Source organism: Pseudoduganella sp. GCM10020061, assembly GCF_042683405.1.
In the GTDB taxonomy this organism is placed as follows: Bacteria; Pseudomonadota; Gammaproteobacteria; order Burkholderiales; family Burkholderiaceae_D; genus Telluria.
In genome coordinates, this window is record NZ_JBHUJS010000010.1 from 1 (window position 1) to 111588 (window position 111588).

The 111588-nt window shown below is 65.8% G+C and carries 109 protein-coding genes (1 of these 109 only partly in view); 67 read left to right on the forward strand and 42 right to left on the reverse strand.

Translation table 11 applies throughout. The annotated features are described in order from the left end of the window. Positions 1-198: 198 nt before the first annotated feature. The gene (locus ACFSQR_RS13050; protein WP_377730293.1) at positions 199-2118 is read left to right on the forward strand and encodes an alpha/beta hydrolase family protein; all 1920 of its coding nucleotides are present in this window, start codon (positions 199-201) and stop codon (positions 2116-2118) included. Positions 2119-2128: 10 nt separating this feature from the next. On the opposite strand, the gene ACFSQR_RS13055 is transcribed toward ACFSQR_RS13050, so the two are convergent. Continuing rightward, complete coding sequence (locus tag ACFSQR_RS13055; RefSeq protein ID WP_377730294.1) at positions 2129-2602, reverse strand: YbhB/YbcL family Raf kinase inhibitor-like protein; 474 nt, start codon at positions 2600-2602, stop codon at positions 2129-2131. Between the two features lie 172 nt (positions 2603-2774). Here ACFSQR_RS13055 and ACFSQR_RS13060 point away from each other — a divergent pair, with 172 nt between their 5' ends. After that, entirely contained in the window at positions 2775-3071 is a 297-nt protein-coding gene (locus ACFSQR_RS13060) for a hypothetical protein (RefSeq protein ID WP_377730295.1), read from the forward strand. Between the two features lie 28 nt (positions 3072-3099). Here the strand turns inward: ACFSQR_RS13060 and ACFSQR_RS13065 are convergent, their stop codons facing one another. The 3 genes from ACFSQR_RS13065 to ACFSQR_RS13075 form a co-directional block, all read right to left on the reverse strand. Continuing rightward, on the reverse strand, positions 3100-3444 hold the full coding sequence (locus tag ACFSQR_RS13065) for a DUF1840 domain-containing protein (RefSeq protein WP_377730296.1): 345 nt from the start codon (positions 3442-3444) through the stop codon (positions 3100-3102). An 86-nt stretch (positions 3445-3530) separates the two neighbouring features. Further along, positions 3531-4028, reverse strand: coding sequence for a hypothetical protein (locus ACFSQR_RS13070; protein ID WP_377730297.1), 498 nt, complete (start codon positions 4026-4028; stop codon positions 3531-3533). 28 nt (positions 4029-4056) lie between these two features. Further along, positions 4057-5598 carry a YifB family Mg chelatase-like AAA ATPase gene (locus ACFSQR_RS13075; protein ID WP_377730298.1) on the reverse strand — a complete coding sequence of 514 codons (1542 nt, stop codon included), beginning with the start codon at positions 5596-5598 and terminating at the stop codon, positions 4057-4059. Positions 5599-5788: 190 nt separating this feature from the next. On the opposite strand from ACFSQR_RS13075, the gene ACFSQR_RS13080 reads away from it, so the two are divergent. Continuing rightward, complete coding sequence (locus ACFSQR_RS13080; RefSeq protein ID WP_377730301.1) at positions 5789-8263, forward strand: adenosylcobalamin-dependent ribonucleoside-diphosphate reductase; 2475 nt, start codon at positions 5789-5791, stop codon at positions 8261-8263. A 40-nt stretch (positions 8264-8303) separates the two neighbouring features. Here ACFSQR_RS13080 and ACFSQR_RS13085 read toward each other — a convergent pair whose 3' ends face one another. Continuing rightward, the gene (locus ACFSQR_RS13085) at positions 8304-8609 is read right to left on the reverse strand and encodes a c-type cytochrome (protein WP_377730302.1); all 306 of its coding nucleotides are present in this window, start codon (positions 8607-8609) and stop codon (positions 8304-8306) included. Between the two features lie 205 nt (positions 8610-8814). On the opposite strand from ACFSQR_RS13085, the gene ACFSQR_RS13090 reads away from it, so the two are divergent. Further along, positions 8815-9072 (forward strand): heavy-metal-associated domain-containing protein, encoded by a 258-nt coding sequence (locus ACFSQR_RS13090; RefSeq protein WP_377730303.1) that lies wholly within the window; start codon positions 8815-8817, stop codon positions 9070-9072. A 73-nt stretch (positions 9073-9145) separates the two neighbouring features. Here ACFSQR_RS13090 and hemN read toward each other — a convergent pair whose 3' ends face one another. From hemN to ACFSQR_RS13105, 3 genes are all read right to left on the reverse strand, one after another. Continuing rightward, positions 9146-10564 carry an oxygen-independent coproporphyrinogen III oxidase gene (gene hemN / locus ACFSQR_RS13095; protein WP_377730304.1) on the reverse strand — a complete coding sequence of 473 codons (1419 nt, stop codon included), beginning with the start codon at positions 10562-10564 and terminating at the stop codon, positions 9146-9148. Positions 10565-10613: 49 nt separating this feature from the next. Further along, entirely contained in the window at positions 10614-11795 is a 1182-nt protein-coding gene (locus tag ACFSQR_RS13100) for an NnrS family protein (protein WP_377730305.1), read from the reverse strand. 180 nt (positions 11796-11975) lie between these two features. Further along, on the reverse strand, positions 11976-12566 hold the full coding sequence (locus ACFSQR_RS13105; RefSeq protein WP_377730306.1) for an RrF2 family transcriptional regulator: 591 nt from the start codon (positions 12564-12566) through the stop codon (positions 11976-11978). Positions 12567-12751: 185 nt separating this feature from the next. Between ACFSQR_RS13105 and ACFSQR_RS13110 the strand changes: the two genes are divergently transcribed. From ACFSQR_RS13110 to ACFSQR_RS13135, 6 genes are all read left to right on the forward strand, one after another. Beyond that, positions 12752-15022 (forward strand): nitric-oxide reductase large subunit, encoded by a 2271-nt coding sequence (locus tag ACFSQR_RS13110; RefSeq protein ID WP_377730307.1) that lies wholly within the window; start codon positions 12752-12754, stop codon positions 15020-15022. A 70-nt stretch (positions 15023-15092) separates the two neighbouring features. Further along, a complete protein-coding gene (locus ACFSQR_RS13115; protein ID WP_377730308.1) occupies positions 15093-15356 on the forward strand; it encodes a DUF2249 domain-containing protein in 264 nt (87 codons plus the stop codon). Between the two features lie 24 nt (positions 15357-15380). Beyond that, positions 15381-15833: an RrF2 family transcriptional regulator gene (locus ACFSQR_RS13120; protein ID WP_377730309.1), complete on the forward strand. Its 453-nt coding sequence runs from the start codon at positions 15381-15383 to the stop codon at positions 15831-15833. A gap of 3 nt (positions 15834-15836) precedes the next feature. Beyond that, entirely contained in the window at positions 15837-16214 is a 378-nt protein-coding gene (locus ACFSQR_RS13125; RefSeq protein WP_377730310.1) for a SirB2 family protein, read from the forward strand. A gap of 3 nt (positions 16215-16217) precedes the next feature. Then, positions 16218-16457 (forward strand): DUF2249 domain-containing protein, encoded by a 240-nt coding sequence (locus ACFSQR_RS13130; protein WP_377730311.1) that lies wholly within the window; start codon positions 16218-16220, stop codon positions 16455-16457. Next, positions 16457-17737, forward strand: coding sequence for a permease (locus tag ACFSQR_RS13135; RefSeq protein WP_377730313.1), 1281 nt, complete (start codon positions 16457-16459; stop codon positions 17735-17737). The genes ACFSQR_RS13130 and ACFSQR_RS13135 overlap by 1 nt, the downstream gene beginning before the upstream one ends. Here ACFSQR_RS13135 and ACFSQR_RS13140 read toward each other — a convergent pair. After that, a complete protein-coding gene (locus ACFSQR_RS13140) occupies positions 17717-18397 on the reverse strand; it encodes a Crp/Fnr family transcriptional regulator (RefSeq protein WP_377730315.1) in 681 nt (226 codons plus the stop codon). The genes ACFSQR_RS13135 and ACFSQR_RS13140 overlap by 21 nt on opposite strands. A 76-nt stretch (positions 18398-18473) precedes the next feature. Further along, positions 18474-19880: a copper-containing nitrite reductase gene (gene nirK / locus ACFSQR_RS13145; RefSeq protein ID WP_377730316.1), complete on the reverse strand. Its 1407-nt coding sequence runs from the start codon at positions 19878-19880 to the stop codon at positions 18474-18476. Positions 19881-20143: 263 nt separating this feature from the next. Between nirK and ACFSQR_RS13150 the strand changes: the two genes are divergently transcribed. From ACFSQR_RS13150 to ACFSQR_RS13175, 6 genes are all read left to right on the forward strand, one after another. Beyond that, on the forward strand, positions 20144-21103 hold the full coding sequence (locus ACFSQR_RS13150; RefSeq protein ID WP_377730318.1) for a transporter: 960 nt from the start codon (positions 20144-20146) through the stop codon (positions 21101-21103). 17 nt (positions 21104-21120) lie between these two features. Next, positions 21121-21594, forward strand: a complete 474-nt coding sequence (locus tag ACFSQR_RS13155; RefSeq protein ID WP_377730319.1) for a TlpA family protein disulfide reductase — start codon at positions 21121-21123, stop codon at positions 21592-21594. 65 nt (positions 21595-21659) lie between these two features. Beyond that, complete coding sequence (locus ACFSQR_RS13160; RefSeq protein WP_377730322.1) at positions 21660-22703, forward strand: peptidase U32 family protein; 1044 nt, start codon at positions 21660-21662, stop codon at positions 22701-22703. Between the two features lie 26 nt (positions 22704-22729). Beyond that, entirely contained in the window at positions 22730-23635 is a 906-nt protein-coding gene (locus ACFSQR_RS13165; RefSeq protein WP_377730324.1) for a U32 family peptidase, read from the forward strand. After that, positions 23632-24093 carry an SCP2 domain-containing protein gene (locus tag ACFSQR_RS13170; protein ID WP_377730325.1) on the forward strand — a complete coding sequence of 154 codons (462 nt, stop codon included), beginning with the start codon at positions 23632-23634 and terminating at the stop codon, positions 24091-24093. The genes ACFSQR_RS13165 and ACFSQR_RS13170 overlap by 4 nt, the downstream gene beginning before the upstream one ends. A 10-nt stretch (positions 24094-24103) precedes the next feature. Continuing rightward, positions 24104-24484: a putative zinc-binding protein gene (locus ACFSQR_RS13175; RefSeq protein WP_377730327.1), complete on the forward strand. Its 381-nt coding sequence runs from the start codon at positions 24104-24106 to the stop codon at positions 24482-24484. Here the strand turns inward: ACFSQR_RS13175 and ACFSQR_RS13180 are convergent. Next, a complete protein-coding gene (locus ACFSQR_RS13180) occupies positions 24481-27360 on the reverse strand; it encodes an ATP-binding protein (RefSeq protein ID WP_377730328.1) in 2880 nt (959 codons plus the stop codon). The genes ACFSQR_RS13175 and ACFSQR_RS13180 overlap by 4 nt on opposite strands. Before the next feature lie 10 nt (positions 27361-27370). After that, positions 27371-27619 (reverse strand): accessory factor UbiK family protein, encoded by a 249-nt coding sequence (locus tag ACFSQR_RS13185; protein ID WP_377730329.1) that lies wholly within the window; start codon positions 27617-27619, stop codon positions 27371-27373. 171 nt (positions 27620-27790) lie between these two features. On the opposite strand from ACFSQR_RS13185, the gene ACFSQR_RS13190 reads away from it, so the two are divergent. From ACFSQR_RS13190 to ACFSQR_RS13200, 3 genes are read left to right on the forward strand one after another with little or no spacing between them, the layout of a single operon-like run. Continuing rightward, a complete protein-coding gene (locus ACFSQR_RS13190; RefSeq protein WP_377730330.1) occupies positions 27791-28522 on the forward strand; it encodes a TorF family putative porin in 732 nt (243 codons plus the stop codon). A 12-nt stretch (positions 28523-28534) separates the two neighbouring features. Further along, entirely contained in the window at positions 28535-28873 is a 339-nt protein-coding gene (locus ACFSQR_RS13195; protein ID WP_377730332.1) for a P-II family nitrogen regulator, read from the forward strand. 11 nt (positions 28874-28884) lie between these two features. Further along, positions 28885-30393, forward strand: coding sequence for an ammonium transporter (locus tag ACFSQR_RS13200; protein WP_377730333.1), 1509 nt, complete (start codon positions 28885-28887; stop codon positions 30391-30393). A 28-nt stretch (positions 30394-30421) separates the two neighbouring features. Here the strand turns inward: ACFSQR_RS13200 and ACFSQR_RS13205 are convergent, their stop codons facing one another. Further along, positions 30422-30766 carry a zf-TFIIB domain-containing protein gene (locus ACFSQR_RS13205; RefSeq protein ID WP_377730334.1) on the reverse strand — a complete coding sequence of 115 codons (345 nt, stop codon included), beginning with the start codon at positions 30764-30766 and terminating at the stop codon, positions 30422-30424. Between the two features lie 247 nt (positions 30767-31013). Here ACFSQR_RS13205 and gshA point away from each other — a divergent pair, with 247 nt between their 5' ends. From gshA to ACFSQR_RS13250, 9 genes are all read left to right on the forward strand, one after another. Further along, a complete protein-coding gene (gshA, locus tag ACFSQR_RS13210; RefSeq protein WP_377730335.1) occupies positions 31014-32312 on the forward strand; it encodes a glutamate--cysteine ligase in 1299 nt (432 codons plus the stop codon). A gap of 213 nt (positions 32313-32525) precedes the next feature. Continuing rightward, the gene (gshB, locus tag ACFSQR_RS13215) at positions 32526-33470 is read left to right on the forward strand and encodes a glutathione synthase (RefSeq protein WP_377730336.1); all 945 of its coding nucleotides are present in this window, start codon (positions 32526-32528) and stop codon (positions 33468-33470) included. A 3-nt stretch (positions 33471-33473) separates the two neighbouring features. Beyond that, entirely contained in the window at positions 33474-33875 is a 402-nt protein-coding gene (locus ACFSQR_RS13220; RefSeq protein WP_377730337.1) for a PTS sugar transporter subunit IIA, read from the forward strand. A 45-nt stretch (positions 33876-33920) separates the two neighbouring features. After that, entirely contained in the window at positions 33921-34190 is a 270-nt protein-coding gene (locus tag ACFSQR_RS13225) for an HPr family phosphocarrier protein (RefSeq protein ID WP_377730338.1), read from the forward strand. Positions 34191-34210: 20 nt separating this feature from the next. Then, positions 34211-35956 (forward strand): phosphoenolpyruvate--protein phosphotransferase, encoded by a 1746-nt coding sequence (gene ptsP, locus ACFSQR_RS13230; protein ID WP_377730592.1) that lies wholly within the window; start codon positions 34211-34213, stop codon positions 35954-35956. Positions 35957-36010: 54 nt separating this feature from the next. Continuing rightward, positions 36011-37117, forward strand: coding sequence for a homoserine O-acetyltransferase (locus ACFSQR_RS13235; RefSeq protein WP_377730593.1), 1107 nt, complete (start codon positions 36011-36013; stop codon positions 37115-37117). After that, positions 37114-37722, forward strand: coding sequence for a methionine biosynthesis protein MetW (gene metW, locus ACFSQR_RS13240; RefSeq protein ID WP_377730339.1), 609 nt, complete (start codon positions 37114-37116; stop codon positions 37720-37722). The genes ACFSQR_RS13235 and metW overlap by 4 nt, the downstream gene beginning before the upstream one ends. 86 nt (positions 37723-37808) lie before the next feature. Then, entirely contained in the window at positions 37809-38729 is a 921-nt protein-coding gene (locus ACFSQR_RS13245; protein WP_377730340.1) for a M48 family metallopeptidase, read from the forward strand. A gap of 10 nt (positions 38730-38739) precedes the next feature. Further along, positions 38740-39654, forward strand: a complete 915-nt coding sequence (locus tag ACFSQR_RS13250; protein ID WP_377730341.1) for an RluA family pseudouridine synthase — start codon at positions 38740-38742, stop codon at positions 39652-39654. 24 nt (positions 39655-39678) lie between these two features. On the opposite strand, the gene ACFSQR_RS13255 is transcribed toward ACFSQR_RS13250, so the two are convergent. Further along, entirely contained in the window at positions 39679-40839 is a 1161-nt protein-coding gene (locus ACFSQR_RS13255; RefSeq protein WP_377730342.1) for a tetratricopeptide repeat protein, read from the reverse strand. A 208-nt stretch (positions 40840-41047) separates the two neighbouring features. Next, positions 41048-41818 carry an exodeoxyribonuclease III gene (locus tag ACFSQR_RS13260; RefSeq protein WP_377730343.1) on the reverse strand — a complete coding sequence of 257 codons (771 nt, stop codon included), beginning with the start codon at positions 41816-41818 and terminating at the stop codon, positions 41048-41050. Between the two features lie 32 nt (positions 41819-41850). Between ACFSQR_RS13260 and pyrE the strand changes: the two genes are divergently transcribed. After that, the gene (gene pyrE / locus ACFSQR_RS13265) at positions 41851-42513 is read left to right on the forward strand and encodes an orotate phosphoribosyltransferase (protein ID WP_377730344.1); all 663 of its coding nucleotides are present in this window, start codon (positions 41851-41853) and stop codon (positions 42511-42513) included. A gap of 141 nt (positions 42514-42654) precedes the next feature. On the opposite strand, the gene gatB is transcribed toward pyrE, so the two are convergent. The 3 genes from gatB to gatC all read right to left on the reverse strand — a co-directional run bounded on the left by gatB (position 42655) and on the right by gatC (position 45972). Continuing rightward, positions 42655-44115: an Asp-tRNA(Asn)/Glu-tRNA(Gln) amidotransferase subunit GatB gene (gene gatB / locus ACFSQR_RS13270; RefSeq protein ID WP_377730345.1), complete on the reverse strand. Its 1461-nt coding sequence runs from the start codon at positions 44113-44115 to the stop codon at positions 42655-42657. Between the two features lie 63 nt (positions 44116-44178). Continuing rightward, the gene (gene gatA / locus ACFSQR_RS13275) at positions 44179-45654 is read right to left on the reverse strand and encodes an Asp-tRNA(Asn)/Glu-tRNA(Gln) amidotransferase subunit GatA (RefSeq protein WP_377730346.1); all 1476 of its coding nucleotides are present in this window, start codon (positions 45652-45654) and stop codon (positions 44179-44181) included. A gap of 15 nt (positions 45655-45669) precedes the next feature. Then, entirely contained in the window at positions 45670-45972 is a 303-nt protein-coding gene (gene gatC / locus ACFSQR_RS13280) for an Asp-tRNA(Asn)/Glu-tRNA(Gln) amidotransferase subunit GatC (RefSeq protein ID WP_377730347.1), read from the reverse strand. Between the two features lie 293 nt (positions 45973-46265). On the opposite strand from gatC, the gene ACFSQR_RS13285 reads away from it, so the two are divergent. From ACFSQR_RS13285 to ACFSQR_RS13310, 6 genes are all read left to right on the forward strand, one after another. Beyond that, positions 46266-47309, forward strand: a complete 1044-nt coding sequence (locus tag ACFSQR_RS13285) for a rod shape-determining protein (protein WP_377730348.1) — start codon at positions 46266-46268, stop codon at positions 47307-47309. 155 nt (positions 47310-47464) lie between these two features. Further along, entirely contained in the window at positions 47465-48526 is a 1062-nt protein-coding gene (gene mreC / locus ACFSQR_RS13290; RefSeq protein WP_377730349.1) for a rod shape-determining protein MreC, read from the forward strand. After that, positions 48523-49035, forward strand: coding sequence for a rod shape-determining protein MreD (mreD, locus tag ACFSQR_RS13295; RefSeq protein WP_377730350.1), 513 nt, complete (start codon positions 48523-48525; stop codon positions 49033-49035). Before mreC ends, mreD begins: the two co-directional genes overlap by 4 nt. A gap of 10 nt (positions 49036-49045) precedes the next feature. Next, positions 49046-50947, forward strand: a complete 1902-nt coding sequence (gene mrdA, locus ACFSQR_RS13300) for a penicillin-binding protein 2 (protein WP_377730351.1) — start codon at positions 49046-49048, stop codon at positions 50945-50947. Further along, positions 50937-52049, forward strand: a complete 1113-nt coding sequence (gene rodA, locus ACFSQR_RS13305; protein WP_377730352.1) for a rod shape-determining protein RodA — start codon at positions 50937-50939, stop codon at positions 52047-52049. The genes mrdA and rodA overlap by 11 nt, the downstream gene beginning before the upstream one ends. Then, complete coding sequence (locus tag ACFSQR_RS13310; protein ID WP_377730353.1) at positions 52046-52996, forward strand: septal ring lytic transglycosylase RlpA family protein; 951 nt, start codon at positions 52046-52048, stop codon at positions 52994-52996. Before rodA ends, ACFSQR_RS13310 begins: the two co-directional genes overlap by 4 nt. Positions 52997-53034: 38 nt before the next feature. Here the strand turns inward: ACFSQR_RS13310 and ACFSQR_RS13315 are convergent, their stop codons facing one another. Genes ACFSQR_RS13315 through argS form a run of 7 tightly spaced genes read right to left on the reverse strand, consistent with a single transcriptional unit; the run spans position 53035 to position 59082 of the window. Then, a complete protein-coding gene (locus ACFSQR_RS13315; RefSeq protein ID WP_377730354.1) occupies positions 53035-53718 on the reverse strand; it encodes an SPOR domain-containing protein in 684 nt (227 codons plus the stop codon). 11 nt (positions 53719-53729) lie between these two features. Then, the gene (locus ACFSQR_RS13320) at positions 53730-54443 is read right to left on the reverse strand and encodes a type III pantothenate kinase (protein WP_377730355.1); all 714 of its coding nucleotides are present in this window, start codon (positions 54441-54443) and stop codon (positions 53730-53732) included. A 1-nt stretch (position 54444) separates the two neighbouring features. Next, the gene (locus ACFSQR_RS13325; protein ID WP_377730356.1) at positions 54445-55218 is read right to left on the reverse strand and encodes a biotin--[acetyl-CoA-carboxylase] ligase; all 774 of its coding nucleotides are present in this window, start codon (positions 55216-55218) and stop codon (positions 54445-54447) included. After that, complete coding sequence (locus ACFSQR_RS13330) at positions 55215-55994, reverse strand: SDR family oxidoreductase (protein WP_377730358.1); 780 nt, start codon at positions 55992-55994, stop codon at positions 55215-55217. The genes ACFSQR_RS13325 and ACFSQR_RS13330 overlap by 4 nt, the downstream gene beginning before the upstream one ends. Before the next feature lies 1 nt (position 55995). Next, the gene (locus tag ACFSQR_RS13335) at positions 55996-56679 is read right to left on the reverse strand and encodes a thiol:disulfide interchange protein DsbA/DsbL (protein WP_377730360.1); all 684 of its coding nucleotides are present in this window, start codon (positions 56677-56679) and stop codon (positions 55996-55998) included. A 27-nt stretch (positions 56680-56706) separates the two neighbouring features. Further along, on the reverse strand, positions 56707-57354 hold the full coding sequence (locus tag ACFSQR_RS13340; protein WP_377730361.1) for an SPOR domain-containing protein: 648 nt from the start codon (positions 57352-57354) through the stop codon (positions 56707-56709). Positions 57355-57372: 18 nt separating this feature from the next. Beyond that, a complete protein-coding gene (gene argS / locus ACFSQR_RS13345) occupies positions 57373-59082 on the reverse strand; it encodes an arginine--tRNA ligase (protein ID WP_377730362.1) in 1710 nt (569 codons plus the stop codon). Positions 59083-59307: 225 nt separating this feature from the next. On the opposite strand from argS, the gene rsmB reads away from it, so the two are divergent. The 9 genes from rsmB (at position 59308) to ACFSQR_RS13390 (ending at position 68218) form a co-directional block, all read left to right on the forward strand. Continuing rightward, positions 59308-60717 carry a 16S rRNA (cytosine(967)-C(5))-methyltransferase RsmB gene (gene rsmB, locus ACFSQR_RS13350; RefSeq protein ID WP_377730363.1) on the forward strand — a complete coding sequence of 470 codons (1410 nt, stop codon included), beginning with the start codon at positions 59308-59310 and terminating at the stop codon, positions 60715-60717. Positions 60718-60756: 39 nt separating this feature from the next. Beyond that, positions 60757-61326: a DUF4390 domain-containing protein gene (locus ACFSQR_RS13355; RefSeq protein ID WP_377730364.1), complete on the forward strand. Its 570-nt coding sequence runs from the start codon at positions 60757-60759 to the stop codon at positions 61324-61326. A gap of 4 nt (positions 61327-61330) precedes the next feature. After that, positions 61331-63634 carry an ATP-binding protein gene (locus tag ACFSQR_RS13360; RefSeq protein ID WP_377730365.1) on the forward strand — a complete coding sequence of 768 codons (2304 nt, stop codon included), beginning with the start codon at positions 61331-61333 and terminating at the stop codon, positions 63632-63634. A gap of 56 nt (positions 63635-63690) precedes the next feature. Continuing rightward, the gene (locus tag ACFSQR_RS13365) at positions 63691-64410 is read left to right on the forward strand and encodes a response regulator (protein ID WP_377730366.1); all 720 of its coding nucleotides are present in this window, start codon (positions 63691-63693) and stop codon (positions 64408-64410) included. Next, positions 64407-64757 (forward strand): GTPase, encoded by a 351-nt coding sequence (locus ACFSQR_RS13370; protein ID WP_377730367.1) that lies wholly within the window; start codon positions 64407-64409, stop codon positions 64755-64757. The genes ACFSQR_RS13365 and ACFSQR_RS13370 overlap by 4 nt, the downstream gene beginning before the upstream one ends. Before the next feature lie 99 nt (positions 64758-64856). Then, entirely contained in the window at positions 64857-65114 is a 258-nt protein-coding gene (locus ACFSQR_RS13375) for a DUF3567 domain-containing protein (protein ID WP_377730368.1), read from the forward strand. Positions 65115-65159: 45 nt separating this feature from the next. Further along, entirely contained in the window at positions 65160-65924 is a 765-nt protein-coding gene (locus tag ACFSQR_RS13380; protein WP_377730369.1) for a class II glutamine amidotransferase, read from the forward strand. Positions 65925-66003: 79 nt separating this feature from the next. Next, positions 66004-66933 carry an ATP-binding cassette domain-containing protein gene (locus tag ACFSQR_RS13385; protein WP_377730595.1) on the forward strand — a complete coding sequence of 310 codons (930 nt, stop codon included), beginning with the start codon at positions 66004-66006 and terminating at the stop codon, positions 66931-66933. Position 66934: 1 nt separating this feature from the next. Beyond that, positions 66935-68218 carry an ABC transporter permease gene (locus ACFSQR_RS13390; RefSeq protein ID WP_377730370.1) on the forward strand — a complete coding sequence of 428 codons (1284 nt, stop codon included), beginning with the start codon at positions 66935-66937 and terminating at the stop codon, positions 68216-68218. Positions 68219-68261: 43 nt separating this feature from the next. On the opposite strand, the gene metH is transcribed toward ACFSQR_RS13390, so the two are convergent. Beyond that, positions 68262-72026 (reverse strand): methionine synthase, encoded by a 3765-nt coding sequence (gene metH, locus ACFSQR_RS13395; RefSeq protein WP_377730372.1) that lies wholly within the window; start codon positions 72024-72026, stop codon positions 68262-68264. Between the two features lie 315 nt (positions 72027-72341). Between metH and ACFSQR_RS13400 the strand changes: the two genes are divergently transcribed. Further along, a complete protein-coding gene (locus ACFSQR_RS13400) occupies positions 72342-72572 on the forward strand; it encodes a BrnA antitoxin family protein (protein ID WP_377730373.1) in 231 nt (76 codons plus the stop codon). Positions 72573-72693: 121 nt separating this feature from the next. Here ACFSQR_RS13400 and fmt read toward each other — a convergent pair whose 3' ends face one another. Both fmt and def read right to left on the reverse strand, forming a co-directional pair. After that, positions 72694-73650: a methionyl-tRNA formyltransferase gene (fmt, locus tag ACFSQR_RS13405; RefSeq protein ID WP_377730375.1), complete on the reverse strand. Its 957-nt coding sequence runs from the start codon at positions 73648-73650 to the stop codon at positions 72694-72696. A gap of 37 nt (positions 73651-73687) precedes the next feature. Then, positions 73688-74230, reverse strand: a complete 543-nt coding sequence (gene def / locus ACFSQR_RS13410; protein ID WP_377730376.1) for a peptide deformylase — start codon at positions 74228-74230, stop codon at positions 73688-73690. Positions 74231-74413: 183 nt separating this feature from the next. On the opposite strand from def, the gene ACFSQR_RS13415 reads away from it, so the two are divergent. The 4 genes from ACFSQR_RS13415 to ACFSQR_RS13430 all read left to right on the forward strand — a co-directional run bounded on the left by ACFSQR_RS13415 (position 74414) and on the right by ACFSQR_RS13430 (position 79942). Then, complete coding sequence (locus ACFSQR_RS13415) at positions 74414-75508, forward strand: LysM peptidoglycan-binding domain-containing protein (protein WP_377730377.1); 1095 nt, start codon at positions 74414-74416, stop codon at positions 75506-75508. Between the two features lie 7 nt (positions 75509-75515). Continuing rightward, complete coding sequence (gene dprA, locus ACFSQR_RS13420) at positions 75516-76646, forward strand: DNA-processing protein DprA (RefSeq protein WP_377730379.1); 1131 nt, start codon at positions 75516-75518, stop codon at positions 76644-76646. A gap of 47 nt (positions 76647-76693) precedes the next feature. Continuing rightward, on the forward strand, positions 76694-77164 hold the full coding sequence (locus ACFSQR_RS13425) for a DUF494 family protein (RefSeq protein ID WP_377730382.1): 471 nt from the start codon (positions 76694-76696) through the stop codon (positions 77162-77164). Positions 77165-77305: 141 nt separating this feature from the next. Next, the gene (locus ACFSQR_RS13430) at positions 77306-79942 is read left to right on the forward strand and encodes a DNA topoisomerase III (RefSeq protein WP_377730383.1); all 2637 of its coding nucleotides are present in this window, start codon (positions 77306-77308) and stop codon (positions 79940-79942) included. Between the two features lie 126 nt (positions 79943-80068). Here ACFSQR_RS13430 and ACFSQR_RS13435 read toward each other — a convergent pair whose 3' ends face one another. Both ACFSQR_RS13435 and ACFSQR_RS13440 read right to left on the reverse strand, forming a co-directional pair. Next, positions 80069-83644: a M1 family aminopeptidase gene (locus ACFSQR_RS13435; RefSeq protein WP_377730384.1), complete on the reverse strand. Its 3576-nt coding sequence runs from the start codon at positions 83642-83644 to the stop codon at positions 80069-80071. Continuing rightward, on the reverse strand, positions 83644-84537 hold the full coding sequence (locus ACFSQR_RS13440; RefSeq protein ID WP_377730385.1) for an ABC transporter ATP-binding protein: 894 nt from the start codon (positions 84535-84537) through the stop codon (positions 83644-83646). Before ACFSQR_RS13440 ends, ACFSQR_RS13435 begins: the two co-directional genes overlap by 1 nt. A 278-nt stretch (positions 84538-84815) precedes the next feature. Between ACFSQR_RS13440 and ACFSQR_RS13445 the strand changes: the two genes are divergently transcribed. Both ACFSQR_RS13445 and coq7 read left to right on the forward strand, forming a co-directional pair. Further along, positions 84816-85253 carry a hypothetical protein gene (locus tag ACFSQR_RS13445; protein WP_377730386.1) on the forward strand — a complete coding sequence of 146 codons (438 nt, stop codon included), beginning with the start codon at positions 84816-84818 and terminating at the stop codon, positions 85251-85253. Between the two features lie 7 nt (positions 85254-85260). Further along, positions 85261-85899, forward strand: coding sequence for a 2-polyprenyl-3-methyl-6-methoxy-1,4-benzoquinone monooxygenase (gene coq7 / locus ACFSQR_RS13450; protein ID WP_377730387.1), 639 nt, complete (start codon positions 85261-85263; stop codon positions 85897-85899). Positions 85900-85944: 45 nt separating this feature from the next. On the opposite strand, the gene ACFSQR_RS13455 is transcribed toward coq7, so the two are convergent. From ACFSQR_RS13455 to ACFSQR_RS13480, 6 genes are all read right to left on the reverse strand, one after another. Then, the gene (locus ACFSQR_RS13455; RefSeq protein ID WP_377730389.1) at positions 85945-86367 is read right to left on the reverse strand and encodes an OsmC family protein; all 423 of its coding nucleotides are present in this window, start codon (positions 86365-86367) and stop codon (positions 85945-85947) included. 54 nt (positions 86368-86421) lie between these two features. Beyond that, positions 86422-87606, reverse strand: a complete 1185-nt coding sequence (locus tag ACFSQR_RS13460) for an ABC transporter permease (protein WP_377730390.1) — start codon at positions 87604-87606, stop codon at positions 86422-86424. Continuing rightward, a complete protein-coding gene (locus ACFSQR_RS13465; RefSeq protein WP_377730391.1) occupies positions 87603-88331 on the reverse strand; it encodes an ATP-binding cassette domain-containing protein in 729 nt (242 codons plus the stop codon). The genes ACFSQR_RS13460 and ACFSQR_RS13465 overlap by 4 nt, the downstream gene beginning before the upstream one ends. 15 nt (positions 88332-88346) lie before the next feature. Beyond that, positions 88347-89729: an alpha/beta fold hydrolase gene (locus ACFSQR_RS13470; protein ID WP_377730392.1), complete on the reverse strand. Its 1383-nt coding sequence runs from the start codon at positions 89727-89729 to the stop codon at positions 88347-88349. 172 nt (positions 89730-89901) lie between these two features. Further along, positions 89902-90339, reverse strand: coding sequence for a hypothetical protein (locus tag ACFSQR_RS13475; protein ID WP_377730393.1), 438 nt, complete (start codon positions 90337-90339; stop codon positions 89902-89904). 126 nt (positions 90340-90465) lie between these two features. After that, complete coding sequence (locus tag ACFSQR_RS13480; RefSeq protein ID WP_377730394.1) at positions 90466-93258, reverse strand: S8 family serine peptidase; 2793 nt, start codon at positions 93256-93258, stop codon at positions 90466-90468. Between the two features lie 261 nt (positions 93259-93519). Here ACFSQR_RS13480 and rplM point away from each other — a divergent pair, with 261 nt between their 5' ends. Together rplM and rpsI are read left to right on the forward strand one after the other, a co-directional pair. Next, positions 93520-93948: a 50S ribosomal protein L13 gene (gene rplM, locus ACFSQR_RS13485; protein WP_377730395.1), complete on the forward strand. Its 429-nt coding sequence runs from the start codon at positions 93520-93522 to the stop codon at positions 93946-93948. A gap of 9 nt (positions 93949-93957) precedes the next feature. After that, entirely contained in the window at positions 93958-94350 is a 393-nt protein-coding gene (gene rpsI, locus ACFSQR_RS13490; RefSeq protein WP_005667904.1) for a 30S ribosomal protein S9, read from the forward strand. A gap of 164 nt (positions 94351-94514) precedes the next feature. Here the strand turns inward: rpsI and ACFSQR_RS13495 are convergent, their stop codons facing one another. Beyond that, a complete protein-coding gene (locus ACFSQR_RS13495) occupies positions 94515-95063 on the reverse strand; it encodes a porin family protein (protein ID WP_377730397.1) in 549 nt (182 codons plus the stop codon). A gap of 240 nt (positions 95064-95303) precedes the next feature. Here ACFSQR_RS13495 and ACFSQR_RS13500 point away from each other — a divergent pair, with 240 nt between their 5' ends. The 4 genes from ACFSQR_RS13500 to erpA all read left to right on the forward strand — a co-directional run bounded on the left by ACFSQR_RS13500 (position 95304) and on the right by erpA (position 98027). Continuing rightward, complete coding sequence (locus tag ACFSQR_RS13500; RefSeq protein ID WP_377730398.1) at positions 95304-95912, forward strand: OmpW family protein; 609 nt, start codon at positions 95304-95306, stop codon at positions 95910-95912. A 124-nt stretch (positions 95913-96036) separates the two neighbouring features. Beyond that, positions 96037-97074, forward strand: a complete 1038-nt coding sequence (gene argC, locus ACFSQR_RS13505) for an N-acetyl-gamma-glutamyl-phosphate reductase (RefSeq protein ID WP_377730399.1) — start codon at positions 96037-96039, stop codon at positions 97072-97074. Between the two features lie 138 nt (positions 97075-97212). After that, on the forward strand, positions 97213-97623 hold the full coding sequence (locus tag ACFSQR_RS13510) for a polymer-forming cytoskeletal protein (RefSeq protein ID WP_377730400.1): 411 nt from the start codon (positions 97213-97215) through the stop codon (positions 97621-97623). 53 nt (positions 97624-97676) lie between these two features. Beyond that, entirely contained in the window at positions 97677-98027 is a 351-nt protein-coding gene (gene erpA / locus ACFSQR_RS13515; protein ID WP_377730401.1) for an iron-sulfur cluster insertion protein ErpA, read from the forward strand. Here the strand turns inward: erpA and ACFSQR_RS13520 are convergent. After that, complete coding sequence (locus tag ACFSQR_RS13520) at positions 98024-99118, reverse strand: anhydro-N-acetylmuramic acid kinase (RefSeq protein WP_377730402.1); 1095 nt, start codon at positions 99116-99118, stop codon at positions 98024-98026. The genes erpA and ACFSQR_RS13520 overlap by 4 nt on opposite strands. A 158-nt stretch (positions 99119-99276) precedes the next feature. Beyond that, positions 99277-100644 carry a peptidoglycan DD-metalloendopeptidase family protein gene (locus tag ACFSQR_RS13525; protein WP_377730404.1) on the reverse strand — a complete coding sequence of 456 codons (1368 nt, stop codon included), beginning with the start codon at positions 100642-100644 and terminating at the stop codon, positions 99277-99279. Between the two features lie 168 nt (positions 100645-100812). On the opposite strand from ACFSQR_RS13525, the gene tyrS reads away from it, so the two are divergent. The 10 genes from tyrS to ruvB all read left to right on the forward strand — a co-directional run bounded on the left by tyrS (position 100813) and on the right by ruvB (position 109417). After that, positions 100813-102054 carry a tyrosine--tRNA ligase gene (gene tyrS, locus ACFSQR_RS13530; RefSeq protein ID WP_377730406.1) on the forward strand — a complete coding sequence of 414 codons (1242 nt, stop codon included), beginning with the start codon at positions 100813-100815 and terminating at the stop codon, positions 102052-102054. Further along, entirely contained in the window at positions 102051-102515 is a 465-nt protein-coding gene (dtd, locus tag ACFSQR_RS13535; protein WP_377730407.1) for a D-aminoacyl-tRNA deacylase, read from the forward strand. Before tyrS ends, dtd begins: the two co-directional genes overlap by 4 nt. A gap of 53 nt (positions 102516-102568) precedes the next feature. After that, positions 102569-103234, forward strand: a complete 666-nt coding sequence (locus ACFSQR_RS13540) for a YbhB/YbcL family Raf kinase inhibitor-like protein (protein ID WP_377730408.1) — start codon at positions 102569-102571, stop codon at positions 103232-103234. 79 nt (positions 103235-103313) lie between these two features. Then, the gene (locus ACFSQR_RS13545; protein WP_377730409.1) at positions 103314-103949 is read left to right on the forward strand and encodes a histidine phosphatase family protein; all 636 of its coding nucleotides are present in this window, start codon (positions 103314-103316) and stop codon (positions 103947-103949) included. Positions 103950-104079: 130 nt separating this feature from the next. Next, on the forward strand, positions 104080-105105 hold the full coding sequence (gene dusB / locus ACFSQR_RS13550) for a tRNA dihydrouridine synthase DusB (RefSeq protein WP_377730410.1): 1026 nt from the start codon (positions 104080-104082) through the stop codon (positions 105103-105105). Between the two features lie 78 nt (positions 105106-105183). Further along, the gene (locus ACFSQR_RS13555; protein WP_377730411.1) at positions 105184-105417 is read left to right on the forward strand and encodes a helix-turn-helix domain-containing protein; all 234 of its coding nucleotides are present in this window, start codon (positions 105184-105186) and stop codon (positions 105415-105417) included. A 101-nt stretch (positions 105418-105518) separates the two neighbouring features. Beyond that, on the forward strand, positions 105519-107105 hold the full coding sequence (gene purH, locus ACFSQR_RS13560; RefSeq protein WP_377730413.1) for a bifunctional phosphoribosylaminoimidazolecarboxamide formyltransferase/IMP cyclohydrolase: 1587 nt from the start codon (positions 105519-105521) through the stop codon (positions 107103-107105). A gap of 113 nt (positions 107106-107218) precedes the next feature. Further along, positions 107219-107755: a crossover junction endodeoxyribonuclease RuvC gene (gene ruvC / locus ACFSQR_RS13565; RefSeq protein ID WP_377730414.1), complete on the forward strand. Its 537-nt coding sequence runs from the start codon at positions 107219-107221 to the stop codon at positions 107753-107755. Between the two features lie 18 nt (positions 107756-107773). Continuing rightward, positions 107774-108352, forward strand: coding sequence for a Holliday junction branch migration protein RuvA (gene ruvA, locus ACFSQR_RS13570; protein ID WP_377730415.1), 579 nt, complete (start codon positions 107774-107776; stop codon positions 108350-108352). 3 nt (positions 108353-108355) lie between these two features. Further along, on the forward strand, positions 108356-109417 hold the full coding sequence (gene ruvB, locus ACFSQR_RS13575) for a Holliday junction branch migration DNA helicase RuvB (protein ID WP_377730417.1): 1062 nt from the start codon (positions 108356-108358) through the stop codon (positions 109415-109417). Between the two features lie 43 nt (positions 109418-109460). Here the strand turns inward: ruvB and ACFSQR_RS13580 are convergent, their stop codons facing one another. The 3 genes in view from ACFSQR_RS13580 to ACFSQR_RS13590 are tightly spaced (at most 9 nt apart) and all read right to left on the reverse strand, a layout consistent with a single transcriptional unit that may run on beyond the window. Beyond that, positions 109461-110444: a response regulator gene (locus ACFSQR_RS13580; RefSeq protein ID WP_377730418.1), complete on the reverse strand. Its 984-nt coding sequence runs from the start codon at positions 110442-110444 to the stop codon at positions 109461-109463. A gap of 3 nt (positions 110445-110447) precedes the next feature. Next, the gene (locus tag ACFSQR_RS13585; protein ID WP_377730419.1) at positions 110448-111551 is read right to left on the reverse strand and encodes a response regulator; all 1104 of its coding nucleotides are present in this window, start codon (positions 111549-111551) and stop codon (positions 110448-110450) included. Between the two features lie 9 nt (positions 111552-111560). Continuing rightward, positions 111561-111588, reverse strand: the 3' portion of a protein-coding gene (locus tag ACFSQR_RS13590) for a sensor histidine kinase (protein WP_377730597.1). Its footprint extends 1286 nt past the window's final position; only the last 28 of its 1314 coding nucleotides appear in the window; the start codon falls outside the window, past its right edge — the gene reads right to left on this strand; the stop codon is at positions 111561-111563.

Sequence of the window (111588 nt, forward strand, 5' to 3'; positions counted from 1 at the left end):
CCCACCCCTTCCCATCCCGAACAGGACCGTGAAACGACTTTGCGCCGATGATAGTGCTGCAACCAGTGTGAAAGTAGGTTATCGTCAGGCTAGTTATAAGAAGAAGCCCGCTGACTCATAAAGTCAGCGGGCTTTTTTGCTATGGAGCGGCGAAATTGTGCATTTGGACATGCCCTCCCTACTTGAGGCCCGTCCATCATGCTCCATAAAATTGCCCTGTTCTGCCTCGCGCTTTGCGCGCAACCGGTCTTTGCCTCCACGCCGGTCCCGATCGAGGACCTGGTCCATCCGGACGGACTGAGCACGGCGCGCCTCTCGCCCGACGGCCGCTATCTTGCAGCCATCGTCTTCACAGGGACCAACCACGCCCTGTCGCTGATCGATACGAAGACCCGCATCGGCAAGACCATCGTCAAGGGTAAATATCACCAGCGCGGAAACTGGAGCTATCACAAGGCGCCACGCGACGTGATCTGGGCCGGCAACAACCTGCTGGCGATCGACTACGGAGTGGAAGCGGACATCGTCGACCTGAACGGCAAGACCGTGCGCAACCTCGGTGTCGAGTTCCTGGGCCGGGCGCAACGCGGCAAACCGGATTCCACGCAACTGCTGGTCTACACGGATGCAGACCGTGAGGACGTGGCACTGTGCGAGGCCACGACCGGCAAGTGCACCGAATTCGACCGTCCCGCCGGCACCCCGCTGCGCTGGGCCTTCGACAAGCATGGCGTGGCGCGCGCGATCACGGTGCGCAATTCGGCGTTCTGGAGCTCCGCCTCCACGGTGAGCAATTGGTACCGTCCCGCCCCGGACCAGCCGTGGGTGAAGCTGGCCGATTCCAGGATCACGGAAGACTACTGGATTCCGCTGTACGTTCCCGACGAGCCCGGCAAGCTGGTGGTGCGCTCGCGCGAGGGGCGCGATACCTATGCGCTGTTCGAGTACGACGTGAACACGCGCCGGCACGGCGAGGTGCTGGCCGGCCACCCGACCCAGGATATTGTCGACGTCGGCGGCCTGGACAAGTCCGCCTTCGACTATGTGGAAACCGGCGGGATGGTGCCGCAGCAGGTCTGGTTCGATCCGGCGTGGGCAGCCATGCAGCAGACGGTGGACAAGCTGCTGCCCAAGCGCGTCAACTACATTTCCGGAAATCCATCCTCGATGGTCCTGATCTATTCGTTCGGCGACGTCGATCCGGGCAGCTGGTATCTGCTGGATGTGGCCGAGAAAAAGCTGGTGGCGGTGCTGCAGTCCCGCCTCAGCATCAATCCGGACCGCATGCGGCCCATGGAGGTGATCACCTACAAGGCCAGGGACGGCCTCACGATTCCCGCCTACCTGACGCGGCCGGCAAATGCGGCACCCAACGCCCCGCTGGTCGTGATGATTCATGGCGGCCCGCACGTGCGCGACACCTGGTCGTGGGACAAGGAAGTACAGATGCTCGCCAGCCGAGGCTACCTGGTGCTGCAGCCGCAGTTCCGCGGATCGACCGGCTTCGGGCGCAAGTTCGAGCAGGCCGGATACGGCCAATGGGGGCTGGCGATGCAGGACGATATCACTGCCGGGGTCGAGGAGCTGGTGCGGCTTGGCATCGCGGACAAGAACCGCGTGTGCATCGTGGGCGGCAGTTATGGCGGCTATGCCGCGCTGTGGGGCGCGGTGAAGACGCCGGACCTGTACCGCTGCGTGGTCAGCTTCGCCGGCGTGACGGACATTCGCGACATGTTCTCGGACTGGTCGGATGTCTCCACCGACAAGGTGGGGCGGGAGCTGCTGATCAAGCAGTTCGGCGATCTCGGGAACAACGCGCCCGCGATGGATGCGGTGTCGCCGCTCAGGCATGCAGGCCGGATCAAGGCGAAGGTCATGCTGGCCCACGGCCGCGACGATATCCGCGTGCCGGTCTCGCACAGCAAGAAGATGAAGGCGGCGCTGGAACACTTCGGCCACCGCGTGCGCTGGATCGAGTTCATGAACGAAGGCCACGGCCTGGCGTACGTGGCCAGCTCCCAGCAATACCTTACCGAGATGCTCGAGTTCATCGACGAGAACATCGGCGCCTGTGCGCCAGCTGCCAAGGGCTGCAAGCCCGCTGCCGCCCGACAATAAGGGCGGGTCCCTAGCGCTTCTGGTAAGTACCGACCAGCTCGACCTGTTCGATGATCAGCCCGTCCATCGCCTTTTCGAGGTGGTTCTTGGTGACGTGGCCCAGTTCCGACAGCTCATCGCTCAGCGCGTACAGCTTGAAGAAGTAGCGGTGCCGGCCGATCGGCGGGCAGGGGCCGCCGTAGCGCGCGTCCTTCCAGTCGTTTTGGCCGATGCGCGTCCCCGCGGGCAGGTCCTGCGGCGGGACCGCGGCAGGCAGGCCAGTTGCCTCCGGCGGGATGTTATAGAGGACCCAATGGACCCAGGTGCGCTGCGGCGCCGCCGGATCCGGCGCATCCGGATCGTCCACGATCAGCGCCAGGCTTTTCGTCCCCGGCGGAACGCCTGACCAGGACAGTGCGGGCGAGGTGTCCGCGCCCTCGCATGTGTGGACGCTGGGTATGCTACCGCCAGGCTCGAAGTCCGGCGAAGTGAGGGTCAGGCTCATGATCGGATCTCCCCGCTGTTGTAGGTGGTGTGTGCGCAGGACGCGTGAACGAATTCTGCTTCCGCGGCAGTCAGGGCGGCGCGCGGTTGCCGTCGCGTGCGAGATTTGCTGCGCATCATGACCGGGCGCCCAATCGTGCGGCAACATGGCCTCTTTGTACACAGGAGACCCCATGTCATCGACTCTTCAGGCCGAACTTAAGGAAAAACTGGCGGCGCCGCTCGATGCCGTGCTTGCCAAGCACGGCGGCGACATTGCGCGCATGGCGGGAGGTTCGGGCAGCCTGACGGCCGCCGCGTTGCAGAACGATGCGCTGGTGCGGAAGATTGCGGAATTCTGCCACGATGCCTTGCCGTGGCCACTGAGGATGGCTGTGAAAAAAACGGTGTTCGTCGATTACGTGCTGGCGAACCGCGCCCCGCTGATCGCGAAGCTGAGCGTGCCCGCGGCGGCGCCCGCCGCTTCGTGAGCGGGCTGGCTGCAGGCCGCGCCCTCCCTTAAACGCCCCAGACCACGTCCTGCTGCTGATCGCGTGCGCCGCGCAGCATTTCCAGCAGCGGATAGGCGCGCGCCGAGAAGGTAACGGTCTGCACTTCTTCGTGCTCCTTGTCGTCGCCTTCCTCACTGTAGTGGGCGTCGATGTCGCGCTTGACCTCTTCGGTCATGGGATGCAGCCGGCTTTCTTCGATCTCACGCTCCAGCACGTCGACAGCGCGGGGCGCTTCCTCGGCAGTGATCACGCCGCGATCGACATCCTTGCCGAACATGTCGAGGATGCGCTTGGCGTGCTCCTTGTACATGGTCACATCGGCGGCAGCTTTGGAGTGAAAGGTGATTAACATGGCGGCTTTCGGGGAATGAATGTTGATGCCTAAACGATAACATGACTTCGCGTTCCGGTCATGCACGCGTGCGCCTGAAATGCAGCTTAGCGCAACTTGAACGAGGTCATGAACTGGTCGACCTGCTCATCCGGCACGCTGCCATCCGGACCCAGCACGATGACCTGGTAGAACCTGGTTCCGCGCGCCTCGAAATGCCCGACCAGGCGCATCGGCTGGCCGTTGCGCAAGCCGCGCGCTTCGATGTCGAGTGCGCTGCCGGCCTGCTTTTTCTCGTCGCTGACCTCGGCGCCGATATTGCGCACCAGCGCCGCCTTCATGGACGAGAGGGCCGCCTGCGCCGCCGCCGCGTCCGGCGCTTCGCCGGTACCCACTGCAAACACGGTCTTGTTCACCTCGGCGGCAGTCATCGTCATCGCGACACTGTTCCCGGCCAGGTTGACGGTCCGCGTATACGAGGCGGGCTTGTCGGGGAACAACACGCCGTACGGCGCATCAGGACTGTCGTACTGGCGCCAGTTGTATTCGGGACTGCACGCTGCCAGCAGCACCGCGGAGAGGACGAGGATGGGCAAGGTTCGCATTCCGGCATGGTAGCAGGTGCATCGCGGACTAGCCATCGTCCGCAGTCAGCAGCTGCGCGTCGGCCGGGCGCATGGCGAGCGCCCGGCGGTAGCCCACGGCTTCCGACACATGGGTCGAGCACACGCCGGGCGAGCCTGCCAGGTCCGCCACCGTGCGCGCGACGCGCAGCACACGGTGGTAGGACCGCGCCGACCACTGGAACTTGATCATCGCGCGGCGCAGCGCTTCTTCCCCTTCCTGGTCCGGCTTGCACAGCTTTTCGATCTCGCGCGTGCCGAGTTGCTGGTTCGGCTTACCCTGGCGCGCCAGTTGGCGCCCGTATGCGGCGGCGACGCGCTCCGCGATTGCCGCGCTGGACTCGCCGTCCGGCTCCGACGCCATGAATTCCGGGCCCAGCGCGAGCACTTCGATCTGGATGTCGATGCGGTCGAGCAGCGGTCCGGAGATGCGCTCCTGATAGCGCGCGATGCGGTCCGGCGAACACTTGCAGCGTCCCGATGCATGCCCCTTGTAGCCGCAGGGACAGGGATTCATCGCGGCGATGAGTTGGAAGCGCGCGGGGAAATCGGCATGCTGCAGGGCGCGCGAGATGGTCACGCAACCCGATTCGAGCGGCTGGCGCAGCACCTCCAGGACGCGCCGGTCGAACTCGGGCAGCTCGTCGAGGAACAGCACGCCGCAATGCGCGAGCGATACCTCGCCCGGGCGGGGCACGGTGCCGCCCCCGATCAGGGCCGGACCCGATGTCGTGTGATGCGGACTGCGATACGGCCGGCACTTCCACTGCCGCGCACTGAAGCTCCCGTTCAGCGAGTGGATGGCGGCGGCTTCGAGCGCCTCTTCGTCCGTCATGGGCGGCAGCAGGGCAGGGAAGCGCGACGCGAGCATGGTCTTGCCGCAGCCGGGCGGTCCGATCATCAAGACCGAATGACCGCCGGCCGCGGCGACGGCGAGTCCGCGCTTGACCGCTTGCTGACCCTTCACGTCCAGGAAGTCGGGGTAGCCGGGCGGTGCCTGCGGGGCGGCGGCCTGGTGGCGCATCAGCGCGGCCCCATTGCGCGCGAAATGGGCGCAGACGTCGAGCAGGTTGGCCGCGGGGTAGATGGCGGCGCCCGCCGCCAGCGCCGCTTCGTCGGCGTTGGCGCTCGGGACGATGAAGCCGCGCTGATGGCCGCCGCGCTGCATGGCCAGCGCCATCGCCAGCGCGCCGCGGATCGGGCGCAGTTCTCCCGACAGCGACAGCTCGCCCGCGAACTCGTATTCGGCAAGCTTGGCGCGGCGCAGTTGCCCGGAAGCGGCGAGGATGCCGACCGCGATCGGCAGGTCGAAGCGCGACGAGTCCTTGGGCAGGTCGGCCGGCGCGAGGTTGACGGTGATGCGCCGGGGCGGCGTGTCGAAGCCGGCGTTCTGCAGCGCCGAGCGCACCCGCTCCTTCGACTCGCGCACTTCGGCGTCGGGCAGGCCCACGATGGTGAAGGCCGGGAGGCCGTTCGCAAGGTGCACCTCTACGCTCACGCTGGGCGCTTCCATGCCGCACAGGGCGCGGCTATTCACTACGGCGAGGCTCATCGCATTCCTGGTCGCTGGGCTGGTGATGCATGGTAGGGGCTGGACGGACCGGCTCATTGCGCTGGACCAAAGGTGCGCGAGGCGCGCCGCCGGCCGCATGTTGTCGCTTCTTAAATTAGCTTAAGGCGGTGTTGCCTGCATTCATGGATAGTCTGACGGCCAACGATCCTTCCCACCAGACATCACACCCATGAACGCAAACGACAAGATGTTCCAGACGCAGCTCGATCCACAGGAAATTGCGATCGACGTCCTGCGCGAAAAATACGCCAAGGGCGAAGAGCAGAGCGTGACCGACGTGCGCCGGCGAGTGGCGCGCGCGCTTGCCGCACTGGAGCCGCAGGAGGTGCGCGAGGAGCGCGAGCGGCAATTCCTGTGGGCCCAGGAGAACGGCTTCGTCCCGGCCGGCCGCATCAACTCCGCGGCGGGGCTGGGCATGAAGGCCACGCTGATGAACTGCTTCGTGCAGCCGGTCGGCGATTCAGTCACGGGCCACGATAACGGCCTGCCCGGCATCTACACGGCGGTGGCGGAAGCTGCCGAAACCATGCGCCGTGGCGGCGGCGTCGGCTACGATTTCTCCGCGATCCGTCCCTCCGGGAGCAAGGTCAAGGGCACCCGTTCGCGCGCCTCGGGGCCGGTGTCGTACATGGAAGTGTTCGACGCATCGTGCAAGACGGTCGAATCGGCCGGGGCGCGCCGTGGCGCCCAGATGGGAGTGCTGCGCATCGATCACCCGGACATCGAGCGCTTCATCGCCGCCAAGGATGCCGGCGCGTTTGCCAACTTCAACCTGTCGGTCGGCGTCACCGACGCCTTCATGACGGCAGTGGTGGCCGACGAGCCGTTCGAACTCGTTCACCGCGCCGAGCCGGGCGACGAAGACATGGCCGCGGGCGCATACCAGCTGGAGGATAGCTTGTGGGTCTACCGCGTGGTGCAGGCGCGGGCACTGTGGGACAAGGTCATGCTCTCGACCTATGACCATGCCGAGCCGGGCGTGCTGTTCATCGATCGCATGAACGCCGAGAACAACCTGTACTACTGCGAAGAGCTGCGCGCGACCAACCCCTGCGGCGAGCAGCCTCTGCCGGCCTACGGCTGCTGCGACCTGGGTTCGCTCAACCTGACGCGCTTTGTCGAGCGGCCCTTCGGCGAACACCCCGGCTTCGATTTCGCGCGCATGCGCGAGGTGGCGGCTATCGGCGTGCGCATGCTCGACCTGGTGCTCGACGCCAGCGAGTGGCCGCTGCCCCAGCAGGGGCAGGAAGCGCAGGCCAAGCGCCGCGTGGGCCTGGGTTTCCTGGGCCTTGGCAGCGCGCTGGTGATGCTGGGGATCCGCTACGACAGCGAGGATGGCCGCGCGATGGCCGCGCGCATCGCCAGCGAACTGCGCGACGCCGCGTACGGCGCATCGGTGCAGCTGGCGGAAGAGAAGGGCGCGTTCCCGCTGTTCGACCGCGAGCGTTACCTGGAAAGCCAGTTCGTGCGGCGCCTGCCCGAACACCTGCGCGAGGCGATCGCGCTGCATGGCATCCGCAATTCGCACCTGCTCTCGATCGCCCCGACCGGCACCATCACGCTCGCCTTCGCGGACAACGCCTCGAACGGCATCGAGCCAGCGTTCTCGTGGGTCTACCAGCGCAAGAAGCGCATGCCCGACGGCGGCACGCGCACCTACGAGGTCGCCGATCATGCGTGGCGCCTGTACCGCCACATGGGCCACGACGTGAGCGACGACGCGCGCCTGCCGGCCCAGTTCGTGACCGCGCTCGAGATGCACGCACTGGACCACCTGCGCATGATGGAAGCGGTCCAGCCCTATATCGATACGGCGATCTCGAAGACCGTCAACGTCGCAGCCGACTATCCATATGCCGATTTCCGCGACCTGTACACGGAGGCGTGGCGCGCCGGCCTGAAAGGGCTGGCCACATACCGCCCGAACAGCGTGACGGGCAGCGTGCTCAGTGTTGGCAGCGCGCCGGCGCCGACCCCGCCACGCGACGACGATCCGCTGCGCAAGCGCTTCGAACGCAGGCCGATCGGCGAGCTCGAGTCGGTCACTTCGAAGGTCGAGTACTCGACGCACGAAGGCCGCAAGGCGATGTACCTGACCGTCAGCTTCATCCATGCCGAAGGCACGTGGGAAGGCCAGCCTGTGACGATCGAGCGGCCGTTCGAATTCTTCATGCCGGCCAACCAGAAGTCGGACGGGCAGCAGTGGATCACGTCGTCCATGCGGCTGCTGTCCATGGCGGCGCGTGCCGGCAGCCCGATCGCCAAGGCCCTGGCCGACATGCGCGAGGTGGTGTGGGAAAAAGGCCCGGTGCGCTGCGGCTACCTGACACGGGAGGACGGCACCCAGGTGCCGGTATACCACGATTCTGAAGTGGCGGCGGTAGCTTTCATGCTGCAGCGGATCCTGATCCGGCGCGGCTTCCTCGACGCCTACGGCAACCAGGTGCCGGTGCCGGTGCTGGCGCGCCAGCTGGCCCAGCGCGCACTGTCGGGTTCGGACGGGCAGCCGCATCTTGCCACCGCCGCGGGTCCTGCACCGTCGAAGGCGGGCGGCAAGTGCCCGGAATGCGGCGCGCAGGCGCTACGCAAGGTTGATGGATGCACTCGTTGTTCGGAATGCCACTACCAGGGCGGTTGCGGCTGAAGGGAAGGGAAGGCGCCCTCCGGCGAGGGCGCGGTGCTGCTTATTTCTGCGCAAGGACCCATTTGGCGAGCGTTGCGGCTTCCTGTTCGCTGACGGCGTTCGGCGGCATCGGCATGGTGCCCCAGGCGCCACTGCCGCCGTGGATGATCTTGGCGGCCAGCTTGGCATCCATGCCTTTCTGGCCGGCGTACTTGGCGGCGATCTCCTTGAAGCCAGGGCCGACCAACTTCTTGTCGATGGCGTGGCAGCCCATGCAGTTCTTGGTCTTGGCCAGGTCCGGGTTGGCGAAAGCTGGAGCGGCGGCAAAGGCGGCCAGCGCGACGATAAGCAGGCGATACGATGTCATTTCAATCTCCGGTAAATATGCCTCATTGATGGCGCATCCATTGTTCGCCAACTGCCCGCGTGCGGCAAGGACGGGGCGCGAAACGCTTGGAACAGGTTAAGGAATCGCGGATGGCGCCGCGCGGGGCCGTTTGCTTAAACAGGGTTAAGGAAGCGTGCGCGGCCCTTGCCTACAATCGATTCACACCCAACACAGGAGTACTCTCATGATGCATCACAGTTTCCAGCTTGCCGTCGCTCTCGATACCGCCGGCGCGATCAAGGTTGCCGATGCGCTGCGCGCTGTCGCCGGCGTGAACGAAATCGGCGTGCAAGCCGGCGCGGACCGGATCGCCGTCACCTTCGATGCCGGCCGTACCTCGACGATGGAGCTTGCGACCGCAGTGCGGCGCAGCGGCTACGAGGTGCGCGAGCCGAAGCCGCACGGCGCAGGCTCGTGCTGCGGCGGCTGCGGCGGCCACTGATGGCAAGGCGCCCCGCGCCGGTTACCCGGCCGGGGCGCTGCAGGCATGCGGCGCCCTGTGGGCGCCGTTGTCGTCAGATCGTGCGCGAATAGCGCATCCGCTGGAGCGGCACATGGTTCGGCGTGCCGAAGTAGCGGTCGAACGCCATCGCAATGTTGCGCACCAGAAGGCGGCCCTTCGGCGTCACCGTGATGGTATCCCCGTCCAGTAGCAGCATCCCGTCACGCTGGAAGTCTTCCAGCTTCTCCCACTCCGCCGCAAAGTACGTGCGGAACCCCGTGCCGTAGGCGTGTTCGAACGCGCCGGTGTCCACCGCAAAATCGCACATGAGCTGCTGGATCACACTGCGGCGCACGCTGTCGTCGTCGGTCATGCGTAATCCGCGTGCCACCGGCAAACTGCCCCGGTCCAGCGCCGCGTAGTAGCGCTCCAGCGACTTCTCGTTCTGCGCGTAGGAGTTCCCCACCGCGCTGATGGCCGAGACGCCGCACGAGATCATGTCCGTGTCCACGTGGGTCGAATAACCCTGGAAGTTGCGGTGCAGCTGCCCGTTCTTCTGCGCGATCGCCAGCTCGTCGTCCGGCTTGGCAAAATGGTCCATGCCGATGTACACGTAGCCGGCGCCGGTCAGGCGTTCGATGCACAGCGAGAGCATGTCGAGCTTGGCCTGCGGCGCGGGCATGTCTTCGTCCGCGATCAGGCGCTGGGACTTGAACAGCTCGGGCATGTGGGCGTAGTTGTAGATCGAGATGCGGTCGGGGCTCGCAGAGATGACCTTGGCCAGCGTCTGCTCCATGGTGGTGGCGCTTTGCTTGGGCAAGCCGTAGATCAGGTCGATGCTGATGGAGCGAAAACCGGCTTCGCGCGCCGCGGCGATCGCGTTGAGCGTGAGCGCCTCGGGCTGGATCCGGTTGACCGCTTTCTGCACCTCGGGGTCGAAATCCTGCACTCCGAGGCTCAGGCGGTTGAAGCCCTGGCGCCGCAGGGAGAAGATGCGCTGCGCGTCGACCGTTCGCGGATCGATCTCGATCGAATACTCGCCCTCGCCGTCGCTGGCGAAATCGAAGCGCGTGCGCAGGTAGTCCATCAGCTCGCCCATCTGCTCGTCCGAGAGGTAGGTCGGCGTGCCGCCGCCGAAGTGCAGCTGTTCGACGCGCCGGTGTCCGCCGAACAGCGCTGCCTGCATGTCGATCTCGCGCTTGAGGTAGCCCAGGTACACCACCGCCTTGGAGCGGTCGGCCGTGATGATCTTGTTGCATGCGCAGTAGTAGCACAGGGACTGGCAAAACGGGATGTGCAGGTACAGTGACAGCGGACGCCGCGCTGGCGCCGCGAGGACATCCGCGACCGCAGCGTGGTAGTCGGCGTCGCCGAAGCCCGGCGAAAAGCGGTCCGCGGTCGGATAGGACGTGTAGCGCGGACCCTGCTGGCTCATGCGCGAGATCAGGTCCTGGGTCAGTTCGAAAGGCGCGCTTGCGCCGGTGGTAGCCATGGTAATGCTCCTGTAGATGTGTGGAACGGCGGCGCGGTGCCGCCGTCGTTCAGCCTTCCTTGCCGTCGATGCGTGCTCTCATCAGGTAAGGCGTGTAGGTGTAGAGGTATGCAAGGAACGCAGCGCTCCAGCAGACTCCTGCGGCGATCAGCGCGCCCTCGCGCACCGCCGGTGCCAGGGTCGCGGCCAGCCGCAGCACCACGCCGAGCTGGATCAGTACGAACATCGCGGTTTCCGGGCGGCCGGCACGAAGCATGCGGCCGGTGTGGCCCAGGGCGGTGCGCGTGATCATGCCGACGATCAGGCCCGCGATCGCTCCCACGCCCAGCACGTGCACCGCAGCCGAGTTGGGCGCGAGGCCCAGTTGCGCGAGCGCGAGCAGGGCAAAACCCACCGGTATCCATGCGTAGGAGGCGTGCATGATCCAGAGCAGAGGATTGCGGAGCGTGACCATGGGCTTCCATCCCGCCAGCCGGATCGCCTGCACCACGGCTGCGCCAGCGGAAATGGCGGCGCCGGCGATGCCGGTGACGCCAAACGCCCAGGCTAGTCCCGCAGCGCCGGTAAGCGCCAGCGTGGCCTTGTCGACCGTCGCATTGGTGACCGTTTTGGTGCCCGGTACCGCATTGGCGGTGAAGTTGGGGATGATGCGCCCGCCGATCACCGTCTCGATCACCACCACGATCACGATCGCGGCATAGACCGGCGCGAACGGCGAGACCGCGATCCAGCCCAGGCGCGACGCATGGAATACCGCGTTCGCGGCAGCGAGCAGTCCCAGCAGCCCGATCAGGATCATGTTGCGCTTGTTCCCGGAGCGCTGCAGCACGCGGTACATCGGCCACGCAGCCACCGGCAGGAACAGGATGTCGACCGCCGCGCCCACGGCGGGGCTGCCGATGAACATCGCGACGCGGCCGGCAAGCCACAGCGCCGCGATCGCGGCCAGTGCGCCTCCGCGCGGGGTCCACAGCCCGGTCCAGTTGCGCCCCGCGGTATACAGGAAGCCGATCACCACCGCCGTGGCAAAGCCGAACATCATTTCGTGGATGTGCCAGGCGAGGTCGATCGGCAGGCCCGCCACGCCCAGGTAGCTGGCCAGCCAGGCCGGCACGCTGACGGCGGCGAATGCGGCGGCGAGAAGGTAGAAGGGACGGAAGCCCAGCGCCCAGAGCGCGTGCTGCGCGCGGGGCGAGGGGGACTCTTTTTCTTCGATGGAGATGAGCGGCATGGCTGGTTCCTGTTTAAGATGTATTTCAAATGCATCTTATACCGGTTGGGCTGGCGCAGGCAACACCTGGTGCGCCAATGCGCAACATTTCGTGCGCGCGGGCGCGATCTGCGGACTGTTTGATTTAGGTCATTCACAGCGCGCGGACGGCATGCCATCCGCGCGCCTGGGGGGAGGGGATTACCTGGCGGCGGTCTTGCGCGACACCGCTTTCACGGTCGTCCTGGCGGCGGGGGCCTTGGGGGCAGGGGGCTTGGCTGCGGCGGTCTTGGCCGGCTTCTGCGCCACCGTGGCGCCGGACTTCCCCTGGGTCGGGTCGGGACGGCGGAAATGGATCGGCGCGATGGCGGCGCGCTTGGCCGCCACCGGCGGCGGAGCCGTCATCTGTTCCAGCGTCACCTGGTCAAGCACCTCCAGGAAGGCGTGGGTGGCTTTTCCCAGCAAGCCCTTGAGGGAGCAGGCCTGCGAGTACGAGCATCCCTGGCCGTTCGGGTCGAAACAGGCGGCCATGAAGAAGTCGTTCTCCGTATGGCGCACGACGTCGCCGATATTGATCCGGCCAGGCTCGCAGCCGAGGCGCAGGCCGCCGTTCCGGCCGCGCACCGTTTCGATGTAGCCGAGCGTGCCGAGTTGATGCACCACCTTGGTCAGGTGGTTCTTGGCGATTCCGTGCTCGTCGGCGATGTCGCCGATGGTCACCAGCCGGTCGCGGTTGTGGGCCAGGTACATCAGCGTGCGCAACGCGTAGTCGGTATAGGAAGTGAGTTTCATGGAACGGCGCGCGAGGTTGCGTATACAGGCATTTATTTTACCGCTTTCCGCGCGGCGGCGAAAAAAAGCAACGCCAGGTCAATCAAACATACATTTCATTTGCATGTATTTAAACATGCGCATAGAATGCATCTTAAGTGCTCAGCAGCACTCCCAAATTTCACACACCAAGAAGGAACATTGCCATGAAATCCACGCGCAAACTCTGGACTTGGCTGGCCATTATCTGCGTGCTCTCGTTCGCCGCCCTCGGTTGGGTCGGCACGGAGATCTACCTGAAAGCGCCGCCAATTCCGCAGGTCGTCAACCAGAAGGGCGACGTCCTGTATACCGCCGACCAGGTGCAGCACGGCCAGCAGGCCTGGCTCTCGGCCGGCGGCCAGCAGCTGGGCACCGTCTGGGGCCACGGCAGCTACCTCGCACCGGACTGGTCGGCCGACTGGCTGCACCGCGAAGCGCTGGCGCTGCAAGACATCTACGCCCAGCGCGACTTCGGTTCGCCTTACGCCGACCTGTCGGTCTCGCGCCGCGGCCAGATCGACATCCTGGTCAAGGAAGAACTGCGCCGCAATACCTATGACAAGGCGACCAACACCGTCACCCTGTCCGCCGAGCGCGCGCAGGCAGTCCAGCAAGTGGCGCTGCACTACAAGGGACTGTTCGGCAATGAAGCCTCGCTCGACGCGCTGCGCGAACAATATGCGATGACCTCCGGCTCGCTGCCGCTGGAAACCGACCGCGATGCGCTGTCCGCATTCTTCTTCTGGTCCTCGTGGGCGTCCGCCGCCGACCGTCCGGGCGAAACCGCGCTGTCCTACACCAGCAACTGGCCGCACGAGCCGCTGGTAGACAACACCCCGACCGCCGGCGCCGGCATCTGGTCGGTCGCCAGTATCATCCTCATGATCGGCGCCATCGCCGGCATGATCTTCTTCCACTCGATGCACAAGGAAGAAGACGATCCTGCGCCACCTAAGAACGATCCGCTGTTCAGCCTCAAGGCAACGCCTTCGATGAAGGCCACCAAGAAGTACTTCATCGTCGTGGTCGGCCTGATCCTGGCCCAGGTCCTGATGGGCGTCATCACCGCGCACTATTCGGTGGAGGGTTCCAGCTTCTTCGGCATCCCGCTTGCCGACATCCTGCCGTTCACCGTCAGCCGCACTATCCACACCCAGTTCGCGGTGCTGTGGATCGCCACCGCATGGCTGGCCACCGGCCTGTACATCGCCCCTGCCATCTCCGGCCATGAGCCGAAGTACCAGGCGCTGGGCGTGAACCTGCTGTTCTACGCGCTGCTGTTCATCGTGGTCGGCTCGACCGCCATGGGCTGGCTCGGCACCCTCGGCCACAAAGGCACCACCTTCGCATTCTGGCTCGGTAACCAGGGCCTGGAGTTCACCAGTATGGGCCGCGTCTGGCAGATCCTGCTGTTTGTCGGCCTGCTGTTCTGGGCAACGCTGCTGGGCCGCGGCCTGTGGCCAGCGCTGAAGAAGCCATCGGAAAGCCGCGGCCTGATCGCCATGGTGTTCCTGGCTGCAGTCTGCATCGGCGGCTTCTACGCCACCTCGCTGACCTGGGGTCCGAAGACCCACTACTCGATGGTCGAATACTGGCGCTGGTGGCTGGTCCACCTGTGGGTCGAAGGCTTCTTCGAAGTGTTCGCCACCGCCGTGATCGCACTGCTGTTCACCCGCCTGGGCCTGATCCGCGCCGCTTCGGCCAACAGCGCCATCGTGCTCGAGACCATCGTGTTCCTGTTCGGCGGTATCCTGGGCACGCTGCACCACCTGTACTTCACCGGCACCCCGACGTCGGTGATCGCGATCGGCGCCATGTTCTCCGCGCTCGAAGTCGTGCCGCTGTCGATGATCGGTGTCGAGGCATACCGCAATTACAAGCGTTCGCAGGCTGCGCCATGGGTGCAGAACTACAAGTGGGCGATCCTGTGCTTCATCGCAGTCGGCTTCTGGAACACCGTCGGCGCCGGCCTGCTGGGCTTCTCGATCAACACCCCGATCGCGTTGTACTACATGCAGGGGCTGAACATGACCGCCGCGCACGGCCACGCCGCGCTGTTCGGTGTGTACGGCATGCTCGGTATCGGCCTGATGCTGTTCTGCCTGCGCGGCCTGTCCGACCGCCTGGCCTGGTCCGACAACCTGCTGCGTCCAACCTTCTGGTTGCTGAACATCGGCCTGGCCATGATGGTGTTCATGTCGCTGGTCCCGGCCGGCATCTACCAGGCATGGGCAAGCATCACCAAGGGCATGTGGTTCGCCCGCTCCCCTGAAGTGATCCACTCGACCTTCATGGAAACCATGGTGTGGCTGCGCGTACCGGGCGACATCGTGTTCGCGATCGGCTGCGTATTCCTGGGCCTGTTCGCCGTGCGCCTGATCGGCCGCAACCCGGCGCAGGTGCCGGCAAGCGAACCAGCCGCAAGCAAGGCCTGACACGGCCAGTGTTTCGCCGGCTCCGCGGTTGGGAGCCGGCGTTTTTTTCGACCGAACTGAAAGACACATCATGCCTCACGATTGCTCCACTCCCTCCATTGAAGCGGGCGTCTACGAATTCGACGCCCGCGGCGTGGCCCGCCGCTTCCGCCATGCGGCCATTTTCGGCGCTCTGAACGCCCTCAATCCGGGCGAGACCATGCGCTTCATGAACGATCACGATCCGCTGCCGCTGCTGTCCCAGCTGGACAACTACTTCGGCCCGCGCATCGAGATGGCCTACGTCGCGCGCGAGCCCGGCGCGGTCATGATCGATTTCCGCATCATTTCCTGACCGACCGCACTGGGGAGACCCGCCATGCGCCTCACCGACTACACCGACTATGCGCTGCGCGTCCTGATGTACCTGGGCGCCCACCGCGGCCGCCTGGTCACGATTCAGGAAATCGCCACCATGCACGGGATATCGCGCAACCACCTGAGCAAGGTGGTGCACCGCCTGGCGGTGGCGCGCCTGGTGGCGACCGTGCGCGGCCGCACCGGCGGCCTGCGCCTGGCGCGCGACCCGGGCGAGATCACGGTCGGCGAAGTGGTGCGCCTGACCGAGCCGGACTTCATGATGGTCGAGTGCTTCGACGAGGCGCGCAACCAGTGCTCCCTGTCCCCGACTTGCATCCTGAAGCGATCGCTGGCACGCGCCACCCGGGCCTTCCTGGAGGAACTCGATGCGCTGCCGCTCGCGGCGGTGCTGATTCCGGCCCAGCAGGCCGTTCCAATGGCACAATCGCGGTTATTGACCACGACCGGCTGAACCATGGACTACTTCGCACTCAAGCACTTCCACATGACCTGCGCCGCGCTTTCGGGCGGCTTGTTCCTGCTGCGCGGCGGCTGGATGATGCTTGGATCGGACATGCTGGCGCGGCGCTGGGTGCGCACGCTGCCGCACCTGGTCGATTCGCTGCTGCTGGCAAGTGCGATCGGCCTGGCGGCGTGGAGCGCGCAGTATCCATTCGAGCAACCATGGCTGACCGCCAAGGTGGTGGCGCTGGTCGCCTACATCCTGCTCGGCACCCTGGCGCTGAAAGGGCCGACGCTGCGGCTGCGCACCGCCGGCTACCTCGCCGCCCTGGCCACATTCGGCTACATCGTGGCCGTCGCCGTCACCAAGAACCCACTACCATTTACCTGACCTATGCCCGGACAACACGACGCCACCGAAATCGTCCTCGACGTTTGCGGCCTGATGCCGCCCGAACCCATGGAACGCGTGCTGGAAGCACTGGCCGACATCGGACCCGGGCAGCGCCTGCGCATGCTGATCGACCGCGAGCCGCGCCCGCTCTACCGCATCCTGGAACGTAACGGCGACCGCTACGAAGCCATCCTGCGCGACGATGGCATCTACGACATCCTGATCACGCCCGCACCATAGTGCGGCGTGCACTGTCCCTGGGCGACACCCCGTCGCTGTCGGTGCCGCTGCGCTTCCTGCTGACGGCGCCCTGGTTCGGGCTGGGCGCCGGCCTGCTGCTGGCATGGCAGGGCGCGGACGCGCTGGCCACGCGCTGGTCGCCCGTGACCGTCGCGCTCACCCACCTGCTCACGCTGGGTTTCCTGGCCATGACCATGGCCGGCGCGCTCCTGCAGATGCTGCCGGTGGTGGCCGGCTTCACGGTGCCGGGCGGCCGGCTGGCCGCCATGGTCGCCTGGCCTGCGCTGTGCGCCGGCACGCTGCTGCTGGCTGGCGCACTGCTGTCCGGGATGCCGCAGCTGTTCGGTCCGGCCGCCGCCGTGCTGGCGCTGGCCTTCCTCGTGTTGTGTGGCGTGTTTGCCGTTGCGCTTTCGCGGCGCGCGCCGGCCGGCGCGCTGGCCATGGTCGGCGGCATGCGGCTGGCCATCGGCGCGCTTGCGCTGACCGTCGTGATGGGAATCCTGCTGGCGCTATTCCTGGGAGGCTGGACCAGCCTGCCCGCGCTGGCCGTCACCGAAGTTCATGCCGGCTGGGGATTGATCGGCTGGGTCCTGATGCTCGTGATCTGCGTGGCCTACCAGGTGATCCCGATGTTCCAGGCCACCCCCGCCTATCCGGATAAATTCACCTTTGCCTTGCCGCCCTTGCTGGCCGCCGCGCTCGCGCTGTGGAGCTATGCAACGCTGTCGAATGCGCCCTGGGCTGGCGGCGCCGGCGTTGCCGTCGCGCTGTGCATACTGGGCTTTGCCGGCGTCACGCTCTGGCTGCTGGCCCGCCGCAAGCGTCCCGCCGCCGATGCGACCACGCTGTACTGGCGCCTGTCGATGGGCAGCCTGGCCACATGCACCGCCGTCTACCTGTGGCCCGGCAGCGGCGCGCCATGGCGCGAACTGCTGGTGGCGGTGCTGTTCATCGGAGGCGTCGCAATGGGAGCGGTGAATGGCATGCTGTACAAGATCGTGCCATTCCTGCTGTGGTATCACCTTCAGCAGCAGGGCGTGCCGAAGGCCAGGCTGCCGGGGACGCAGCAGTGGATCACCGAACGGCGCGCCAGGATGCAGTTCTGGCTGCACGCGGGCGCCACCGGGCTGCTCGCTGCCGCGACAGTGGCACCGGCTGCGCTGGCCCGCGCCGGCGGCCTGGCGCTGTGCGCGGCTTGCGGCTGGCTGGCGGCGGACCTGTGCGGCGCCGCCTTGCGCTATCGCCGCATTGCGCGCGAATCAGCCCTCGAACGCGCGTAAGCGCTCGATGTCGAGGATCGTGATCTCGCGGCCGCGCACCGCGATCATGCCCTTGTCCACCAGCTCGTGCAGGACGCGCGAGAAATATTCCGGGGTCAGGTTCAGGCGCGAAGCCAGCATCTTCTTGCTCATCCCGAGCACCACCTGCGCGCCGTCGCCTTCCGGTTCTTCCTTCAGCAGGTAGCCCACGATGCGCTGGCTCCCCGAGCGCAGCGAATAGGACTCGACGTCCGAGATCAGGCCGTGCAGGCGGCGGCTCATCCCCGCCAGCATGCGCCGCGCCAGTACCGGATTGCGCTCCAGTTCATCGAACACGGCATGCTTGGAAATGTGCAGCAGCAGCGTGTCGGCCAGCGCGTGCGCGTTGAGGATATAGGGGCGCTCCATGAACATGAGCGCTTCGCCGAAGCTGTGTCCGGCCCCGACCACCTCGACGATCTTCTCGTTGCCCTGCACCGAGACGAAGCCGAGCTTGACCTGGCCGTAGATCACGGTGTGGAAGCCGTTGCAGGGATCGCCGCGCTGGAAGACGGCGGTGCCGCGCGGGACGTGCTGCTCCGTGGTGGCCGCGGCAATGGCGTTGAGTTCGTCAACGGCGAAGTCGCTGAACAGGGGCAGGCGCTTGAGGAATTCGCGCGGATCGATGCGTGGGTGGGCCATGTGGGACCTCTGGATGGGTAGCTACGAATAAAAAAGGACCCGCTCGCGGGCGGGTCCCTGTCATGCCCGGCGTGGATCAGTGACCCGAATCGCCGTCAGGCTTGGTGTGCGCGCGGAAGATCGATGGGTTCTCGGCGCCCTTCACGTACAGGAAGCCTGCCAGACCTTTCTCCAGGCGCGACAGCGCGTGGTCGACCAGGATGTAGCGGCCCGGCACATCGACCTTGAACTCGACCATCGTCGCGCCGCCCGGCGCCACCGTGGTGGTCTGCACATTGTGCAGCGGAGGCGAGGTCAGGTCGGCCAGCTGGTACACGTTGTCGAACACTTCGCCGATCACGTGGAAGCTGGAAGTCATGTTGGGACCGCCGACACCGAAGAAGATGCGCACGTTCTCGCCCACGTTGGCTTCCATGCGGTGCGTCTTGGTCAGCGCATCGTGGTTGCCGTTGAAGACCAGGTGTTCCGGCTGCTCGGCCAGCAGCTTGTCGAGCGAGAATTCGTTCTCGCCGGGGGTGCCGTGGCGCTGCGCGGTGTACAGCTCGCCCTGCATCACGTAGAACTCGCGGTCGACCTTCGGCAGGCCGCCTTCCGGTTCGACCAGGATCATGCCGTACATGCCGTTCGAGATGTGCTGGGCCACCATCGGCGTGGCGCAGTGGTACACGTACAGGCCGGGATTGATCGCCTTGAACGTGAACGACTTGGTGCTGCCAGGCGCGGCCTGGGTCGAAGCGGCGCCGCCGCCAGGACCGGTCACGGCGTGGAAGTCGACCGAGTGGATCATCTTGCTGTCCTTGGCGTTCGACATGTTGACCGTGACTTCATCGCCCACGCGCACGCGGATGAACGGGCCCGGCACCTTGCTGTTGAAGGTCCAGTACTTGTAGGTCGAGCCGTCGGTCAGCTGGCCAGTAACTTCGGTGGTATCCAGGTTGACGGTCAGCTTTTGCGGGCCGCGCTTGCCGACCGGCTTGCCCACTTCCATCGGATTGGCCGAGATGTCGGCCGCTTTCGGCGCAGCCTTGGCGACCGGATCGCCCACGATCAGTTTGCCGATCATGCCGGCGGCGACGTGGCCGGGCAGGGTGCAGATATAGGTGAACTCACCTTTTTTGTCGGCCTTGAACACGATCGAGGTCGATGCGCCCTTGTCGTTCAGCTGGTTCGACTTGGCGTTGAAATCGGGCACCGAGATGTCGTGGGTGGCGCCGTCGCCGTTGACCAGGTTGATCTGCACGATCGCGCCGACCGGCACGCGCAGTTCCGGATTGGCCTTGCCTGTCAGCGGTCCGGTGTCGCCCATGAACACCAGCTTGCCGTCTGCGATATCGGTGCGCAGCGTGAACGTCACGGTCGGACGGTATTCGACATTGGCGCTTCCGCCATGACCGCCGGCGTGCTGCTGGGCGTAGGCGGGGACGAGGGCGGCTGCGCCCAGGATCAGTGCTGCGACGGCTTGGGAAGTCAATTTACGTTTCATTTTTATCACCTTGGTTGTTCGGTGCCAGGCACCGGATCTTCTTGCTACTCTTGGACACGGATCAATCATACATTTCGGATACATCTTAAAAAATTGACTCAGATCAAAAAATTTCGAGTTCAGAAAAAATACTGATGGGCCGGGTGTCGCTTCTTGGAAATTTGACTTACATCAAGGAATTCGGCGCGCCGCGCCGCATACGATGAATTCACCGCGCACCGCATGTGCCGCACCGAATCCCAACCAACCGCTTCCCAATCATCATGAAACGCTCCGCCACCACACTCGCTGCCGCACTCGCCGCAGCCCTTCCATCGCTTGTCTTTGCCAGCTGTGGCGCCTCCTTCTGCGCGGTCAACACCAACTGGACCACCCAGAGCGCAATGCTCGAAGCCGGTTCCGCATTCGACCTGCGCTACGAATACATGCACCAGGACCAGCCCTACGCGGGCAGCGACCGGGTCGCGTTCGGCCAGATCCACCGCCACCACGACGAGCAGTCAACGCTGAACCGCAACATGGTCGGCACCTACAGCCGCAATTTCGGCAACGGATGGGGAGTCGAAGCCACGCTGCCCGTGATGCAGCGCGACCACAGGCATGTCCACAACCACCACGGCGCCCAGGTCCACGACGCATGGAAGTTCACCAGCCTGGGCGACGTGCGCGTGGCCGGCCGCTACCAGTTCGCCGGCATCGGCGATCCGCTCAATCCGAGCACCAACGGCGTCACCTTCGGGCTTAAGCTGCCCACCGGCCGTACCGGCATCGACAACGCGCAAAGCGGCACGGCCGAGCGTTCGCTGCAGCCCGGGACCGGCACCACCGACCTGATGCTGGGCGCCTTCCATCACCAGAAATTCGCCGCGCGCGATGCGTCCTGGTTCGTGCAGGGCAGCTACCAGCACGCGCTGGGCAGCCACGATGGCTACAAGCCGGGGGCGCAGTTGGGCGCGGACCTGGGCTACCGCCATGGCCTGGGCGCCAGCTGGGGCGTGCTGGCACAGCTGAACTTCCTCCACAAGCGATCCGACAGCGGCGCACAGGCCGAGCCAGCCGACACCGGCAGCCGCGCGCTGTATGCAAGCCCCGGCGTGTCCTACGCGGTCGGGCGCAACATGCAGGTCTATGCGTTCTACCAGCACGCGCTGTACCGCAAGGTCACCGGCGTCCAGATCGGCGCGGACCGCAGCTTTGTCGCCGGCCTGTCCGGCCACCTGTGAACGAATTGGGAGATGCCATGAAGCGCTACGCCTGTTCCGCGCTGCTCGCGCTCGCCGCAGTCGGCGCGCAGGCAGCCGACTTTGCGCTGGTCGATACCGCCGGGGTGCGTCATTCGCTCGCTGCGCACCATGGCAAGTGGGTGCTGGTGAATATCTGGGCGACCTGGTGCAGCCCCTGCGTGGCCGAGATGCCGGAGCTCGACAGCCTGGCGCGCGCACGCCGCGACCTGGTCGTCATCGGCCTGGCGGCGGACGGCGCGGACGCGCGCCGCGTGAAGGCGTTCGCCAGCCAGCTCAAGGTCTCTTACCCGATCGTGACCGGTGCCCCGTCGGACCTGGCGCAGTTCGGCGCGCGCGCCTACCCGACCAGCATTCTGTATGGCCCGGACGGCGTGCAGCGCGCGTTCCGGGAAGGCCGGATCACGCGCGCGCAGGTGGAGGCCGCGATGATCACCGCCGTCGACATGGCGGGCGGTGACGCAAATCGTTAAAGCAGCTTAAGGACAGCGCCGGGACCGGCTCGTATAGTTTCGGCTGGTCCTTACCTGGAACTGGCATGACCCTTACTGCATCACCGGCAGCGGCCGCCCCGCCTGCTGCTTCCATCGAACTGGTGTGCCCCGCCGGCAGCCTGCCGGCCCTCAAGGCCGCCATCGACAACGGCGCCGACTGTGTCTACCTCGGCTTTCGCGACGCCACCAATGCGCGCAATTTCGCCGGCCTGAATTTCGACGACGCCCAGATCGCGCAAGGCATCGCGTATGCCCATGCGATGGGCCGCAAGGTACTGCTGGCGCTGAACACCTATCCGCAGGCCGACAACTGGAAGACCTGGCGACAGGCGGTCGACCGCGCCGCCGGCGCCGGCATCGACGCGCTGATCATGGCCGATCCGGCGCTGATGGCCTACGCCGCGGAGCACCATCCGGCCCTGCGCCTGCACCTGTCGGTGCAGGGCTCGGCCACCAACTACGAAGCCATCAACTTCTATCACAAGCATTTCGGCATCCAGCGCGCGGTGCTGCCGCGCGTGCTGTCGATGACGCAGGTCGGCCAGCTGATCGGCCACACACCGGTCGAGATCGAGGTATTCGGCTTCGGCAGCCTGTGCGTGATGGCGGAGGGGCGCTGCGCGCTGTCCTCGTATGCCACCGGCGAGTCGCCCAACACGCACGGCGTCTGCTCGCCGGCGCGCGCGGTGCGCTGGGAGCAGGCGCCCAAGGGCCTGGAGGCGCGCCTGTCCGGCGTGCTGATCGACCGCTATGCCGACGGCGAGAACGCCAGCTACCCGACCCTGTGCAAGGGACGCTTCGAGGTGGAAGGCGAAGAGTATTACGCGATCGAGGAGCCGGCCAGCCTGAACACCATCGAACTGCTGCCGCAGCTGATCAGGCTGGGCGTGCGCGCGGTGAAGATCGAGGGCCGCCAGCGCAGCCCTGCCTATGTGGCGCAGGTGACGCGGGCATGGCGCGAGGCGATCGACATGTGCCGCGACAACATCCAGCGCTACTCCGTGCGGCCGGACTGGATGGCCGCCCTCAACCAGGTCGCGGAAGGGCGCCAGCACACGCTCGGCGCCTATCACCGCAAATGGAAATGACCCCGAATTTCACCCGACAGGAAAATATGCTGAAGCTGTCCCTCGGCCCCGTGCTGACCTACTGGGCGCGCGAAACGCTGTTCGAGTTCTACCAGGTGATCGCCGAAAGCGCGGTCGACATCGTCTACATCGGCGAGACGGTGTGCTCGCGCCGCCACGAGATGCGGCTGGACGACTGGCTCGATGTGGCCGACCTGCTCGCAGCCAACGGCAAGGAAGTGGTGCTGTCTTCGCAGGCGCTGATCGAATCGAACAGCGAACTGGGCGCGCTGCGCAAGCTGGTCGCCAACGGCCGCTTCGGCGTCGAAGCCAACGACGTCGGCGCCGTGCATTGCCTGGACGGCGCTCCGTATGTGGCCGGCCCGCACCTGAACATCTACAATCCGCCGGCCCTGGCGACCTACGCCCGCACGGGCGCGCGCCGCTGGGTGATGCCGCTCGAACTGGGCCGCGCCCAACTGCTTGGCATGCGCGCGGGCATGGCGGCCGGGATGGAGACCGAGGTGTTCGCCTTCGGCCGCATGCCGCTCGCGTTTTCGGCCCGCTGCTTCACCGCGCGCAAGCTGAACCTGCCCAAGGACGACTGCCGCTTCTCCTGCATGGAGCATCCGGACGGTCTGCTCCTGAACACGCGCGAAGGCCAGCCGTTCCTGGTGCTGAACGGTATCCAGACCCAATCGGCATCGGTGCACAACCTGGTCGCGGAGCTGGCGGACATGCGCGGGATTGGCGTCGACGTGGCGCGCATCAGCCCACAGTCTTCCGGCACGGCCGACATCATCGCCGCCTTCGACCTGGCGCGCCGCGGCGCGATCGATACTGCCGAAGCCAGGCGCCGGATCGCGCCGCACCTGGTGGGCGCCGAATGCAATGGCTACTGGTTCGGCGAGCCGGGCATCGCATTGCACCGGACCGTGGCGGAGGCAGCATGAGGACCGCACCGCCCGCATCGTTCATCATCCCCGCCGGCGTGGCCGGCGTGCTGGGGCGGCTGCCCGCCTACCCGGGTTCGTGGCTGTTCGCGCGCGCCCTGAACCTGGCGCTGGCGCGGCACCTGCCGGCCGACGTGCGCGCCGCGCTCGAGGGCAGGGCGCTACGGCTGGCCGTGCAGGACGCGAAGCTGGTCTTCGACTTCACCTGGCGCGGCGCCGGCTTCGCAGCGGGCACGGCGGGCGCGCAGCCGGAGCTGACCATCCGCGCCTCAGCGCAGGACCTGTGGCGGATGGCGCGCCGCGAGGAAGACCCGGACACGCTGTTCTTCAGCCGCCGCCTCGTGCTGGAGGGCGACACCGAACTGGGCCTGCTATTCAAGAACACGCTGGACAGCCTCGACCTGTCGGTATTCGACCTGGCTGCCGGCCTGGGGTCGCGCCGCCGCCGCAGGCGCTAGGGGAGGCGAGATGGCGACCGGCGCGAAAACGCTGCCGCTGGTGTATTCGTGCTCCGGCTGTTCCAGCGCGGCGCAGCTGGCCAACCACGTGGCGCTCCGCCTGGATCGCATGCAGGCCGCGGAGATGAGCTGTATCGCCGGCGTGGGCGGGGACGTCGCGCCGCTGGTCAAGGTGGCGCAGTCGGGCCGCACCATCCTTGCCATCGACGGCTGCGCGATGGCATGCGCGCGCCAGTGCCTGTCTCGCCAGGGCGTCACGCCCGACCACCACCTGCAGCTGGGCGAACTCGGTGTCAAGAAAAAGAAGCACGAGGATTTCGACGGCGCGCAGGCCGACGTGGTGCTGGGCGCCGCGCTGTCGTTGCTCGGCGCACGTCCGGGTAAGCCCTAGGGCAGGCGCCTGCCGCCGGACAGGATCTCGGCGATCGCGGCCGGCTCCACCGGCTTGACGAAGAAGTAGTCGAAACCTGCTTCCACCGCCAGCGCCTTGTCCGATTCCTGGCCGTAGCCGGTGATCGCGACCAGCAGGGCATCGCTGGCTGCATCCGTGGCGCGCAGCTGCCGCGCCAGTTCGTTGCCGTCCATGCCGGGCAAGCCGATATCGAGCAGGAACACGTCGAAGGTGTCGGCCTGCGCCAGGGCGAGCGCTTCGAACGCGCTGTGGCGCACCGACACGGTGTGGCCGCACGCCTCCAGGTACATGGCCAGCATCTGCGCGCCGTCGACGTTATCGTCGACCAGCATGATGCGCTGCGCTTCGGCCGCCGCGGCGGACCGCTGCATTCCCGCGTCGGTGTCCGTGTCGAGGTCGGGCGTCGCGGCCGGCAGGCGCACCACGAACTCGCTGCCCTGTCCCAGGCCCGGGCTGCTGGCCGACACGGTGCCGCCATGCAGTTCCACCAGCGTACGCACCAGCGCCAGGCCGATCCCAAGCCCGCCCTGGGTGCGGTCCGGCGTGCGCTCCGCCTGCGCGAACAGCTCGAACACATGCGGCAGCAGCCCGGCCGCCATGCCCATGCCGTTGTCGCTCACTTTCAGCAGTATCTGTGACCCCGGGGTCTCGAGCGTAACCTTGATGGTGCCTTCCTCGGGCGTGTACTTGGCCGCGTTGTTCAGGAGGTTGGCCAGCACCTGCACCAGCCGCTTGTAGTCGCCTTCCACCAGCGCCGCGCCGGACGGCGTCTCCACCGTGCAGCGATGGCGGCGCGCCTCGATCAGCGGACGCACCTGCTCCACCGCGTCGGCGACCACGTGGCGCACGTCCACGCTGCCCAGTTCCAGCCCCACCAGGCCACTGGTGACGCGCGAGACGTCGAGCAGGTCGTCCACCAGGCCGGTCATGTGGCGTACCTGGCGCGAGATGATGTCGGCAGTGGTGGAGACCCGCGATGGCGGCACGCCCGGCAGCCTGAGCAGCTCGGCGGCGGCGCTGATCGGCGCCAGCGGATTGCGCAGTTCGTGCGCGAGCATGGCGAGGAACTGGTCCTTGCGGCGGTCCGCCAGCATCAGCGCTTCCTCGGCGCGCACGCGTTCGATCGCTGCCCACATGCGCCCGGCGGCATCCTCGACCAGCGCCACGTCGTCCGGGTGCCAGATGCGCGGCTCGGCGGACGCCACGATCAGGCACGCGATCAGGGCGCCGTGGCGCGTATGCGGCACCACGATGGCGGCATGGGCATCGATCTGCTCGAAGGTCGGCCAGACGTCCGGCGCGCCCGTGCGCGGGTCGTTGCGCATGTCCGCGCTGGTCCAGGTGGCGCCGGCTTCGAGCGTGGCGAAGTTCGCGCTCCCGAATGCCGCCGCGGGATAGGTGCCGAGCAGCTCGGCCACCGATCCGTCGGTGTAGTTGGAATGGAAGGCGAGGGTCTGCTGCTCGCAGTCGTAGTTGCCGCAGACGACCCGCGCCACCCCGAGGTGGCGGCCCACCAGTTCCGTCGTGGTCTGGAAGATGCGCGACGTATCGGACAGCGCGCGCAGGCGGTCCGTCAGGTTCAGCTGGAACGACTGGCGCGCTTCGGCGCGCTGCAGGCCGAACTGGGTACGCATGCGCGCCGTCACGTCCACCGTCACCCCACGCATGGCCACCGGCGCGCCCATCGCATCGCGCCGCACCTTGCCGTGCACGTCCAGCCAGATCGTTTCACCGTTGTCGGGCCGGCGGTAGGTGATGACTTCCTGGTACGACCCGCTGGATTCGATCGCATCGGCGTAGGCGCGCTTGAGGCGCTCGACGTCCTGCTCCGGAAGCGATTGCCAGATGTCCGACATCTGCACCACATCGGTGCCAAGGATTTCGCGTGCATTGGCCGAGAAGCTCGCCCTGCCGCTGGCCAGCTCCCACTCCCAGATCAGCATGCGCGCCGCGCCCATCCCTTCGCGCAGGCGTTCCTCGGCGGCGGCGCGCTGCTCTTCCGCGCGGGCGCGGTCCACGGCGTTGCGCACCCGCTCGGCCACCTCCTGCAGCAGCGCCACTTCGTCGGTGGTCCAGTTGCGCGGCTTGTCGTCGAACGCCAGCAGCACGTGGCCGCCGGCGCCACCCTGGTCGCCGGCGGGAACGGCGATCAGTCCGCGCGCATCCTCGCCGCTCCAGGCCGGGTCTGCCTGCGCGTCGGCCAGCACCACGGTGCGATCCAGGCGCAGGTGCTCGCGATACTCGGCGCGCGACAGTTGCATGTGCCCGGCCAGCATGGCCGTCGCGGTGTCGGTGACTTCGCGCACGCTGTCCAGCAGGCGCAGGCTGTCGGCCAGCTCGAGCTGGAATTCGCGGCGCCGCTGGATGTTCAGGCGCGCCGTGGTTTCGAAAATTGCGCAGTAGGCCCCGCCCACCCGGCCGTCGTCGACACGCACCGGGGAGTAGGCGAGGGTGAAGGTGCTTTCGTAGACGCCGTCGGCGCGCCGGAACGTGCGCCTGACGTCTTCGCCAAGGATGGATTCCCCTTGCAAGGTGCGCTCGATCAGCGGGCGCACGTGCGGCCACAGCTCCGGCCAGACCTGCTGGAGCGGCTCGCCCAGCGCGGCCGGGTGGCGGTCCGTCAGCAGGTACGCGTAGGCGTCGTTATAGAAAAAGTGGTGCTGCGGGCCCCACGCCACGAACATCGGGAAGCGCGAACCCAGGATCAGCGAAATGGTATTGCGCAGCGCGGCCGGCCATGCGGCGGATGGCCCGAGCGGGCTCCCGGCCCAGTCGACCTGGCGGAACCGGGCGCGGACTTCTCCCGCGCCCTCGAACAGGGCGTCCTCTGGCACCGGACTGGCGGCGGCTGCCACGCGCTTGGGGTTACGGCTCTTGGGGTGCGAGTCGCGCTTCCAGCTCGGCGATGCGCAGTTCCAGCGCTTCGAGGCGTGAGCGGGTCTTGGCCAGTACCTGCGCCTGGATGTCGAATTCCTCGCGGGTGACCAGGTCGAGCTTGGAGAAGCCCTGGGTCATCATCGCCTTGACGTTCTTTTCAATGTCCTTGGCGGGCGAGTTTTCGATCACCTGGTTGATCTTGCCCTGCAGGTCGTTGAAGAAGCTGTTCATGTCCATAGTGTCCTTTCGGCCGCACTGTTGCGGTGCAGCGGCCTTCATTTGGTGCGTCGCAGGATGCCGCGTTCCCTGTGGAGCGCGCGCGGACTGCGCTGGCACGACTCCTGCTAAACGGTATGTGGATGCTTTCGCATGCCAGCCACGATTGTAATCAAAACTCAAGGAGAGGTGATGAATACGATGATGCTCCGTATGCTACCGCTGGGATTGCTGGTGCCGGGATGGTGCGCCAGCCCTGCCATGGCGCAGGACACGCCGCCGACGCAGCTCAGTTTCAATGCGTCTCTCGCCAGCGACTACCGCTATCGCGGCAATTCCCAGTCGCGGCTGCGGCCGGCACTGCAGGGCGGAGCGGACCTGGTGCACAACCCAAGCGGCCTGTACGTGGGCGCCTGGCTGTCCGGCATTCGCTGGATTGCCGATGCGGGCGGCGAGTCGCGCACCGAAATGGATGTCTACGCCGGCAAGCGCGGCACCGTGGGCCGGTTCAGCTATGACGCCGGCGTGCTGGCCTACGTCTACCCGTCCAGCGCGCTCGCGACCAACCCGAACACGCGCGAAGTGTACGTCCAGGGCGGCTACGGCCCGGTCACCGTCAAGTATTCGCATGCGTACAGCAACCTGTTCGGCACGCCCGACAGCAAGCACAGCGGCTACCTCGACCTCGGCGCCAGCTTTCCGCTGCGCGGCGGGCTGGTGCTGAACCTGCACGCCGGCCGCCAGCGCGTCAACGGGCATGGCGCGCTCAGCTACAACGACTACCGGGCAGGCCTCACCAAGACCATCGGGCCCGCTTCGGTCTCGCTTTCCGTGGTCGGCACCGATACCGGGAGCTACACCGGACCCGGCGGACGCAACCTCGGCAAGACCGGGCTGGTCCTGACCGCCACCACCACCTTCTAGGAGACCCCGCGCATGAAACTCATCACCGCCATCATCAAGCCGTTCAAGCTGGACGAAGTGAGGGAAGCCCTGTCGGACATCAACGTCCAGGGCATTACCGTGACCGAAGTGAAGGGCTTCGGACGCCAGAAAGGGCACACCGAGTTGTACCGGGGCGCCGAATACATCGTCGACTTCCTGCCCAAGACCAAGATCGAGGCCGCGGTGGACGACGGCCTGGCCGAGCTGGCCATCGAGACCATCGAAAAGGCGGCGCGCACCGGCAAGATCGGCGACGGCAAGATCTTCGTGACCAACATCGAGCACGTGGTGCGCATCCGCACTGGTGAAACCGGCAACGACGCACTGTGAGGAGAGCATCCATGAGCACACATTTCGCGTACTGGCTGCGCATGCTGGTTCTGGCGGCGGTGGCCGCGTTCGCGCTGCAGGGCGCCGGCCCGGCGAGCGCGGCGCCGCCTGCCGATGCGGTGGCGGCAGCTGGGCAAACCGTCGCACCCGCCCCCGCCGCTGCACCGGCGCAGGAGGCCGTCGTGGTCAAGCCCATCCCGGCCAAGGGCGATACCGCCTGGATGTTCGTCTCGACCCTGCTGGTCATCATGATGGCGATCCCCGGGCTGGCGCTGTTCTACGGCGGCCTGGTGCGTTCCAAGAACATGGTGTCGGTGCTGCTGCAGGTGCTGATGATCTTCTCGGTCGTGATCGTGCTGTGGTTCGCGTACGGCTACTCGCTCGCGTTCACCGCCGGTTCGCCCTTCATCGGCTCGCTCGACCGGCTGTTCCTGGCCGGGATCTGGGACCCGGCCAGCGGCGCGTTCAGCTACGCGGCCACGTTCAGCAAGGGCGTCGTGATCCCCGAGTTCATCTTCGTCGCGTTCCAGGGCGCGTTCGCGGCCATCACCTGCGGCCTGGTCGTGGGCGCATTCGCCGAGCGCGCACGCTTTTCGGCGATCCTGCTGTTCACGGCGCTCTGGTTCACCTTCGGCTACCTGCCGGTCGCCCACATGGTGTGGTTCTGGGCCGGCCCGGATGCGATCACCGATGCGGCGACGCTTGCCGCCACCACGGACGGCGCGGGCTGGCTGTGGCAGATGGGCGCGCTCGATTTCGCGGGCGGCACCGTGGTGCACATCAACGCCGCCGTCGCAGGCCTGGTCGGCTCGGTCGTCATCGGAAAGCGCATCGGTTACGGACGCGAATCGATGGCGCCGCATTCACTGGCGCTGACCATGGTGGGCGCCTCGCTGCTGTGGGTGGGCTGGTTCGGCTTTAACGCAGGCTCCGCGCTGGAGGCGAACGACATCGCGGCGCTGGCCTTCATCAACACGCTGCTGGCGACTGCCGCCGCCACCGTGTCGTGGGTGATCGGCGAATGGACGGCCAAGGGCAAGCCTTCGCTGCTGGGTGCCGCGTCGGGCGCCGTGTCGGGACTGGTCGCGATCACGCCGGCATGCGGCTTTGTCGGGCCGGGCGGGGCGCTGGCGATCGGCCTGGTGGGCGGGCTGGCCTGCCTGTGGGGCGTGAATGGGCTCAAGCGCATGATCGGTGCGGACGATTCGCTCGATGTGTTCGGCGTGCACGGCGTGGGCGGCATCGTTGGCGCGCTGCTGACCGGAGTTTTCGCCGCGCCCGGGCTGGGCGGGCAGGGCATCTTCGACTACGTGGCCAACCAGGCGTCGGCCGAGTACTCGATCGCGGGGCAACTGCTCACGCAGGCCAAGGCGGTGGGCGTCACGGTGGTGTGGTCGGCGCTGGTCGCATACATCGCCTACAAAGTGGCGGACGTGCTGCTGGGCTTGCGCGTGCCGGAGGAAGAGGAGCGCGAAGGGCTGGACATCACCAGCCATGGCGAGTCGGCATACCACGCGTAATACGGACGCGCTCCCCGGCTCCGCCCGGTCAATCGAAGTCGAACAGCTCGCCCAGGAAGCCCTCGCGCTTCTTCTTCTTGTGATAGCCGTGATGCGGATGCGGGTAGCCGTGCTGGTGCTGCGGCGGCTGGTGCTGCGCCTGCTGGTGCTGCGGGTACGGGGTCTGCGGCGGGGGCGTGTGTCCCCAGCCGGTTCCCGGCGCCGGCGCTGCCGCGGCCGGCGCGGCGGCGGGCTGTCCCATCGAGCGCTCGATGATCTTGTCCAGCTCACCGCGGTCGAGCCAGACCCCGCGGCAGTTCGGGCAATAGTCGATTTCGATGCCCTGGCGGTCGGACATCAGAAGCTGCACGTTCTTGCAGACTGGGCATTCCATTCTTATCTCCTTGAAGCGGTCGCCGGCCACGTGCCGGCGTTGCCATTCATTCTAGGCCAGAAATGGGGACAGACCCAGAAATGGGGACAGACCCCATTTCCGAAAAATGGGGTCTGTCCCCATTTCCGGGCTGGTATCATGCCGGTGGGTGGGGATGAACCGAAATGATTGCACTGAGGCCTTTTAATCGACCAATCCGGCCCGATATGTGTGTTTGATAACTGACAGACCCTAAGGACGCAACTGCATGGTTCCCCATCTCGCCACGGCCCTGACCGGCCCGTTGCTCGACCTGGAAAAGAAAATCCTCGAAGCCACGCCGGCCATCGAACGCTGGTTCCGCCTCGAGTGGCAGGAACATACCCCGCCGTTCTACGCCTCGGTTGACCTGCGCAACGCCGGTTTCAAGCTGGCGCCGGTGGACACCAACCTGTTCCCGGGCGGATTCCACCACCTGGCCACCGAGATGCTGCCGCTGGCGGTGCAGGCGGCGATGGCCGCGATCGACAAGTACTGCCCCGATGCGCGCAACCTGCTGGTGATCCCGGAAACCCGTCCCTGCGGCGCGTCCTACCTGCAGAACCTGGCCCGCCTGATGCAGATCTTCCGCCAGACCGGCCTGCACGTGCGTTTCGGCTCGCTCGACCCGGAGATCACCCAGCCGACGCCGCTGGCGCTGCCTGACGGGAACATGCTGGTGGTCGAGCCGCTGGTGCGCTCGCCCAACGGCCGCCGCCTCGGCCTGGCCGACTTCGATCCGTGCACCATCCTGCTGAACAACGACCTGTCGGTCGGCATCCCGCCGATCCTGGAAAACCTGCACGAGCAGGCGGTGCTCCCGGCCCTGCACGCCGGCTGGGCGATTCGCCGCAAGAGCAACCACTTCACCGCCTATGACGAGGTGGCCAAGAAGTTCGGCAAGCTGATCGGCGTGGACCCGTGGATGATCAATCCCTTCCACGCCCAGTGCGCGAACGTGAACCTGGAGGAGAACGACGGCGTCGAATGCCTGGCCGACAGCGTCTCGCAGGTGCTCTCCAAGATCAAGAAGAAGTACAAGGAATACGGCATGCGCGAGCTCAAGCCGTTCGTGATCGTCAAGCCCGAGCAGGGCACCTGCGGCACCGGCATCTGGACCATCCGCGACGCCAGCGAGATCCGCGACCTGGCCGCGCGCCGCGCCGCGATGCCGCGCCTGAAGGGCGGCGCCCCCGTGTCGGAGATGATCGTGCAGGAAGGGGTGCCGACCTTCGAGAGCATCGAGGACGCGGTGGCCGAGCCGGTGGTGTACATGATCGACCGCTACGTGGTGGGCGGCTTCTACCGCATCCACGCGGAGAAGGGCGTGGACCAGAACCTGAATGCGCCCGGCTCCAAGTTCGTGCCGCTGGCGTTCGCGCAGCAGCATGCGGTGCCGGACCTCAAGGCCCAGCCGGGAACCGCCGCCCCGAACCGCTTCTACGTATACGGCGTGGTGGCGCGGCTGGCGCTGCTGGCCGCCTCCCTCGAGCTGGAGCGCACCGACCCCAATCCCGAGGTCTACTAGGCACGGAAGGGGACTGTCCCCGCAGGGGACCGTCCCCGGCTTTTTACCGTCCGTAGCCAGTAGCCAGTCTATGCTGAAAAGCTGGGGACGGTCCCTTTCAGGGACAGTCCCCCTCTCAAGCTGGGGACGGTCCCTTCCAGGGACAGTCCCCCTCTCCGGCGGGCTGTGGCGTTTCCAGCTAAAATCAGGTTGATAACGCCATTGGAACCTCCCATGAAGATCGCCTTCCTTGCCGACCCGCTCGACAGTTTCAAGACTTACAAGGACTCCACCTTCGCGATGATGCGCGAGGCGGCCCGCCGCGGCCACGCCCTGTACGCGTTCGAGCAGTCCGACATGGGCCTGACCGAGGGCCTGGTGACCGCACGCGCCATGCACGTTACCCTGACCGGCGCGGCCGACGACTGGTACCGCGCCACGCCCAAGGATGATACCGAGCTGTCCGCCTTCGACGCGGTCATCGTGCGCAAGGACCCGCCCTTCGACATGGAGTACGTGTACGCCACCTACCTGCTGGAGCTGGCCGAAGGGCAGGGCGCGCGCGTCTTCAACAAGCCCGCCGCCATCCGCAGCCACAACGAAAAGCTGTCGATCGCGCAGTTCTCGCAATTCACCTCGCCGACGCTGGTGACGTCCGACGTCACGCGCCTGCGCGAATTCCATGCCGAGCATGGCGACGTGATCTTCAAGCCGCTGGACGGCATGGGCGGCGCCGGCATCTTCCGCGTCAAGGACGACGGCATGAACCTGGGCGCGGTGATCGAGATGCTGACCGACCTGGGCCGGCGCACGATCATGGCGCAGAAGTACATCCCCGCCATCGTCAAGGGCGACAAGCGCGTGCTGGTCATCGGCGGCAAGCCGGTGCCGTTCGCGCTGGCGCGCATTCCGCAGGCCGGCGAGGTGCGCGGCAACCTGGCCGCGGGCGGCACCGGCGTCGCGCAGCCCCTCGGTGGCCGCGACCGCGAGATCGCCGAGGCCCTTGGGCCCACGCTGGCCGCGCGTGGCCTGTTGCTGGTAGGATTAGATGTGATTGGCGATTTCCTGACCGAAGTGAACGTGACCAGCCCCACCTGCTTCCAGGAGATCTTCGACCAGACCGGCTTTGACGTGGCGGCCATGTTCATCGACGCGCTGGAACAGCAGGTTAACGGATAAACCATGGTAGGCATCTTACTTTTGACGCACGCGCCGCTCGGACAGGCATTCATGTCCGCGGTGGAGCACGTGTTCCGCGGCCCCACCGAGCACTTCGAGGCAATCGACGTGCAGCCGGACCAGGACCTGGCGGAGGTGAACAAGCTGGCGACCGCCGCGATCCGCCGCGTGGACGACGGCGACGGCGTGCTGGTCATCACCGACATCAAGGGCGGCACGCCGGCCAACTGCTGCGACATGCTGGCCAACGCCGGCCATGTGGAAGTCATCGCCGGCATCAGCCTGCCGATGCTGCTGCGCGCGATCACCTACCGCCGCGACTCGCTCGACGTGGTGGTGGAGATGGCCCTGGCCGGCGGCCAGAACGGCGTGGTCCGCTGCGACAACCGCGTGCGCGTAGGCTGAGCGCCCCCGAACAACAACACCATGACAGCCTGACCCTTTGAGACGATGATCCAGCACGAAATCGAAATTATCAACAAGCTTGGCCTGCACGCACGGGCATCGGCCAAGTTCACCCAGCTCGCCGCCCGCTACAAGAGCGACATCTTCCTGACCCGTAACGCGCGCCGCATCAACGGCAAGTCGATCATGGGCGTGATGATGCTGGCGGCCGGCAAAGGCGCCAAGGTCACGCTGGAAGCCGACGGCGCCGACGAGCAGGAAGCGATCACCGCGCTGTCGGCCCTCATCAACGACAAGTTCGGCGAAGGCGAGTAATGCCGCTGGACCTGGCGCCGATGTCTTCGTTCACTCTCCACGGCATTCCCGTCTCGCGCGGCATCGCGATCGGCCGCGCGCACATCCTGACGCCGGCCGCGCTCGACGTGCGCCACTACCTGGTGGCCGAAGAGCAGGTCGAGGCCGAAGTGGCGCGCCTGCAGGCCGCGTTCGCCGAAGTGCACAAGGAGCTGCAGACGCTGTGGACGGAGCTGCCCAAGGACGCCCCGACCGAGCTGGGCGCCTTTATCGACGTCCACGTCCTGATCCTGTCCGACCCGATGATCTCGGAAGCGCCGCTCGACATCATCCGCAGCCGCCACTACAACGCCGAATGGGCGCTGGTGACGCAGATCGACGAGCTGTCGGCGCAGTTCGACGAGATCGAAGACCCTTACCTGCGCGAGCGCAAGGCGGACATCCAGCAGGTCGCCGAGCGCGTGCTCAAGGTCCTGATGGGCACCGCCCAGCTGAAGCCCGTGCAGACCGCGCTGTCGGAGGAATTCCAGCCGCAGATGATCGTCGTCGCGCACGACATCTCGCCGGCCGACATGCTGCAGTTCCGCGACGGCTCCTTCATCGGCTTTGTCACCGACGTCGGCGGCCAGAACTCGCATACCGCCATCGTCGCCCGTTCGCTCGACATCCCGGCGGCGGTCGGCATGTCGCAGGCATCGCGCCTGATCGAGCAGGACGACTGGGTCATCATCGACGGCGACGCCGGCGTGGTGATCGCCAACCCGAGCGCGCTGGTGCTGGACCAGTATCGCGCCCGCCAGGCCGTCCAGCTGAAGGCGCGCAAGAAGCTGCTCAAGCTGAAAAAGACCCCGGCCATTACCAAGGACGGCACGCCGATCACACTGCTGGCCAATATCGAGCTGCCGGACGACTGCACGGGCGCGCTCGACTCCGGCGCGCAGGGCGTCGGCCTGTTCCGCTCCGAATTCCTGTTCATGGGCCACGGCCACGTGATGCCGACCGAAGACGAGCAGTTCGAGCAGTACAAGAAGGCCGTGGTGGCGATGAAGGGCCGCCCGGTCACCATCCGCACCCTCGACATCGGCGCCGACAAGCCGCTCGACCAGATGGAGCACACTGCGCTGAACCCGGCGCTGGGCCTGCGCGCGATCCGCTACTGCCTGGCCGAGCCGCAGATCTTCCTGACGCAGCTGCGCGCGATCCTGCGCGCCTCCGCCTTCGGCAAGGTGCGCATCCTGATCCCGATGCTGGCGCACGCGTTCGAGATCGACCAGTCGCTAGCCATGATCGCGCAGGCCAAGGCGCAGCTGCTCGAGGGCGGCGTCAAGTTCGATCCGAATGTGGAAGTGGGCGCGATGATCGAGATCCCGGCCGCCGCGCTGTCGCTGCCGATGTTCGTCAAGCGCCTCGACTTCCTCTCGATCGGCACCAATGACCTGATCCAGTACACGCTGGCGATCGACCGCGTCGACTACGAGGTCGCGCACCTGTACAACCCGCTGCACCCGGCCGTGCTGCACCTGATCGCGATGACCATCGACGCCGGCCACAAGGCGGGCAAGGACGTGGCGGTGTGCGGCGAGATGGCGGGCGACGTCAAGCTCACCCGCCTGCTGCTCGGCATGGGATTGCGCGAATTCTCGATGCATCCGGCCCAGCTGCTGTCGGTAAAGCAGGAAATCCTCAACAGCGACATCAGCGTGCTGACCGCCAAGACCCGGCGCATCCTGCGCGCGATGGAACCGGCGGCGATCGCGGAAGCGGTAGAACAACTCCAGGCGCTGTAAGGCGCGTTTCAAGAAAGACCCATGTCCTCCATCGGAATCGTCACGCCGCAATCGATGCATTTTGCGGAACCGCTGGCGCTGCAAAGCGGCGCGAGCATCGCCGGCTATACGCTCATGTATGAGACCTACGGCACCCTCAACGCGGACAAGTCAAACGCCGTGCTGGTGTGCCATGCGCTCAATGCCTCGCACCACGTGGCCGGCGTGTACCAGGACAATCCGAAGAGCGCCGGCTGGTGGGACAACATGGTTGGTCCCGGCAAGCCGCTCGACACCAACCGCTTCTTCGTGATCGGCGTAAACAACCTCGGCTCCTGCTTCGGCTCGACCGGCCCGATGCACGACAACCCGGCCACCGGCAAGCCGTACGGCGCATCGTTCCCGGTCGTGACCGTGGAAGACTGGGTGGCCGCGCAGGCGCGCCTGGCCGACCGGCTCGGCATCGAGCAGTTCGCGGCCGTCATGGGTGGCTCGCTGGGCGGCATGCAGGCGCTGGCGTGGAGCATCCGCTTCCCCGACCGCCTGCGCCACTGCATGGTGATCGCGTCCACGCCCAAGCTGTCGGCGCAGAACATCGCCTTCAACGACGTGGCGCGCCAGGCCATCCTGTCCGATCCGGACTTCCACAACGGCGACTTCTATGCGCACGGCGTGGTGCCCAAGCGCGGCCTGCGCGTGGCGCGCATGATCGGCCACATCACCTACCTGTCCAACGACGACATGGCGGAGAAGTTCGGCCGCAAGCTGCGCAGCGCCGCCGAAACCAATGAGTACAACTTCGACTTCGGCATCGATTTCGAGATCGAGTCCTACCTGCGCTACCAGGGCGACAAGTTCTCCGAATACTTCGACGCCAACACCTACCTGCTGATCACCAAGGCGCTCGACTACTTCGACCCGGCGCGCGAGCACGGCGGCGACCTGACCAAGGCGCTGGCCAGTACCCGCGCCAACTTCATGCTGGCATCTTTCACCACCGACTGGCGCTTCTCGCCGGAGCGCAGCCGCGAGATCGTGGAAGCGCTGGTGGCGAACCGCCGCAACGTCACCTATGCCGAAATAGACGCCCCGCACGGCCACGACGCCTTCCTGCTGGAGGACCCGCGCTACATGAACATGGTCCGCGCCTACTACGAGCGCATCTGGGGAGAGCTGCAATGAAGTTCGAAGACCTGGCCACCCTGCGTCCCGACCTCGCGTTCATCGCACACTGGGTCCCGAAGAACGCGCACGTGCTGGACGTGGGCTGCGGCGATGGCGCCATGCTGCGCTACCTCCAGTCCGGCAAACAGTGCACCGGCTACGGCATCGAGCTGGACGACGAGCAGGTGTTGAGGAGCACCGCGCGCGGCATCAGCGTGATCCAGCACGACATCGAGCAGGGCCTCGGCCTGTTCGCCGATAACTCCTTCGACACGGTGCTGTGCCTGTCCGCCCTGCAGATGATGCAGCACGTGGAAGCGCTGCTGCGCGATATCGTGCGCGTGGGCGGGGAAGCGATCGTCTCCTTCCCCAACTTCGCCTACTGGCCGCACCGGCTGGCGCTGGCGCGCGGCCGCATGCCGGTCTCCAAGCTGCTGCCTTACCAGTGGTTCGACACGCCCAACGTGCGCTACGCCACCATCTACGACTTCGAGGACCTGGCGCGCGCCTGCGGCCTCGAAGTGCTGGAGCGCGTGGCGCTGGCCGAGGGCAAGGTGGTGCGCTTCCTGCCCAACCTGCGCGGCAGCCTGGCCGTGTTCAGGCTGCGCAAGCTGGCGCGCTGAGCGGGAAGGCTGGTTGTGTACGTTCCCTCACTGAAAAGTCCGGCGGCCCGGCGTATGCTTTCGCTGACGCAACCACGGAGACCACGATGAGAACATTCAAGCATGCCGCAGCGCTGCTGGCGCTGACCCTGTGCATTGGCTCCGCGCCGGCGCAGCAGCGGGTGGAGCAGGTGCAGCAGGGCGGGCAGGTAGTCCAGGACGGGATTGTCGTCCAGCCACTTTCGCGCACGCGTTCGCTCGCCAAGCGCCTGATTTCCCCCGAACAAGTCGAGCAGCAAGCCTCCCAGCAGTACGTGGCGATGCTGTCGCAGGCCAAGGAACAAGGCGCGCTGTACCCGGCCACGCATCCGCAGGTCAACCGGCTGCGCAACATCGCGCGCCGCATCATCCCGCATTCGACGCGCTGGAACGCGGATGCCCAGAACTGGAAATGGCAGGTCAACCTGTTCAACTCCGACCAGGTCAACGCGTTCTGCCTGCCGGGCGGGCGCATTGGCTTCTACAGCGGCATCATCAGCAAGCTGCATCTGACCGACGACGAAATCGCCGCCATCATGGGCCATGAAGTCGCGCACGCGCTGCGCGAACACGGCCGCGAACGTGCCGGCAAAGCGGCGGCCACCGGCCTGCTGGCGCGGCTGGGCGGCGCTGCAGCCTCCGTCCTGCTGGGCGTCGATCCCAACATCACCGGTGGCTTTGCGAATGCCGCCGGCCAGCTGGCCGTCCTGAAGTTCTCGCGCGACGAGGAACGCGAAGCGGACCTGATCGGCCTCGACATTGCCGCGCGCGCCGGTTACGATCCGCGTGCCGGCATCGCGCTGTGGCGCAAGATGGCTTCGCTGGACGAGCGCGGCGCGCCGATCCAGCTGCTCTCGACCCACCCGGGCGGCGAGGACCGTATCGCCATCATCCAGGACCACATGAACGTGCTGCTGCCTGTATACGCGCGCGCAAAAGGCACGACGGTGGCACGGCTGCCGGCATACCGGACAACCGCTATCAGATAGAGCAGGGCAGATGGGCTGGCAGGCAGAGGCAAATTCGTTCGTTCCCTTACCGATCCGCGACGGCGTGGCACCCAGCTACCTGTGGCTGCCGGACGAACGATGGCCCTCGCTGCTGGCCTTCCTGGTCGCGCGCTTCCCTGCGGTGACGGAGTCCGACTGGCGCGAACGGATGGCGCGCGGCGAAGTGGTGGACGGGCGCGGCGACCCGGTCACGCCCGCGACGCCCTTCCGCAAGCAGATGCGCATCTGGTACTACCGCGAGCTACCGCCGGAAACGCCGATCCCGTTCGAAGAACAGGTGCTGCACATGGACGAGCACCTGCTTATCGTCGACAAGCCGCACTTCCTGCCCATGATCCCGACCGGCCGCTTCGTCAAGGAGACGCTGCTGGTGCGCCTGAAGCACAAGCTCGGCCTGCCCGACCTGGTGCCGATCCACCGCCTGGACCGCGAGACCGCCGGCGTCGTCATCTTCTCGCACAACCGCGCCACCCGCGGCACCTACCAGTCGATGTTCCAGAAGCGCTCGATGCAGAAGACCTACGAAGCGCTGGCCGCGCCGATTCCCGGCCGCCGCGACTACCCGTTCACCTACCGCAGCCGCATGGTCGACGCCGACCAGTTCTTCATTATGCGCGAGGAGGTGGGCGAACCAAATTCGGAAACGGTGGTGGACGTGATCGAGGAGCGCGGCGACATCAACCTGTACCGCCTGCAGCCGCACACCGGCCGCAAGCACCAGCTGCGCCTGCACATGGCATCGCTCGGCGCGCCCATCCTCAACGATGCTTTCTACCCCGTCGCGCTGCCGTGCAAGGGCGACGACTTCCGCCACCCCTTGCAGCTGCTGGCCCGCTCCATTACCTTCACCGACCCTTTGAGCGGCGCCGAGCGCACCTTCACCAGCACCCGCACGCTGGAATAGGGAAGGGGACGGTCCCCTTGAACATCATGGCCGAAGCCCGTAGCGATTGATGAACTTCGCCACCCCATCCGGATTCGCAGCCACCCATTTTTCCAGCGCAGGCCGATACGCCTGCCGATACGTCAGCAACAACAGGGCAGGCTCCAGCTGCCCGTCCCGCTCGAACACCTGCATCTGCCGCAGCGCAGGATCGCTCAGTTCCTTGCCTGACTTGGTGTTCAACTCACCGATGATCTTCAGCGCAGTGCGCCACGTTTCAAGCTCGATGTCGAACGCGGACAGCTTCTTGTCCTTGTCGTCCCCGCGCAGCTTGATCTCGACCATGCCCATCGCAAGCCAGAACGCGCTATCCGGTGTCCCATTCTCCTTCTGAATCCGCGCGTCCAGCGATATCTTGAGGTTCCCGTCGGATCCCGCATTCACTTGCGAACCGCGGCGCAGTTGCAGTGGCTTGAGCGGCTTGATGTGATTGAGCGCCATCCAGACGGAGGCTGGGGTGGGTTCGGCGGCGATCGCATCGATCAATGCCTGTGCCGCTGCATCGCCTTTGTCCTGTGCGAGCAGCGCATTGGACAGGAAACGCCACGCCTGGGAGTTGCGCGGCTCGATCTCGGTGGCGCGCCGGAACAGCGCCTCAGCCTGGGGATAGTCCTTTTGCGCGAAATGGCAATTGCCCGCAACGACCCACAGTCCCGAGACCTTGGGGGCCAATGGAAAGGCTGCTTCATATTTCTTCAGCGCGTCGGCGTACCGGCCCTTTGCGAACAACTGCTCTCCTGCCTCGAACAATTTGGCAGCATCCGGGGGCATGGGGTTCAGTGGAGCAGGTCGTCCATCGCGCAGAAGACGCAGCGTCTCCAGTGCGATCGGACTGTCGGGCTTCAGCTTCAAGGCCTCGCTGGCATTCGCCTCGGCGGCTGCACGCGCCTTCTCCGCGTCGGCCGGCGCCATTCGTTCAGACATCACGAGAAGCAGTGCGGCGCGCGCCGAGAGCGGCAACGCCGAATCAGGCGCGATGTTGACCGCTTCGGTGTATTTGCCCCAAGCCTCGTTGAGTTTGCCCTGCGTTTGCAGGACATAAGCTTCCTTCACTTTTGCCAGGCAGGCTTCCCTGCACGTTTCGGCAGCAAAGCCTGCGGGCGCAGCGAGCGAAATCGCAACAGCCAGGAGTGTCGAGCGGATCATCGCGTTCTCTCTTCAATGAAGAAAAGACATGTTAGCCGCCGGCCAGCCACGCGAACTCTCCGAATGTCACAAACCAGGCAGGATTTCCATCGTGGCCTGCGCTACTTCAATGCGAACGCTTGTCTTTGCGACGTATCAGGACTGGCGGAATCCGCCATGTTCTGGCCGATTCCGCCAAATGCGATTGATCAGTTCAGGGTCAGTACGCCTACAGCGCGTACTCGATGATCAGCGGCGCGTGGTCCGAGAAGCGCTCGTCCTTGTAGATCGAGACGGCTTTCGCGCACTTCGCCAGGCCCGGGGTTGCGACGTGATAGTCGATGCGCCAGCCGACGTTCTTCGCGTACGCCTGGCCGCGATTGCTCCACCATGTGTACTGCTCGGCGCGGTCGTCGATGCCGCGATGGACGTCCACATAGCCGCACTCGTCGAAGATGCGCGTCATCCACGCCCGCTCCTCCGGCAGGAAGCCCGAATTCTTCAGGTTGCCCTTCCAGTTCTTCAGGTCGATCTCCTTATGCGCGATGTTCCAGTCGCCGCAGATGACGACTTCGCGGCCCTCGGCCTTGAGCGCGACCAGGTGCGGCAGGAATACTTCCATGAAGCGGAACTTGGCCTCCTGGCGCTCCGGCGACGACGAGCCGGACGGGCAGTACACCGAAATCACCGACAGGTTGCCGAAGTCGCACTGCACGTAGCGGCCTTCCGCATCGAACTCGGGGCAGCCGAAACCCGTGATCACACGGTCCGGCGCCACGCGGCTGTACACGCCGGTGCCCGAATATCCCTTCTTCTCCGCATAGTGGAAATGCCCGTGATAGCCGCACGGATTCAGGAACTCCGGCGTCATGTCGGGAAGCTGCGCCTTCAGCTCCTGCACGCACACAAAGTCGGCGGTCTGCTTTTCCAGCCAGTTAAAGAAACCCTTTTTGTGGGCGGAACGGATGCCGTTCAGGTTCGCGGAGATAATCTTTGGCATAAAATACTGCTTCTTTCAACACAGGGGACATCGTGAATAATTTGCGGCAACAGTTTATCGCGTTTTCGGTATCGGCGGGCGTGCTGAGGTTCGGTGAATTCACCACCAAGGCGGGGCGCCAGTCGCCGTACTTCTTCAACGCGGGGCTGTTCCACGATGGCGCCACGCTGGGCAAGGTGGCCGACTTCTACGCGCAGACGCTGCTCGATTCCGGCGTCGAATTCGACATGCTGTTCGGCCCGGCGTACAAGGGCATCACGCTGGCTTCCGCCACGGCGGTCGCGCTGGCCAACAAGGGGCACAACACCTCGTTCGCCTTCAACCGCAAGGAAGCCAAGGACCATGGCGAAGGCGGCACCCTGGTCGGCGCCAAGCTGCATGGCAAAGTCGTGATCGTGGACGACGTGATCTCGGCCGGCACCTCGGTGCGCGAATCGGTGGACATGATCCGCGCCGCCGGCGCCGAACCGTGCGCGGTGCTGATCGCGCTCGACCGCATGGAAAAGTCGGGCAAGGACGGCGCACTCTCGGCCGGCTCCGCGGTGCAGGAAGTGAGCCGCGAATTCGGCATCCCGGTCATCTCGATCGGCAACCTGGACGACCTGTTCAACTACCTGTCGGGCGAAGGCGCCGACCCGCAGCTTGCGCAGTACCGCGACGCCGTCGCCGCCTACCGCACCCGCTACGGCGTGTAAGAATAGCGGGGGAACAGTCCCGCAGGCACAGTCCCCTTCCCATGCAGGGGTATAGGCGACAAAAACGGCGTGGAGCGCATACCCCGGAGAGGTATCTGCGCCGCACGCGGTTTTCGCCATAAACCCGGGGGGGTATGCGATTTAGCCCGCCAGCTTCTTCTTCAGCAGTTCGGTCAGCTGCGCCGGATTGGCCGTCCCGCGCGACGCCTTCATCGCCTGGCCGATCAGCGCGTTGATCGCCGCTTCCTTGCCCGCACGGTACTGCTCCACCGACTTGGTGTTTGCCGCGATCACGTCGTCGACGATCTTCTCGAGCGCGCCGGTATCCGAAATCTGCTTCAGCCCCTTCTGCTCGATGATCGCATCGGCGAGGTGCTCGTCGGTGGATTTCGCTTCCCACATCGCCGCGAACACTTCCTTCGCGGCCTTGTTCGAGATGGTGCCGTCCGCGATGCGCTTGACCAGCAGCGCCAGTTGCGACGCTTCCACCGGCGAGTCTCCGATCTCGACGCCTTCGCGGTTCAGCGTGGAGGCGACGTCGCCCATCATCCAGTTGGCCGCCGCCTTGGCGTTCTCGCGTCCGGCCTTGGCGACCACCGCTTCGTAGTAGTGCGCCATTTCCTTCGACTGGGTCAGGACCAGTGCGTCGTACTCAGGCAGCCCGTAGTCGCCCGTGAAGCGTGCGCGCATCGCTTCCGGCAGTTCCGGCATGTCCTGCTTCACGCGCGCGATCCAGTCTTCGCCGATCACCAGCGGCGGCAGGTCCGGGTCCGGGAAGTAGCGGTAATCCTGCGCGTCTTCCTTGGTGCGCATTGCGCGCGTTTCCTTCTTGTCCGGATCCCACAGGCGCGTGGCCTGCTGCACCTTGCCGCCGTCCTCGATCAGTTCGATCTGGCGCCGCACTTCGTAGTGGATCGCTTCTTCCATGAAGCGGAACGAGTTCAGGTTCTTGATCTCGCAGCGGGTGCCGAATTCCTGCTGGCCCATCGGGCGCACGGACACGTTCACGTCGCAGCGGAACGAGCCTTCCTGCATGTTCCCGTCGCACACGCCCAGCCACATCACCAGGCCGTGCAGCGCCTTCGCGTATGCGACCGCCTCGGCAGCGCTGCGCATCTCCGGTTCCGACACGATCTCCAGCAGCGGCGTGCCGGCGCGGTTCAGGTCGATCCCGGTCATGCCGTGATAGTCCTCGTGCAGCGACTTGCCCGCGTCCTCTTCCAGGTGCGCGCGCGTCAGGTTCACGGTCCTGGTGACAAATTTGCCATCCTTCTCGTAGCCGAACGTTAGCTGCCCGCCAACCACCACCGGCTCTTCGAACTGCGAGATCTGGTAGCCCTTCGGCAGGTCAGGGTAGAAGTAGTTTTTGCGCGCGAAGACCGAACGCGGCGCGATCTTCGCCCCGACCGCGAGGCCGAAGCGGATCGCGCGTTCGACCGCGCCCTTGTTCATCACCGGCAGCGCGCCCGGCAGCGCCAGGTCGACCAGGCTTGCCTGCGTGTTCGGCTCCGCGCCGAACTGGATCGGGCTGCCGCTGAAGATTTTCGAGTTGGTCGTGAGCTGCACGTGGTTCTCAAGACCGATGACGACTTCCCATTGCATAGTATGTCTCTCTGAAGTGTTGGGGACAGGGCTGCGCTGCGCTTGGCCTGTCCCGCAATTCAATTAAATGGATGCCGGTGCGCGCGTGTGCCAGTCGGTCGCGAGCTGGTATTGGTGGGCGATGTTCAGCAGTTTCGCTTCGTTGAAGTAGTTGCCGATGATTTGCAGGCCGACCGGACGGTTCGCGTTCTTCGCGCCTTCGCCGAAGCCGCACGGGATCGACATGCCCGGCAGGCCCGCCAGGCTGGTCGACAACGTGAAGATATCGGCCAGGTAGTTCGCCACCGGATCGTTGGCCTTGTCGCCCAGGTCCCACGCCACCGACGGCGCCACCGGTCCCATGATCACGTCGCACTTGTCGGCGAACGCAGCCTGGAAGTCTTCCGCGATCAGGCGGCGGATCTTCTGCGCCTGCACGTAGTACGCGTCGTAGTAGCCGTGGCACAGCACGTAGGTGCCGACCATGATGCGGCGCTGCACCTCCGGGCCAAAGCCCTCGGCGCGCGTCTTCTTGTACATGTCCTGCAGGTCTTTGTATTCCTTCGCGCGGTGGCCGTAGCGCACGCCGTCGAAGCGCGACAGGTTGGACGAGGCCTCCGCCGGCGCGATGATGTAGTACACCGGGATCGACATCGAGGTCTTCGGCAGCGAGATGTCCACCAGCGTGGCGCCCAGCTGCACGAACTGCTCGAGCGCGGCGCGCACGGCTTTCTCGACGTCGCTGGAGAGGCCCTCGCCGAAGTACTCCTTCGGCACGCCGATGCGCAGGCCGGTGAGCGGCTTGTCCAGGTCGCGCGCGAAGTCCTCGCGCACGTTGCCCTGGTCGGCGGTCAGGCTGGTCGAGTCGCGCTCGTCGTGGCCGATCATCTCGTTCAGCAGCAGCGCGCAGTCTTCCGCGGTCTGTGCGATCGGGCCGCCCTGGTCGAGCGAGGACGCGAAGGCGATCATGCCGAAGCGCGATGCGCGGCCGTAGGTCGGCTTGATGCCGGTGACGCCGCAGAACGCGGCCGGCTGGCGGATCGAGCCGCCGGTGTCGGTGGCGGTGGCGGCAGGGGCGAGGCGCGCGGCCACGGCCGCAGCCGAGCCGCCCGACGAACCGCCCGGCACGGCCAGCTTGTCCCACGGGTTCTTGACCGGGCCGAACGCCGAATTCTCGTTCGAGGAACCCATCGCGAATTCGTCGCAGTTCACCTTGCCCAGCGAGACCATGCCGGCCTCCGCCAGTTTGCGCACGATGGTCGCGTCGAACGGGCTGACGTAATTGGCCAGCATCTTCGAGCCGGCGGTCGAGCGCCAGTCCTGGGTGACGAAGATGTCCTTGTGCGCAATCGGCACGCCGGTCAGCGCGCCAGCGCTGCCGGTGGCCAGCAGGGCGTCGGCGGCCTTCGCCTGCGCCAGCGACAGCTCGGCGTCCACGTGCAGGTAGGCGTTCAGGTCGGACTGCGCGATGCGGTCCAGGTAGTGGCGCGTCAGTTCGACGGACGAGATCTCTTTCGCGTGCAGCGCCGCGGACAGCTGTTTCAGTGTTTTGTTATGCATGGTCGTTTTCGCGGCTTATTCGATGACTTTCGGGACCAGGTACAGGCCGTCCTGGCTGGCGGGCGCCGGCTTCTGGTAGGCTTCGCGGCGGTCGCTTTCGGTGACGACGTCCTCGCGCAGGCGCAGCGACAGGCCGCCCAGCACGGCGGACAGCGGCTGCGACAGCGGCTCCACGCCGGTGGTGTCGATGGCCTGCATCTGCTCGGCCAGCGCGAAGATGCCGTTCAATTCCGCCAGCGCGGTTTCGGCATGTTCTTCGCTCATGTCGAGTTGTGCCAGGTTGGCGATTCGTTTAACGTCTGCGAGTGTCAGGGACATGGCTGTTATCGCGGCGACAAAGCGGCCCGCGCAATTTAGTGGATGAATGAACAAAAACGTTGTGATTTGCGCTTAACAGGCTGGTAAGTTCGGCCTTCAAGCACGAGAAATCGGAGGCATTTACTGCCGTTTTCCCGTCAATAAGCGGTAAATTATAAGGTAGAATGGCAGGCTGATGCGGGTGGATAGACGCCCATTTAAGGATTCATGAATCGCTCCGCCGGCGAGCAGCACCGGGCGGCGGGTTTGAACACTCAGTAAAAGCGCGGTTTGCGCGTTTAGGAATGACACACATGTTCGGTTTTTTACGCAGCTATTTTTCGAATGACCTGGCCATCGACCTTGGCACGGCAAACACGCTGATCTACGTGCGCGGCCTCGGCATCGTGCTGGATGAACCTTCGGTCGTCGCGATCCGCCAGGAGGGCGGCCCGAACGGCAAGAAGACCATCCAGGCAGTCGGCAAGGAAGCAAAGCAGATGCTGGGCAAGGTGCCAGGCAATATCGAGGCGATCCGCCCGATGAAGGACGGCGTCATCGCCGACTTCACCGTCACCGAACAGATGCTCAAGCAGTTCATCCGCATGGTGCACGACTCCAAGTTCTTCCGCCCGAACCCGCGCATCATCATCTGCGTGCCGTGCGGTTCGACCCAGGTCGAGCGCCGCGCGATCCGCGAATCGGCGCTCGGCGCCGGCGCATCGCAGGTGTACCTGATCGAAGAACCGATGGCAGCGGCGATCGGCGCCGGCCTGCCAGTCTCCGACGCGACCGGCTCGATGGTCGTTGACATCGGCGGCGGCACTACCGAAGTGGGCATCATCTCGCTGGGCGGCATGGTCTACAAAGGCTCCGTGCGCGTTGGCGGCGACCGCTTCGACGACGCGATCGTCAACTACATCCGCCGCAATTACGGCATGCTGATCGGCGAGCAGACCGCCGAAGCGATCAAGAAGTCGATCGGTTCCGCGTTCCCGGGTTCCGAAGTCAAGGAAATGGAAGTCAAGGGCCGCAACCTGTCCGAAGGCATTCCGCGCTCGTTCACGATTTCGTCCAACGAGATCCTGGAAGCCCTGACCGACCCGCTCAACAACATCGTCTCGGCCGTCAAGAACGCCCTTGAGCAGACCCCGCCGGAACTGGGCGCGGACATCGCCGAAAAGGGCATGATGCTGACCGGCGGCGGCGCGCTGCTGCGCGACCTGGACCGCCTGCTGATGGAAGAAACCGGCCTGCCGGTGCTGGTCGCCGAAGACCCGCTGACCTGCGTGGTGCGCGGCTCCGGCATGGCGCTCGAGCGCATGGACAAGCTGGGCTCCATCTTCTCCTACGAGTAATCAAAGGGGACTGTCCTCGCAACGGGGCCGTCCCCCGAGCTTCAGCCTGCATCGACACCGATCAAGCTGAAGATCAGGGGGCAGTCCCGCAGCCGCTGAACGGGCAGTACAGTCCCCGGGCCACCGGCATTCCCCTGCCGTGACTATCGGAATACATGGAATACAGTCCACCGCCACTCTTCAAGCAAGGTGCCCCTGCCCGGGTCAAGGTGACCGTTTTCGCGCTGATCTCCATCGCGCTTCTGATGATCGACTCGCGCATGCAAGCCCTGGCCATCGTGCGCCAGGTCGCCGGCACCGTGCTGTACCCGCTGCAGATGGCCGCGCTGATGCCGCGCGACGCCGTGTCGAACATGGGCAACTACTTCTCCTCGCTATCCGCGCTGCAGAAGGAAGTCAATGAACTGAAGGCCAGCCAGGTCGCGTCCGCGCAGGTGCTGCAGCAGGCGCGCTACCAGATGGCCGAGAACGCCCACCTGCGCCGCCTGATGGGCGCCAGGGAGCAGGTGCCCGTCAAGTCCATGATGGCCGAAATCCTGTACGACGCGCGCGACCCGGCCACGGCCAAGATCGTGCTCGACCGCGGCAGCAGCCACGGCGTGGCGGTCGGCATGCCGGTGATCGACTACGCGGGCGTGGTCGGCCAGGTCACGCGCGTGTTCCCGTTCACCTCGGAAGTCACGCTCCTGACCGACAAGGACCAGGTGATCCCGGTGCAGGTGCTGCGCAACGGCCTGCGCAGCGTGGCCTATGGCCGCGGCCAGGCCGGCCTGCTGGACCTGCGCTTTGTCACCCCGAACGCCGACCTGCAGGTGGGCGACGTGCTGATCACCTCCGGCCTGGACGGCGTGTACCCGGCCGGTCTCGCGGTCGCCAAGGTGGTGCAGGTCGAGTCGAGCGCCACCGGCAATTTCGGCCGCGTCGTGTCGCAGCCGCTGGCCGGCATCGACCGCAACCGCCAGCTCCTGATCCTCACCGAACGCGCGCAGGTGGTGCCGCGTCCGGCGCCCGAACCCGTGGTCGCCGAAACAAAGCGCGGCAAGAAGCCCGACATGCCACCGCTCGACGTCGCCCCGGCCACCGTCGTCCCGGCGCAGGCTGGGACCCAGGCTGAGCCGCCAAAGCCGCAAGCGGCTGTGCCACAACCGGCTCCGGCGAAGCCGCAACCTGCCACCCCGCCCGCAGCCCAACCGCAGCAACAGCCGACCACCCGATGAACCGTCCGCACTACATCCTGCTCCCGGTCAGCCCGCTGTTCATCGCCTTCAGCCTGACCTGCGCCTTCATGCTCAACCTGCTGCCCTGGGGGCACTGGGTCGGCACGCCCGACTTCGTCGCGCTGGTGCTGGTCTTCTGGGGCATCCACCAGCCGCGCAAAGTGGGCATCGGCGTCGCCTTCTCCATGGGCCTGCTGATGGACGTGCACGACGCCACCCTGCTGGGCGAGAATGCGCTGGCCTACACGCTGCTGTCCTACCTGGCGATCATGATGCACCGCTTCGTGAAGTGGTTCCCGATCGCGACCCAGGCCATGTACGTGTTCCCGCTGCTGCTGTTCGCGCAGGCCGTGCAGGCGCTGGTGCTGGTCATCGTGTCGGGCCGCTTCCCCGGCTGGCTCCACTTTGTCGAGAGCGCCGTCGCGATGGCGCTGTGGCCGGTCATCACCTGGCTGCTGCTGGCGCCGCAGCGCCGCGCGGTCGACAAGGACCACACGCGTCCGATCTGACGCAGGCAGCATGACTGAATTTAAAGACAACGAACGGGAACTGCGCGCGTTCCGGCTCCGCCTCACGGTGCTGGGTGGGCTGGTGTTCGTCTGCTTTGCCCTGCTGGCCGCGCGCTTCGTGTGGCTGCAGGTGATCAAGCACAACGACTACGCCGCCCAGGCCAAGGACAACCGCATCGCGCTGGTGCCGGTGGTGCCCAACCGCGGCCTGATCCTGGACCGCAACGGCGTGGTCCTGGCCCGCAACGACTCCGGCTACACGCTGGAGGTCACGCCGTCCAAGCTGGCCTACAACCTCGAGTCGGTGATCAACGAACTGTCCAAGCTGGTCGAGATCGATGCGCACGACCGCCGCCGCTTCAAGCGACTGATGGAAGAGTCGCGCAGCTTCGAGAGCGTCCCGCTGCGCACCCGGCTGACCGACGAGGAGGTGGCGCGCTTCACCGCGCAGCGCTTCCGCTTCCCCGGGGTGACGGTGCAGGCGCGCCTGTTCCGCCAGTATCCGTTCGGCGAGACCGCCTCCCACGTGATCGGCTACATCGGCCGCATCAACGCGCGCGACAAGGCCAGGATCGACACCTTGCAGGACGCGGCCAACTACAACGGCACCGAACATATCGGCAAGGAAGGCGTCGAGAAGAGCTACGAACGCTACCTGCACGGCCGCACCGGCTACGAGGAAGTGGAGAAGTCGGCCGGCGGCCGCGCGATCCGCACGCTGTCGCGCACCTCGGCCACGGCGGGCAGCAACCTGATCCTGTCGATCGACATCGAGCTGCAAAAGGTGATCGAGGAGGCCTTCGGCGAGAACAAGGGCGCGCTGGTCGCGATCGAACCGTCCAGCGGCGACATCCTGGCCTACGTTTCGCGTCCCGGCTACGACCCCAACCTGTTCGTGGACGGCATCGACAGCAAGAACTGGAACGAGCTGAATACCTCGATCGACAAGCCGCTGATGAACCGCCCGCTGTCCGGCGCCTACGCGCCAGGTTCGACTTTCAAGCCCTTCATGGCGCTGGCCGCGCTGGAGCAGGGCCGGCGCACGCCCGAGCAGGGCATCTCCGATGCCGGCTACTTCGTGCTCGGCGGGCACCGCTTCCGCGACGACAAGCCGGGCGGCCACGGCTACGTCGACATGTACGATTCGATCGTGGTCTCGTGCGACACCTACTTCTACCAGCTCGGCAACGAGATGGGCGTCGATAACATCGCCAGCTTCATGAGCCAGTTCGGCTTCGGCCAGCTGACCGGCATCGACCTGGAGCACGAGAAAAAGGGCGTGCTGCCGTCGCGCGACTGGAAGCGCAAGAACATCAAGAAGGACCCCAAGTGGCACGCCGGCGAGACGATTTCGGTCAGCATCGGCCAGGGCTATAACAACTACACCATGATCCAGTTGGCGCACGCCGTGTCCACGCTGGCGAATAACGGCGTGGTGATGAAGCCCCACCTGGTCAAGATCATCGAGGACGGCGCCACGCGCGCGCGTTCGCTGACGGTGCCCAAGGAAACGCGCCGCATTCCGCTGCAGCAGAAAAATATCGACGTCATCAAGGCCGCCATGGTCGGCGTGACCCAGGATTCGAGCGGCACCGGCTTTACCGCCTTCCGCAACGCCGGCTACATCTCGGCCGGCAAGACCGGTACCGCGCAGGTGATCGGCCTGCGGGGCGGCAAGTACAACGCCAGCGCGATCGCCGCGCATCACCGCGACAACGCGCTGTACGTCGCGTTCGCGCCGGCCGACAAGCCGACCATCGCGCTCGCGCTGGTGGTGGAGAACGCCGGCTTCGGCGCGGCCTCCGCGGCCCCGATCGCGCGCAAGGCGCTCGACTATTACCTGCTCGGCAAGCGGCCGCCGCCGCCCAAGCCGGGCGCCGCGCCAGTCCAGGGAGCCCCGAATGCGCATTAACGAACGGCGCTCGCTATGGCGGCGCATGAAGCCTTACTTCACCGTCTTCGACGGCCCGCTGGCGCTGATCATCTTCCTGATCCTGTGCGCAGGCTTGATGACGATCCACTCGGCCGGGATCGATTTTCCGGGCCGCGTGGAAGGCCAGATCCGCAACGCGGTCGTCGCCTTCATGTTCATGTGGGCGGCGGCGAACCTGTCGCCGCAGACGCTGATGCGGCTGGCGCTGCCGATCTACGTGGTGGGCGTGGTCCTGCTGCTTGCCGTCGCGCTGTTCGGCATCGTCAAGAACGGTTCGCGGCGCTGGATCTACGTCGGCATCAACATCCAGCCGTCCGAGATCCTCAAGATCGCGGTGCCGCTGATGCTGGCCTGGTACTTCCACACCCGCGCCAGCGTCAAGCACTGGAGTTCGTTCCTGGTCGCCGCGCTGCTGCTGGCCGTGCCGTTCACCTTCATCGCCAAGCAGCCCGACCTCGGCACCGCCACGCTGGTCCTGTCCTCCGGCATGTACGTGATCTTCCTGGCCGGCCTGTCGTGGAAGATGCTGGCCGGGATGGCCGTCACCGCACTTGCCAGCATGCCGGTGGTGTGGTCGATGCTGCACGACTACCAGCGCGAGCGCGTGATGACGCTGATCGACCCTTCCGCCGACCCGCTCGGCAAGGGCTTCCACATCATCCAGTCGACCATCGCGATCGGCTCCGGTGGCGTGATGGGAAAGGGCTGGATGAACGGCACCCAGGCCCGCCTCGAATTCCTGCCCGAGGCCACCACCGACTTCGTGTTCGCGGTGTATTCGGAAGAATTTGGACTGATCGGCAATATGGTCCTGCTGTTCCTCTACCTGCTGCTGATCGGCCGCGGCATGATGATCGCGGCCAACGCGCCCAGCACCTTCACGCGCCTGCTGGCCGGCGCGATCACGATGATCTTCTTCACGTATGCCTTTGTTAACATGGCGATGGTCGCGGGCATCGTGCCGGTGGTCGGCGTGCCGCTGCCGTTCATGAGCTACGGCGGCACCGCGCTGCTGACGCTGGGCGTGGGCAGCGGCATCCTGATGAGCATCCAGCGCCACAAGAAGCTGGTGCAGACATGACGACGTCCCGTAACAGGCTGGCCGCCGCGCTGGTGTGCGCCGTCTTCCTCGCCGGCTGCGGCACGCCGCTGAAGCGCCTGTCGCCGTTCCCGGCGCCGCCGGTCCCCAAGCGCAAGTCCACCGGGGCGCCGGAACTGCCGGCCGCCAATTCCGGTCGCGGCGGCTACTACAAGGACGACGGTCCCGGCGACGACCCGCCGGACGGACTGCACGAGGTGCCGGACGCCGAAGTGCGCGACGAGCCGCTCAACAAGTGGGCCAACCGGCCGTACGTCGTGTTCGGGAAAACCTACGTGCCGATGAAGCCTGACGCCGAGTTCACGCAGCGCGGCGTCGCCAGCTGGTACGGCAAGAAGTTCCACGGGCAGAAAACCTCGTCCGGCGAAATCTACGACATGTACAAGATGACGGCCGCGCACCCGACGCTGCCAATTCCGTCGTACGCGCGCGTGCGTTCGCTGGTGTCCGGCAAATCGGTGGTGGTGCGCGTGAACGACCGCGGACCCTTCCACGCCAGCCGCATCATCGACCTGTCGTACACCGCCGCGCTGCGCATCGGCCTGCTCGGCGCGGGCAGCCACGAAGTCGAGGTCGAGCGCCTGTTCCCGGGCCGCTCCGAACTGTGGGCCAAGCGCCGCAACGCCGAACCGATCCACGCCGCCGCCGACGTGCCGCAGGCAGCCGCGCTGATGATCGACAAGCCGGTGCAGGCGCCGGCAGGCAGCTTCTACCTGCAGCTGGGAGCATTTTCGACCGAGGCGCGCGCGAACGAAGTGCGCCAGCGCCTGCAGAAGCGGGGCGGCGTACTGTCGTCATTGGAAGTGGTGCGCGCCGGCTCGCTGTACCGCCTGTACAGCGGCCCGTTCGCCACGCGCAAGGATGCGCTCGCAGCCGAGGAATCGATTCCAGCTTCGCTGCACATCAAGCCCGTGGTCGTGCGCCGCTAGCAAAGTGGACTGTCCTCCGCTTCAGCAAGCGGGGAATCCTACTTGCACGTCCGGATATCGATATCCCTGAAGCGCCGCTCGATCTCCACCAGCCTGTCGCGCGTGGCCTGGTCGATCCCGCGGAACTGGTAGGCCAGCTTGTTGACGGTCGGCCCGCGCCCGGTGATCCGCACGCCTTCGAGCCCCTGCCTGCCCAGCGCATTGCGCAGCGACTGCGCGGCGGCTTCCGACTTGAACACGCCCAGCGAGATACCCCAGCGCAGCGCGGTGTCCGGCATGATGTAGTAGTTGGTGACGCCGCGCGCCGCCAGCTCCGCCGCACGCTTTTCGGCCGCTTCGCGGCTGCCTTGAGGCGCGATGTGCACCACATACTGCGTGATCTGCGTGACCGGCACGTTGATGCGGGACTGCTTGTCCGCCAGGCCAAGCGGCGCGATGAGGCTGTCGAAGCGGCGCGCCGCCACCGCATCGAAGTCCCCGACTTCGGTACAGGCGATCGTGGCGGGCGCCGGCGCAGCGGCTACCGGCGCGGGTTCCTGCGCCACCGTGGCCGCAGCTTCCGCCAGCTCCGCCGGCACCAGCGCGATGCGCTCTGCCGCCAGCTGGTTCTTCATGCGCGCAGGCTCGCGTTCGGCCGCCTTGAAACTCCCGAGATAGCCCTGGCCGTAGGCGAACAGCGCCGCATTGGCGAGCAGCAGGGACCAGAAGATAAATTTGAGCACGTGGTATCCGATCAGGTTGCGGCGGCGTGCAGGCCGACCAGGACGATATTATCGACCATCCGGTGCGGCACGGCCAATGCCGGTGCGATGTAGGGCGCTGCGCCTCCGGACACGATGCACAGCTGCGCGCGGTGCAGCGCGCAGGCCCGTTCGATCGCGCCGGCCTGCGCGGACAGGATGCCGGACAGGATGGCGTCGTCGGTGTTGTCGGCGAAGCCGGCCGGCAGCGTCCCCGGCTGCACCATCGGCAGCTGCGCCGTGTTGCGCGCCAGCGAAGCGGCCATCAGGCCCACGCCCGGCACGATCATCCCGCCCAGGAAGTCGCCCTGCGCATCGACGGCATCGATGGTGGTCGCGGTGCCGCAGGTCGCCACCACGATGCGCTTGCCCGGCTCCAGCGCCCGCGCGCCGAGCGCCGCGGCGAAGCGGTCGGCGCCCAGTTGCTGCGGATTGCGGTAGCGGTTGTGCATGCCCTTGAGTTCGGCCTGCGAGCGGAACCAGGTGGTGTCGCGCGGCAGCACCGCGCGCAGCTCGCCCTCCAGCACCGGACCGGCGACGTTGGCCACGATTGCGCGCCGGATCTCCAGGCCGCGCCAGCGTTCGCCCAGCGAGCCGATGTGGTCGTGCCCGGCCACGCCGCTGTCGCTCCATGCGCCCAGCGCTGCCATGTCGTTGGCGAGCGCCCATTTCACGCGGGTGTTTCCGCAGTCGACCAGCAGCAGCATGCTATTCCTTCAGCCTGAGCGAGACGTCGCCGGACATCACCGCGATGCGTCCGGACGCGGTGTCGAGCTGCAGCTGGCCGCTCTCGTCCACGCCCATCGCGACGCCCTGGTGCACAACTTCGCCGCGGTCGAGGATCACTACCGGGAAGCCATGCCACGCGTGCGCGCGGTTCCAGCGCCCGCAGAACGCGCCGAAGCCGTGCTGCGCAAACTCGGCGGCCATCGCCGCCAGGCTGTCGAGCAGGCGCGCCAGCAGTTCGTTGCGGTCCATGCGCGCGAGCCAGGTGGCCGATGCGGCCGGCCGGCCGATCTGCGCTTCGAGCGCGTCGGGCAGGTCGAGGTTCAGGCCCACCCCGATCACCGCCCAGGTCACGCCGTCCACCGTTTGCGTTTCGACCAGGATGCCGGCCAGCTTGCTGCCGTCCTTCAGCAGGTCGTTCGGCCACTTCAGCTGCACGCCGACATCCAGCGCGCGCAGGGTTTCGGCCAGCGCGACCCCGACCGCGAGCGGCAGGCCGGCCAGCCGTCCGGGGCCGCCCTCGAAAGGCCAGGCCAGCGAGAAGGTCAGCGATGCGTCCGGCGCCGACAGCCAGCTGCGCCCGGCGCGGCCGCGTCCGGCGGTCTGTTCCAGCGCGGCCAGCAGCAGCGGTCCGGCCAGCGCCGGTGCGCGCGCCAGCAGGTCGGCATTGGTGGAGCCGGTGCGTTCGACGACTTCGATGCGCACGCCCGCGGTGTTGCGCGCGAGCGCAGCGACTGCCTGTGCCGACAGCGTCATGCCGCGTCCACGGCCTTGCGCGGCTTGTGCGGCGCGCGCCGGAACAGGCGGTCGTACAGCGCGTTCGGCAGCACGCGCAGCAGCTTGGCGACCACGCCCATCTGCCACGGGATCACGCGGTAGCTGTCGCCGGCGGCGATCGCCTGCACCGCCTTTTTGGCGAAGCGGTCGGCCGGCATGAGGAAGGGCATCGGATAGGGATTTTTGGCCGTCATCGGCGTCGCGATATATCCTGGCGCGATCGTCACGACCTTGATGCCGTGGCGCGACAGTTCCACCCGCAGCGACTCGCAGTAGCTGATCACGGCAGCCTTGGATGCGGAGTAGGCGCCGGCGCCGGGCAGCCCGCGGATGCCGGCCACGCTGCCGATGCCGACCAGCCGCGCCGTGCCCGGATGGTCCTTCATGTGCGCGATGAACGGCGAAAAGGTGGCGACCGTGGCCATCACGTTGGTGGCCAGGATCGAATGGAAGACAGGGAGGTCGCAGGCGTGCTCGGTGATGGTGCCGTGCGAGACGCCGGCGTTGGCGATCACGATGTCCGCGCCGCCCGCCTGCGCGATGAAATCCTGCGCCGCGCGCGCCAGGGCGGCGTGATCGTTCACATCCAGTGCATAGGTGTAGTGCCGGCCGGGGAGGGAGGCCGCCAGCTCGTCGAGCAAGGCCTGGCGGCGCGCCACCAGCCCCACCGTGGCGCCTTGCGCTGCGTATTCGCGGGCGAGCGCAGCGCCGATGCCGCTCGATGCGCCCGTGATGAAGACACGGGGAGCGCCCATCTTATTTGGCGGCGGCTGGTGCCGCAGGCTTGGATTTCTGGACCAGGTAGTCCATCACCTTGAGCGCCGCTTCCTGCTGTTCGGCTTCGGTCGGTTCGCCGCGCATGTTCTCGCCCACCTGCGACGGCGAGGTGAGGTACTTGCCGCCGACGACCACGACCGGCCAGTAGTTCACGCGGTAGTTCTGCATCATGTAGCCGGCGCGGCGCACGCGCGCCTGCACGCCGAAGGAGCGGTAGGCGTTGACGAACTTCTCGCGGTCGATGCCGTTCTGCTGGGCCCAGTCGAACACCTGCTCGTCGCGGTTCAGGCGCAGGCGCTGCTCGTGCATCGCGGCGAACACCTTGGCGTGGTACTGCTCCAGCAGGCCGAGCGCTTCCAGCGTATAGAACAGGCGCTGCTGCGGCAGCACGTTCTCGTCGCGCGGTACGTGCACGCGCTTGAACACGATGTTGTCGCCCTGTTTCTTCACCCAGGCGGCCAGGCGCGGCTCGAGCACGTTGCAGTGCGGGCAGTAGTAGGCGAAGAACTCGATCACCTCGACCTTGTCGCCGCTGTCGGTGTCCTGCGCCTGCGGCAGCGTCAGGTAATCGACGTTGTTTTGCGGATGCTCCGGGGTGGCGCCGGCCATCGAGGCGGCAGTCGCGAGCGCGAAGGCGCCCAACAGCTTCTTCAGGTAACGCATCAGGACTCCCTTGTCGAAGATTGCGGGTTATTGCTGGTTGCGGACGATCGCCACGTCGACGCCGGCGTCGAGCAGCTTGGCGCGGGCGCGCGTCATCGCTTCCTGGTTGAACGGGCCGATGCGCACGCGGTGCAGCACGGCGCCGTCAGGATTGCTGCGGTCGCTGACGCTGGCCTCGAAGCCGAGCAGCGCGAGCTTGGCACGCGAGTTCTCGGCGTCGGCCAGTTCGCGGAACGCGCCGGCCTGCAGGTAGTACACCACTTCGCCCGGCGCCACCGCGGGCGCTGGCGCGGCGGCCGGTGCCGCAGGAGCGGCGCCAGGCGTTGCCGCAGCAGCCGGTGCGGCCGCCGGGGCCGGCGCGGCGCCCTCGGCGGGCATGCCCGCGATCGCCTCGCCCAGCGGATCTTCCGCCGGCCGTGGGCGCTCGACCATCTGCTTGTTCGCTTCGCGCGCCGCGTCACGGTCGCCGTATAGCGGACGGTTCGGATCGGCCACCTGCGCCGGGGTCGGATCGCCCTTGCCGAGCTTGCCGCCACGGTCGGTGAACGGGGAGGCGCCCTTGGTGATGACCAGCGCGACGATCACCGCGATCACCAGGCCCAGGATCAGGCCGATGATGATGCCGGTCGTCGTGCTGCCGCGCTGGCGCTTGCTGTTCATGAGAGTCTGGGTCATTGGCTGCCTGGATTCTGCTTACATCTTGTTGGGAGCGGACACGCCGATCAGCGCGAGTCCGTTGCGCAGCACCTGGCGCGTGGCCACCAGCAGTGCCAGGCGCGCCATGCGGGTCGCCTCGTCGTCGACCAGCACGCGCTCGGCATTATAGTAGCCGTGCAGTTCGCCGGCGAGGTCGCGCAGATAGAACGCCACCTGGTGCGGGCCGAGTTCGGACAGGGCGCGTTCCAGCGTCTCCGGATAGGCTGCCAGCGTCGCCAGCAGCGCCGCCTCGCGCGGCGCGGTCAGCGGCGCCAGGTCCACGCCGGCCAGCACCGACTCGTCGCCGCCCCACTGGGCCAGCACCGAGCAGATGCGCGCGTTCGCGTACTGCACGTAGTACACCGGATTCTCGTCCGAGGTCTTGAGCGCGACGTCGACGTCGAACACGAACTCGGTGTCGGCCTTGCGCGAGATGAGGAAGAAGCGCACCGCATCGCGGCCGCGCGCGATGTCGCCGCCGCCCGACCATTCGATCAGGTCGCGCACCGTCACGTAGGAGCCGGCGCGCTTGGAGATCTTGACCTCTTCGCCGTTCTTCATCACGGTAACCATCTTGTGCAGCACGTAGTCGGGGTAGCCCTGCGGGATGCCCATGCCGACCGCTTGCAGGCCGGCGCGCACGCGCGCGATGGTGCCGTGGTGGTCGCTGCCCTGCACGTTGATGGCCTGGCCGAAGCCGCGCTGCCACTTCACGATGTGGTAGGCCACGTCCGGCACGAAGTAGGTGTAGGTGCCGTCGGACTTGCGCATCACGCGGTCCTTGTCGTCGCCGTATTCGGTGGTGCGCAGCCACAGCGCGCCATCCTGCTCGAAGGTCTTGCCGGCATTGACCAGCGCCTGCACCGCCGCGTCCACCTTGCCGTCGCGGTACAGCGACGACTCCAGGTAGTAGTTGTCGAACTTGACCCCGAAGGCCTGCAGGTCGATGTCCTGCTCGTTGCGCAGGTAGGTCACTGCGAATGCGCGGATCGATTCGATGTCATTCACGTCGCCCGACGCGGTGGCCGGCTGGCCGTCGCTGGCGGAGACGGTCTTCCCGGCCAGGAAGTCGGCCGCGATGTCCGCAATGTAGTCGCCGTTGTAGGCCGACTCTGGCCACTCGGCGTCGCCCGGCTTGAAGCCGCGTGCGCGCGCCTGCACCGAGGTCGCCAGGGTCGCGATCTGCACGCCCGCGTCGTTGTAATAGAACTCGCGCGTGACCTTGTAGCCCTGCGACTCGTACAGCGAGGACAGGGCGTCGCCCAGCGCGGCCTGGCGGCCGTGGCCCACGTGCAGCGGTCCGGTCGGGTTGGCCGACACGAATTCGATGATCACCGGCTTGCCCGCGCCGGTCTGCGCGCGGCCGAAGTTCTCCTGCTGCGCGAGGATGGTGCGCACCACCGACTGCTTGGCCGCCGCGGCGACGCGCAGGTTGATGAAGCCGGGGCCGGCGATCTCGACGCCCTCGACCAGGCCTTGCGCATTCGGGTCCGCCTGCAGCGCCGCCACGATCTTCTGGGCCAGCTCGCGCGGATTCGACTTGAGCTGCTTGGCCAGCTGCATCGCGATATTGCACGCGACGTCGCCGTGCGACGGATCGCGCGGGCGCTCGAGGACGATGTTCGGGGTCAGGCCGGAACCGGCGACGATGGGCGCGAGGGCAGCCTGGAACAGGGCCGCGATGTCTTGCTTTTGTTGGGCGAGCATGAAAGGTGATCTATATAGACAAACAGCGTCCATTATATATCGTCGCGGCATCACCCCGTGCACCCCGAAATGGGGACAGACCCCATTTCGAAAATGGGGTCTGTCCCCATTTCGGGGTGGCCGGCGTGGTTTTTCGGTCGCGCGCGAGGGGGATTAAGGCCGGTTTCAGGCGAGAAAGAGCCTGTAGCCGTTAAAATGGAGGCTGTTTTGTAATAGAAGGCCAACATGATCAACAAGCGTCCGACGCTGTCCGTCGCCCGCCGCGCTCCCGCCCCCGAAGCCCGCCTGCGCCGCAGCCACGAAGTGAAACCGGCACTCCAGACGGGCTTCCGCCCCGACCTGAAGTCCGATTCGCTCGCGTTCGCGCTGCTCGGCGCCGCCAACGCGGTGGCCCAGGTGCGCACCCAGGGCGTGGCGCTGCCGCAGGCGCTGTCGAATGTGTTTGGCATCATGCAGGCCACGCCGCAGGCGCGCGGCGCGATCCAGGACCTGGCTTACCGCGCCCTGCGTGCGCTGGGACGCAGCGAGGCGCTGCTGGCCCAGCTGGCGGCCAAGGCGCCGGAGCCGCCGATGCTGGCCGCGCTGGTGTGCTGCGCGCTGACGCTGATGGATACCCCGGCCGGCGAAACCGCGCCCTACGAAGCCTTCACCGTGGTCGACCAGGCCGTCAACGCGGCCGCCGCCCACCCAGACCTGGTGCGCGCAAAAGGCATGGTCAACGCCGTGCTGCGCCGCTTCCTGCGCGAGAAGGACGCGCTGCTGGCGCAGGCCATGCGCGATCCGGTCGCCCAGTTCAATTACCCGCAGTGGTGGATCGACGCCATGCGCGCCGCCTATCCGTCGGCCTGGCGCGAGGTGCTCGCGGCCGGCAATGCGCAGCCGCCGCTGACGTTGCGCGTGAACCGCCGCAAGGCCGGCCTGGAAGAATACCTCGCCACCCTGCGCGAGCACGGGATCGGTGCGCACGCGGTGGGGCCGTCCGCGGTCCGCCTCGACAAGCCGGTCGCGGTCAGCCTGATCCCCGGCTTTGCCGAAGGCGTGGTGTCGGTGCAGGACGCGGCCGCCCAGCTGGCCGCGCCGCTGCTCGACGTGGCCAGCGGCATGCGCGTGCTGGACGCCTGCGCGGCGCCCGGCGGCAAGACCGGCCACATCCTGGAGCTGGCCGACGTGGAGCTGACCGCGGTCGATGCCGACCCGGCCCGCCTGCAGCGCGTGCGCGACAACCTCGACCGCCTCGGCCTGGACGCCACGCTCGTGGCCGGCGATGCGCAGTCGACCGCATGGTGGGATGGCCGCCGCTTCGACCGCATCATCGCCGACGTGCCGTGCACGGCGTCGGGCATCGTGCGCCGCCACCCGGACATCCGCTGGCTGCGCCGCGAGTCCGATACGCTCCAACTTGCAACACTTTCCGCCGAAATCCTCGACAATCTTTGGCAGATGCTGGAGCCAAATGGTAAATTGCTGTTCGTGACTTGTTCGCTCTGGCCGCAAGAGTCGGAAGCGCAAGCCGCCGCGTTTGCGGTGCGGCACCACGCAACGCGCCTCACCGCTCCCGGACAGCTGCTGCCCACGGCCAGCCGCGATCAGGACCATGACGGCTTGTTCTACGCGCTATTCCAGAAAACCGCGTAACGGGTCTCCCGACAGATTATTGAAGGCCAAGGCCCACTTGTGACGTTACGATCGTTCCGACTATTCGCCCGCCAGCTGCTGCTGGTGTTCGCGCTCGCATGCGCGGGCGCGGCGCAGGCGGCCGACGTCGAGATCACGCGTGCGGCCATCGACAAGACCGACGAGGGCTACCGCCTGGACGCGCACTACGCGTTCGAGCTGAACAGCGCGATGAAGGACGCCATCGAGCACGGCATCCCGCTGTACTTCACCACCGAGATCCAGGTCGTGCGCCCGCGCTGGTACTGGCGCGACGAGGTCGCGATCCGCGCGCGCCAGACTGCGCGCATCTCCTACGACGTGCTGATCCGCCAGTACCACGTGTCTTATATAGGCAGCGTGCGCCAGACCTTCAGCACGCTCGAGGATGCGATGTTCTACATCCGCCGCCCGGGCCGCTGGCTGATCGGGCCGAAGAGCGCGCTCAAGAGCGGCGAGACCTACACCGTGACGCTGCGCATGGGGATGGACCGCGAGTACCTGTCCAAGCCGATTCAGGTGAACGCCTTCAACGACTCGGACTGGCGCCTGAATTCCAATACGAAGCGCTTCAACTACCGCGCGGAGTAGCCACGTGAAGCAGGCATTGCGGTATGCACTGGTGGTCGGCGGCGCCGTCGTCAGCATCCTGCTGTTCCTGCTGGCTTCCGCGTCCGACAACTCCGGCTTCTTCGACCGCTACTATTCCTGGCTGCTCGGCCTGAACGCGGCGGTCGCCGTCTCCCTCCTGATCCTGGTGCTGGTGCTGCTGGCGCGCCTGTATGCGCGCTACAAGAGCGGCAAGTTCGGCTCGCGCCTGATGACGCGGCTGATGCTGTGGTTCGCCGCGATCGGCATCCTGCCGGGCCTGGTGATCTTCATGGTGTCGGTGAATTTCGTGTCGCACTCGATCGAGTCGTGGTTCAACGTGCGCATCGAAACCGCGCTCGAGTCGGGACTGAACCTGGGCCATGCGGCGCTGGACCAGGCGCTGGTCGAGCTGTCGGACACGGGCCGCCAGGCGGCGTCCAGGCTGGCGCCGCTCGACCCGCCCGCATCGTCGGCGCCGCTGACCGGGCTCCTGCACGCGCGCGAAGGCGTGCAAAGCGCGATGCTGCTGGACGCCGGCGGCAAGATGATCGACAGTGTGCGCACCACCGCCGCGGCCAGCCCGGAAGAAGACCTGCCCACTCCCGACATGCTCGCCGATGCCGCGGCCAGCGGCGTGTATGCGCGGCCCGAGGGCGGCATCGAGCGCGACCTGCACGACCGCGCTGACCTGCCGGCGCTGAACGCGCTCGACGCGGCGACCGCGCTGCGCCTGCGCGTGATCCTGCCGCTGCCGCGCGCCGGCGGCACCGATACGCGCTACCTGCAGCTGCTGCAGTCGGTGCCGGCCAACCTGGCCATGAACGCCGAAGTGATCCGCGCCGCCTACAGCGAATACCAGGAGCGCCATGTGGCGCGCGTGGGCCTGCGCAAGATGTACATCGAGACGCTTACGCTGACGCTGCTGCTGGCGATCTTCGGCGCGATCGGCAGCGCCTTCCTCATCGCCGGCAACCTGGCCCAGCCGCTGCTGGTGCTGGCCGAGGGCACGCGCGCGGTGGCCGAGGGCGACCTGTCGCCGCGCCCGATCGTGGCCACGTCCGACGAGCTGGGCACGCTGACCCAGTCGTTCAACGCGATGACGCGCCAGCTGTTCGAGGCGCGCAGCGCGGTCGAGCGCAACCGCTCGGCGCTGCAAAGCGCCAAGGCCCACCTGGAGTCGGTGCTGGAAAACATGTCGGCAGGCGTGATCGTGCTGGACTCCGAATTCCACATCGTCAATTCGAACGAGGCGGGCGAACGGATCCTGCAGCAGGACCTGGCCGCTGCCGCCTCCAGGCCCCTGACCAGCGTGGAGGGACTGGAAGTGTTCGCGCTGGCCGTGATGCGCGCGTTCTCGGCGCAGAGCGCGCAGTCGGCCGCCGGCGGCACGCGCCCGCGCACCCACTGGCAGCAGCAGATCGAAGTGCCGCGCCGCTTCGGTTCCACCGACGACCACGACATCACGCTGCTGGCGCGCGGATCGCGCCTGCCGGTCGGCGCGGGCAGCGGCTTCATCGTCGTGTTCGACGATATCTCCGACGTGATCTCGGCGCAGCGCTCGGTCGCCTGGGGCGAGGTGGCGCGCCGCCTGGCGCACGAGATCAAGAATCCGCTGACGCCGATCCAGCTGTCGGCCGAGCGCCTGCAGATGAAGCTGGAAGGGCGCCTGGCGCCGGAAGACGCGGCGCTGCTCGAGCGCGGCACCTCCACCATCGTCAGCCAGGTCGACGCGATGAAGCGCATGGTGGACGACTTCCGCGACTACGCCAAGGCGCCGCCGGCCGTGCTCGAGCCGCTCGACCTGAACGCGCTGATCACCGAGATCCTGCAGCTCTACCTGGCCGGCGACGAGAGCGACATCATCCACGTGGCGCTGGCGCCGGACCTGCCGCAGGTGATGGGCGACCCGACCCAGCTGCGCCAGGTGGTGCACAACCTGCTGCAGAACGCGCAGGACGCGATGATCGAGCGGGCCGCCGACCGCGAGCCGGCGCGCATCGACGTGCGTACCGAAGAGATCCACTACCAGAATCCGGACGGCGCGTTCGGCACGGCGGTGCGCTTCTCGATCACCGACAACGGCCCCGGTTTCTCGCCGCGCATCCTGGCGCGCGCGTTCGAGCCTTACGTGACGTCCAAGGCGCGCGGCACCGGCCTTGGCCTGCCGATGGTCAAAAAGATCATCGATGAACACGGCGGAAAGATCGATATTCAGAATTTACCCGGTGGATCAGGCGCGGCAGTATCGATTTTGCTGTTAAAGTTAGGTCCTGCGGCAAATCTGGCGCAAGGGCAGGATCGCGCATAGAATGTCGCCTGAAAAGGGCCCTCGCAGCGCGGGGAAACCAGGGAAGGCAAACACTGATGGCAAACATTCTCGTAGTTGATGATGAAATGGGAATCCGGGAACTGCTCTCGGAAATCCTGGGTGACGAAGGCCACGCGATCCAGCTCGCCGAAAACGCGCAGCAGGCGCGCGAGGCGCGCGCGCAGGGGACGCCAGACCTGGTCCTGCTCGATATCTGGATGCCCGATACCGACGGCGTGACCTTGCTCAAGGAATGGCAGCGCGACGGCCTGCTAACCATGCCGGTCATTATGATGTCCGGCCATGCGACCATCGACACCGCGGTCGAGGCCACCCGCATCGGCGCGCTGAATTTCCTCGAAAAACCGATCGCCCTGCAAAAGCTGCTCAAGGCCGTGCAGCAGGGCCTGACCCGTGCGCAGGAAGTGGTGCGCGCGCCGGTCGCCCCCGTGCGTCCGATGATGGCGCCGATCCAGGAAGAAGTCGTGGCCAGCGTGGGCATGTATGCAGCCCAGGTGGCGCCGCCGATGCCGACCCGCATGGGCGGCGTGGCAGCAAGCAACGAGTCGCCGGTCGGCATCAACCTGTCGTTCGACCTGCCGCTGCGCGAAGCGCGCGACGCGTTCGAGCGCATGTACTTCGAACACCACCTCGGACGTGAAGGCGGCAGCATGACGCGCGTTGCCGAAAAGACCGGCCTCGAGCGTACCCACCTGTACCGCAAGCTCAAGCAGCTGGGCGTCGAACCCGGCAAGCTGGCCAAGAAGAACGTGTGATCACGGCCACGCTCGTCGCCGGCGCCTCGCCCGGGGCGCGCGAGCGGGCCATCGCCGCCAGCCTCGATCCGCGCATTCCCACCACGGTCATCCTCGAGGGAATTCCATCAGGAAATCCCATCCTTGATCCATCTCCCACGCTGCAAGTGCACCGGCTCGCACCGGGTTGCCTGTGCTGCAGCGGCAATCTCGTTTTGCGTGTAACATTGAATCGTGTCCTGCGTACGAATGCGCAGCGCCTGTACATCGGGCTGGCCGACGCGGGGCATCTGGATCAGTTGCGATCATGGCTTTCGCTCACGCCATACGATCAGCTGTTGGAGCTGGGTCCCGACCTCAAGGCTTGAAAATGCTGGGTTGAGCCCCACCTCCTTGTTGAACGAAGTGAAATCCTGTCCGTCCACTGGGGACGGTCCTGGTTTCGGTCGTATGCTAAAGGAGCCATCATGAACATGATCTATAACAGCGAGCAATATAGCGTCGTCGAATTTGGCGTCGACCACGAGCTCGAGGCGCTGCGGTTCGGCGGCTATGAGATCGTCGACAAATCCGGCAGGCGTGAAGCATTCATCGGCGGCAAGCTTGCCCAGTCGTTCCGCAAATCGGTCAACAACCTGATCGCCAGCGAACCGACCATGGAAGAAGTGGACGAGTTCCTCGGTTCCTATGATTCGCTGATGAGCCAGCCAGTGCTCCTGCACTAAAACCGCACGTTTCCGGGCGGTTGGGTTTCTGGTACGCTTTGTTCCATGTGCCAACTCCTCGGAATGAACTGCAATGTCCCGACCGACATTGTGTTCAGCTTTACCGGCTTCGCCCTGCGCGGCGGCCGCACCGACACCCACCACGACGGCTGGGGTATCGCCTTCTTCGAGGGCGCCGGCGTCCGTCTCTTTGTCGACCACCTTCCTGCCATCGAGTCTCCCGTCGCGGAGCTGATCAAGCGCTACCCGATCAAATCGAAGAACGTCATCGCCCACATCCGCAAGGCGACGCAAGGCCATGTCGCGCTCGAGAACTGCCATCCGTTCGTGCGCGAGCTGTGGGGGCGCTACTGGGTGTTCGCGCATAACGGCGACCTCAAGGATTTCCATCCCGTGCTGGACGGCGCATTCCGGCCGGTCGGCACCACCGACAGCGAGCGCGCCTTCTGCCACCTGCTGCAGGAACTGCGCCGCCGCTTCGGCGATGCGCGCCCCGAGCTGCCCGACCTGCGCGCGGCGATGGACGAACTGGTGCCGGCGATCGCCGCGCACGGCACCTTCAACATGATGCTGTCGGACGGCTCCTGCCTGTTCGCGCACTGCTCGACCAAGCTGCACTACATCGTGCGGCAGTATCCGTTCCCGAGCGCCAAGCTGTGCGACGAAGACGTTACCGTCGACTTCTCGCAGGTGACCACGCCGAACGACCGCGTCGCCGTCATCGTCACCGAGCCACTGACCACCAACGAAGTGTGGCACTCCTTTGCTCCAGGCGAACTCAAACTCTTCGTCGACGGCGCCCCGGTGTAGGGACAGTCCTCCATTGCTCGCTTTCCGCACATCAATTACATTATCGTCAATTCACTGACGAGAGCCTGCCTTGCCAGCCATGCTGGAAGTGTCCCACCTGGTCAAATCCTATGGACCCCGCCGTGCTGTTGATGGCGTCAGCTTCACCGTCGAACGCGGCCAGACCCTGGGCCTGATCGGCCCCAACGGCGCCGGCAAATCCACTACTGTTTCGATCATCTGCGGCCTCATCGCCGCGCAGGAAGGCAGCGTCACGTTCGACGGCGCCCCGATGAGCGAAGGCGCCAGCGCCGCCAAGCGCAAGATCGGCCTGGTGCCGCAGGACCTCGCGCTGTACGAAGACCTGAGCGCAATCGAGAACCTGAAGCTGTTCGCCGCACTGTACGGGCTATCGGGCAAGCGGAGCGCCGAACGGGCAGCGCAGGTACTGGAGCTGGTTAACCTGTCCGAGCGTGCGCGCGAGCGTCCGACCGCCTACTCGGGCGGGATGAAGCGGCGCCTGAATATCGCCGCAGCACTGATGCATGAACCCGAACTACTGATCCTCGATGAGCCCACCGTCGGCGTCGACCCCCAGAGCCGCAATGCGATCTTCGACTCGCTGGAAAAGCTCAGGGCGCAGGGCTGCTCGCTGATCTACACCAGCCACTACATGGAAGAAGTGGAGCGCCTGGCCGACCGTATTGTGGTGATCGACCACGGCAAGGTGCTTGCCGACGACACGCCGGAAGGGTTGTACCGCAAGCTGCCTGCGCAGGCGGCGCTGCGCATCGAACTGTTGGACGTTCCTGCCGAGCCGCTGCTGGCCGGACTGCGCGCACAGCAGGGCGTCACCTCCGTCACCCATCATGGGCCATCGGTCGAAGTCCGGCTCGCGCATGCGTCCGACGCGCTGCCGCTTGCCGGCTGGCTCGCGCATCAGGGCGTGCAGGCGCAGCATTTCCAGACCGCGCGCACCAGCCTCGAAGAGGTCTTCCTCAACCTGACCGGGCGCTCGCTGCGCGACTGACATGACCGCATTCCTGGCCCTCGTCCGCAAGGACATCCTGCTGTACCTGCACGATCGCCGCGCGCTCGTGCTCAACCTCGTGCTGCCGGTCGTGCTGGCCGCCTTCTTCGGCTACCTGATCGGAGGGACCGGCGGCGCCAAGGCCTCGCGCGTCGATATCGCGCTCGTGATGCAGGACAGCAGCGACGCGATCGGCAGAAAAATCGCCGCCGGCCTCAAGGCCGACCCCTCGCTGCGCGTCACCGAAATGACTTTGGCGCAGGCCGAGCCGCTGGTCCGCAAAGGCGACCAGAAAGTCGCTGTCGTCATCCCGGCAGGGTTTGGCGACGCTGCTGGCGCGGCGTTGTTCGGCGCCGGTGAAAAGCCGCAGGTCGGTTTGCTGTATGACCCATCGCAGCAAATCGCCATGGCCATGGTCAAGGGCATCCTCACGCAGCACGTCATGCAAACCGTCAGTGGCGAGATGATGAGCGGGCAAAAGGGCGTCGAATTCACCGAGCAGAGCATCCGCCAGCTCGACCAGCACGGCACGCGCGCTGATGCGCCCTTGCGCGAATTCCTTGGCAGCCTGCAGGAGTACCAGGCGCACCAGCAGAAGGCGCCTGGATCGGGCGGCCAGCGGGAGGGAATGACGGTGCCGTTCACGACATCGGAACGAGCGATGACATCGGAGTCGCAAGCCGCCGGCTATAACAGCTATGCCCACTCGTTCGCAGGCATGGCGGTGCAGTTCCTGCTGTTCATGGGCATCGACATGGGGGTGAGCGTCCTGCAGGCGCGCCGCACCGGCATCTGGAGCCGGCTGCTGGCCGCCCCGGTCACGCAGAATGTCGTCATCCTGTCCCGCGCGGCATCGTGCGCATTGATCGCACTGGTGCTGATGACCATCATCTTTGGCGTCGCCGTGGCGGTGTTCGGCGTGCGCATCTCGAACCTGCCGGGCTTCATCGGCATCGCATTCTGCTTTGCGCTGCTGACTGCCAGCTTCGGCCTGCTGATCGCCGCGTTCGGCAAGACACCGGAAGCGGCGCGCGGGATCTCGATCTTTGCCACGCTGATCATGGTGATGCTGAGCGGCGCGTGGATGCCGTCCTTCCTGTTCCCCGAATGGATGCAATCGGTGACGCTGGTGATCCCGACGCGCTGGGCGGTCGATGGCCTGGACGCGATGACATGGCGCGGCCTGGGGATGGACGCCGCATGGATGGCGATGGCGGTGCAGCTGGCGTTCGCGGCAGCGTTCATGCTGCTGGCGCTGTGGCGCTTCAACCGCGACCGCCGCTAGCCACCTACGTCGTCCCGGCCTTCGCCGGGATGGCGGAGGTTTGTCAGAGGTTGGGGGCGAGCGCGCGCTCCATCTCGTCCTTCGGCACATTGCGGCGCGCAGCCATGTCTTCAAGCTGGTCCTGGCCGATCTTGCCGACCACGAAATACTTCGATTGTGGGTGCGAGAAGTAGAAGCCCGACACCGCCGCCCCCGGATACATCGCGAACGATTCGGTCAGCTCCATGCCGATCTCGTTCGCCTGCAGCACGCGGAACATGTCTGCCTTGACCGTGTGTTCGGGGCAGGCCGGATAGCCCGGGGCAGGGCGGATGCCCACGTACTTCTCGGCGATCATGTCGTCGTTCGACAGCGCTTCGCCGGATGCATAGCCCCACAGGTCCTTGCGCACGCGCTCGTGCAGGTATTCCGCGAACGCTTCGGCCAGGCGGTCGGCCAGCGCCTTGAGCATGATCGACGAGTAGTCGTCCAGCGCGGCTTCGAACTGCTTCTCGTACTTCTCGATGCCCAGGCCGGCGGTCACGGCGAACATGCCGATGTAATCCGCAACACCCGATTCCTTCGGCGCGATAAAGTCCGACAGCGCCTGGTTCGGCCGCTGCACGCCGTCCACCACCGGCTTGACCCCCTGCTGGCGCAGGCCATGCCAGGTGAACGCGACTTCGCTGCGGCTCTCGTCGGTGTAGATCTCGATGTCGTCGTCGTTGACGCTGTTCGCCGGCAGCAGCGCGATGGCGCCGTTGGCGGTCAGCCAGCGGCCGTCGATGATTTTCTTCAGCAGCGCCTGCGCTTCCTCGTACACCTTGCTGGCCGCCTCGCCCACCACGGGATCCTTCAGGATGGCAGGGAAGGGGCCGGCCAGGTCCCAGGTCTGGAACAGCGGGCCCCAGTCGATGTACTGCGCGATGGTCGACAGTTCGACATTCCTGAATTCGCGGCGGCCGATGAACTTCGGCTTGACCGGCGCGTAGTCGAGCTTCGGCTTGTTGGCGCGCGCTTCGGCCAGCGGCAGGATCGGCAGCGCCTTCTTGTTGGCGTGCTGCTCGCGGATGCGTGCGTAGTCCGCCGCAATCTCCGCGACATAGCTTTCCGCCTGCCCGGGGGTGAGCAGCGACTGCGCCACCGACACCGAGCGCGACGCATCCGGCACGTACACCACGGGGCCGTCGTAATGCGGGGCGATCTTGACGGCGGTGTGCGCGCGGCTGGTGGTCGCGCCGCCGATCAGCAGGGGGATCTTGCGGCTGCGGAAGTACTCGTCGCGCTGCATCTCCTTGGCCACGTGCGCCATCTCTTCAAGCGATGGCGTGATCAGGCCGGACAGGCCGACGATGTCCGCATTCTCCGCCTTGGCTTTCGCCAGGATCTCCGAGCACGGCACCATCACGCCCATGTTCACCACTTCGAAGTTATTACATTGCAGGACCACCGAGACGATGTTCTTGCCGATGTCGTGCACGTCGCCCTTGACGGTGGCGACGACGATCTTGCCCTTCGGCTTGGCGACGATGCCGGTGCGGCGCTCTTCCTGCTGCTTTTCTTCCTCGATGAACGGAATCAGGTGCGCAACCGCCTGCTTCATCACGCGCGCCGACTTGACCACCTGCGGCAGGAACATCTTGCCCTGTCCGAACAGGTCGCCGACCACGTTCATGCCGTCCATCAGCGGGCCTTCGATCACTTCGATCGGGCGGCCGTTGCGCGCGGCGATCTGCTGTCGCGCTTCCTCGGTGTCTTCCACGATCCACTGCGTGATGCCGTGCACCAGCGCGTGCGACAGGCGCTTCTCGACCGGCGCGTCGCGCCACTCCAGGTTCTGTACTTCCTGCTTGCCGCCCGCTTTCAGGGTACCGGCAAATTCGATCATGCGTTCGGTGGCGTCCGGGCGGCGGTTCAGCACCACGTCCTCGACCCGTTCGCGCAGTTCGGCCGGCAGGTCGTCATATACGCCGATCATGCCCGCATTGACGATGCCCATGGTGAGGCCGGCCTTGATCGCGTGGTACAGGAACACCGTGTGGATCGCTTCGCGCGCCGGATCGTTGCCGCGGAAGCTGAACGACACGTTCGACACGCCGCCCGAGACTTTCGCGTGCGGCAGGTTCTCGCGGATCCAGCGCGTCGCGTCGATGAAGTCGACTGCGTAGTTGTTGTGCTCTTCGATGCCGGTGGCGATCGCGAAGATGTTCGGGTCGAAGATGATGTCCTCGGGCGGGAAGCCCACCTGCTGCACCAGCACGTCGTAGGCGCGCTTGCAGATCTCGGTCTTGCGGGCAAAGGTGTCGGCCTGGCCCTGCTCGTCGAACGCCATCACCACCACCGCGGCGCCGTAGCGGCGGCACAGCGTGGCCTGGCGGATGAATTCTTCCTCGCCTTCCTTCATCGAGATCGAGTTGACGATCGCCTTGCCCTGCACGCACTTCAGCCCCGCTTCGATCACCGACCACTTGGATGAGTCGATCATCACCGGCACGCGCGAGATGTCCGGTTCGGAGGCGATCAGGTTCAGGAAGCGCGTCATCGCCGCGGCCGAGTCGAGCATCGCCTCGTCCATGTTGATGTCGATGATCTGCGCGCCGTTCTCGACCTGCTGGCGCGCCACCGACAGCGCCTCGTCGTACTGCTCGCCCAGGATCATGCGCGCGAAGGCCTTGGAACCGGTGACGTTGGTGCGCTCGCCCACGTTGACGAACAGCGAGCTGTCGTCGATGGTGAATGGCTCAAGGCCCGACAGGCGCTGCGCCACCGGAATCTGCGGCGGCACGCGCGGCGGGGTGTCGCGCAGGATCTCGCTGATCGCCTTGATGTGGTCCGGCGTGGTGCCGCAGCAGCCGCCGGCGATGTTGATGAAGCCTGCATCCGCGAACTCGCGCAGCAGCGCCGAGGTGTCCGACGGCAGTTCGTCGAAACCGGTGTCGCTCATCGGGTTGGGCAGGCCGGCGTTCGGGTAGATGCACACGAAGGTATCGGCGATCTGCGACAGCTCCTCCGCGTAGGGGCGCATCAGCGCCGCGCCGAGCGCGCAATTGAGGCCGATGGTGAGCGGCTTGGCGTGGCGCACCGAGTTCCAGAACGCGGGCACGGTCTGGCCGGACAGGATGCGGCCCGACGCGTCGGTGACGGTCCCCGAGATCATCAGCGGCAGGCGCGGAATGGACGGGTTCTGTTCGAAGTACAGGTCGATCGCGAACAGCGCCGCCTTGCAGTTCAGGGTGTCGAAGATGGTCTCGACCAGCAGCAGGTCGGCGCCGCCGTCCACCAGGCCGCGCACCTGCTCGTGGTAGGCCGCGACCAGCTGGTCGAAGGTGACGTTGCGTGCGGCCGGGTCGTTCACGTCCGGCGAAATCGATGCGGTCTTGGGCGTCGGGCCGAGCGCGCCGGCGGCGAAGCGCGGTTTGTCGGCGCTGCTGTACTTGACGCAGGCGGCCTTCGCCAGCCTGGCGGCTTCCACGTTCATCTCGTAGGCGAGATGCGCCATGTGGTAGTCGTCCTGGGCGATCGAGGTGGCGCCAAAGGTGTTGGTCTCGATGATGTCGGCGCCGGCCGCGAGATAGCGCTCGTGTATCTCGCTGATCACTTGCGGACGGGTCAGCGTCAGCAGCTCGTTGTTCCCCTTGACGAACAGCTCGCGCGCGCCCGAGCCTTCCGGCGCGGCGAAGGTGGCGAAACGCTCGCCGCGGTAGTCCTGCTCGTTCAGCTTGTACTGCTGGATGATGGTTCCCATGGCGCCGTCCAGCACCATGATGCGGCGCGACAGGATATCGCGCAGCTGGGCTTCGGTAGGGGACGGGGGGCGCTGGGAGTTCATGGGGAGGACACGTAAAAAGGTGGAAAGAAATTATACGTCATCGGACAAGCCGGCTTGGGGCGGCCCGGATTGTTCAATCGCGGACAGCGTTTGTATCTTCATGTATCTCAGCGGCAAGTTGATACATGAAGATACAAAACCCGCCCCTTGTGTAATTTCTACGATACATACAGCGTCGACAATGATTGCTCACCGCCTACAGTGTTGATGGGTATCAAAGGACAGTCATTTTGGCTATTCGTCTGAAGCCCTGCGCTGGCATTACCCGGCGTCGGAAGAGCCGGGCGTATTCACTGCCACCGAGGAAATTGCAAAATGAACAAAGATTTCGAGAGTAACTGGGAAGCCAACGTGAGCGTGCGCCGCGACCAGGCAACGGCGCCGACCAGCAAGAACGGCAACGCGATCAAGCAGATCGTGACGATCCGCCTGGACGTGGACATGCTGGAGTGGTTCAAGGCGGAGGGTCCGGGCTACCAGACCCGCATCAACCAGGTCCTGCGCGACCACATGGCAGCGCAGCAGCGCGCCTCCCAGGAATCCTGATCAAAAGGGACGGTCCCTTCAGGGATCGTCCCCAGCTTTTTTGGCGGAATCGACCATAACGTGGCCGATTCCGCCAATTACCCGCTCAGCGGCAAGGGAATTGCCCGCGCGCGCTAGCAGTTCAATCGAAGCACAGCCCCTCAAGCGGAAAGCCCTTCAGGAACTCCGCCGCCGCCAGGCGCTTGCCGCCCGGCTTCTGCAATTCGGTCAGGCGCAGCGTTCCGCGCCTGCAAGCGACCACGATGCCATGCTGCGCATCGGCCGCCAGCACCGTTCCCACCAGCGCATCGCTGTCCGCCTCGAGCGCCTGCGCGCCCCAGATTTTCACCGGTACGCCGTTCACCAGCGCATGGGCGCCGGGGAATGGATTGAACGCGCGGATCTTGCGCGCGATCTCGACCGCCGGCAGGTCGAAGTCAAGCTTTGCCTCTTCCTTGCTGATCTTGGCCGCGTAGGTGACGCCTTCCGCCGGCTGCGGCACCGCTTCCAGCGATCCCTCCCCGATACGGCGCAGCGCGGTGACGATCATCTCGCCGCCCAGCGCGGCCAGCTTGTCGTGCAGGCTGCCGGTGGTGTCGTCCGGGGCGATCGGCAGGCGCTCGATCAGCAGCATCGGGCCGGTATCCAGTCCTTCTTCCATTTGCATGATCGTCACGCCGGTGTCGCTGTCGCCCGCTTCGATCGCGCGGTGGATCGGCGCGGCCCCGCGCCAGCGCGGCAGCAGGGAGGCGTGGATATTGATGCAGGGTTTGATGTCGAGCGTGGTGCGCGGCAGGATCAGGCCATACGCCGCTACGACCATGACGTCGTAGTCGGTGGCGCGCAGGCGTTCGTGGGTCTCGAGCGCTTCGACGGCGCGCTGGGTGTCCTTGCTGTCGAGGCGCAGCGACAGCGGCTGCAGCACCTCGATCCCCTGCGACAGGGCATATTGCTTGACGGCGGAGGCCTGCAGTTGCATGCCGCGGCCGGCCGGGCGGTCCGGCTGGGTCAGCACGAGCGGGATCTCGAAACCGGCTTCGACGAGCGCGCGCAGCGCAACAGCGGCAAATTCCGGCGTGCCGGCGAAGATGACTTTCATGTGGTTCCCTGGCCGGTCGACCGGCAGCGACAGCGGTTTAACGGCGGCCGGCAGCGGCGCGCATCTGCGCGTCGCGTTCCATGCCGCGTTCTTCCTTGAGCAGTTTGTTCTTGATGCGGTTGCGCTTGAGCGGGGACAGGTATTCGACAAAGACCTTGCCGTTCAGGTGGTCCATCTCGTGCTGGATGCACACCGCCAGCAGGCCGTCGCAATCGACTTCGAAGAACTGGCCCTTGATATCCTGCGCGCGCACCTTGACGCGGGCAGGGCGCTCGACGCCGTCATAGATGCCGGGCACGGACAGGCAGCCTTCGTCGTAGACCTGCTTTTCGTCGCTGGCCCAGACGATTTCCGGGTTCACGAACACGGTCAGCGCATCGTGGGTTTCGGACACGTCCACCAGCACCACGCGTTCGTGCACGTCCACCTGGGTGGCGGCCAGGCCGACGCCCGGCGCTTCGTACATGGTTTCGGCCATGTCGGCGGCGAGTTGTTCCAGGCGCGCCCCGAACTCGGTGACGGGCTTGGCGACCTTGTGCAGGCGCGGATCGGGGTAGCGGAGGATATTCAGCAGGGCCATAGATTCACTATAAAAGATGCCGTACGTCAACAAAAATGCAACAGTCAGGCAGGGGTGCCGGGAGCGGTTTGTCTTGCTAGTTCAAGGATTTATGTGCAGAATTTGATCCAGTTCGGCAACCTTGCTCTGCAGAATGAACGCTAGCGCGGGGGTCGATTCATGCCGCATCACTCGGACATCTCAATGAAAAATTTTAGCATAGTCACGGCCCGCCTTGCTGGAGCGCTGCTCGTGGCCGGGGCCGCCGCCCTGCCGGCGCAGGCCGCCGACTGCCAGTTCCGCCCCAATGCACCCGACCAGCACGTGGTTGTGCGCGGCGATACCCTGTGGGACATTTCCGGGCGCTTCCTCGAGCATCCCTGGTGCTGGCCCCAGGTGTGGGGCATGAACCGTGACGAGATCCGCAATCCGCACTGGATCTATCCTGGCCAGATCGTATATTTCGACCGCCAGAACCGCCGCCTCTCGCTGACCCGTCCCGGCAGCGGCTCCCCGGGCGTGGGCGGTGTGATCAAGATGTCCCCGCAGCTGCGCACCGAAGGCCTGGGCAAGGACGCGATCCGCTCGATCCCCACCGGCGCCATCGAACCCTTCCTGACCCAGCCGCTGATCGTGGAGGCGGGCGAACTGGCCGGCGCGCCGCGCATCGCCGCCGCCGCCGAGCGCCGCGTGTTCCTCGGCAAGGACGACAAGGTCTACGTGCGCGGCGACATCCAGGACGGCACCTCGTTCCAGGTGTTCCGCCCGGGCTTCGCGATCAAGGACCCGGACACGGACCAGCTGCTGGCCTACGAGGCGCACTACCTTGGCACCGTCAAGCTGGCGCGCAAGGCGACCGCCGATAACGAAGCGCACACCTTCATCGTGGCCAGCTCCAAGCAGGAGATGGGCGTCGGCGACCTGCTGATGCCGGCGCCGCCGACCCCGCTGCAGAACTACGTGCCGCATCCGCCGGAAACGAAGGTCACGGGCCGGATCGCCTCGATCTACAACGGCGTCAGCTACGCCGGCCAGAACCAGGTCGTGACGGTCAATCGCGGTTCTGTTGACGGACTCGATATCGGATCGGTGCTGCAGCTGTACCATCGCGGCAAGACGGTATCGGATCCGACCGGCAAACGCAGCATGCTGGGCATGCGCGCCGAGCAGATCAAGTTGCCCGATGAACAGTACGGTACGCTGTTCATCTTCCGCGTGTTCAAGCATGTCTCGTACGGCTTGGTCATGCAGGTGACGGAACCTGTGGAAGTAGGGGACGTGGCCACATCACCGGAGTAATCCCGCCGTGCAGGACACGGACCCCACCATCCAACCAGAATGCGCCGAACCGGACATCGCATCCTGGCTGCGCCTGGCCCTGACGCCGGGCGTGGGTCCGCGTACCGCGGCCGCGCTGACCGAACGCTTCGGCGCACCCGCTTCCATCTTCAATGCTTCCCATGCCGCGCTGGCCGAACTGGCCGGCGCGCGCATCGCCCGCGCGCTGCTGGCGCCGCTTCCTCCCGTTCTCTCGGCCACCCGCGACGCCGCGCTCGACTGGGCCGGCGCGCCCGGCAACGCCATCCTCACGCCGGGCCACGCCGCCTATCCCTACGCATTGCGCCAGCTGCCCGACCCGCCGGTGGTGCTCTATATAAAAGGGCGCGGCGAACTGCTGGCCGAACCGGACCTGGCGATCGTCGGCAGCCGCAACGGCAGCATCGACGGCGAGCGCAATGCCCGCGCCTTCGCGCGCGCGATCTCCGAATGCGGCATCACGATAGTTTCCGGGCTTGCGCTGGGCATCGACACCGCGGCGCATGAAGGCGCGCTGGCCGGCAGCGGCTCGACGGTGGCCGTGATCGGCACCGGCCCCGATATCGTCTACCCGGCGCGCAACCGCGCGCTGGCCCACCGCATCGCACAGGAAGGCTGCATCCTCAGCGAACATCCGCCTGGCACGCCGGTGCGCGCCGATCACTTCCCGCGCCGCAACCGCATCATCAGCGGCCTGTCGCAGGCGGTGCTGGTGGTTGAGGCAGCCGCGCAGTCGGGCTCCCTGATCACTGCCCACTACGCGGCCGAACAGGGACGCGATGTGTTCGCCATTCCCGGCTCGATCCACGCCGCACTGTCGAAGGGCTGCCATGCGCTGATCAAGCAGGGCGCCAAACTGGTCGAAAGCGCGAACGATATTCTCCTTGAAATGAATCGCAACCCATGTGTACCGAATGCGCCACAGATGTTCGTCCATAGCAATATGCATATGCAGTTGCTGGGTGTGCTAGACGGAGGAATATCGGATCCGTACGCCATCGCAGGGCGCACGGGCTACGCGCCGGAATTCGTGATCACTCAGTTATTGATGCTCGAGCTCGATGGCCACGTGGAACGTTTGCCGGGTAACATGTTTCGCCGGTTGGGCCCTGGCGGCTGACTGTGCGGGGCTTGTACTGCGTCGAGCTTAACTGGTACAGTGGAGCCATGTTCGACATTCTGGTATATCTCTACGAGACCTACTTCCGCCCGGACGCCTGCCCCGAGCCGGCGGCGCTGGCGCGCAAGTTGTCCGCGGTGGGTTTCGAAGACGACGAGATTTCCGAGGCGATCGTCTGGCTCACCGACCTGACCGAAATGGCCGGCGCCGACACCTCCGCCACCGATGTCGCGCTGTCCACCGGCTTCCGTTTCTATGTCCAGCAGGAATACGATGCGCTGGGCGCGGACGCGGTCGGCTTCATCCAGTTCCTGGAAAGTGCCGGTGTGATCAAGGCCGCGCAGCGCGAGATCGTGATCGAGCGTGCGCTGGCGCTGGACGAGTCGCCGGTCGGCTTGTCCAAGCTCAAGATCATCGTGCTGATGCTCCTGTGGAGCCAGGGTCACGAACCGGACGCGTTGATGTTCGACGACCTGTTCGGCTCGGACGACGAGCAGGGCCCGCGCCTGCTGCACTGACCAGTTAAGCTGCCTCAAACACGCCGCCTAATATATATAGGCGGCGTTTTCATTTGGGGAGTGTACTTGCGGTTTTGGACGCAACGCGCTTATCATTGGCCGCTCCTGCCAATCTGTTACTCCTGGAACAACGAGAAATTTATGACCAAAACCCTCATCATTGCCGAGAAGCCGTCTGTGGCGAATGACATCGCCAAGACGCTGGGTGGCTTCACCAAGCACGATGAGTATTTCGAGTCTGACGAATACGTCCTCTCGTCGGCGGTGGGCCACCTGCTGGAAATCGCGGTGCCCGAAGAACATGACGTCAAGCGCGGCAAGTGGACCTTCACCCACCTGCCCATGATCCCGCCGTACTTCGCGCTCAACCCGATCGCCAAGACCGAGGCGCGCCTCAAGGTGCTCAACAAGCTGATCAAGCGCAAGGACGTCACCACCCTGATCAACGCATGCGACGCGGGCCGCGAAGGAGAGCTGATCTTCCGCCTGATCGCCCAGAACGCGAAGGCCAAGCAGCCGGTCAAGCGCCTGTGGCTGCAGTCGATGACGCCGGCCGCGATCCGCGAAGGCTTCCAGCGCCTGCGCAGCGACGAAGAGATGCTGCCGCTGGCCGACGCCGCGCGCTGCCGCTCCGAAGCCGACTGGCTGATCGGCATCAACGGCACCCGCGCCATGACCGCCTTCAACTCGAAGGAGGGCGGCTTCTTCCTGACCACCGTCGGCCGCGTGCAGACCCCGACGCTGTCGATCGTGGTCGAGCGCGAAGAGAAGATCAAGAAGTTCGTCTCGCGCGACTTCTGGGAAGTGCGCGCCGAATTCGTGTGCGCCGCCGGCGTGTACGAAGGCCGCTGGTTCGACGACAAGTTCAAGAAGGACGAGACCGATCCGGAAAAGCGCCCCGAGCGCCTGTGGAGCAAGCTGTCCGCCGACACCATTGCCATGGCCTGCAAGGGCAAGCCGGGCAACGTCACCGAGGAATCCAAGCCGACCACCTCGATGTCGCCGGGCCTGTTCGACCTGACCAGCCTGCAGCGCGAAGCCAACTCGCGCTTCGGCTTCTCGGCCAAGAACACGCTGGGCCTGGCCCAGGCGCTGTACGAAAAGCACAAGGTGCTGACCTATCCGCGTACCGACTCGCGCCACCTGCCGGAAGACTACATCGACACCGTGCGCCAGACGCTCGAGGTCATCAAAGAGAACAACAACTACCTGCAGCACGCCAAGACCATCCTGGACAAGGGCTGGGTCAAGCCGAACAAGCGCATCTTCGACAACGCCAAGATCTCGGACCACTTCGCGATCATCCCGACCGGCATCGCGCCGAAGAACCTGTCCGAGCCGGAGCAGAAGCTGTACGACCTCGTCACGCGCCGCTTCATGGCGGTGTTCTTCCCGCCTGCGGAATTCCAGGTCACCACGCGCTACACCGAAGTCTCGGGCCACCAGTTCAAGACCGAAGGCAAGGTCATGACCAACCCGGGCTGGCTGGCCGTGTACGGCAAGGACGTGCTGGGCACCGACGACAAGGAATCGGGCAACCTGGTCCCGGTCGCGAAAGGCGAGAAGGTCCTGACCGACAAGGTCAGCGCCAACGGCCTGGTCACCAAGCCGCCCGCGCGCTATACGGAAGCGACGCTGCTGTCCGCGATGGAAGGCGCCGGCAAGCTGGTGGAAGACGACGAGCTGCGCGACGCCATGGCCGGCAAGGGCCTCGGCACGCCGGCCACGCGCGCGGCCATCATCGAAGGCCTGCTGGGCGAGAAGTACCTGATCCGGGAAGGCCGCGAACTGATGCCGACCGCGAAAGCGTTCCAGCTCATGACGCTGCTGCGCGGCCTCGGCGTGACCGAACTGACCGCCCCGGAACTGACCGGCGAATGGGAATACAAGCTGTCGCAAATGGAGAAGGGCAAGATCTCGCGGGAGGAATTCATGCGCGAGATCCAGCAGATGACCCAGATCATCGTCAAGCGCGCCAAGGAATACAACAACGACACCATCCCGGGCGACTACACGACGCTCAAGACCCCGTGCCCGAACTGCGGCGGCGTGGTCAAGGAAAACTACCGCCGCTTCGCCTGCACCAAGTGCGAATTCTCGATGACCAAGATCCCTGGCGGGCGCCAGTTCGAGATCGAGGAAGTCGAAGAGCTGCTGGCCAAGCGCACCATCGGCCCGCTGCAGGGCTTCCGTTCCAAGATGGGGCGTCCGTTCGCCGCGATCCTGCGCATCGTGCGTGACGAGGACATCAACAACCACAAGCTCGAATTCGACTTCGGCCAGAACGACGAGGAAGGCGAGGGCGGCGAAGGCGTCGACTTCACCGGCCAGACCCCGCTCGGCCCGTGCCCGAAGTGCAATGGCGGCGTGTACGAGATGGGCCTGGCCTACGTGTGCGAGCACAGCGTCGCCAAGCCGAAGACCTGCGACTTCCGCAGCGGCCGCATCATCCTGCAGCAGGAGATCCTGCCGGAGCAGATGGCCAAGCTGCTGGGCGAAGGGGCGAAAACCGACCTGCTGCCGGGCTTCGTGTCGCAGCGCACGCGCCGCCCGTTCAAGGCTTACCTGGTACGCGGCAAGGACGGCAAGGTCAGCTTCGAATTCGAAGCGCGCAAGGAAAAGCCGGCCGCCAAGGGCAAGGCTGCGGCAGCAAAGCCTGCCGCCGAGGATGGCGAGGCGGCAGCGGCTCCGGTGGCGAAAAAAGCCGCCGCCAAAAAACCGGCCGCCAAGAAGGCTGCAGCCAAGAAGCCCGCCGCCAAAAAGCCCGCCGCCAAGTAATAAAAGGAAGGGGACTGTCCCGCGAGGGACCGTCCCCTGATCTTTGCACAGCCCCCGGTTTCGCTTCCGGATCCCGCCCGCTAACAATCCTGGAACCGTCCCCTGACGGGGACAGTCCCTGCAACGCTAGCGCACCTCGACGTCGGTCATGTTGTCCGACGGCTTGCGGTCGATCAGCTTGTTGTCCGGATCGATCCCCGCGCGTACCGGCAGGCGGTCCACCACCATGGTCACCGTAACGTCGCCACCGGTCACCACGCGGCGCTCGCGCACCAGCGGCACGCCATCCTGGCCATCCACGCCGAATTCGATGTAGTCCTTGAGCGGCGCTTCCGTCTCGCGTCCCAGTTCATCCGCGCGCATCTTGCCCGCGTCCGCCTTGAGCGTGACTTCGTACTTGCCGTTCTCGAGCTTCACCGCGCTCGCCGTTACCGCACGGTTCTCGTACAGCACGATGCTCTCGAACAGGTCGTCGATCAGGTAGGCCATGTCCGGCGGGGTCGCGCGGCGCAGCGCAGCGACCAGCACGTTCACGCTCGGATACGGCGACGACTTGTAGCCGTGCTCCTGCAGCACTTCGCGCAGCACCCCGTTCACCGTGTCTTCGCCCAGCAGGTCCGCCAGCAGGTACATGGCCAGGCTGCCCTTGGCGTAATGGATGTAGCCCTGGTTTTCGTTGTCCGCCAGCGGCAGTTCCTTCTTGTTCTCCACCGCGCGGCCATGCAGGTAGCGGTCGAGGTCATAGCGCAGGAAGCGGCGCATCTTGTCCGGGCCGTGGCGCTTCTTCATCAGCATCAGCGCCGAGTATTCGGACAGGGTCTCGGTCAGCACCGTGCTGCCGCGCGTATTCCCGCCGATCAGCTGGTGCGCCCACCACTGGTGCGCCACTTCGTGCGCGGTGACGAAGTAGGGGTAGTCCACGTCCTTCGGATCCTCTTCGTCCACCCGGGCGATGAAGCCGATCGACTCCGAATACGGGATCGTGTTCGGGAACGACTGCGCAAACTGCGCGTAGCGGGGGAATTCGACGATGCGAAGCACTTTGTGCGGATAAGGCCCGAAGTTCGTGCTGTAGTACTCGAGCGAGTCCTTCACGCCCCTGGCCATGCGGTCCAGGTTGAACTCGTGTCCCGGATGGTAGTAGATGTCGATCGCGACATCGCGCCAGCGGTCGTGCCGCACCTCGTAGCGCGCCGACTGGAACGCGTAGAAGTTCAGGATCGGCTGGGCGGTCTTGTAGTGGTAGTAGCGGCGTCCCTTGCTGGTCCACTCCTGCACCAGGTTGCCCGGCGCGATCGCGGTCTGGTCCGAGCTGGTGCCGATCACCGCATCGAACGTCACCCAGTCCGCGTCGTTGCTGATGTAGTTGTTCGCCAGTCCCTTCGGGTCGTCGCGCGGCAGGGAGCGTTCCTTCGGATCGAGGCCATGGCGCTTGCGGTCGCGGTCGTCCGACAGCTCGTAGGTGGGCTGGTAGCCGATGTGCGGCAGGTAGCCGCTGCTGAAGAAGGTGCCGTTGTAGATCACCGGCGTATCGAGCGCGCCGCCCATCAGGCCTTTGGGCCGGTAGGCGATCTCGAACTCGATGACCATGCGCTCGCCCGGCTGCATCGGCCGCGCCAGCGTGTAGCCGTAGAAGCCGACATCCGGGTCGTCGGTGGAGCGGGTCACTTTCTGGCCGAAGCGCAGCGAGCGGATGTCGCTGTCGCGGTGCTGCGCGATGTAGATGGTGCCGATCGGGCTGGCGGTCTTGTTCTCGATCTCGTAGCGGCCGGTCATCGCCAGCGCGCGCTCGTGCGGGTACATGTCCACCTGCATGCGCACGCCAGTGATGCGTGGCTGCGGCAGGTTCTCGAGCTTCTTGTACTGCCGCTCATAGCGCGCCTGCAGCTCTTCGCGGCCGAAGCTGGTCTTGAAGTCGTTCGCCACGTGCAGGTTGTAGAACAGCACGGCGCCCGCGGCCACGAACAGCGAGAAGCCGGAGGCGAAGGAGACCAGTACAGGCAGCGTGAGGTTGCGCCGCGCCAGTTGCAGGCGGCTGCGCAATTCGTTGTTCACGCCGCGCGGCCACAGCACCAGCGCCGTCACCATCAGCATCGCGGCGGCGCCGCCCCAGTACACGAGGTACAGGCGGTCGCGGTCCAGGAAGTGGCCGTAGCCATTCATTGCGGAGTACACGAAGTCCGGCGTGTTGCCGTAGATGAGCATCGGATGGTCGAAGCCGAAGCCGCTGGCGGTGATCGACACCACGTAGTACAGGATCATCGCGAAGTAGGCGAGGAACTTGTGGTTGATCAGGACCTGCAGCACGATCGCCAGCACCGCGATCAGCGCGTAGTGCGGCCACTGCACCAGGAACAGCGACTGGAAATACAGGCCCGGCTCGAAATGGTAGTAGCCGTTGAAGGCCTGGATCACAATCCCGCACACCATCAGGATCGCCAGCATCACGCCTTGCAGCGCGATCAGGCCGAGGGTCTTGCCGAGCAGCGGCAGCCAGCTCGGGGTCGGCGCGGCGTCGAGGATCTGGGCCAGGCGCGCCTCGCGCTCACGCCAGATCAGTTCACCGGCATAGAAGGTCGTCACGACCAGCATGAACAAGGAGAACGTGCCGCCGATCGCCTCCAGTACCAGGTAGGTCACCGGGTAGGTGCTGGTGCCGTACAGGGAGTCCAGGTTGACCGACATCGCGAACACGGTCAGCACGCCGGCCAGCGCGATCACGATGAAGTACACGTTCTTGACCGACTCGCGCAGGTTGAACCACACGGATTTCAACAGCAGCAGGCCAAGGCTGCGGCCGGCGAAGTCGGGCTTTTCATGGATGTTGACGGCCGAGCGCGTGAGCGGCGCCGGCAGGTCGGCATCGACGTTGCGGCGTGCGGCGCGGCTGTCCACGTTGCTGACGAAATGGAAGCGCCAGAAGCCGAGCAGCAGCACGACCAGCGCGAAGCCCGTCCAGATCGCGCGGTTCAGCAGGAACACGCCTTCGAACGGCACCAGCTCGGTGTTCTTCTCGGCGATGGTCCAGTACTCCGTCAGGCGGATCAGGGCGGTGGTGCCGAACGGATCGATCAGCGCAGCCAGGGTCTTGTAGTCGAGGTCGCGCGCCAGCGAAGGGGCGACGAGGTACCCGACCAGCATGACCACGCTGGCCACGTACACCGGCAGCATGCGGCGCGTGAGCGCGGCCAGCACGAAGAAGATCGAACCGAAGATGAACAGGTTGGGCAGCAGCGTGCGCAGGTAGGGCAGCAGGTACATCTGCAGCGACATCGGCCCGATCTTTTCGGGGTCGATCCCCGGCAGCATCGCGCCCAGCCAGGCGCCCAGCACGATGCTCGAGAAGATCAGCGCCAGCACCGCCAGCGCGCCGAAGAAGCGGCCGAACACGTAGTCGCTCTTGCGGATCGGCGCCGAAAAGAAGAAGTGGTGCATGTCGTACTCGAAGTCCTGCTGCACCGAGCGGCCCATCATGGCCGCGATCACGACCACGCCGATGGAGCCGAGCAGGGCGCAGGTCAGCTCGATCGAGCGCGGCCCGTTGATCAGGACCTTTCCGCCAAAGCTGACTACCGCTTCCTTGAATACGCCGCCCGCCGCCGCCATCCACAGCATGGACAGGGCCAGGAACATCGTGAAGTACACCCAGGTCGACAGCAGCTTGAGCCGCTGGCGCGCTTCGAAGCGTGCGATCTCGAACATTACAGGTTCCTGTCGGACGGCAGGTAGCGGCCGGTGATGGTGGCGAAGTACACGTCCTCGAGGTCGCCCGCGATGTCCTCGAAGCCGTCGCCCGGATCGCGCTCGGCGTACACGTGGATCAGGGTCCGGCCGGCCAGCAGGCGGGTCGAGATGACGGCATGGTGCTTCTGGAAGATCGGCAGCTCCTGCTTGGACACGAAGCGCGCCCAGATGCGCCCGTCGATGTCGTCGACCAGCTTTTGCGGCTCGCCGCACAGCAGCACCTGGCCCTTGTTGATGATGGCCATGTTCGAGCACAGGTCGGCCACGTCGCTCACGATGTGGGTCGACAGCAGCACGGTCTTGTCCTGGGAAATGTCGGACAGCAGGTTATGGAAGCGCACCCGCTCCATCGGATCCAGGCCCGCGGTGGGCTCGTCCACGATGATCAGCTGCGGATCGCCCAGCAGCGCCTGCGCGATGCCCAGGCGCTGCTTCATGCCGCCGGAGAACCCGCCCAGGCGCTGGTGGCGCACTTCGAACAGGTTGGTTTGCTGGAGCAGGCCGTCTACCACCTCGCGCCGGCGCGCGCGGTTCGACAGGCCCTTGAGCACGGCGAAATGGTCGAGCAGTTCGTAAGCGGTCACTTTCGGGTAAACGCCGAAGTCCTGCGGCAGGTAGCCGAGCAGGCGGCGCACTTCGTCCTTTTCGTCCAGGACGTCGATGTCGCCCAGGAACACCGAACCGGAATCGCACTCCTGCAGCGTGGCCAGCGTGCGCATCAGCGTCGATTTGCCGGCGCCGTTCGGGCCCAGCAGGCCGAACATCCCGGTCGGAATCGTCAGCGTGACCTTGTCCAGCGCGACGACCCCGTTCGCGTAAGTCTTCGACAGGTTGCGGATGCGTAATTCCATTCTTGCTCCAGTGTTAGCTCAAATTTCCTGCACAGCGATCGGAACTATCCGACGATTGCATTGTATTGAAGCAGGACTACAGGGAATGCCCCTATGCGATGCACGGCAAGATAGCCATGCCAGAATGCAGAATGTGGCGGTTGGAAAGCACGCCAGCGTCAATACATACGAGCGCCAATGTTCCGCAATTACAAAACATGCAAGCGTAGCAGCGCACTGTTGCTGACGCAAGGCAACAGCCATGACCCATGGGGCTTTATTTGAGTGATAATGCTTGTATGGAAACCCACATCAAGGAAAACGTGCTTGCGGTGACCCGCCTGGGGCGCACGGTGGAGGAGGCGACCGGCTTCTTCCGCGTCGCGCTGGGGCTGTATTACCTGGCCGGCCTGATGACCGAAGCCACCCTCGATTTCAAGAAAATCGACCGCGACTTCAACCGCTTCATCTACCACTCGATCGGCAAGGGCCACAGCATCACCAGCGTGCTGCAGTTCATGAGCGGGGAGAAGGTGCTGCCGGTGCTCGATTCGGCCCGGTTCATCGCCGCATTCCGCGAGCATTGCAAGGACATCCCGTACGAAAGCATCCCGTTCCTGCTGGGGCTGAACCTGGGCGTGGCAAAGAATTTGTCCGGCCTGCCGACCGAAGGGCCGGTGCACGACTGGATCGAACAGCGGAAGGCGGGCGCGCTGCCGGCCTCCGACTCGTTATAATTCGACCATGAACCGCAATTTCAATCCCCTCGACCACCTGGTCATCGGCCTGGACAAGGCAGTCCGCGTGATCGCCGGCGTCGCGACCGCATCGCGCCCGAACCCCGCCGCGCATGCGGCCGATGCCAACATGACCGACCAGGAAAAGCGCCACGCCGCCGGCCTGATGCGCGTCAACCACGTCGGTGAGGTCTGCGCGCAGGCGCTGTACGACTCGCAGGGCCGCTTTGCCAAGTCCCCCGAGGTGCGCCGCAAGCTCGAGCAGGCAAGCCGCGAGGAAGAAGACCACCTGGCCTGGACCGCGCAGCGGCTGGCCGAACTGGGCTCCTCGCCCAGCATCCTGAACCCCCTGTGGTACGCCGGCTCGTATGCGATCGGATCGGTGGCTGCCATCCTGGGCGACAAGCGCAGCCTCGGCTTTGTGTCCGAGACCGAGCGCCAGGTCGAAGCGCACCTGACCAGCCACCTGGACCGCCTGCCGCCGCAGGACGAAAAATCGCGCGCCATCGTGCGCCAGATGCGCGACGACGAAATCATCCACGGCCAGGCCGCGCGCGACCTGGGCGGCGCCGAAGCCCCGCTGCCGGTGCGCTTCGCCATGACCGCGATGTCGCGGGTCATGACCACCACCGCCTATTACATCTGAGAACGGGGACTGTCCCCGCAGGGGACCGTCCCCAAAGCCAACCGCTTACACCTCGACGATCTCGAACGACGACGTAATCGTCGCCGTCTTGCCGATCATGATCGACGCCGAGCAGTACTTCTCGTGCGACAGCGCAATCGCGCGCTCCACCGCGGCATGGCGCAGGTTCCGTCCCGTCACCACGAAATGGAAATTCACCCGGGTGAACACCTTCGGATCGGTTTCCGCGCGGTCCGCCTGCAGCGTCACGTCGCAGCCGCGGATGTCTTCGCGCCCGCGCTTGAGGATCAGCACCACGTCGACCGCCGTGCAGCCGCCCGTCCCGGCCAGCACCAGCTCCATCGGCCGCGCGGCGAGGTTCTCGCCGCCGATCTCCGGCGCCACGTCCATGTTGACCATATGTCCCGAGCCCGTCTGCGCCCGGAAGCCCATGCCCGAGGGGCCGTTCCAGCTTACCTTGACTTCCATATTCTGCCTTCGAGTTAGCGATCCGTCATTGTACGCCCGGCGTGCAGGCGGCGCTCAGACCGCCAGCACGTACTTCTCGCTGCGCATGCGCCAGGACGAGAAGGCGTAGAAGGCCGCCGCGCCAACCAGCGAGCTGCCCGCCGTCAGCAGATAGTGGATCGCGCCGATATCCTGGCCCTTGGACAGCTCGCGCAGCAGCGTAATGTTGGACAGCACCGGCACCGCGTACATCCACAGCTCGGTGGTCAGGTCCAGCATCGGGATCAGGATGGTCGGCAGCATCGGCACGATCATCGCGATGCTGAGCGTGCTTTGCGCCTCCTTGAACGACTTGGCGTTCATCGCCAGCGCGATCTCGAAGGCCGCCGCGAACAGGCACAGCGGGATCGTCGACAGGATCACCAGCGTCAGGTCCAGGTTGCTGAGGCGCCAGGACAGTCCCAGTTCCTCCAGCGGTATCCACTTGAGGATCGCGTGCGCGAAAATCAGTTCGAGCGTGACGCCAATGACGGCCAGCGCGCCGGCCGCCAGCATCTTGCCCGCCACCAGTTCGGACGCCTTGATCGGCTGCGCCATCAGCACTTCCAGCGAGCGCCGCTCGCGCTCGCCCGCCGTGCTGTCCACCGCGGTGCTCAGGCAGAAGATGAAGACGGGGATGAAGAAGGTGCCCAGCATCGCCCCGATCAGCTTGCCCGAACGCGATGCGCTGGTGCCGGTGTCGTAGCGCTGCACCTTGACCGGCGCCAGCGTCACCGGCGAGACGCCGTGCGCGAGCAGGCGCGCGCGCGCGATATTGCTGCTGTATTCGTTCAGCACCGACTCGATGTCCTTCAGCTTGCGCCCGGTGTCGGCGCCGGAGTCGAACCACAGCTCCAGGCGCGCCGGACGCATCGCCTCGTAGTCCTCGACGAACTGCTCGTCGATCTTGAGCAGCGCAACGGACTTGCCGCCCTTGAGCAGTTCGGTCACGCCCTCCTCGTCGAGCGGGGCGTGCTCGGTGGCGGAGATGTTCTCCTGCTTGAGCATGGTCATGAGCGTCGGCGCCTTTGCGCCTCCCACCACGATCAGTTCGATGCCCTCGCGTTCCGGCTCGTTGGTGCGCTTGATCAGGTCATTCAGGATGAAGCCAACGAAGGCCGGGTACATCAATACAAACAGGGCCAGCATGGCCAGTGCGCGCTTGTCGCGCAGCGATTCCTTCAGTTCCTTCAAAAATACGACAAACGTCCTGGACTTCATACAATCCCTTCTTCGCCGACGAGGCTCACGAATGCATCTTCGAGGTTGGCAATGCCGGTGCGCTCGCACAGCTGCTGCGGCGCGCCCTGTGCCACCGTGTGGCCTTTAGCGATCACGATCACGTCATCGCACAGGTGCGTCACTTCCTGCATTACGTGGGTCGCCATGATCACGCAGCATCCTTCCTCGCGCAGCAGCACCAGCGCGCGGCGCAGGGCGCGCGTGCTCATCACGTCCAGGCCCCGGCTCGGCTCGTCGAGCAGCAGGTGGCGCGGACGGTGCAGCAGCGTGCGCGCCAGCGCCACCTTGATGCGCTGGCCCTGCGAGAAGCCTTTGGAGCGGCGGTCCAGGATGTCCTCCATCGCGAGCAGCTCGGTCACTTCGTCGATGCGGCGCGCGATCGACGGCTTGTCCATGCCATTCAGCTGGCCGAAGTAGGTCAGGTATTCGCGCGTGGACAGGCGCTCGTACAGCCCGAACTGGTCGGTCAGGAAGCCGATGTTGTTGCGCACCTTGAGCGGATCGGCTGCCGGGTCGGTGCCGTCGATCGAGATGCTGCCGTGGTCGCGGTGCAGCAGGCCGACCAGGGTGCGCAGCAGCGTGGTCTTGCCGGCGCCATTCGGGCCGAGCAGGGCAGTGATCTCACCGTCACGCGCGGTGAAGCTCACACCGCCCAGCGCCTGCACCTCGCCGAAACTCTTACGTACGTCTTTTACTTCAATCATGATGGGGTCGCGGTATCAAGGATGCGGGCCGGCGCTGCCGACCTGGAAGCTGGCCGAAGGAATCTCCTTCAGGCAGGCGGCGTCGAGTTTTTTCGTGGGCTGGTCGAGGAACTCGCGCAGCAGGCGCGGAGCGCAGCCGAGCGTGGTGATGCCGTGGCCGGCGTTCTCCACCACGAAGTGCTGCGCGTTCGCCATGTGCCGGGCGGCCGACTGCGCGCGGCGCGGGGGCGTCACCGGGTCGAGCGCGCCCGACAGCATCAGCACCGGGGCCTCGATGCGGGTAGGCTGCGCCAGCGGCGCCGCGGGCACGTTCAGCGCGGGGCATGCCTTGATCATGGTGTCCGTGACGGTCGCTTTCATGAACGATGCGCCGGTGTCGGCGGTCAGCGCGCCCGCGTCCAGGCGCGGCACGTCCTCGGCGCATACCACGGCCAGGTACAGCATGTTGGACAGGTCTTCTTCCGAGGAGAAGTCGCTCATCACATTGCTTCGGGCGATGAAGGGCTCCCAGCGGCCCTCGTAGGCGCTGTGGATCAGGTAGGGCAGGCTGCGGCTGTCGACCGGCGAATACAGGATCGAATGCACGGTACGCACGAAGCGGGCGTTGCTCAGTTGCTGGCGTAGCGGCTTGGCCGTGCGCGGATCGGCCAGGTCCAGCATCACGCTGCCGGTAGCGGCGCGGCGCGATAGCTCCGCGAACTCCTCGCGCAGGCGCGGGAAGGCGGCGGCGCAGGGCTTGTTCTCGGCGCACTGGCGGAACAGCGCGTCCAGCGCCGCCTGCGCATCCTGGCCACCGGCCGGGATCACCATCTCGGGCGGCGCTACGCCGTCGAGCACGAGCGAGCGCACCGCTTTCGGATAGGCGCGCGCGTAGGCCTGGGCCAGGCGGGTGCCGTAGGAGGCGCCCCATACATTGATCTTGTCGTAGCCGAGCGCCAGGCGCACGCGCTCGATGTCGTGGGCGGCGTTGGCCGTTGTGTAGTCGGCGAAGCGCACTTTGCTGTTGCGCACGCAGGCGGTCAGTTCGGCCAGCGCGCGTTCCTCGGTCATTGTTTCCTCGCTGCTGCCGGACTCGCAATCGAGCTTGCCGGAGCGGCCGGTGCCGCGCTGGTCGATCAGCACGATGTCGCGCGTTGCGCGGGCGCGCTGGAATGCGGCGTTAAGGAAGGGCAGGACGTCCGAGCCGGCCTGGCCGGGGCCGCCGGCCAGCACGAACAGGGGATCCTGGCGCGCGTTCTCGCGGAACGACGGCGCCACCGTGACATGCAATGCGATGGCCCGGCCGTCCTTGGCGCCGTAGTTCGAGGGAACATTCACGGTCACGCAGCGCAGGGCCTCTTCGGCGCCGGGAAGGTGGCAGCTACGCCCCGGGTTGGGTTTTGGTGCAGCGTGCGCCATCGGCGCGGCCAAAAGGACTGCTAAGAACCAGAAGCGAAATTTCACGTATTCCCCCGCAAAGATGTCGAGGAATAGTACGGTGCAGCTTGTCGCCCGGTCAACAAGAAAAGCGGCGGCGCCGGCGCCGTCCCGCTGCAGGCCTGCACCCGGGCTGACATCCAGCATTCCCGGCTTAGTCGTCCACCGCGAATGTCACGCTCACCTTGCCTTCCACCGCATGCTTACTGAGGCGCACCTCAGCGACGTTCTCCAGCGCCCCGGTCATGGAGAACCCCACCTCGAGCCAGTCTTTCGAGATCCACCGGAGTGCGGGCCCGTTGGTGTGGCAGCTGCCGGTGTAGACGCGCGAACTCTCGTCGCCGCCATCCACGCGATCAGTCGCGCGGTACACCGACACGACATCGATGCAATGCGACGCTATTGCGCCACCCAGGTACACCGAGTGCACCGCTTTATAGGCGCCGTCCGGCGAGGCGACCTCGGTGAGGACCTCCGGGGCGGTACTTGTACGCAGCAGGTATGCGAAGGCATGGCCCGCCAGCGCGACGGCACCGCTAATGGCGAGCGCCGTCGCTATTCCTGTTTTGAATCGTGCGGCGGTTGTTGTCATGGAGCCGGGCGCTAGTAAGGAAAGCCCTATCTTCCATGTCGAATGTGAAGCGCTGATGCGCTGGAGGTGAATCCAGTTGATCCTGTCATCCCGGCCTGCGCCGGGATGACGGTGGTTACGGCCGCGTTAGCGAACGACCCACACCATGGCGGCGCCGCCGACCGTGGTGCCCTGCGCATTCTGCTGCGAGACCTGCACCATCAGCTGCTCGCCGCTGCCCAGGCCTGCCGGGATCGTGGTGTACAGCGACATCGGATACATCGCGCCCGGATCTTTTTCAAACTGGACCCGCACCACCGAGTTGCGCACCTCGACGAAGCGCCGGCCGTCGCGCAGCACCACATCGCCGCCAATGACGGTGACGTTGCCCAGCTTGCGCTTGGGAGGGCAGTCGAAACGCGAGCCCTTTTCGATGGTGAGCACGCCCATGCAGCAGCCCAGGCGGGTCTTCACGCGCGTGCGCTCGAGGAAGACCAGCGAGTTGTCGCAGCGCTCGTCGTCCTGTTCGCCGTGCCCGTGCCCATGGTGGTGCGGGTGGTGGTGGTGCTGTGGATTGCGGCCGTGCTGGTGCTCATGATGGTGGTGCCCGTCCATGTTGTGGTGCTGGCCCATGCCATGCCCATGGTCGTCGGATGGATCGCGGGTGCCGACATCGTCGAAATCGACCAGCGGGAACTCGCTGCCGTCATCGTCGATGGACAGCAGCAGCGGCATCCCTGCCGGCAGGCGGCTGCGGTCGACGGTCAGCTCCATCGCGCGTTCGAAGTTGAAGCGGTTTCCGGCCACGAAGGGGAACACGGCCGGCGCATTGCCCAGCACGTCGATCACCGACAGGTTACGCTGCGCCAGGTTGTTGCGCCGTGCGCTGATCGGATCGCCCGTCAGCACGGCGGTGGTGAACGCGTAGTCGTTGTCGGCGGTGACGTTGGCCAGCAGGCAGGGGTGCCAGCCGTGCCCCGCGACCCAGCCATACAGCGACTCCACCTGCGCCGCCTCGATGCGGAACTTGGCGATCACCGAGGCGCCCGGCGCCACCGTGCCGAAGTTGGTGGCGATGCCGGTCGGGTTGACGTGGTTGGCGTCGGTCAGGGTCCAGTCCTGCGGGTACACGAACTGCAGGCCGACGAACGGCGTGATGCGGGTCGAGACGTTCACGTTGCGCGCCGGGCGCGGGCCATTGTTGGTGACCCGCACGTAGATATAGTTGGCCTGCCCGCGCTCCACGTTCTTCGAGCGCAGCGGGTCGCCCGGCACGAATACGTTGTCGTCGGTGATGCGCACCACGATGTCCGAGAAGTCCCAGAAATTCCCGCCCGTGAACGGCTCGGTGCCGTTGTCGGAAGGCGCATCGCGGATGATCACGTCGGCGGCGTCGAGCGCGCGCAGCACGTTGATGCGGCCGTAGCCCATCTCCTGGTTCCAGCTGCCGCTCGGGTAGCCCGCCGTCTCCGCATACGGCACCGTGCCGACCTTCTGCGCGGTGCGCTCGATCAGCGCGCGCACCTGCACGTTCGACAGGGTCGGGTAGAAGCTGCGGATCAGCGCCGCCTGGCCCGCCACGTGCGGCGTGGCGGACGAGGTGCCGTTAAAGGTCAGCATGAAGTCGCCCGCCGTGCCGGGCGTGGTGTTGTAGCCGGCCGCACCGCGCCGGTCCGTGGTCGGGATGTGCACGCCCGGCGCCACGACCGAGATCGCCGGGCCGAAGTTCGATCCCCAGCCTTCGCCGTCCGGGCTGGCCGGGCTCTTGCGGTTGTCGATTTCGTCGGAGGCGCCGACCGCCATCACCAGCGGATTGGTGGCGGGGTAGGTGATGGCGCCATTGTGGTTGTGGGTCGCCACGCACTGCACCACGTTGGCGGCATGCGCGGCGGCGATCGCCGGGTCGATGATGGCGTGGCTCCACGCATTCCAGCCGAAGCTCATGCTGATCACCTGCGCACCGTTGGCGGTGGCCCAGTTGATGCCGGCCGCGACCTCGACGTCGGTCCAGTTCTGGAAAGCGACCGGCTGGATCAGCGCATTGCCGGCCACGCCCGCAATGCCCAGCGCGTTGTTGAAGCTGGCCGCGACGATGCCGGCGCAGGCGGTGCCGTGGTTGCCGGTCGGGGAGCCGTCGCCCGACATGCTGCCCAGGTTGATGCCGGTCCCGGAAAACTGCAGGTCCGGGTGGCCCAGGTCCACGCCTTCGTCCAGCACGCACACCACCACAGAGGCGCCGGTGGACAGGTCCCAGGCGGTGGTGCCGGCGCCGCCGGCCTCGATCCGCACCATGTCCCACTGCTGCGCGAACAGGGTGTCGGAAGGCGCGATGCAGGTCGGCTTCACCATCGGCATGCTCTCGAACTGCACGTCCTGGACCAGCGGCATCGATTCGAGCAGGCGCTTGACCATGTAGGCGTTGACTTCGCGCGCATTGGCGATGGTGAAGTAGCGCAGGCCGTTCAGGAAGCGCGACTTCTCGGCGACCTCCTGCAGCTGCGGCTGGGGATCGCCGTTGGCCGCGGCGGCGACCAGCGCCGCCGGCACGTCGGCCGCGCCTTCGCCGCGCTGGCGCAGCCGTACCACCACGGTGGACGGCAGCGGCGACAGCAGCGAGCGGCGGCCGCGCTCGCCCGCCAGGCTGTACACCGGGCCGGCGAAGTCCAGGCCGAGCGGCAGCAGGGAGGCCTCGATCTTGACGAAGTGGTCGTCCGTGATCGCGCGCCGGGCCTGGACCCAGAAGCGGGTCGGGGTGTTGTTGATTTCCTCGCCGGGCACGGGGCGTTCGATCGTCGTTTCGAGCATGAGGTCGAGCGACGCCAGCAGCGGATCGAGCGCGGCCCGGTCGGGCGCGCTGGTAAACGCCAGCAGCAGCCGGGTGGGGTCCAGCGTCATCGGTACGCCGTTGCCGTTAATCAACTCTCGTGGAAAGTTTTTCATGGTCTCGATTCCTCATGTGGTGGGCTAAGGAACACGAGTCTAGGACGGCGAATTTGCAAGGACTTGCGCTAGCGCAGCAAGCTGGACAGGCGAGGCCAGCGGTTTGCGCGCAACGGAAGGCCACGCCAAGGTTGACTGGAAGTGGCGTTTCGGAGTATGCTTGTCGGCTTTCCGTTCGCTCAGGGAAAGACAATAAGGAAGCGTCCGCAGCACTGTATTGCGGAACCACCAATTTGAGCGTTTAACTATTAGGAAGTCATCATGAAAACTTTTTCCGCTAAAGGACATGAAGTCCAGCGCGAATGGTATGTGATTGACGCGACGGACAAAGTCCTCGGACGTGTTGCCAGCGAAGTGGCACTCCGACTGCGCGGCAAGCACAAGCCAGAATTTACTCCTCACGTCGACACCGGCGATTTCATCGTCGTGATCAACGCAGGCAAACTGCGCGTGACCGGCACCAAGGCCACCAACAAGACCTACTACCGTCACTCGGGCTACCCGGGCGGTATCTACGAAACCAGCTTCCTGAAAATGCAACAGCGTTTCCCAGGCCGTGCGCTGGAAAAAGCGGTCAAGGGCATGCTGCCAAAGGGCCCGCTGGGCTACGCCATGATCAAGAAGCTCAAAGTGTACGCGGAAGGTTCCCATCCGCACGCTGCGCAGCAACCTAAAGCACTCGTTCTCTAAGGAGCTGACATGATCGGTAACTACAACTACGGCACCGGCCGTCGCAAGAGTGCAGTTGCTCGCGTGTTCATCAAAGCTGGCACCGGCCAGATCATCGTGAACGGCAAGCCAGCATCGGAATACTTCTCCCGTGAAACCGGCCTGATGGTGATCCGTCAGCCGCTGGAACTCACCGGCAACGTCGAGCGCTTCGACATCAAGGTCAACGTGCATGGCGGCGGCGAGTCCGGCCAGGCAGGTGCAGTGCGCCACGGCATCACCCGTGCACTGATCGACTACGATGCGGGCCTCAAGGGCGACCTGGCACGCGCCGGTTTCGTCACCCGTGACGCACGTGAAGTCGAGCGTAAGAAAGTCGGCCTGCGTAAAGCACGCCGCGCAAAGCAGTTCTCGAAGCGTTAATCGTTTCTGGTCTTGCGAAGAAGCCGCCTCCGGGCGGCTTTTTTTTCGCCTCGACCATGGCGACCCTCGCCGCGGCGTGGCGGAATCGGCCCATTTATGGCCGATTCCGCCAACTGCGGCCGAAAAAAAAGGACCCGCAGGTCCTTTTTTTCAGCCGGGGTGGCTCAGAAGCCGAACTTCATCCCGACCGACCAGGCGTCGTTCGGATCGTTGAACGCTTCGCGCTTGCCGGAGCGTTCATATTCGGCCGTCACGGCAACCTTGTCGTTGATGTTGTACTGGACGCCCAGGCCCGCGTACAGGCCGGTATCGTCGTCCTTGTGGCGCAGGCCGCGGCTGTCGCTGTGCCGCACCACGTGGTACGACATGCCCAGCTTGCCGTACGCGGAGACCCGTTCGCTGACCGGGATGGTGTACTTGCCGGCCACATAGCTGTTGTAGCCCTTGGTGCTGAAGTCGACCCACTGCCCGTTGGACTGGGCGCTCACCGTCTCGCTGGAGCGGTTGGTAATGCCCGCTTCGATGCCGAAGTTCTGGTCGAAATCGTAGCCGCCGAACACCTTGGCCTGGGCCTTGCGGCCGTCGCGCATCATCTTGCCCACGCTCGACACGGCGACGCCGGCATACGCGCCCGGCGCCTGGGTGGCAGTCTGCGCGTGCGCCGCGCCGGTGGCGAGGAGGGTGGCTCCGAGTGCCAGGATCAGTTTTTTCATCGTTCTTCCTTTGATCGTCGTTGGTTCGCCATTCGTCTTGAATCGCGATGTCACAACGATAAGGGCGAGGTAATTCTTGCACTAGTGCAAAAGTCGTAAGATTTGTAACCGAATGCAAAGTTTCTGACCGTTAAGTTAGATATAAGCAAAGTGTGGGGCGAATTTGACTTAGAGCAAAGATTTTGTTGCGGCGCATCAATAGACTCATCCATGCAATTTGATAAACGATGAGGAAACATCATGAAAAAAGTAGTAATTGCATTCGCACTGGCCGCCATCTCCGCAGCAAGCACCGCAGCCGCCCAGGAGTCCCCATTCATGCTGCGTGCCCGCGCGGTCCACATTTCTCCCGCTGACAAGTCCGACGCGCTCGGCGGCGCCGGCGCCAGGGATCGCATCAGCGTGTCCGACAAGACCATCGCGGAATTCGACATCACCTACTTCGTCACGCCCAACTTCTCGGCCGAGCTGGTCCTGACCTATCCGCAGAAGCACACCGTGTACCTGGACGGCGCGGCGATCGGCACCTTCAAGCACCTGCCGCCGACCCTGCTGGCGCAGTACCGCTTTGCGCCCGGCGCGCAAGTGCAGCCGTATGTGGGCGCCGGCATCAACCTGACCCGCCTGTCCAGCGTCAGGCTGCTGGGCGGCGCGGGCGACCTGGAAAACAGCAGCGTCGGCCTGGCGCTGCAGGCAGGCGCCGACTTCCGCATCGACCGCAACTGGTCGGTGAACGTCGATGTCAAGAAGGTGCAGATCCGCAGCGACGTATTCGTCGGTGGCGCCAGGGCATCGGCAGTCAAGGTCGATCCATGGCTGGTCGGTGTGGGCATCGGCTACCGCTTCTGAGCCGCCCCCGGCACCCGGAGCGCCCCGCGAGGGGCGCTTTTCTTTTCCTTGCGTCATGGCCCACGCGGCCAATGGATAATTTGACTAAAATAGGCACTTTATCTACCTCAGCAAGGGAATTCACATGATCAAGGTTGGCATCGTCGGCGGAACTGGTTACACGGGCGTGGAGCTGCTGCGCCTGCTCGCGGCGCACCCCGGCGCCGAGCTGACCGCGATCACGTCGCGCAAGGAAGACGGCCTGCCGGTCGCGGACATGTTCCCGTCCCTGCGCGGGCGCGTGAACCTGGCGTTTTCGGCGCCCGACAAGGTCGACCTCAAGCAGTGCGACGTGGTGTTCTTTGCCACTCCGCACGGCGTCGCGATGGCGCAGGCGCCGGAGCTGCTGGCCGCCGGCGTCAAGGTGATCGACCTGGCCGCGGACTTCCGGCTCAAGGACCAGGCCACGTTCGAGCAGTGGTACAAGATCCCGCACACCTGCCCGGAGCTGCTGGAAGAGGCCGTCTACGGCCTGCCTGAGCTGAACCGGGATGCCGTGAAGGGCGCGCGCCTGATCGCCAACCCGGGCTGCTACCCGACCACCATGCAGCTGGGCTTCTACCCGCTGCTCAAGCACAAGCTGGTCGATGCCGGTTCCCTGATCGCCGACAGCAAGTCGGGCGTCTCCGGCGCCGGCCGCAAGGCCGAGATCGGCACCCTGTTCTCGGAAGCGAGCGATAACTTCAAGGCCTACGGCGTGTCCGGCCACCGCCACACGCCGGAAACGGTAGCCCAGCTGCAGCGTTTCACCGACCAGAAAGTAAGCCTGGTGTTTACCCCGCACCTGGTGCCGATGATTCGCGGCATGCACTCGACCATGTACGCGCGCCTGTCGAAGCAGGTGAGCAACGACGAGCTGCAGGAACTGTTCGAGAACGAATACCGCGGCTCGGCCTTCGTCGACGTGATGCCGTTCGGCTCGCATCCCGAGACCCGGTCCACGCGCGGCTCCAACATGCTGCGCCTGGCGCTGCACCGCCCGGGCAATGGCGACATGGTGGTCATCCTCGCGGTGCAGGACAACCTGGTCAAGGGCGCTTCCGGCCAGGCGGTGCAGTGCATGAACCTGATGTTCGGCCTGGACGAAACCACCGGCCTCACCCAGCTCGCCCTGCTGCCGTAAGGGAAGGGGACGGGTCATCCGGGCAGACCCCGGATGAGCCCGCTATCGACGCAGATCAAACTCCGTGCATTTGGAACGGGTACATTGCTCAAAGAATAGTCAGTTTTGCATGAGCAATGACTCTACGGGGAGCCCACCATGTTCGGACGTACTGCAAAGAACGAGATTGAGAGCCTGGTCGCCGCGTCGGCCCGCGTCGAAGGCGACCTGAAGTTTTCCGGCGGGCTGCGCGTGGATGGGGAGGTGCACGGCAACGTGATCGCCACCGACGGCCCCGACTGCGTGCTGGTGGTGTCCGAGCACGCCCACATCGAGGGCGAGGTGCGCTGCGCCAACGTGGTGGTCAACGGCGTGATCGAAGGATCGGTTTTCTGCACGGAACTACTTGAATTGCAGCCAAAGGGCCGCATAGTAGGAGACGTCCACTACAAGATGCTGGAAATGCACGGCGGCGCATTGGTGACGGGAACCCTGACCCACCACGAACCGGGCGAGCCGGTGTTCCATCTTGTTGCCGAGCCCGCCGCGGGAGTTGCAGCGGGAGCGTGAATCGCGCCAAGGGACTATAATGGCGGTAATTGTTCCCAAGTAGGAGTATCCCAATGAATGCAGTCGCAGAAATGCCGGCGCCAATCAACTTCACCGATGCGGCAGCCGAAAAAGTAGCCCAGCTCATCGAAGAAGAAGGCAATCCAGACCTGAAACTGCGCGTATTCGTGCAAGGTGGCGGCTGCTCGGGTTTCCAGTACGGCTTCACCTTCGATGAAATCGTCAACGAAGACGACACCACGATGGTCAAGAACGGCGTGCAGCTGCTGATCGACTCGATGAGCTACCAGTACCTGGTGGGCGCCGAGATCGACTACAAGGACGACCTCGAGGGCGCCCAGTTCGTCATCAAGAACCCGTCCGCCACGTCCACCTGCGGCTGCGGGTCCTCGTTCTCCGTCTAAGCCGGATACAGGGCTCCCAGCACGCGGAGCCCTTTCGCACCAGTGACGGCCGGCAGATTGCCCGGCTGGCGCTGCGTGAAGCGGTAACCCAGCCAGGCAAATGCCAGCGCTTCCACATGGTTGGGCGCGACGCCTAGCGCAGCGGTCGACTGCACCTTCACCTTTCCGCCCAGTTCCTCTGCAATATCCGCCAGCAGCGTGTCGTTGTACGCGCCGCCTCCGCACACGTACACCGCCCCCGGCTGCTCCGTTTCCGCTTTGATCGCGCGTGCGATCGAGACGGCGGTCAGGCGCGTCAGCGTCGCCTGCACATCCTGCGCGGCCACGCCGGGGCGCCGGGCCAGCATCGCGTCCAGCCAGGCCTGGTGGAACAGGTCGCGGCCCGTACTCTTGGGCGCCGGCAGCGCGAAGTAGGGCTCCTGCAGCATCAGCGCGAGCAGGTCCTCGTCCACCGTGCCGCCCGCGGCCCAGGCGCCGCCCGCGTCGTAGTCCTTGCCCTGGTGCTTGCCGATCCACAGGTCCATCAGCACATTGCCCGGACCCGTGTCGTAGCCGCTCACGCGGCCGTCGCCGCGCAGCACGCTGATGTTGCCGATGCCGCCGATGTTGACCAGCACGCGCGTCTCGCCTTCCTTGCCAAACATTGCCTGGTGGAAGGCGGGCACCAGCGGCGCGCCCTGGCCGCCCGCCGCCACGTCGCGGCTGCGCAGGTCGGCGATCACGTCGATGCCGGTCAGCTCCGCCAGCAGGGCCGGATTGTTGGTCTGGCGCGTGAAGCCGAGTTCAGGGCGATGGCGGATGGTCTGGCCATGCGCGCACACGGCAGCGATGGGGCCGGTGGCGAGGCCGCGCAGTTCCTCTACGCAACGCGCATACACTGCGGCCAGCCCGTTCGCGGCCAGCGCTTCCCGTTCCAGCTCGTCCGGACTGCTCGACTGCAGCACCATCAGGCTCTCGCGCAGGCTGGCGGGGAAGGGCACGAAGGCGCTGCCCACGGTGGTGATCGCGCCGTTGGCGAAATCGGCCAGCACGCCGTCCACGCCGTCCATGCTGGTGCCTGACATCAAGCCAATGAAAAGGGAAGTGCTCATGAATTAGCATCCTGGTGAGAAATAAAAAAATGGGGACAGACCCCATTTTCGCCTGCAAAAATAAAAAAATGGGGACAGACCCCATTTTCGCCTGCAAAAATGGGGTCTGTCCCCATTTTTTTTGGGCGAAAAAAAGCCGCCCGGAGGCGGCTTCGATTTTAGCGCATCGCGAGCGCGGAACCGGTGGTGCCGGTCGGGCGCAGCAGCCCGAAGCGGTGCATCATGTCCGCCGATACCATGCGGAAGCGGGCCAGTTCGGCCGGCGACAGCGGCGCCTGCGCGGTCATCGAGATCTTGGTCGGATCGACCGCCTTGCCGCCCACGCGGAATTCGTAGTGCAGGTGCGGGCCCGAGGACCAGCCGGTCGAGCCGACATAGCCGATCAGGTCGCCCTGGCTGACCTTGCTGCCGCGGCGGATGCCCGGTGCAAAGCGGCTCATGTGCGCATACGCGGTCTGGTAGTTGGCCCAGTGCTTGATCACCACCAGGTTGCCGTAGCCGCCCGATGGGCCCGCGGTCTCGATCACGCCATCGCCTGCGGCGCGGATCGGAGTGCCCAGCGATGCGGCGAAGTCGATGCCCTTGTGGGCTTTCCACTTGCCCGACAGCGGGTGCACGCGCATCGAGAAGCCCGACGAGATACGCGAGAACGCCAGCGGGGACTTCAGGAAGGCGCGCTTGAGCGCCTTGCCGTCGAAGCTGTAATAGCCGCCGTTCTTGCCGTCGTCGAACCAGACCGACTGGTAGGTGGTGCCGCGGTTGGTGAATTCGCCCGCCAGGATGCGGCCGGTGCGCACCATCTCGCCGTCCTGCCAGAACGTCTCGTAGACCACGTTGAAGCGGTCGCCGCGCTGCAGGTCGGAGCGGAAGTCGATGTTGGTCGAGAACATCTCGATGATCTGCGCGGTGATGGTGTCCGGCAGGCGGCCGCCTTCGCCGCCCGAGTCGGTCGCGGCGTACAGCGACGAGGTGATCTCGCGTGCACGCATCTCGATGCGGCGCTCGAGCTTGGCCTCGGCTTCGGTCGCGGCGAACTTTTCGCCGTTGCGGGTGATCGAAATGGTCTTGAGCGGATTGTCCTTGCCGTCGAAGACGCTGGCGCGCAGCCATTGCAGCTGGCCGGCCTCGTTGGTCTGGGCCTGCACGCGCTTGCCGGTCTTGAGCTGCATCACGGCGCGCGCGATGCTGTCGGACTTGATAAAGGCGAGCGCGTCCGGGTCGTCGACGCCGAGACGGTTCAAGAGCGAAGCCAGCGTGTCGCCTGGGCGGACGCGTTCTTCCTGGACAAAGGTGTGCTCGGTTTGCTGTAGGGCGCTGATCTGGTCGGCCAGGTTGGGCAGTTCAAGTTCCTGGGCGATCGACCGAACCTGGATGTCATCCGGTTCGGGAGCCATCGGCGCAACTCCTGCAGCCCCGAAAGCACAGGCCGCGAGGCCGATCGCGGTGGCGCTGATGATGCGCGCCTTTCGCGTCGTACCGAGCAGGCTGGTCCAGCGTTTGCCTGTGATTTGTTTTGTAGGGTTCATGCAATCAGTTAAAATTTGCCGCTTGAACGTCCCAGAGGACTACCTGTCTCGTTTTCTTGTTGTTGTCAGAGTTTATATACGGCAACATGGAAGGAGCAGAGATTATACCCCAGTCCGCCGGCATCTCCACAAAAACTCTCATTTGTTATCAACCGATAAACGCAGCTTATGACCTCTACAACAGCGTCTCCCACGGCCCTTCCGATCACCGATTCCGTCCAGGAAGCGCTCGCCATTGCCAAGCGCGGGGTCGACGAACTGCTGATCGAATCCGAATTCGCCCAGAAGCTGGCGCGCTCGGAAAAGACCGGCGTGCCGCTGCGGATCAAGCTGGGCCTGGACCCGACCGCGCCCGACCTGCACCTGGGCCATACGGTGGTGCTGAACAAGATGCGCCAGCTGCAGAACCTGGGCCACCAGGTGATCTTCCTGATCGGCGACTTCACCTCGATGATCGGCGACCCGTCCGGCCGCAACGTCACGCGCCCGCCGCTCACGCGCGAACAGATTGAAAGTAACGCGATGACCTACTTCAAGCAGGCATCGCTCGTGCTGGACCCGGCCAAGACCGAGATCCGCTACAACTCGGAGTGGTCCGATCCGCTCGGCGCGCGCGGCATGATCCAGCTGGCCTCGCGCTACACCGTGGCGCGCATGATGGAGCGCGACGACTTCACCAAGCGCTACAAGAGTGGGACTCCGATCTCCGTCCACGAGTTCCTGTACCCCTTGATGCAGGGCTACGATTCGGTCGCTTTGAAGTCCGACCTTGAGCTGGGTGGAACGGACCAGAAATTCAACTTGCTGGTTGGCCGCGAGCTGCAGAAGGACTACGGCCAGGAGCCGCAGTGCATCCTGACCATGCCGCTGCTGGAAGGCCTGGACGGCGTCGAGAAGATGTCCAAGTCCAAGAACAACTACATCGGCATCACCGAGCCGGCCAACACCATGTTCGCCAAGGTGATGAGCATCTCGGACACCATGATGTGGCGCTACTACGAGCTGCTGTCCTGGCGCTCGCTGGACGACATCGCCGCGCTGAAGGCGGCGGTGGAGGGCGGCGCCAATCCGCGCGACGCCAAGGTGGCGATCGCCAAGGAGATCGTCGCCCGCTTCCACAGCGCGCAGGCGGCCGACGACGCGCTGGCCGATTTCGTCAACCGCTCCAAGGGCGGCATCCCGGACGACGTGCCGGAAGTAGCCCTGTCCGGCGCGCCGGTCGGCGTGGCCCAGCTGCTCAAGCAGGCCGGCCTGTGCGCCTCCACCTCGGAAGCGATGCGCATGGTGGACCAGGGCGGCGTGCGCCTCGATGGCGGCGTGGTCAGCGACAAGGCGCTGCAGCTGCAGGCCGGCACCTTCGTGATCCAGGTCGGCAAGCGCAAGTTCGCGCGCGTCACCCTGTCGGCATGATCGCACTGCTGCAACGGGTCACGCGGGCCGACGTTGCCGTCGGAGGTGCGACGATCGGCGCCATCGGCCCCGGCCTGATGGTGCTGGTGTGCGCCGAACGCGGCGACACCGAACGCGAAGCGGGGCTCCTGCTCAACAAGCTGCTGGGCTACCGCGTATTTACGGACGATGCCGGCAAGATGAACCGCAGCGTCACCGACGTCGCGGGCGGCCTGCTGCTGGTGCCCCAGTTCACGCTCGCGGCCGACACCAACAGCGGCACCCGGCCGTCGTTCTCGCCCGCGGCCAGCCCGGCGGACGGCGAACGCCTGTTCTCCCATTTTGTGCGACAGGCGCGCGCAAAGCATGGCATCGTCGAAACCGGACAGTTCGGGGCGGACATGCAGGTCACGCTCACCAATGACGGTCCGGTCACGTTCTGGCTGCAGGTGCCGCCGGCGGCGGTTGCCGTCGCCAGCTGAACCTCGGCCCGGGCGGGCTGTCATATATATATAGGAAGGGAGCAGGAGGCGCTATGAGACTGTGGAGCGATTCGTTCAGCGACGGCGGAGTGATCCCCGAGGAGTTTGCCCTGGGCGCGGCGGATCCGGCCACCCATGTGCGTTTTTGCGCCAACCGCAACCCGCACCTGGCCTGGGACGAGGTCCCCCCCGGCACCGAGTCGCTGGCCCTGTTCGTGATCGACGTCGACGTGCCCAGCGTCGGCACGGACGTCAACCGCGAAGGGCGCGAGCTTCCCGAGGAGTTGCTGCGCACCGAATTCTTCCACTGGACCCTGGTCGACATCCCGGTCGCGATCAAGTCGCTGGCCGCCGGCCAGTTCTCGGACATGGTCACGCCCGGCGGCAAGGACGGCCCGGACGTTCCCTTCCTGGTCCGGAACGGCACCTTGCACCAGCTGCGGCAGGGCCTGAACGACTACACCAACTGGTTCGCCACCGATCCCGACATGACCGGCGAGTATTTCGGCTATGACGGCCCATGCCCGCCGTGGAACGACCTGCGCATCCACCACTACATTTTCCGGCTGTACGCGCTCGACGTGCCGCGCTTCCCGCTGGAGGGCACGTTCACCGGCGCCGAAGCGCTCCTGGCTATCCGCGGCCATATCCTCGACGAAGCGCAGCTGATCGGCGTGTACTCGACCCACCCCGCCGTCGCAAAGACCCTGGCGCCTTGATTTCCGCCCGGCCGACACCTCGCCATTCCCGCCCGTGCGGCCTGCCGTGCCGCGGCGCGCGCCGTTTCCGATCGACCCCATGACCTCCATCCTCCTGATCCGCCATGGCGAAACCGCCTGGAACGCCGACCGCCGCCTGCAGGGCCACACCGACATCCCGCTGAATACCGAAGGCGAACGCCAGGCCGAAGCGCTGGCCGCCGCGCTGGCCGGCGAGCGCTTCGACGCCATCGTCGCCAGCGACCTGCAGCGCGCGCACCAGACCGCGGAGGCGATCGCCCGCCACCACGGCCTGCCGGTCCAGCGCGACGCGCGCCTGCGCGAGCGCTGCTACGGCGCCTTCGAAGGCTTGCTGTACGCCGAGATCGCGCGCCGCTACCCGGAGGACTGGGAGGACTGGCAGGCGCGCCAGGTCGACTCGGTCCCGCCGGCGGGCGAGCGGCAGGCCGAATCGTTCCGCGCCTTCTACCGGCGCTCGCTGGATGCCGTCGCCGACTGGGCCGCGCGCCACCCGGGCAAATCGCTGGCCCTGGTCGCCCACGGTGGCGTGCTCGAATGCGCCTACCGCGCCGCGCACAACATGGTGCTCGAGTCGCCGCGCAGCTTCCCCATCCGCAACGCCAGCATCAACCGCTTCCGCTTCCACGACGGCAGGCTCGTGCTCGACAGCTGGGGCGAAACCGGCCACCTGGCAAAAGCACTCGACGAGTTGTAAGAGCAGGGGACTGCCCCGGGCGCCGGGGCGGCAGTGCCGTCCGCAAAGCAACACCCAGCCAAAATAGTGCTTATATTTTGAGCAGTTGTTCGTATAAAATAGCCGGTTCCCGCAGCCATTCCTGACCCTCGTGCAAATCGGTCCACACATCCTTCGCAATAACGTCTTTGTCGCGCCGATGGCTGGCGTGACGGACCGCCCGTTCCGCCAGCTGTGCAAGCAGCTCGGGGCCGGCTATGCGGTGTCCGAGATGGCGGCATCGAACCCGCGCCTGTGGGCCAGCGAGAAATCCTCGCGCCGCACCGACCATGCCGGCGAAATGGAACCGAAGGCCGTGCAGATCGCCGGCGCCGACCCGCAGGACCTGGCCGACTGCGCCCGCTTCAACGTCGAACGCGGCGCGCAGATCATCGACATCAACATGGGCTGCCCGGTCAAGAAGGTCTGCAATGCCTGGTGCGGCTCGGCGCTGCTGCAGCACGAAGACCTGGTCAAGCGCATCCTCGACGCGGTCGTGTCGGCGGTCGACGTGCCGGTCACGCTCAAGTTCCGCACCGGCTGGAACCGCGAAAACAAGAACGCGCTGCGCATCGCGCGCATCGCCGAAGACGCGGGCATCGCCATGCTCACGCTGCACGGCCGTACCCGCGCCGACGGCTACAAGGGCGATGCCGAATACGACACCATCCGCGCGGTCAAGCAGGCCGTCTCGATTCCCGTGGTCGCCAACGGCGACATCACCACGCCCGAAAAAGCGAAGTTCGTGCTCGACTACACCGGCGCCGACGCCGTGATGATCGGCCGCGCCGCGCAGGGCCGTCCATGGATCTGCCGCGAGATCGACCACTACCTGCGCACCGGCGAGCTGATGCCCGCGCCGCTGGTGGAAGAAGTGCGCGCGCTGATGCAGGAGCACCTGCCCGCGCATTACGCCTTCTATGGCGAGTTCCTCGGCGTGCGCACCGCGCGCAAGCATATCGGCTGGTACGTGCAGGACCTGCCGGGCGGCGAAGAATTCCGCCAGCAGATGAATTTGCTGGAATCCACGGCCGAGCAGCTGGCCGCGGTGGACAGGTTTTTTGGGTCTCAACATAAACACGGGGAGCGGTTACAATACCGCCCCTCCGAAGCATTCGACCAGGCGTTGGCAGCGTAAAAGCAAACAATGCCGAAAAAATGGGGTCTGTCCCCATTTTGGTGAAAGCGGAAACTCAATACAGGCACGTCACGCATTATGAGCAAAGAGATCATCCAGGAAGTCGTCCAGAAAAGCCTTGAAGAGTACTTCAACGACTTGGGCGAGCAGCAGCCGTCGAATATCTACGACATGGTGGTGCTGACGGTCGAGAAGCCGATCCTGCAGGTGGTGATGTCGCGCGCGGACGGCAACCAGTCGCACGCCGCGCAGATGCTGGGCATTAACCGCAATACCCTGCGCAAGAAGCTCCAGGAACACGGACTGCTGTAACGCTCCGACGCACGCGGGTGGCCCGTGCTTCGGATGCGCGGGCCCGGCCAGGACGGCACGCGGCGCGCACCCAAGAATTCACAACAACCAGGCCATCCCCCATGATCAAACAAGCCCTCATCTCCGTCTCCGACAAGACCGGCGTCCTCGATTTCGCGCGCGCGCTGTCCGCGCTCGGCGTGAACATCCTGTCCACCGGCGGCACCGCCAAGCTCCTGATGGACAATGGCGTCGCCTGCACCGAAGTGGCCGACTACACCGGCTTCCCCGAGATGCTCGACGGCCGCGTCAAGACGCTGCACCCGAAGGTCCACGGCGGCATCCTGGCGCGCCGCGACTTCCCTGAGCATATGGCCAAGCTGGCCGAGCATGGCATGCCGACCATCGACATGGTGGTGGTGAACCTGTACCCGTTCCAGCAGACCGTGGCCAAGGAAGAGTGCTCGCTGGAAGACGCGATCGAGAACATCGACATCGGCGGCCCGACCATGCTGCGTTCGGCCGCCAAGAACCACCGCGACGTGGTGGTGGTGTGCGACCCGGCCGACTACGGCCGCGTGCTGGCCGAGATGAAGGGCACCGGCGCCGAAGCCGGCGCGGTCAGCTACGACACCCGCTTCATGCTGGCCAAGAAGGTCTTCGCGCACACCGCGCAGTATGACGGCGCGATCACCAACTACCTGACCAGCCTGGGCGAGGACAGGCAGCACGCCACCCGTTCCGCCTTCCCGCAGACGATCAACCTGTCGTTCGAAAAAGTGCAGGACATGCGCTACGGCGAGAATCCGCACCAGGGCGCCGCGTTCTACCGCGACCACGCGCCTGCCGCGGGCTCGCTGGCCAACTACACCCAGCTGCAAGGCAAGGAACTCTCGTACAACAACATCGCCGACGCAGACGCCGCCTGGGAATGCGTGAAGACGCTGGGCGGCCTGGGCCAGCCGGCCGGCTGCGTGATCGTCAAGCACGCCAACCCGTGCGGCGTGGCGATCGGCGTGGATGCGCTGGACGCCTACGAGCGCGCGCTCAAGACCGACCCGACCTCCGCCTTCGGCGGCATCATCGCCCTGAACGTGGAAGTGGACGGCCGCGCCGCGCAGGCGCTGTCCAAGCTGTTCGTCGAAGTGCTGATCGCGCCGTCGTTCACCGACGAGGCGCGCTCGATCATGTCGGCCAAGCAGAACGTGCGCCTGCTGCAGATCCCGCTGGGCGCCGGCAGCAACCAGTACGACTTCAAGCGCGTCGGCGGCGGCCTGCTGGTGCAGACCCCGGATGCCAAGGACGTGGGCTTGGGCGAACTGCGCGTGGTCACGAAGAAGCAGCCGACCCAGGAACAGCTGCAGGACATGCTGTTCGCGTGGCGCGTCGCCAAGTACGTCAAGTCCAACGCCATCGTCTTCTGCGCCGGCGGCATGACGCTGGGCGTGGGCGCGGGCCAGATGAGCCGCATCGACTCGGCGCGCATCGCCTCGATCAAGGCGCAGAACGCCGGCCTGTCGCTGGCCGGTTCGGCGGTGGCGTCGGACGCCTTCTTCCCGTTCCGCGACGGCCTTGACGTCGTGGTCGACGCGGGCGCCACCTGCGTGATCCACCCGGGCGGCTCGATGCGCGACCAGGAAGTGATCGACGCGGCCGACGAGCGCGGCGTGGTCATGCTCTACACCGGCACCCGCCACTTCCGCCACTAATCGGCCAGAACGGCGTCGTCCCCGCGCAGGCGGGGGTGACGGCGTTGGCGGAATCGGCCATAAATGGGGCAATTCCGCCACCACGGTCTAGCTCAGCGGTATAAGATTCACCCATGATCATCCTCGGCATCGACCCCGGCCTGCGCACCACCGGCTTTGGCGTCATCGAAAAACAAGGCAGCAAGCTGCGCTACATCGCTTCCGGCACCATCGCCACCGGCACCGGCGGCGCGCTGCCCCCGCGCCTGAAGATCATCCTGGACGGGATCACCGAACTCGCGCGCACCTACCAGCCGCACTGCGCCGCGATCGAAAAGGTGTTCGTCAACATGAACCCCGAATCGACCCTGCTGCTCGGCCAGGCCCGCGGCGCCGCGATCACCGCGCTGGTCGGCGCCGACCTCGGCGTGGCCGAATACAGCGCCACCCAGGTCAAGCAGGCGGTGGTCGGCACCGGCAAGGCCGCCAAGGCCCAGGTGCAGGACATGGTCTCGCGCCTGCTGATGCTGCCCGGGCTGCCCGGCACCGATGCCGCCGACGCGCTCGGGGTTGCAATCTGCCACGCGAACAGCCATGATGCGCTGGCGCTGCTGGGCACCGTCTCCCCGCAGCTGCAAGGCCTGCGCATGAAGCGCGGCCGCCTCGTCTAACCCATTCCAAGGCTCCCGATGATTGGTCGTCTTTCCGGGGTTTTGCTCGACAAAACCCCGCCGCAAGTACTGGTGGACTGCAACGGCGTCGGCTACGAAGTCGACGTGCCGATGTCGACCTTCTACAACCTCCCGCACAGCGGCGAAAAAGTGGTGTTGTACACCCACCTGGCCGTGCGCGAGGACGCGCACCTGCTGTTCGGCTTCGGCACCGTGTCCGAACGCGCCGTGTTCCGCCAGCTGATCAAGATCTCCGGCGTCGGCGCGCGGACGGCGCTGTCGATCCTGTCCGGCATGACGGTCGCGGACCTGGCCCAGGCCGTCACGCTGCAGGAAGCCGGCCGCCTGGTGAAGGTGCCCGGCATCGGCAAGAAGACCGCCGAGCGCCTGCTGCTGGAACTGAAGGGCAAGCTCGGCGCCGACATCGGCGTGGCCGGCGGTGGGCCGCGCGACGACACGCAAACCGACATCCTCAACGCGCTTGCCGCCTTGGGGTATTCTGACAAGGAAGCGCTGGCCGCCGTGAAGAACCTCCCGGCCGGCAGCAGCGTTTCCGATGGCATCAAGTTCGCCCTAAAGGCGCTCTCCAAAGGCTAAGCAATGAGCATCCAGACCGACAGTTTCACCGAACAGCGCGTGGTCAGCGCGGCCCCCGCTTCGCCCAACGAAGAGGCGATCGAGCGCGCGCTGCGTCCCAAGCAGCTCGAGGAATACGTCGGCCAGGAGAAGATCCGCGGCCAGCTCGAAATCTTCATCTCGGCGGCGAGGAAGCGCAGCGAGCCGCTCGACCACACGCTGCTGTTCGGGCCGCCCGGCCTCGGCAAGACCACGCTGGCCCACATCATCGCGCGCGAGATGGGCGTGAACCTGCGCCAGACCTCCGGCCCGGTGCTCGAGCGCGCGGGCGACCTTGCCGCCATGCTGACCAACCTCGAGCCGAACGACGTGCTGTTCATCGACGAGATCCACCGCTTGTCGCCGGTCGTCGAAGAGATCCTGTACCCGGCGCTGGAGGACTACCAGATCGACATCATGATCGGCGAGGGCCCTGCGGCCCGCTCGGTCAAGATCGACCTGCCGCCGTTCACGCTGGTGGGCGCGACCACGCGCGCAGGCATGTTGACCAATCCATTGCGCGACCGCTTCGGCATCGTTGCGCGCCTCGAGTTCTACAAGCCGGAGGAGCTGGCGCGCATCGTCGTGCGCAGCGCGGCCCTGCTGGGCGCGCCGATCGCGGAGGACGGCGCGCGCGAGATCGCCAACCGCGCGCGCGGCACGCCGCGTATCGCCAACCGCCTGCTGCGCCGCGTGCGCGACTACGCGGAAGTGAAGGGCAATGGCAACATCACGCGCGAGATGGCCGATGCGGCGCTCGCGATGCTGGACGTGGACAGCGTGGGATTCGACTTGATGGACCGCAAGCTCCTGGAAGCGGTGCTGTTCAAGTTTGCGGGCGGCCCTGTTGGCGTGGGCAACCTGGCTGCGGCGATCGGCGAGGAAGCGGACACGATCGAGGACGTGCTGGAGCCGTTCCTGATCCAGCAGGGCTACCTGCAGCGCACGCCGCGCGGGCGCATCGCGACGCCGCAGGCATACCAGCACTTCGGCGTCACCGCGCCGCGCACCAGCCCCACCGGCGACCTGTGGGACAACCTGTCCTGATGAAGGACGGGGACTGCCCCCGGCGGGGACCGTCCCCTGGACCCTAGAACTGCTCGACCCACGCCGCGATCTGGCCGGCCGACATCGGCTTCGGCCCCTGCACCAGCCGCGCGCGCAGTCCTTCGTTCGATGGTTCCATCTGCATCGACCAGCCGCGCCGCGCCAGCCACAGCAGGCTTGCGACCCAGGCCGCATGCTGCTCCGTCACCGGCTTGGTCACCGCCGTCTCCAGGTACTCGGCCAGCTGGCGCTGGTTCACGAATACGCAGCCGCCGTCGCACGGCCCCAGCGTCTCGCCGAACACCTGCGACAGCACTGTCACCACCGGATCGGGCGCCACCCCGGGGTGCTTTTCCTCCATCAGCGACAGCCGCGCGCGCACGGCGCGCCCGAACGACGCGCTGCGCTCTGCCTCGGCAGCCACCAGGTCGCAGTAATCCATCCGCTGCCAGTCCGGCTGCTCGACCGACAGCGTCGCCTGGGCCGCGGCAGCCAGGTAGGGCTCGAGCGGCAGCGGATGGCGTTCTTCCAGCAGGCTCGCGCACAGCGCATACAGCGTGCCAATCCGGTTGCCGACGGTCTGCTGCTGGCGCACCATCATCTTCTCGCGCATCAGCTGCGCGTGCTCGCGCTGCAGCTCGGCCAGGCTGAGGGCCTGCCTGAGCTCCATGCGCAGCGCGGTGATCTCCCACGGCTTCTGGATGTAGCGGTGGATCTGCCCCTGGTTGACCGCTTCCACCGTCTGCTCCAGTTCCGAATACGCCGTGGTCAGGATGCGCACCACGCCCGGATACCGGTCGCGCGCATAAAACAGCAGCTCGTTGCCGCAGGCGCCGGGCATGCGCTGGTCCGACACCAGCACGCGCACGCTGGCGGCATGGGTGTCCAGCAGGCGTTTTCCTTCCTCTACCGAGCTTGCGGTAACAACCGGGGCAAGGTCGCCGATCGCGCGCTGGAAGTATTTGACGGCGGTCGCTTCGTCGTCCACGAACAGGATAGCCGGAGCAGGGGTGTGAAGCTCAGTCATCGCTTATTCCTTCTTCAGTGCTGGGAAATTGAGTGCGATCACGGTCGACCGTCCCAGTTCTGACTTGACCGTGATGCTGCCCCCGAACGATTGCATGACGCGGTTACAGAAAATCAGTCCCCAGCCATGTCCGCCGCTGGAAGCGTGGGTGCTGACCGGATCGATCAGCAGGCGCTCCAGGATTTCGGGCGGAATGCCGGGGCCGTTGTCGGAAATGACGATACCTGGCGCCGGTGCGCAGTCGACGGTAAAGCGCAGCACCGGCGCATGCTGCTCCGACAGCGCGCGCAGCGCGTTGCTCAGGATCGAGGACAGCACCAGCGACACGCAGTTGGGCAGGGCGGAGATGCCGAAGTCCTGGCGCACCTCGACGATGATCGATGCGCGCTGCGCCTTGGTAAGCGGGTAGGTGTCCAGCAGCGCCGCCACCAGCTGGCTGGCGCTGGCGTTGGCCTGCGCATGACCGCCCAGCGTCGGCGCATTGGCCAAGCGCAGCGACTCGACGAATGCGGCCAGCATCGACATGCAATAGCGTGCGTTGTCCTGGATGGACAGCGTGGCGTCGGTCAGCTCGGCCGGCGAGACCTGGCTGCTGGCCGCGCGCCGCCGCACCCCGCGCGCGAAGTTCGCGATCGCCGCCAGGGGCGTGTTGAGTTCGTGGGCCAGGAAGGCGAGCGTCTCGCCGATCGCGTTCATGTTGTGGATGCGCGCGATGCGCGCGCGCCCGCGCGCGCTGGCTTCACGCAGTACCGCCCGCAATTGCTCGCGCTGCAGCGGCTTTTCCAGGATGCGGAATACTTCGCCGCGGTTGATGGTATCGAGCAGCACGTCCTTGTCCGCGAAGGCGGTCAGCAGGATGGAGACGATGTGGGGATATTCCTCGCGTACGTGGCGCAGCAGTTCCACGCCATTCTGGCCCGGCATGCGGTAGTCGGTCACGATAATGTCGACCGCGCCGTGGGTGGCGGACAGCACCTCGATGGCGCCGTCGACGCTGAGCGCGGTCAGCACGGTGTAGTCCGACTCGATCGCCGATGCGAAGTACTTGCGCGCCAGCGCTTCGTCGTCGACGTAGAGGACGGTGATGTTGCGTTCGTTCGCTTGCATCGTTTTCCCCTAGGCCGCGCGCGGCAGGTCGAAGATG

What these genes read in the sequence shown, in the direction of transcription:
- ACFSQR_RS13050 (WP_377730293.1), top strand. Translation starts at nt 199, where the DNA reads ATGCTCCATAAAATTGCCCTGTTCTGCCTCGCGCTTTGCGCGCAACCG.
- ACFSQR_RS13055 (WP_377730294.1), bottom strand. Translation starts at nt 2,602, where the DNA reads ATGAGCCTGACCCTCACTTCGCCGGACTTCGAGCCTGGCGGTAGCATA.
- ACFSQR_RS13060 (WP_377730295.1), top strand. Translation starts at nt 2,775, where the DNA reads ATGTCATCGACTCTTCAGGCCGAACTTAAGGAAAAACTGGCGGCGCCG.
- ACFSQR_RS13065 (WP_377730296.1), bottom strand. Translation starts at nt 3,444, where the DNA reads ATGTTAATCACCTTTCACTCCAAAGCTGCCGCCGATGTGACCATGTAC.
- ACFSQR_RS13070 (WP_377730297.1), bottom strand. Translation starts at nt 4,028, where the DNA reads ATGCGAACCTTGCCCATCCTCGTCCTCTCCGCGGTGCTGCTGGCAGCG.
- ACFSQR_RS13075 (WP_377730298.1), bottom strand. Translation starts at nt 5,598, where the DNA reads ATGAGCCTCGCCGTAGTGAATAGCCGCGCCCTGTGCGGCATGGAAGCG.
- ACFSQR_RS13080 (WP_377730301.1), top strand. Translation starts at nt 5,789, where the DNA reads ATGAACGCAAACGACAAGATGTTCCAGACGCAGCTCGATCCACAGGAA.
- ACFSQR_RS13085 (WP_377730302.1), bottom strand. Translation starts at nt 8,609, where the DNA reads ATGACATCGTATCGCCTGCTTATCGTCGCGCTGGCCGCCTTTGCCGCC.
- ACFSQR_RS13090 (WP_377730303.1), top strand. Translation starts at nt 8,815, where the DNA reads ATGATGCATCACAGTTTCCAGCTTGCCGTCGCTCTCGATACCGCCGGC.
- hemN (WP_377730304.1), bottom strand. Translation starts at nt 10,564, where the DNA reads ATGGCTACCACCGGCGCAAGCGCGCCTTTCGAACTGACCCAGGACCTG.
- ACFSQR_RS13100 (WP_377730305.1), bottom strand. Translation starts at nt 11,795, where the DNA reads ATGCCGCTCATCTCCATCGAAGAAAAAGAGTCCCCCTCGCCCCGCGCG.
- ACFSQR_RS13105 (WP_377730306.1), bottom strand. Translation starts at nt 12,566, where the DNA reads ATGAAACTCACTTCCTATACCGACTACGCGTTGCGCACGCTGATGTAC.
- ACFSQR_RS13110 (WP_377730307.1), top strand. Translation starts at nt 12,752, where the DNA reads ATGAAATCCACGCGCAAACTCTGGACTTGGCTGGCCATTATCTGCGTG.
- ACFSQR_RS13115 (WP_377730308.1), top strand. Translation starts at nt 15,093, where the DNA reads ATGCCTCACGATTGCTCCACTCCCTCCATTGAAGCGGGCGTCTACGAA.
- ACFSQR_RS13120 (WP_377730309.1), top strand. Translation starts at nt 15,381, where the DNA reads ATGCGCCTCACCGACTACACCGACTATGCGCTGCGCGTCCTGATGTAC.
- ACFSQR_RS13125 (WP_377730310.1), top strand. Translation starts at nt 15,837, where the DNA reads ATGGACTACTTCGCACTCAAGCACTTCCACATGACCTGCGCCGCGCTT.
- ACFSQR_RS13130 (WP_377730311.1), top strand. Translation starts at nt 16,218, where the DNA reads ATGCCCGGACAACACGACGCCACCGAAATCGTCCTCGACGTTTGCGGC.
- ACFSQR_RS13140 (WP_377730315.1), bottom strand. Translation starts at nt 18,397, where the DNA reads ATGGCCCACCCACGCATCGATCCGCGCGAATTCCTCAAGCGCCTGCCC.
- nirK (WP_377730316.1), bottom strand. Translation starts at nt 19,880, where the DNA reads ATGAAACGTAAATTGACTTCCCAAGCCGTCGCAGCACTGATCCTGGGC.
- ACFSQR_RS13150 (WP_377730318.1), top strand. Translation starts at nt 20,144, where the DNA reads ATGAAACGCTCCGCCACCACACTCGCTGCCGCACTCGCCGCAGCCCTT.
- ACFSQR_RS13155 (WP_377730319.1), top strand. Translation starts at nt 21,121, where the DNA reads ATGAAGCGCTACGCCTGTTCCGCGCTGCTCGCGCTCGCCGCAGTCGGC.
- ACFSQR_RS13160 (WP_377730322.1), top strand. Translation starts at nt 21,660, where the DNA reads ATGACCCTTACTGCATCACCGGCAGCGGCCGCCCCGCCTGCTGCTTCC.
- ACFSQR_RS13165 (WP_377730324.1), top strand. Translation starts at nt 22,730, where the DNA reads ATGCTGAAGCTGTCCCTCGGCCCCGTGCTGACCTACTGGGCGCGCGAA.
- ACFSQR_RS13170 (WP_377730325.1), top strand. Translation starts at nt 23,632, where the DNA reads ATGAGGACCGCACCGCCCGCATCGTTCATCATCCCCGCCGGCGTGGCC.
- ACFSQR_RS13175 (WP_377730327.1), top strand. Translation starts at nt 24,104, where the DNA reads ATGGCGACCGGCGCGAAAACGCTGCCGCTGGTGTATTCGTGCTCCGGC.
- ACFSQR_RS13185 (WP_377730329.1), bottom strand. Translation starts at nt 27,619, where the DNA reads ATGGACATGAACAGCTTCTTCAACGACCTGCAGGGCAAGATCAACCAG.
- ACFSQR_RS13190 (WP_377730330.1), top strand. Translation starts at nt 27,791, where the DNA reads ATGAATACGATGATGCTCCGTATGCTACCGCTGGGATTGCTGGTGCCG.
- ACFSQR_RS13195 (WP_377730332.1), top strand. Translation starts at nt 28,535, where the DNA reads ATGAAACTCATCACCGCCATCATCAAGCCGTTCAAGCTGGACGAAGTG.
- ACFSQR_RS13200 (WP_377730333.1), top strand. Translation starts at nt 28,885, where the DNA reads ATGAGCACACATTTCGCGTACTGGCTGCGCATGCTGGTTCTGGCGGCG.
- ACFSQR_RS13205 (WP_377730334.1), bottom strand. Translation starts at nt 30,766, where the DNA reads ATGGAATGCCCAGTCTGCAAGAACGTGCAGCTTCTGATGTCCGACCGC.
- gshA (WP_377730335.1), top strand. Translation starts at nt 31,014, where the DNA reads ATGGTTCCCCATCTCGCCACGGCCCTGACCGGCCCGTTGCTCGACCTG.
- gshB (WP_377730336.1), top strand. Translation starts at nt 32,526, where the DNA reads ATGAAGATCGCCTTCCTTGCCGACCCGCTCGACAGTTTCAAGACTTAC.
- ACFSQR_RS13220 (WP_377730337.1), top strand. Translation starts at nt 33,474, where the DNA reads ATGGTAGGCATCTTACTTTTGACGCACGCGCCGCTCGGACAGGCATTC.
- ACFSQR_RS13225 (WP_377730338.1), top strand. Translation starts at nt 33,921, where the DNA reads ATGATCCAGCACGAAATCGAAATTATCAACAAGCTTGGCCTGCACGCA.
- ptsP (WP_377730592.1), top strand. Translation starts at nt 34,211, where the DNA reads ATGTCTTCGTTCACTCTCCACGGCATTCCCGTCTCGCGCGGCATCGCG.
- ACFSQR_RS13235 (WP_377730593.1), top strand. Translation starts at nt 36,011, where the DNA reads ATGCATTTTGCGGAACCGCTGGCGCTGCAAAGCGGCGCGAGCATCGCC.
- metW (WP_377730339.1), top strand. Translation starts at nt 37,114, where the DNA reads ATGAAGTTCGAAGACCTGGCCACCCTGCGTCCCGACCTCGCGTTCATC.
- ACFSQR_RS13245 (WP_377730340.1), top strand. Translation starts at nt 37,809, where the DNA reads ATGAGAACATTCAAGCATGCCGCAGCGCTGCTGGCGCTGACCCTGTGC.
- ACFSQR_RS13250 (WP_377730341.1), top strand. Translation starts at nt 38,740, where the DNA reads ATGGGCTGGCAGGCAGAGGCAAATTCGTTCGTTCCCTTACCGATCCGC.
- ACFSQR_RS13255 (WP_377730342.1), bottom strand. Translation starts at nt 40,839, where the DNA reads ATGATCCGCTCGACACTCCTGGCTGTTGCGATTTCGCTCGCTGCGCCC.
- ACFSQR_RS13260 (WP_377730343.1), bottom strand. Translation starts at nt 41,818, where the DNA reads ATGCCAAAGATTATCTCCGCGAACCTGAACGGCATCCGTTCCGCCCAC.
- gatB (WP_377730345.1), bottom strand. Translation starts at nt 44,115, where the DNA reads ATGCAATGGGAAGTCGTCATCGGTCTTGAGAACCACGTGCAGCTCACG.
- gatA (WP_377730346.1), bottom strand. Translation starts at nt 45,654, where the DNA reads ATGCATAACAAAACACTGAAACAGCTGTCCGCGGCGCTGCACGCGAAA.
- gatC (WP_377730347.1), bottom strand. Translation starts at nt 45,972, where the DNA reads ATGTCCCTGACACTCGCAGACGTTAAACGAATCGCCAACCTGGCACAA.
- ACFSQR_RS13285 (WP_377730348.1), top strand. Translation starts at nt 46,266, where the DNA reads ATGTTCGGTTTTTTACGCAGCTATTTTTCGAATGACCTGGCCATCGAC.
- mreC (WP_377730349.1), top strand. Translation starts at nt 47,465, where the DNA reads ATGGAATACAGTCCACCGCCACTCTTCAAGCAAGGTGCCCCTGCCCGG.
- mreD (WP_377730350.1), top strand. Translation starts at nt 48,523, where the DNA reads ATGAACCGTCCGCACTACATCCTGCTCCCGGTCAGCCCGCTGTTCATC.
- mrdA (WP_377730351.1), top strand. Translation starts at nt 49,046, where the DNA reads ATGACTGAATTTAAAGACAACGAACGGGAACTGCGCGCGTTCCGGCTC.
- rodA (WP_377730352.1), top strand. Translation starts at nt 50,937, where the DNA reads ATGCGCATTAACGAACGGCGCTCGCTATGGCGGCGCATGAAGCCTTAC.
- ACFSQR_RS13310 (WP_377730353.1), top strand. Translation starts at nt 52,046, where the DNA reads ATGACGACGTCCCGTAACAGGCTGGCCGCCGCGCTGGTGTGCGCCGTC.
- ACFSQR_RS13320 (WP_377730355.1), bottom strand. Translation starts at nt 54,443, where the DNA reads ATGCTGCTGCTGGTCGACTGCGGAAACACCCGCGTGAAATGGGCGCTC.
- ACFSQR_RS13325 (WP_377730356.1), bottom strand. Translation starts at nt 55,218, where the DNA reads ATGACGCTGTCGGCACAGGCAGTCGCTGCGCTCGCGCGCAACACCGCG.
- ACFSQR_RS13330 (WP_377730358.1), bottom strand. Translation starts at nt 55,994, where the DNA reads ATGGGCGCTCCCCGTGTCTTCATCACGGGCGCATCGAGCGGCATCGGC.
- ACFSQR_RS13335 (WP_377730360.1), bottom strand. Translation starts at nt 56,679, where the DNA reads ATGCGTTACCTGAAGAAGCTGTTGGGCGCCTTCGCGCTCGCGACTGCC.
- ACFSQR_RS13340 (WP_377730361.1), bottom strand. Translation starts at nt 57,354, where the DNA reads ATGACCCAGACTCTCATGAACAGCAAGCGCCAGCGCGGCAGCACGACG.
- argS (WP_377730362.1), bottom strand. Translation starts at nt 59,082, where the DNA reads ATGCTCGCCCAACAAAAGCAAGACATCGCGGCCCTGTTCCAGGCTGCC.
- rsmB (WP_377730363.1), top strand. Translation starts at nt 59,308, where the DNA reads ATGATCAACAAGCGTCCGACGCTGTCCGTCGCCCGCCGCGCTCCCGCC.
- ACFSQR_RS13365 (WP_377730366.1), top strand. Translation starts at nt 63,691, where the DNA reads ATGGCAAACATTCTCGTAGTTGATGATGAAATGGGAATCCGGGAACTG.
- ACFSQR_RS13375 (WP_377730368.1), top strand. Translation starts at nt 64,857, where the DNA reads ATGAACATGATCTATAACAGCGAGCAATATAGCGTCGTCGAATTTGGC.
- ACFSQR_RS13380 (WP_377730369.1), top strand. Translation starts at nt 65,160, where the DNA reads ATGTGCCAACTCCTCGGAATGAACTGCAATGTCCCGACCGACATTGTG.
- ACFSQR_RS13385 (WP_377730595.1), top strand. Translation starts at nt 66,004, where the DNA reads ATGCTGGAAGTGTCCCACCTGGTCAAATCCTATGGACCCCGCCGTGCT.
- ACFSQR_RS13390 (WP_377730370.1), top strand. Translation starts at nt 66,935, where the DNA reads ATGACCGCATTCCTGGCCCTCGTCCGCAAGGACATCCTGCTGTACCTG.
- metH (WP_377730372.1), bottom strand. Translation starts at nt 72,026, where the DNA reads ATGAACTCCCAGCGCCCCCCGTCCCCTACCGAAGCCCAGCTGCGCGAT.
- ACFSQR_RS13400 (WP_377730373.1), top strand. Translation starts at nt 72,342, where the DNA reads ATGAACAAAGATTTCGAGAGTAACTGGGAAGCCAACGTGAGCGTGCGC.
- fmt (WP_377730375.1), bottom strand. Translation starts at nt 73,650, where the DNA reads ATGAAAGTCATCTTCGCCGGCACGCCGGAATTTGCCGCTGTTGCGCTG.
- def (WP_377730376.1), bottom strand. Translation starts at nt 74,230, where the DNA reads ATGGCCCTGCTGAATATCCTCCGCTACCCCGATCCGCGCCTGCACAAG.
- ACFSQR_RS13415 (WP_377730377.1), top strand. Translation starts at nt 74,414, where the DNA reads ATGAAAAATTTTAGCATAGTCACGGCCCGCCTTGCTGGAGCGCTGCTC.
- ACFSQR_RS13425 (WP_377730382.1), top strand. Translation starts at nt 76,694, where the DNA reads ATGTTCGACATTCTGGTATATCTCTACGAGACCTACTTCCGCCCGGAC.
- ACFSQR_RS13430 (WP_377730383.1), top strand. Translation starts at nt 77,306, where the DNA reads ATGACCAAAACCCTCATCATTGCCGAGAAGCCGTCTGTGGCGAATGAC.
- ACFSQR_RS13435 (WP_377730384.1), bottom strand. Translation starts at nt 83,644, where the DNA reads ATGTTCGAGATCGCACGCTTCGAAGCGCGCCAGCGGCTCAAGCTGCTG.
- ACFSQR_RS13440 (WP_377730385.1), bottom strand. Translation starts at nt 84,537, where the DNA reads ATGGAATTACGCATCCGCAACCTGTCGAAGACTTACGCGAACGGGGTC.
- ACFSQR_RS13445 (WP_377730386.1), top strand. Translation starts at nt 84,816, where the DNA reads ATGGAAACCCACATCAAGGAAAACGTGCTTGCGGTGACCCGCCTGGGG.
- coq7 (WP_377730387.1), top strand. Translation starts at nt 85,261, where the DNA reads ATGAACCGCAATTTCAATCCCCTCGACCACCTGGTCATCGGCCTGGAC.
- ACFSQR_RS13455 (WP_377730389.1), bottom strand. Translation starts at nt 86,367, where the DNA reads ATGGAAGTCAAGGTAAGCTGGAACGGCCCCTCGGGCATGGGCTTCCGG.
- ACFSQR_RS13460 (WP_377730390.1), bottom strand. Translation starts at nt 87,606, where the DNA reads ATGAAGTCCAGGACGTTTGTCGTATTTTTGAAGGAACTGAAGGAATCG.
- ACFSQR_RS13465 (WP_377730391.1), bottom strand. Translation starts at nt 88,331, where the DNA reads ATGATTGAAGTAAAAGACGTACGTAAGAGTTTCGGCGAGGTGCAGGCG.
- ACFSQR_RS13470 (WP_377730392.1), bottom strand. Translation starts at nt 89,729, where the DNA reads ATGGCGCACGCTGCACCAAAACCCAACCCGGGGCGTAGCTGCCACCTT.
- ACFSQR_RS13475 (WP_377730393.1), bottom strand. Translation starts at nt 90,339, where the DNA reads ATGACAACAACCGCCGCACGATTCAAAACAGGAATAGCGACGGCGCTC.
- ACFSQR_RS13480 (WP_377730394.1), bottom strand. Translation starts at nt 93,258, where the DNA reads ATGAAAAACTTTCCACGAGAGTTGATTAACGGCAACGGCGTACCGATG.
- rplM (WP_377730395.1), top strand. Translation starts at nt 93,520, where the DNA reads ATGAAAACTTTTTCCGCTAAAGGACATGAAGTCCAGCGCGAATGGTAT.
- rpsI (WP_005667904.1), top strand. Translation starts at nt 93,958, where the DNA reads ATGATCGGTAACTACAACTACGGCACCGGCCGTCGCAAGAGTGCAGTT.
- ACFSQR_RS13495 (WP_377730397.1), bottom strand. Translation starts at nt 95,063, where the DNA reads ATGAAAAAACTGATCCTGGCACTCGGAGCCACCCTCCTCGCCACCGGC.
- ACFSQR_RS13500 (WP_377730398.1), top strand. Translation starts at nt 95,304, where the DNA reads ATGAAAAAAGTAGTAATTGCATTCGCACTGGCCGCCATCTCCGCAGCA.
- argC (WP_377730399.1), top strand. Translation starts at nt 96,037, where the DNA reads ATGATCAAGGTTGGCATCGTCGGCGGAACTGGTTACACGGGCGTGGAG.
- ACFSQR_RS13510 (WP_377730400.1), top strand. Translation starts at nt 97,213, where the DNA reads ATGTTCGGACGTACTGCAAAGAACGAGATTGAGAGCCTGGTCGCCGCG.
- erpA (WP_377730401.1), top strand. Translation starts at nt 97,677, where the DNA reads ATGAATGCAGTCGCAGAAATGCCGGCGCCAATCAACTTCACCGATGCG.
- ACFSQR_RS13520 (WP_377730402.1), bottom strand. Translation starts at nt 99,118, where the DNA reads ATGAGCACTTCCCTTTTCATTGGCTTGATGTCAGGCACCAGCATGGAC.
- ACFSQR_RS13525 (WP_377730404.1), bottom strand. Translation starts at nt 100,644, where the DNA reads ATGAACCCTACAAAACAAATCACAGGCAAACGCTGGACCAGCCTGCTC.
- tyrS (WP_377730406.1), top strand. Translation starts at nt 100,813, where the DNA reads ATGACCTCTACAACAGCGTCTCCCACGGCCCTTCCGATCACCGATTCC.
- dtd (WP_377730407.1), top strand. Translation starts at nt 102,051, where the DNA reads ATGATCGCACTGCTGCAACGGGTCACGCGGGCCGACGTTGCCGTCGGA.
- ACFSQR_RS13540 (WP_377730408.1), top strand. Translation starts at nt 102,569, where the DNA reads ATGAGACTGTGGAGCGATTCGTTCAGCGACGGCGGAGTGATCCCCGAG.
- ACFSQR_RS13545 (WP_377730409.1), top strand. Translation starts at nt 103,314, where the DNA reads ATGACCTCCATCCTCCTGATCCGCCATGGCGAAACCGCCTGGAACGCC.
- ACFSQR_RS13555 (WP_377730411.1), top strand. Translation starts at nt 105,184, where the DNA reads ATGAGCAAAGAGATCATCCAGGAAGTCGTCCAGAAAAGCCTTGAAGAG.
- purH (WP_377730413.1), top strand. Translation starts at nt 105,519, where the DNA reads ATGATCAAACAAGCCCTCATCTCCGTCTCCGACAAGACCGGCGTCCTC.
- ruvC (WP_377730414.1), top strand. Translation starts at nt 107,219, where the DNA reads ATGATCATCCTCGGCATCGACCCCGGCCTGCGCACCACCGGCTTTGGC.
- ruvA (WP_377730415.1), top strand. Translation starts at nt 107,774, where the DNA reads ATGATTGGTCGTCTTTCCGGGGTTTTGCTCGACAAAACCCCGCCGCAA.
- ruvB (WP_377730417.1), top strand. Translation starts at nt 108,356, where the DNA reads ATGAGCATCCAGACCGACAGTTTCACCGAACAGCGCGTGGTCAGCGCG.
- ACFSQR_RS13580 (WP_377730418.1), bottom strand. Translation starts at nt 110,444, where the DNA reads ATGACTGAGCTTCACACCCCTGCTCCGGCTATCCTGTTCGTGGACGAC.
- ACFSQR_RS13585 (WP_377730419.1), bottom strand. Translation starts at nt 111,551, where the DNA reads ATGCAAGCGAACGAACGCAACATCACCGTCCTCTACGTCGACGACGAA.